Origin of the sequence: Tatumella citrea (genome assembly GCF_002163585.1) — a bacterium.
Classification (GTDB): Bacteria; Pseudomonadota; Gammaproteobacteria; order Enterobacterales; family Enterobacteriaceae; genus Tatumella; species Tatumella citrea.
In genome coordinates this window covers 2,532,274-2,647,616 of record NZ_CP015579.1, presented here as the reverse complement: position 1 = coordinate 2,647,616, position 115,343 = coordinate 2,532,274, and the positions used below count along the sequence as shown (strand labels likewise).

Genomic DNA, 115,343 nt, shown 5'->3' with positions numbered 1-115,343 from the left:
CAACTATCAGCCGCTTCTCGGGCTGCCTGCGTAATGCCCGTCGGCAACGGGAAGCAGGAGTGATTTTCCGGCCGATAGAGGCCAGGGATAACGCCACCATTGCTGAACTGGTGCGTAACAGTTTCCGCGAGAACAAAATTGATCATCTGGAAGGGGTCAGTATGCACGATCCTGAACTCGACTGTTTAAGCGACGTCTATGAGCGCCCTGGCAGCGGTTACTGGGTGGCAGAGGCCAATGGCAAAATTGTTGGCGGCGGCGGGCTGGCGCCTTTACCAGGTGAACACGGGGTCTGCGAATTACAAAAACTTTATTTTGTCCGGGATGTGAAAGGAATGGGGCTGGGCAGGCGCATGATTGCTTTCGTGCTTGAGCACGCCAGGCAACAGGGATACCAGGCATGCTACCTGGAAACTCTGGATGAGCTGAAAGATGCAGTAGGATTATATAAGGCCTTTGGCTTTACCCATCTGTCCGGGCCGATGGGCAACACCGGCCATAACAGTTGCGGCATCTGGATGATCAAAGATCTGTAATCTTCTGAAGCTGGCTGGTGACTGCTATGTCACTGGCCTGCGCTGATTTGCATCCCGGTGTTATCAATAAGGGAGAAGTCTGAACACCGGATATTTTAGCCACCATCGCCTGTGTCGACAGTGGCTGCCGGCATCAGGTTACTCATTGCCCCACTGATTCAGAAATTCAGCAATATCATCAATCCGGTGCGGTTCGATACCAGCTTCAGTGGCCATCTGCTGCTGGTCCTCCTCACTGATTTCAGGGTTTTCTGACAAGCGAGTCAGCAGCAACTGAAAGTAGTGAGCCAGAGCATCGGCTTCAGATTCTTCAACCGGTTTCTGGCACTCCTCCGCATACTCTTCCACCATGTCATAATATTTAAAGTGTATTTGTTTCATAACCGTTTCCCTGAATGTGCGGACAGATAGTGCGCAAAAGCGCTGGCGACAATTATACGGGCTATTGCCAGCCCGCGGTAATGGTTATTATCTGCAATTTCACAGGCCCGTTTTTCAAATTTTAGCCGTTTCTCAGTCGCCGGTCTTAAGGCCACCCGCGAATACAGGGAACAGCTGACAACACCATCGGAGCTTGCCCCGGAAAAACCGCAAAACTAACCCCCTGATAGCCACTCAGCTCAGGCCGTGAGTGAGGTCATTAAAGAGTCGCTTAATCCGGTTTGCAGGAACTCAGGGACAGGGGCGGAAGTCTGTGCGGTAACCGGCACTCAGACCGGTTAACCGCAGCAGGTGAATGCTTAACTGAAACCAGTTACCGGATGAGCGATATAATGCTCCTCAAGCAAGCCGATTTCTTCATCCGTCAGCTTCACGCTAAGAGCCGCAATCGCATCATCGATCTGCCCGGTTTTGGACGCGCCGACAATCGGAGCCGAAACTTCCGGTTTTGCCAGCACCCAGGCCAGTGCAATCTGCGCCATAGGTAAGCCACGTTCCTGTGCGATTTTTTCGACCGCAGCAATCACTTTGTTATCTGCTTCTTCCGTCTTGCTGTACAACGTTTTACCGAACTTATCACTTTCAGAACGGGCCGAGGTCACACCGACCGGACGGGTCAGTCGTCCTCGTGCCATCGGGCTCCAGGGCATTAATCCCACGGACTGGTCAGCACATAACGGAATCATCTCCCGTTCTTCTTCACGATATAGCAGGTTAACGTAGTTCTGCATTGATACAAACGGCGTCCAACCCTCACGGCGGGCAATTTCCTGCGCTTTGGCAAACTGCCAGGCATACATGGATGAAGCGCCAATGTAGCGGGCTTTACCTGCTTTGACTACGTCATGCAGCGCTTCCATCGTTTCTTCTATGGGGGTGGAATAATCCCAACGATGGATTTGATACAGATCGACATAGTCCGTTTGCAGTCGCTGCAGGCTCTTATCGATTTCGGACATGATGGCTTTACGTGACAGCCCCTGACCGTTCGGTCTTTTTTCGCCATCACTGGCACCCGGCGGGAAAAAAACCTTGGTCGCAATAACAATCTCTTCCCGTCTGGTCAGTTGTTTTAACACTTTTCCCACGATAACTTCGGACGTTCCGGCAGAATAACTGTTGGCCGTATCGAAGAAATTTATTCCGTTATCGATGGCATGAGCAATGATCGGGCGAGACTTCTCTTCATTCAGTGTCCAGCTATGCGCGCCGGCATCCGGCTCACCATATGTCATACAACCGAGACATAACGCAGAAATATCCAGCCCGGTAGAGCCTAGCTTCTTGTATTGCATGGGGTTTCCTCTGAGCTGCCAGTCGTGAAACAGCTATGTGACTGGCGGGAGACGGGGTATTAAGGTACAGCTACCTTGTTACCTTAGATCTCTGGAGAAAGATGTCAAGCCATTGGGTGGAAGTGCAGCTCATCAGATTTATACGGGTTTATCCATTAAAAAATTCGCTTTGAGTGAAGTTTTCCTAAAAAAAGTCAATCTGTTACTCCTGTGATCTGCTTTGGCGGGCACACCGGAACCGCGTCCCTGCGACCAGCCAGAAACAGGGCTGCGGCATCGGTGATCATCGTATCAGAACCAGGAAGCCGCCCGTAGGATAAAATCGGCGACCACTTGAGGGTGTGACAACATCGGCACATGGCTGGAGGCCACCCGTTGTATCGTCGCATTCATTCGTGTTGCCATCCGTTCCTGTTCCACAGGCAGGATGGCCAGATCGTTTTCGCCAATCAGATAGAACACGGGCCGACTACGCCACGCGGCTTCAGCCAGAACACCTCCGAGTGCCGTACCGTTCACAGGGACCAGAAGCCTGTGCTCATCCAGCAGGGCAAACAGGCGATCCCGCCCGATGCTCAGTGTTTTATCCGTCAGACTGTTCAGCAGAAAGTGCAGTTTACGCGTACCGATTCGGGGCTCGCGACATCGGACTCTGGCGATAGAATCAAGAATGTGAAGATTCCTGCTCTGCTTCTTATTGCTCCTGGCATTGTCCTGGTACCATGACTGTCTGCTGTGTCTCAGAAACTGACACGCACGTGTCACTGTTTTTTTAGAGGATAGAGGATAATCTCGTTGTGTGCGTTTGAACTCTGTCATCATCACGTTCTCCGGAATTAGATCAGAAACGTGTCAACGCTATTCAGGACGGGTCAATTCCCTGAATAAGGACCGGCATCTACGCCTTTTTTAATGTCGATACCACCAATTAAATCAGGGTCTAAGTAGGTGTTATCTCGCGTGCCTGCATAACCCCTATAGGTATTAGAGCTCTGCCGGGAACCATCGATCATGGTATTAACACGGCCATTACCCTGTAATCCCCTTAGGTTAACCTGTATTCCTGTTGAATTAGAGCTGTTAGAGGAAATCGTGTCTGTAGAGCCGTTAAAAATATCTGCTGGTCGTGTGGGAGATATTCTCTTAATATTTAAGCTTAAGGATCTGGCGTACTGGTAGCAGTCGAAGAAGGGTAGCTTTGAAACGTTGTATTCTGCCGTCTGAACACTCCCGGTGGAAGTCCCACGTACTTATTGAATGCCACGTTGAATGCACTTGCTGATTGGTAACCTATCCGGAATGCAATCTGTTCGATTCTATCATTGCTACTCATCAGTGCTTTTTTCGCTAACGACATTCGCCAGAAGAGCAGGTATTTCAATGGCGGCATACCGACAGTCTCATTGAATACGGCAAAAAAAGATGAGCGAGACATTGCACAGTGGCTGGCGAGCTGTGCGATTTTCCAGTCAGAATCTGGTTTTTCATGTATAAGATGCAGCGCTAATCCGATCTTTTCGTGCTGTAGCCCCTGCAAAATACCAGCCTTTTTTGACAAGTCATCCTTACTCCGTAACGATTCGACCAACAGTAGTTGCAGAAGGTGCATCAATACCACTTCCCGCCCTGGTCGCTTGCTTCGATTTTCATCTAACAGGAGTTCAAGCAGCATGACGAAACGACGCTGCCCTTTAATCAGTATCTCGTTTGGCAGTAAAGAGACAATCAGTTGTTTTTCCGGCGTATCGAATTCACAGTGACCAATATTCATAAGCAAGTCAGCCGGCCCAATGGGTGAGCCAATTCTCACGTGGCCTTCACTGATCACTGTCGGCACAGTGATTTCGGTGGGGTGAGACGCACCCGTATTGGTATTTTCGAAAGAATGTGCGGCAGGTATCAACAGAAAGTCACCAGCAACGAGTAGTTGCGGACCTTGTCCGTTAATATTAATCAGGCATTCACCGTCTAAAACCGCGCAGTAAAAAGCCTCTCCTCCGGATTTCCTGACAATACGCCACTGCCCGGCACCTTCCACCAGTTTTGAATGTGAGGGTTTGGGGTTGAGTAAGGCAACAATATCGGTCAACGGGTCTGACATTGGACTATCTCTAAATTTATCTGGATTTCTTATTATATATTGTCCTGGTAGTGGCGACTATCATCACGGCTCTTCACCAAAAAGAGGATGAAACATGTCAACTGTACTTATTACCGGATGCTCTTCAGGTTTTGGGCTTGCAGCAGCAAAACTTTTTTTGCAAAAGGGATGGGATGTGATTGCCACAATGAGAACACCCGATCCGACACTTTTGCCTGAAAGCAGTAAATTGACCATCCTGTCGCTGGATATTACTTCTGCTGAGAGTATCGGGAATGTTGTGAAGCAAGCGGGGGCCATTGATGTACTGGTGAACAATGCTGGTTTTGGTGCCCCTGTACCGGTCGAGCTCACGCCTTTAGCAACTGCACAGCAATTAATGAATACGAATGTCTTAGGTACTTTGTCATTAACTCAGTCATTTATGCCATCGATGAGAGAGAAAAAATCAGGGGTAATCATCAATGTCTCTTCATCAGTGACAACCAAAGCGCTGCCACTTATTGGGCTTTATCGTGCAAGTAAAGCTGCGCTGAATGCATGGAGCGAATCATTATCCATCGAAGCCAGGACTTTTGGTATTCGCGTCCATGTCATATTACCGGGGCGCTCACCTGAAACGAAGTTTGGAGAGAATGCACGTGCCCATTTCCTGGGGATGGACGATCCTGATTACGGGAAAATGGTGAGGGATTTTATCCAAATGATTCAGGATACCGATTCGCCGGTGACTTACGCTGATGATGTAGCAAATGCCATTTTAGCAGTTGCTGACAATCAACACGCTCCGTTCTACACCGCAGCGGGAGAAGATGCCAGCTATTGGCTTGCTGAGGCGCAGCAACGTTCCCCTTTTTGCTGTTAATGACATCGGACAACAACCCCGATACAGGGAAAACTAAAGAGAGACTATCGTTCTCTCTTTTTACTACCATAGGATGCAGGAATAACTGGGTATATTGACGTCCCATCCCCTTTCTTATCATTTATAGGGTTAAACTGATGCAATACTATCCGGTTAGGAATTCAACCTGTTGCGATAAACAAAAAGCCCGCTTAAGTTTCCTTAAGCGGGCTTCTTTAATATGGCTCCTCTGACTGGACTCGAACCAGTGACATACGGATTAACAGTCCGCCGTTCTACCGACTGAACTACAGAGGAATTGTCTTGAAGACGGGGCGCATAGTAACGGGCTGACGCAGGCTTGTCAAAACAGTTTTGCCGTCAGACGAACTGACTGCTGATAAAAGATACAGTTGCTGTGATAAAAGCAGATAACTGCCACTAATTCACGATGTTGGTGATCACTGATGCCAGTCCCCTGGCTTTTGCCAGGGGAGGGCGGACAGCAAATTTTGTCAGAACGGGGCATCGATATCGACGATATCAATCAGTTTATGGTTAACAAACTCTTTCAGCCCCAGGCCCAGCAATTCCCGGCCATAACCCGAGCGTTTTACCCCGCCAAACGGCAGATCAGCTTTTACCATGGTCGGGTGATTAACAAACACCATTCCGGTGGTGATTTTCTTCGCTAACTGATAACCGTAGTCAGGATTAGAGGTAAATACGGAGCCTCCCAGTCCAAAGTGGCTGTCGTTGGCAATACGAATGGCATCTTCATCATCTTTGGCTTTGATAATCATCGATACCGGGCCGAAAAACTCTTCGTACCAGGCCGGATTATCCGGGGTGACATTGGTCAGGATAGTTGGCTGTACAAACGCTCCCCGTGTCGGAACTTTTTCCCCCACTTCAACGGCGGTAGCGCCATGTTCAATCGCTTTGGCAAGCTGGGTTTTCAGGTTATCGGCAGCACGCTGAGAAGAGAGAGGAGCCAGTTGGGTCTGGCTGTCCATTGGGTCACCGGCTTTGAGTTTAGCTACGGCCGCAGTGTATTTTTCCAGAAACGCATCATAGATTTTTTCATGAATGATCATGCGTTTTGAAGAAACACACACCTGGCCTGCGTTCCAGTGGCGCCCAAAAACTGCCCAGCTAACGGTTTTGTCTAATTCAGCATCTGCCAGCACGACAAATGCATCGGCACCACCCAGTTCAAGAGTCGATTTTTTCAGGTATTTACCGGCAGTGGCTGCCACACTGGCCCCGGCGGCCTCTGAGCCGGTCAGTGCCACACCATGAACCCGCGGATCTTTAAGCACTAACTCTATTTTGTCATGCGGCAGGAACAGGTTGGTAAAGCCACCTTCAGGGAGTCCCGCTTCCAGCATCAGTTGTTCAAAAGCCTCAGCGCATTGAGGAACATTCGAGGCATGTTTTAATAACAGGGTATTTCCGGCGGCCAGTTGCGGAGCCAGAATACGGGCAATCTGATAGAACGGGAAATTCCATGGTTCAATCGCCAGAATGACACCCAGCGGTTCATGAACCAGTACCGCTTTACCTTCCTGCGGATCGTTCACAGGCAGGGGTTCATCTGCCAGTAACTTTTCGGCATTGTTAACGTAGTATTCGAGAATGCTGGCAGATAGCTCTACTTCTGCACGGGCCTCTCCGATAATTTTCCCCATTTCCAGGGTGATGATTTCTGCAAAATGTTGGGTTTTGTCCCGCAATATAGTGGCGGCCTTTGACAAAACGGCAGTGCGTTGTGCGATGGGGAGCTGTCGCCAGGAGGAAAAAGCCTGGTCTGCACGACTGATAGCTGCTGCAATTTCACTGTCAGTTGCATCTTTAAATTGTTTTACGGTTTCACCGGTGTAGGGATTAATAGTTGAAAATGCCATAATTAAAGTCCTTCCTTTTATCCACTCGAAAACAACAATTGTCAGTATCCGCAGGAGATGAAAATACTGACCGGGTGCAGGTGTAAATATAAAAAAATATTATCATTCTGACCGTGGATGGAAGGCAGTGCGGCATGTCACATTTTTGCAGTCTGATATTAAATTTACTGTCTGTTTTGTAAATATGCTTAAACCATAAAGAGTGTGGGTATTTTTTACCGGGAACCCGGCAGGATACAAAAGATAAAAAAAGGACTGAGTTATCTCAGTCCCGTGATAAATCATGAAAAACGTTAACCTAAATTCCGGAGAGAGTCTCCTGTCTGGTTATTGTTTATTTCAGACTGATACGTACCACACTGTCAGGTCCTTTGGTGGACATATCTTTATTAAAGTCCTGCTTCAGTGTGACGTACAACGTCTGACCATCCGGAGAAACTAACAGGCTGTTCGGATGAGTTGCAAACGACCAGCTGTGTTTCACTGCGTACGTAGTAGCGTCCAGTACCAGCACTTTCTGCGACTCTCGCTGGCTGATATAGATCTCGTTGCGTTTCGGATTAAATTTAATACCCAGCGCATCGCCTTCGATACGTTTAATCACTTTGCCGGTGTGTTCATCAAATACCAGGGTAGTTTTGGCTTTTGAATCATCGGTCACAAACAGGCGGCCGGTTGACGGATCTTCAGCCATATTCAGGAACAGATATTGTTTCCCGTCTGCCGGAGTCCAGCGTTTTTCAATTTTATGGGTGTGTGGATTAATGACCAGGATTTCACCGCCACCGTTAGACGCGTAAATACGATCAATGGCCGGGGAATAAATAATTCCGGTGACCCATTTTCCGGCATTTTTGATGGTGTCTTTCAGACGGAAGGTTTTAGTATCAACCACAGAAATAAAGCCAGGGTCAGCTACACGGCCAACATACAGTTCATTGCCGTGTTCAAAAATCTCACGTGCGCCAACCGCATCGCCATCTTTATCTTTTTTGCCCGGGAACATCAGGCGTTGCACTACCTTACCGGTTTTTGCGTCAATTTTAGACACGCCGCCATCCAGACTGTTAGTGGCATAAATAATATCGCCACTGTCATCTGTGGTCATACCAAAGTTTTTCAGGTCAGTATGAGTTTCGCCCACCGTTTTCAGGGTACGCGGGTCAAGACGATACAGCATACCGCCATTGACGTTCTTAAAGCTCTGGGCGCTCGCCACATAAACCACACCGGCAGAGGTTGACCAGGCCATTTCATATAAACCATCGCCTAATACCTGTTGAGTCAGTGCTGTATCCACTGGTGCTTTGACTGGTGCAGTCACTACCGGAGTAGTGGCTTTTTTGGCCGGGGCCTGGCAGGCAGTCAGGCTAAAGGCAGCGACAATAGCAACACCAAGTGCAGCTTTACGCGGGCTGAAAAACGATCTCATTCTTAGCTCCATGGGAATAAAAGGCATGGCAGGGCAGGCCATTGCGGATGGTATTTGTAAAAAGAATGAGAAGCATACGCATTAACTATCTGATTGTAAATCTTAGTGTGCAGCGGTAAAAGCAACTCCCGAAAATTAAATCACCAAAAATCATTAAGATAACCTCAGGTTCTGATTTTTTCCGCAAAAATATACAAATAGTTATATTTTGAAATGAAACTTTTTGGTAAATCTAAAAGCCAATAATTATCATTAAGCTTATCGTTACATCGTGTAGGGTTATTTTGTCTGCGGGCAGAATATTCATCAGAGCCGGATAACTCTGTTTCTGCGAAATAAAACAATAAGCCGCTAAATCAACATTTTCAGGGGATTATCAATGTCTTTCAGTGAACGCGGAGCTGTGAGAGCTTCCGCTATTTCTGCGCGCAGCAAAAACTTCCGTATATCATTGCTGGCTCTGGTCGTTCAGGCCGCTATTATGCCATTAGCCGGTTATGCTGCTGATAATACGGCAAATACACCGACCACCAGCAGCAACGCATCTGCCAGTAATGCTACTAAAGCGAAACTCAAACCAGTTTCTGCCAGCAAAGCAACCGATAACAGCGGTAATTCTCCGTCCGAATTAGTGGTTACTGCGGCACCGGATAATTCTCCCGATACAGAGAAAAAGACTGACTATACGGTTCAGACCACTCGTGCCGGCACTAAACTGTTGATGGCTCCACGTGATATTCCGCAATCTTTTAGCGTGATCACGCAGGCGAGGATGAAAGATCAGGATTTACAATCCGTTGGGGATGTTCTGGCCAATACTACCGGTATTACCCAGAATATGGACGACAGTGAGCGCTCAGAGTATTACTCGCGTGGATTTAAAATCAGCAGTTTTACTTTCGACGGTATCCCAACTTCCGTTAACGATTCCTGGAACTTCGGGGATGCAGCATCAGACACTGCGATCTACGACCGTATTGAAGTGGTGCGTGGTGCAACCGGATTGATGACCGGCGCTGGTAACCCGGCTGCCTCGGTGAACATGGTCAGAAAACAAGCCGACAGTAAAACTCCGCAAGGCTCAATTACCGCCAGCTATGGCAGCTGGAATAATCAGCGCTATGTTGCAGATGTCCAGAGCCCGCTCAATGAATCAGGAACTATCCGTGGCCGGATTGTAACCGGTTACCAGGATCAGGACAGCTGGCTGGATCGTTACCATAAAACCAGTAAATTCTTCTACGGGGTACTGGATGCCGATCTGGGGGATAACACTACAGCATCACTGGCTTATGACTATCATGACAGCCAAACCGGCAATCCAACCTGGGGTGGATTACCACAGTTTTATAGTAACGGCGATCTGACCCACTACAAACGCAGTCTGAACTCCGGTGCTGACTGGACCCGTTACAACACCAATTCACATAAGATCCTGGCCACCCTGGATCATAATTTTGATAATGGCTGGGTATTTAAAATTAATGGAACCCATGCCATTAGTACTTTTAACGATAAACTGCTCTATCTGGAAGACTTTGCCGATGAAGATACCGGCGAAGGTGTGACAGGATTCGGCAGTATGGACCGTGGTCGCCGCGAGCTGAATTCAATAGATACTTATGCCAGTGGGCCTTTCAGTCTGTTTGGCCGCGAACATCAGTTAATGGCCGGTGTCAGTTACAGCCGCCAGCATAATGCCACCTACAGCCAGGACGGGGTGACCGATCTGGATGATTACGATATCACCTCTGATGTTATTGGTGCTTTTAATAATAACTGGAACGGCAATATCCCTGAACCAGAGTGGCAAGGGTGGTATGTGAATGCTGATGACGTAGTGCGTCAGAAATCAGCCTATACTGCTGCCCGTTTCTCGCTGGCAGATCCATTAAGCCTGATCGTCGGTGCCCGCTATACCCAGTGGAGTACCGTTGGGACTAGTGGTGATATGAGTAAGAATAATATCACTCCGTACGCCGGCCTGGTGTACGACATTAACGATACGCTGTCTGCTTATGCCAGCTATACCTCGATCTTCCTGCCTCAGGATTACCGGACCAGTACTGGTCAGTTGTTAAAACCGGTCACTGGCAGAAGCTACGAGACCGGGCTGAAATCGGACTGGCTGAACGGTCGTCTGACTGCCACCATGGCGGTGTTCCGCATCGAGCAGGAAAATGCCGGTCAGGAAGTTAACGGGGTTTATGTTAACAACAGCAGTGAACAAGCTTATGTCGCGACCAAAGGTGCGGTCAGTAAGGGTGTCGAATTTGAGCTGAATGGTGCGGTTACCGATAATCTGGAGATGACTTTTGGTGCAACGCGCTATGTCGCTACTGATTCTACCGGTCGCTTTAACCCGGAAGAGCCACAAACTTCGTTCAAACTGTTTGCCCGTTACAATGTACCGCAGTTGCCAGACCTGACAGTCGGCGGCGGTATTAACTGGCAGAACCGGATCTTTGATGATGTGACCGGGGCTGATGGCAATACGACTCGTGTATACCAGAGTAGTTACCCGCTGGCCAGCCTGTTTGCCCGTTATCAGGTTACCCGCCAGGTATCGGTACAGGCTAACGTGAATAACCTGTTTGACCGTAGCTACTATACCTACCTGAATAACTATGTGTATGGGGCACCGCGTAACTTCTCCGTCAGCCTGTCTTATCAGTTCTGATAAAATTCACTGCCGATATCGTCGGCAGTGAATCTTCATGGTTGCACACCGTTTTGTTGTGCAACCAGCCTGCTTATTCTGTGGCTATTTAAACCTCACAGCTACAGCCAACTGCTTAAGACCTTCGGGTTATCCCGGGAATCATTTATCAGTAAAATTCAGAAACCGGTTAATCCGCAGAGCGTATCCGGGCAGTCGTTTTACTGTTCTCTTTGATGGTTGTGTTTGCGCTGCGGTAAACCAGCCAGATTCCGGCAAAAATTGCTACCATTCCACCACAGGCCGCCGCAGACAGGCGGTTACCCAACATCAGATAGTCAAGCAGTGCGGTAATCACCGGGACCAGGTAAAACAGACTGGTCACATTGACCAGACTGCCGGTATTCAGCATCCGGTAAAATAGCAACTGTGCAACTACCGATATCAACACACCCAGGAATAACACTGAAATCATCAGCGAAAGACTCAGATGTAGCTGAAATCCGGAGAGTGGCGTCAGTAAAAGACATAACAACAGGCTGACAGCGTACTGTAACGGCATAACATCTGCCGGCGGCTGGGCAATTTTCTTCTGCATCAGTGTTCCGGCCGTGATAAACAACAGTGCTGCCAGCGCATAACCCATTCCGGCAGCGGCAAAGTGCGATGAAGAGAGACTGCGCCAGACCAGAAGAACCAGCCCACCCAGAGCGATCACCAGGCCAGTGAGCCGGGTTCCGGTAAAACCGCGTTCGGTGATGCAAAGTGTCAGGATTGGCTGAATGCCCAGTAAAGTGGCCATCAGCCCGGGGGTAATACCCAGAGCCATTGCGCGGAAATAACAGACCGAGTAGCCCCCAATAAAAATCAGCCCTGTCAGAGCAACACGGAGCCGGCTTCCTTTGACCGGCAGCCAGCGGCGGCGCAGAGAGCCTATCAATAGCAGCACCATTAACGCAACACTAAAGCGGCAACTCAGCAGCGCCAGCGGACTGGCGTAGTTCAGACCCAGTCGGGTAAAAATAGCGGCACTCCCCCACAGCAACACAAACAGTGCTGTGCCCGCCTGGGCTGTCAGGGGATGTTGTTTCTCTGGCATGGTTGTTCTCCCGTTGCGACGCATCAGCGTCTTTCAGGCCGGTGATAAAGTTGATCGGATATTTGTACAGGCACAGCTGGCGGGGAGCGAAAGGCTTCACATGCATCAATCATCGCAGGGGAAAACAGAATCACTGCCGGGCTGATAACAGGCATTCTGTCACCTGGCTTGTGATTACAAAAGCGAGAGTTTAGCATGGTTAACATGAGTAAACCGGATGGAAAGGGATGATGGATACCAATATTCAAAAGTACAAAGCCTTTCTCAGTGTGGTGGAGCATGGCAGTTTTACCCGTGCGGCAGAGAAAATTTTCTATTCCCAGTCAGGTATCAGCCGGATGATTAATGATCTGGAAAGTGAGTGGGGGATTTCACTGTTTGAACGAAGCCGTAGCGGTGTCCGGTTGACGGCAGAGGGCAGTCATCTGTTACCGTTTGCCAGAAGCGTTTATGAGGAATATCAGAAGTTACTGGCAGAGGTTGATGCAGTAAATGGTCTGCATTCGGGGACCGTGAGGATCGGTACTTTCTCCAGTGTTGCGGTTCACTGGTTGCCGGATATGCTGAGTCGTTTCCGGACCCGTTATCCGGATATTCATTTTGAACTGGTGCCTGGCGATTATCACGAAATTGAGCAGTGGATTGCTGAAGGTAGCGTGGATTGCGGATTTACCCGCCTGCCAGCACGACAGTCCCTGAAAACTCTGTTTTTGAAGCGTGACGATTATCTGGTGGTGATGCCGGAAGATCATCCACTGGCTGAACAGGACCGGGTGCCATTGCAGGCGCTATGTGACTATCCGTTTTTATTGCTGGAAAAAGGCAGTAATAACGAAATTTCGGAAATCTTTCGCCAGCACCATCTGAGGCCACAGGTGCGATACACCTTATGGGACGATTATGCGGTTATGGCGATGGTAGGAAAAAATCTGGGCATTAGCCTGTTGCCGCGACTGATTCTGCAGAATATTCCTTACCGTCTGATCACCCGGGAAACTACGCCGTCAGTTAGCCGGGATATCGGTCTGGCTTATCGCGACACTCATAGTCTGTCGCGGGCTGCCAGACAGTTTATTGATGATCAATTCTCCTCCCGGTTGCCTGATGAATAGCCGGGAAGCTGGGTTATCAGAATGCTATTTTACCACTGGCGTTTCCGGTGACATTAACGGCGCCAGTGCTGTATATAACTGACGGAACAGTTCACGTCGTGGCTGCCAGGCCTGATGTTTTTCAGCATCAGGGGTATAGCGCTGTTGCAGTGCCGGCGCAGACAGGTAGTTTTCAACCTGAGTAATTTCCAGACCGGCAATCTGTGCCAGCCGGGCAGCGCCTAAAGCCGGGCCGACCTCTCCGCCACTGCGATACTCCATCACCTGACCGCTGATATCTGCCAGCATCTGTCGCCACCAGGCACTACGGGCACCCCCACCAATCAGCGTGATACTTTCAGGGATCACGCCACAGGCATGCACTGCATCAATACCTTCTGCCAGAGCAAACCCCACTCCTTCCATCACCGAATAAGCCAGAGATTCCGGACCATGCTGGTGAGTCATTCCAAAGAAAACTCCTTTAGCATTAGGATTATTATGAGGTGTCCGTTCACCGGAAAGATAAGGCAGGAAAGTCACCGGTTGCTCGCCTGGCGTCGCAGTTTCGGCAAGCTGGATCAGTTCAGGTACGCTGGCAATACCCAGTAACCTGGCCGCCCAGTCCAGACAGGAAGCGGCAGAGAGCATCACAGACATCAGGTGCCAGCGCTGTGGCAGGCTGTGACAGAAACTATGAACTGCACTTTCAGGGTTAGCCATAAACCCGTCACTGACCACAAAGTAGACTCCTGATGTTCCCAGGGACAACATGGCTTGACCGGGGTTATACAAGCCGACACCCACGGCACCTGCAGCATTATCACCCCCACCGGCGACCACCGGAACGCAATCCATACCCCAACGTTCGGCATGTTCCGCCAACAGATGACCGGTAATCTGGTTACCTTCATATAATGTCGGCATATGCTGACGTGTCAGTCCGGTGGCTGCCAGCAGTTGATCATTCCAGTCACGTTTTGCTACATCCAGCCATGAGGTGCCGGAGGCATCAGACATGTCTGTAGCAAACTGCCCGGTCATCAGCAAACGCAGGTAATCTTTGGGTAACAGTACTTTATCGATACGGGCAAAAATATCGGGCTCATGTTGCTGTAACCACAACAGTTTGGGGGCTGTGAAGCCCGGCATCATCAGATTACCGGTAATATGCCGTGACTCAGCAACCCGCTGTTCAAGCAATCCACATTCGGCATAACTGCGGCCATCATTCCACAAAATGGCAGGGCGCAGTACCTGTTGCTGTGCATCCAGCAGCGTTGCTCCATGCATCTGACCTGAAAGCCCGATGGCTTTTACCACTTTCAGTGAGTGTTGTTGGGCTAAGACTGTTACCGCATTGTCTGCGGCCTGCCACCAGTCTGCCGGGTTCTGTTCTGACCACAGTGGGTGAGGGCGCGAAAGGGTTAACGATTCACTGTGGCTGGCAACCACCTGTCCTTGTTCGTCAAGCAACAGAATTTTGATACCGGAAGTGCCTAGATCAATACCAAGATACATGCGGATTCCTTGTGTTGATAACCCTTACGCTGAACAATTGTTGCTCTGCCGGGCAGGTTCTGCCAGACAGGGCCTGAATGTGTTAATGGTTAACCGCAGTATGTGGTTTACCAGATTGCTGGCTGATTGCGCTGGTAACCTGATGCTGTGGCTTGTTGCTAAACGGTGTTTGTGGCACCGGCTGGTCTCTCCTTGTGAACGGAGTACAGGCTTTCGCCAAAAACAAGGCCGCGCGATGGTCAGTCCGGGCAGTGAATCTCGCCCGGGTCACCGGAGTGAAGGTAAGACTGATGGTTTACCCGGTCAGGATTGTTTCAGAAAACCTTTGTCTGCTGCAACAGCATCCTGCCGATATGAGACCAGTGTCAGGATTTTCTCTGTTGATTGCTGACTCCTGAAACAGACTGAAGTGAAGCGGATCAGCAGACAGGAATTGCGGGGTGATAACCTGATATTTTTGCGCGTTGCTTTCCCTTTTTCAGGGAACCGGAGTGATAACCGGCTGACCACTGAAACAGGCCTGTAAATTGGCTAATACCAGTTGTGCTGTAGCTGCGATAGCTTCGGGCGAACGGCTGGCGATATGTGGAGTGAGAATAACATTACTCAGTTGTTTTAATGCCGGAGGGATATCCGGTTCACCTTCCACAACATCCAGGGCTGCACCCGCAATCACCCCCCTGTTGCAGCGCCCGGATTAAAGCGGCCGTATCCACCACACTGCCCCGCGAAATATTAATTATAAATCCTTGTGGTCCAAGCGCATTAAGTACGGATTGGTTAACCAGATGCCGGGTCTCAGGCCCGCCGGGGGTGGCAATCACCAGAAAGTCCGACCATTCCGCAAGAGCCTCCGGGGATGGCAGATAGTGCCAGGGGACCGCTGCCCGGGGCTGGCGATTATGATAAGCGACCGACATCCCAAATCCGCCGGCACCACGCCGGGCAATCTTCTCGCCAATATTCCCCAGTCCTAATATCCCAAGTTTTTTTTCAGAAATCGCAGGACGTGGCTGACGGATATTGGCCCATTCTCCCTGCCTGACAGCATTATCAGCGACGACAATGCCACGGGCAATCGCCATCAACAGGGCCATCGCATGGTCGGCGACCGAAGTATCGTTAGTGCCCGGACCGTGGGTGACAATAATTCCTCGCGCCCGTGCCAGGGGGATATCTATATTTTCGTAGCCAGCCCCCATCGCACAGATGATTTCCAGTGCAGGCATGGCAGAGATATCGGTGCCGTTAAGGCCAGTAGATCCGTTAGTCAGCACTGCGCGTATTATATGGCCTGTTTCGCGGATAAACTGTTGGCGTTTTTGGGCGTTAGAAATAATGAACAGTTCAAAACTCTGTTGTTCGAATAACGCTCGCTGTGGCTTTGCAAGTTCAATAGTTACCAGCAGAGGAATTGGCATCGTTGCTCCTTTGACCCGCTATCGCGAACAGGACATTACTGCCCTGACTCAGCCTGTGAATTTACAGTTTGCCGGTGGTCGGGAGTAGTTTTCCGGTTTGCAAAACAACTCAGTTCTCCAGGGGCACGACAGTCACTTTATCTGCAAATATCAGTGACAGACTGTGACCGGCAACCTGTTTCCCTGCCGCTTTGTCCTGCCACTCTGTAACAAATTATCAATGCCGGGGACAGGTCGCCGGGGGGCGTGCGATGCATCGTTCGGGCACTGTTATTTCTGAGGGGGTTGCAACTGATAAATCCAGGCATCCAGTTTGCGGTTATCTGCAGTAGTCACTTCTGTCAGAATCCGGTCATAACCGTCTTCAAATTCATCCAGCATTGGCCAGTGATCTGTCAGGCGGTCAGAGATAAACAACCAGCCATCGATCCGGGCGCCGGCAGCATCAAGAATGACCCCGGGAAACCCGGTCGCCGCTCCCCAACCACTCTCAAAGAACTTACCGGTGACATAACCGGCCAGCCACTCTCCGCCAATATTTTCCAGCAGATGAGCATTGCTCTGGCCAGGACGTAAGGTGCCGTAAACAAATAATGGTGACATATATCCTCGTTGGTCGGTATCGCCCACAGGGCAGGATGCAAGTGCACCAAATTACCGGGTTATAACGGGGATGGCAATATAGTCCGGATCAACTGAAGGGCAAAACTCTGATGCCGGAAAATTCTGGGGAACAATTGTCGGGATACACTGATTTCACTGCGAAGAATTAAACATATATTTATATTTTTATATGCTTTCCGTCGTGATGAAAGATAACTTAAAGTGGGAAAATAACCTCAATTTATAACTTTTTGTCGCGATGAATATTGAATTACGTCAGCTGCGCCATTTTGTGGCACTCATTGAATTTAGAAATTTTACGGCGGCTGCGCTGGCGATGAAAATATCTCAGCCTGCCTTCAGCCGAAGCATTCAGTCGTTGGAACAAACGGTGGGTGCGAGATTGATCAATCGTCAGAATCCACTGGAACCCACTAAGAGAGGACTACTGGTTTTAGAGCATGCCAGACAACTGATTAATCAAAGCCAGGATTTGCTAAATGATATTGCCGCCTTTGATGAAAAGGAGATTGGTGAAATTCGGTTTGGACTGGGACCGGCTCCCGCAGCCTGGTTGCTTCCGCAGGTCATGGGGGAGTTTACCCAAACGTATCCGAGGGTGCGTCAGTTGTTCCGCGTGGATAACTGGCAGGCTTTAGGTGAGAAATTGCAGTCCGGGGAGTTCAGCTTTATTGTTGCCGATTCGCGTAATTTTGAATTCGATACCCGGTTTCAGGTGCTACCGTTGATTCGTCATCGTTGGGGATTCTGCTGCCGTGCTCAGCATCCGTTAGCCAGTCAGGAAGAAATTACGGTCAGCCAGTTATTCAGTTTTCCGGTTGCGGCTACGCTCAGGCCGCCTAATCTGCATCGGGCACTGGTACAACTAAGTGGCAGGCAGGATATCCGAACCAGTATTGAATGTGAAAACGGATATAGCCTGCTGGAGGTGGTGCGTCATTCTGATGCTATTGGCACTACAAATTATTCTACCGATCTGGCGCGCCAGGGGCTGAAGATGTTAAAGATTGCCGGACTGGATGATAATACTGATGAGTTTTACACTCACTACGGCATTATTTCGCTGGCGGGTGCACGTCTGCCGCGGCTGACGCGCACCCTGATGGAGACTTTTATGCAAACCGATAAACAGTTATACGGCGCTGCTCCGCTGGATGAACTTACAGCGGAGACAGTGTGAAATCGCGAATCATCTGTCGTGACCAGACGGTACGGAAGCCAAAATAGCCGCTGTCCGGCGGAGTTTCATAAGCCGCCGTGAACCACTCTTCATTATCGACCAGCAGGCGCGTTTGCCGGTCGGCGACTTCAATCACCATCTGATAAGGATGCCCGGCACGTAATAACCGGTCGGCAGAGGTATATTCCGTCAGCAGGTGTCGTTCTCCCAGGCCATCATAATAACGGAAGCGGCTGGTGGTGTTCCAGTTCCCGCCAATCCCGGCATAAAATAGTTCCAGTGAATCGTAACTACTGAGTTCACCCTGGCGGGTAAAAAGGTCAGGATTCAACGGATCACGCGCTGCCCAGAACATATTGACGTCAGACAGGCGATCATTAGGGCTTCCTTCCGTCAGCACTTCGCGACTAAAGCTTATCCGGTAGCTGCCAGATAATGGCTTATCCAGCCATAGTGTCAGCCCGGCCGCACTGTCAATCTGTAATGAGTGATCATCGGTCACCAGCCGGGTTTGCTCCGGTTTTTCCTGTTCCACCCGCCATCGCAATCCATTGCCCTGAGAGTCTTTACCCCAGTTCAGCAGATACTGGTGCCGTGATAAAGAGGCGTGTCCGACGCCTTCGGTTTGGCTTACATCAGTCATTAGTCATCCTGCGTTATTTATCAGAAGCACTGTCCAGCAGTGCCAGGAGCGAGAGGGCGGTTAGCCCCCATTGGGAAACTGCATTGGTCGCCAGATCGGTAGTTCCGGTACTGCCGGAACGTTTATCGATATTGGAGTTAATTTCCGCCTCGCGAACCGGATACAATACCTCTGGCGGTCGAATCAGCCGTTGCTGCTGATTCGGATGAACAATTCCACCCTGGCCACTGTTGAATTCCTGCCATGCCCGTTTGGCGAGCCTTTTATCATGCTGATGCCAGGCGGCAAAGGCGGTCAGACGGGCATGCCCCTGAACCAGATTGAGTTTTTTCACCGGTTTGCCTACGAATTTACTCAGCGCCGGCAGATCGTTGTATAAGCGGCAGTATTCGAGCCAGGCCTGGCTAAAGCTTTCATCCGGCAGTAACTGCAGTAATTCACTGCAAATTTCAGCCAGCCCGAAAACCGCACTAAGATGGGAAATAAACAACTGATCCGCCGGGGCCTGACGGAATTTCCCCGTGTCGGCATTCATTTCAGATAAACCGGTAAAAAAGCCATGGGGCTGAGCCGCAATAGACTGCATGCTGTTCAGTAGTCGCTGGCGCATAGCATTATCGTTGCGTCGCTCCCAGGCGGTCAGCCAGGCGGCCGCGACAGCACTCCAGTCAGTACCAAAATAGAGACTGACATAATGCGGATCACTGGCGGGTTTCTGACCAATCTTTCGTCCCGGTGGCACTTTTTGCAGCGTCCGGACGCCTTCCACCTGTTCGTCCATCAGATCGCCAATCCGTTCATCGGCAGTCAGATAATAGAGGAATCGCCTATTTGCTACCGTCGAAATACGTAGCTGCTTGGCGCTGTCTCCCCAGTGCAGCACATTATGGCGTGATCCCAGCGGGGCAAAGCGTCCCAGGTGGTAAACATCGACTTCACCGGTATGACGGGTCATGGCTTCGGCCATACGAAATACATCCGCCCGACCGCTGTGCAGATAGTAATACCACAGCCATAAATCGGTACTTAGCTCGGAGTTATCCCATGCGAAGCCACCGATATCGTAACGCCAGACATGACGATCACTGTCGTAGGTATGCATCACATCGCCGTAGTCCCAAAAACCATACCACTTGCGTTGTTCAACCTCACGCCGGTAGAAATCAAAATACCACGCCAGTTGTTCACGCAGTGGTTGGTGCCGTTTTCCAAACCGGCTGGCAGGCGCCCAGACCGGGCCAAACACCCCGGCATGGGACAGTGTTTCACTGCGTGTTACTAGTTGAGGCGGATGTTGCATACGCCGGGTAATTGCCAGTAACTGCTGATCGTCCGGGGTATGTACCAACAGGTCGATAAACAGTTCGCTGGTCCGGGCGACGCCAACCGGGGTGTCATAACCCGGTTCATAATCTTCGTAAGTAATGTCTAACGCATCACGTTGCGCCTGATAGGTGGTCATGCCCATCTCGTCATGCCAGCTGCCCATATCCATGGCTTCTGCCCACGGCGACCACAGCCAAAGTGTTACTGTGGCCAGATCACTGTCCGCTCCGGCAATATCCAGACAGGCCGGATAGCTTTGCCAGAAATTACGGATACCGAAAGCAATTCCACCTTGCGGTGACCCCAGATACCCGACCCCGGCAGCACGACTGCCGGTGGCAGACGAGAGCCAGCTCTGATGAGGTGCGGTACGTTTGCGAATCAGATAGCCATCCGGATGATGCTGCATCAGACGGTAGCTGCCAAAGGCAGGAATCAGCGCCAGCCGTTCAGCCACTATCGGGGTAAATTCACTTAACGGAGGTGCGGCAGTTCCCCTGAGTTGGGCATCAATCACCGCTTCTCCCGGGGAGCGGCGTAATCCGCTGAGCCCGCGTACTGATTCATGAAAAATCCCTCCCTGATCGGAGACAAAACGAACATGGCGGTCATACAGTTCTGCAGTCTGGGGGGCATCAAAGGCTAAGCCGATACCGCTGACCGCCCGCTGTGGCTGTTCATTATCATAGATCAGGGTATGCATGACCCGGACGCTGGCAGTTCCGGCATACCAGTACAACCTGACCACAAACCGGATCACTGCATCTTCAGCGTTGCGGTGGGTTCCACGTAGGGTGATCACCGCCCGTTGCGGGCCATTCTGCTCAAGTACTACCGAGTCGGCTTTACCGGCAAGCTGTGCGGTATTGGCAGTTAACTGCTCTTCATCACCGCTGCGGGTGCGTAATACCAGCCGGCCATTGGTCAGCAAGGTCTGATCACCACGACGAATTTCTTTAATCAACTGCTCGCCGTTACGCGAGATCAGGGCCTGGATCGACCCGGTGTTAATCCTCCAGCCATCCGGCGTTTCACTGGCGATCCCCGGTGACGGCAGAGCAGCCGCCACTGGAATAACACTCAGTGAGTCACCATATGGTGCATCTCCGCCGAGGGCATGAGCTGACCATTTCACCGATCCATCTGGCCACCAGGCCAGCGGCCAGCTTTGCAACGGCCGGCTGCCACCAGCTTCCCGGAGTTCAAAAGCTTTGTCAGCACTGACCGCTCCCCGCGGCCAGGCTGTTCCCCAGGTGACACCGGCGAACGAGGCAGGTGTTGGCGATTCAAGCCAGTGTACTGCTGCCTCTGTGGTCGCTCCGGCCTGGCCTTGGTTATGATTGTCGGTCGCGGCACGGCTGGTCCCTGGCAGCAGTGGCATCGCCAGACTAACCAACGCACTGTCACGCAGAAAACGACGTCTTGAATAAGGAGTATCACTCATATCATCATCCTTTGAAGTCCCAACCAACAGTCAGGCCAATCAGCCGCCCGTCGGCTAACTGACCAAACGCGGAACCGTAATCACCGGCTTTAATCACGCGGTAATACGATTTATTCAGCGCATTTTGCATCCACAGTGAAACATGCCAGCCATTACTGCCTTGCTTACCGTTCAGCCCGGTAGAGACATTCAGCACGCCGTAAGACGGAATATGGGTAAAGGCGGAATCATCCACGGTACCGTATGACCAGCTACGCCAGGAGTACTGGCCGGAAACAAACGCCTGCACGTTACCGAAGGCATTCCATTCATAACGGGCCCGGGCATTCCAGCTTAAGCGTGGTGAACTGAATACACGTTTGCCGGTGAGATCACAGGTCGCCGGGGCATTGGATTGCAGTGAAACTTCTGCCGGGCATTTAGCATTAGTGAAGTCGAGATATCGGGTATCCAGCAGGGTGCCATTAAGCGCCAGACTCAGGCCTTCGGTCGGATAGACTGAAAGTTGTGTTTCTACGCCACGACTGCGATATTTTCCGGCATTGATCAGATAACTGGACTGAGATTCCTCATCATAGGCGGTGGTCTGGAAATCACGAACTTCACTCCAGAACAGCGCGGTATTCCATTCAACTTTATGCTGTAACCAGTGTGTTTTAATTCCCAGTTCTGCAGAGCTGGTTTTTTCCGGATCGATATATAGCGAATCAGTGCCTGCTTTAGTGGCGGCACCGGATGATACATTCAGGCCGCCGGATTTTTCAGCATAAGCCAGTGTCAGATACGGAGTGATATTTGGTGTCGCGTACCAGTTCAGGCTGGCGGTGGCCGCAGGCAGGAACTCAGTCTGAGACAGAATGCCGGAATCAAAATCGTTCTTATTGATTCGCTTGAAGGAACCGGTTTTTTTCTCGTAACTGCCACGAAGTCCGGTGATCAGATCTAACTGATCATTCAAGTGCCAGGTACTGTTGGCATAAAGTGACACTACATTGTCGTTAAGCTTGCCAAAACGTTGTACATATTTACCGGTATTGCTGGTGCTTCCATACCAGGTGGTGACATCACTGTTGTCGTAGTAATGGTCATGGGCGAAGGTATCCAGATTCTCGCCCCAGTAATCAATACCGACGGTATAATCCGCGATACCACCTTTCGGAGAGTCAACCCAAAAACGCTGTTCCCAGGTCCGGTCATGGGCATCACCGCCGCTGTTGGCATACAAAGGGATGCTCATGCCGTCAGCAGTGTTGGGTAAAAATAAAAAATAGCGCCAGGCAGAGAGCGAATGTAGGGCAAAACCATTGTCCAGCCGCAAGTCAGCCGTGACGGAGGCACCTCCCTGGCGTACGCGGGTTTTAGATTCATCATCCAGTGCTACTTTACGGCCATTGACTATGGTCGCTCCCAGTTCACTGGCGCGTTGCAGGAAGGTATCTGTACCGTTGACCGCGTGGGTACCCACCAGTGACATCACCGGAAAGTTGGTGCTCTCGCTGTAATCACCAATAAACCGAATATCGAAATTATCAGAAGGTTGCCACAATAACTGACCACGCAGGCCATCACCGCGGCTGCCGCCCAACTTATTCCCGGTGATTACATTATCAATGTAGCCGCCCCGCTCAGTATGAGTGACATTGATTCGTCCGGCGAGAGTGTCGGTGAGGGCCCCTGAGGCCATCAGTTTTGTCTGAACATAACCCCGTTGCCCGACTGATTGTTCCGCAGATGCTTCCGGAGTAAATGTCGGTTTACGACTGCGAATATCTATGGCACCGGCACTGGTATTAAAACCATATAAGGTCCCCTGCGGGCCTTTCAGCACATTCACACTATCAATATCCAGAAGGTCATTGGATAACATACCGGGTCTGGACAGGCGAACACCATCCAGGAATTGACCCACGCTACTGGCCATACCTATATTGATTTCACTGCCGCCTCCATCTCCGACACCACGAATGGTCACACGGGTATCGAGCGCATCGGTGGCTGCAATATCCACACCACTGACTTCCTGGGCAATGTCCTCAAACCGGTAAATATGGTCCTGTTCCAGGGTTTTACCACTGATCCGTGTAGAGAGGGTTGTCTGCTGGCGTAACTGTGGCCGTGAGGCTTTCACGCGGATTTTCTTTAGCCTGACCGGGGTGCTCTGGGTCGCTGCTTTATCTGCGGTATTGTTGGTTTCCTCTGCCCGGACTGATGTCAGGCTGGTGAGAATTCCTGCGGCGATTAACGAATAACGCCATTTGCTTGTCATCATTATTTTCCCCTAAATTATTTTGTTTTTAAGTACGAAGTATCGAACCATTGGTTAACATCAAATGGCTGGCGAATTAATTTCGCTTCTCTGGCAACGTTAACTGAATTAGTTATTTGGGAAATAAATTGTGGATCGGGTTGAGGGGATAATCTGGCGGTTAATTCCTGACTATTTCCCCAGTCATGACGTAATATAGATTCCGGATAACCAGACTGTTGGGCCAATATCTGTATAAAGGCGTCATTATTTTTTGGCTGGCTGGCCCAGCCAGCCACTTGCTGTTGTACATCGACGACTTGTTGCAGAATGGCTTTATTTTGTTCCGCAAAATGGTTATCAACCACAATCAGCCCGCTGAGCTGGCCAGCGCCGTGTAGATCACGGGTAGAAAGCGCAATATCAGCAATACCTTTCGCCTGTAGCTGCAGGGTGTTGTCTCCTCCCCAGGTGGCATCAATCTGTTTTGCCGCCAGCGCAGCACTGGCAGCTGCAAAATCGAGATTAATGATTTTAACATCGCGGGGCGTCAACCCCTGAGAATGAAGCGCGGTGACAAAAGATAATTCGGCAGCAGTACCACGAAATAATCCGACCCGTTTGCCTTTTAAATCGGCCAGACTATGAATATTTTCACCTTTCGCTACCGCCAGATAATGGTCAATTCCACGTGATGCAACCCCGATAACCCGGGTATCCAGTCCGTGAGAACGACCAATAATTGCCGCGAAATCACCAAGATAGGCCATATCTATCTGGTGACTGGCGAAACCTTCATTAATCGCCGGGCCGGCCCCTTTAATAAACAGCCAGTGTACCGAGACTCCCTGGTGGCCTAACGCTTGCTCCAGCAATTTTTTCTGATAAATAACATCTACCAGTCCTCCTCCGGCAGGTTTATCTCCCGCACCAATATCTGAAACTGCAATACGTATATCTGTGGCAGCAGCGCTGGCAATTGCCGTATAAAACAGAGTGGAAATCGCCAGGGAATTAATCATTGATTTTACCGATCGAATATATTTCATACGACCATCCGTTATTTATAAGTTTTCCAGGCGATGATTTCTAAAGGATGGCATTGGTGTTGGCTAATATAAAAAATGAATTTATATATCTTAATATTATCTAAGTCAGTCTCCGTAAGAGAATATAAGCCCATGCGCCGAATGGAAATGAACTATGTCAAATACGCATTAGCCATCAGGGAATTTATTCTTATTAATAACAGGGAAATTAAATTCATAATTAGCGGAGTATCTGGGAATGGCGCAGATAATTAATGCCGGAGACCATGAGCTGAGAGAGGATGTGTCTTCTGTAGCCCAAAAACCGACAAAACTCAGCGTCTTTTCTGAGCGGGGACTGGCACTGGCAGTGGCCGTAGGGCTTCATGCGGCTATTTTGCCATGGCTGTTAACCAAATCAGCGGAAGTGCCTCCGGTGTCTGCCCCACAGCCACTGCCGATGCAAATAGAATTTACAGTAGCTACCCCGACGCCTGAAATTCCGACACCGGTCAGCGAGCCACAGCCTGATACCCCTGCGACACCGCCCCCGCCGGTGGACGAAAGTGCCAGCACTCCGGCCCCGGAACCCAAACCGTTAGAGAAAAAGCTGACGCAGCCGCCGAAAGCAAAACCGCCGGTCCGGCCACACGCTAAACCGCAACACAATGTCCGGCCGGTACAAAAGCCGAACATCAAACCAGCCGCCGCTGCGCAACATATGACCCAACCGGAGACCCATGCCAGTACGGCGCAATCTTCTGCTGCCGCCACAGCAGTTACACCGCCGATAGCCAACGCCGGCTATCTGCACAACCCGGCCCCGGACTATCCGGAAAGTGCGATTGAACGCGGACTGGAAGGCACTGTATTGCTCAGGGTTTCGGTCAATTCTGCCGGGAAAGCCACCGGGGTACAAATCTATCAATCCAGCGGGACATCTGCCCTTGACGATGCCGCGTTACGCACGGTGCGGCACTGGTCATTTGTTCCTGCTAAGCGGGGCAATGAGGCCGTGAGTGGTGAGGTCATTGTTCCTGTCGATTTTTCGCTTAATTCATGAGGTATTTTTTAAATGATTCCACAACATTTCAATGCCACTTCCCCGGAAGGAGGAGTGATAATTATTCTGGTGCTATTTTCATTGTTCACCTGGACTATCGGAATACTCAAGTTGTTGCAGTATCTTCGTCTGCAACGCCGTAACCGGCAGTTTCGTCAGCTGTTCTGGCAACAGGAAAATTTACACCAGTCACTGGCACAAACCCGGGCACCGGGAGCGCTGGCGAATCTTGCCCAGGCGGCAATTACGGCCCCGGAACGTCTGAAAGGCAGCCATACTCTGGAGGCTCAGTTGCCGGATCGGGTAGAACGGGCGCTTTCTCAGCAGATCCTGCGTGAACGCCGTACCCTTGAGTCCGGGCTGGCACTACTAGCCAGTATCGGAACCACTTCACCTTTTATTGGTTTATTTGGCACAGTTTGGGGAATTATGGCGGCACTGCATGATATTGGTTTATCCGGTTCGGCCAGTCTGGATACCGTCGCCGGACCGATCGGCAGTGCATTGGTAGCCACCGGTATCGGCATTGCTGTAGCAGTACCCGCGGTATTGATTTACAACTATTTTCAGCGTCGGTTAAAACTGGCCGTCGCAGATATGGATGATTTTGCCCACGATGTTTACAGTCTTATGCAGGCTCAGGGTTTCCGTGGTGCGGAGTTCTCTGCCAGTGAATTACGGGGAGCGGCATAATGGCTTTTTCCTCCGGAAATTCTGATGACATCATGAGTGAAATGAATATCACTCCGCTGGTCGATGTAATGCTGGTATTACTGGTGGTCTTTATTGTCACAGCACCAATGCTGACCAAAGCAATTCCTGTGAATTTGCCCAAAACCAATGCGGTGGCCCCGGCCAACCAGCCAGATCCGCTAATTGTCAGTCTGGATGGCAGCAATCAACTGTTTCTTAACAAACAGCCGATTGAACGCAGTGAGTTACTCACCCGTCTGACGGAGGCTCAAACCGCTAATGCAGCGCAGGTAGTTCAAATTCAGGCAGATACCGACGCTAATTATGGTGTGGTTGCAGGGTTACTGGCGGATATTGAAAAGTCAGGTATTCATCATCTGGCACTACTGACACAGAAATAAATAATGATGCCGGGACTGAAACAATTTTTATTCAGACAGGGATGCCAGTGGTTGCTGCCGCTAAGTTTGTTACTTTTCTGGTGGCAGGGCAGTATGCATGGCTGGATGTCGGAGCAAATATTACCCTCGCCAACCGTCGTGCTGGACACGGCGCAGGCCTTTGTTCCGCAGGATTTACTGGATCAACTGCCGATCAGTTTATGGCGGCTGGCGATAGGTCTGAGCGGCGGTATTGCTATCGGTATTTTGCTCGGTAGCCTTTTTGGTTTGAGCCAACGGGCAAACCGCCTGCTGATGCCATTATTTACGGTATTAGTGCAAATCCCGACACTGGCCTGGATTCCTCTATTAATGCTATGGCTGGGAATTGGGGAAGCTCTTAAACTGACTATTCTGATAAAAGCGGTAACCGTGCCAGTTACATTGTATATCGGTACCGGTATTGGCGAGTTACCGCCAAAACTCAGGGAAATGGCGAGTGTGCTCCGATTGCCTGTCCGCGTGTATCTCTGCCGGGTTGTGCTGCCGGCATTATTGCCGTATCTGATGACCGGAATCCGGCTGGCGTTTTCCCAAGGCTGGGTTTCATTGATTGCCGTGGAGCTGTTAGCCTCCAGCGAAGGCCTGGGTTATCTGCTGGTGGAAAGCCGGCAACTGTTTATGCTGGACCAGGTGTATATTTGCGTCATTGTGATTGGGCTGCTGGGCTTTGCGGCAGAAAAAGGCCTGCAATGGATAAGTGACCGTTGGATACACTGGCCATCACCGGTGGCAGGTGCGGTAACTTTACCACCAACGAAGTTGTTTGATCTGCATGGCTGGTTACTACCGTGTGGTCTATTGTCGGTCTGGCAGATCGCATCAGGGGAAGGTTGGCTAAACAGTGCATTTTTCCCGGCTCCGGTTCAGGTAGCAGAAACCCTGGTAGCTGGTTTTACCCATGGGCAATTCAGTCTGGATCTGACCGCCAGTATTTTGCGAATGCTGCAAGGCTTTGCAATTGGTGCAGTCACAGGAGTACTGTTCGGACTGGCGAGCGGAAGTTTTCGTTGGGCTGACCGTCTGGTGACCCCACTGTTTTCCGGATTACGTAGCGTGGCTATCTTTGCCTGGCTGCCATTAATTACGGCCTGGTTTGGTCTGGGCGAAACGGCTCGCCTGGCATTTATTGCCATCGCGAGTTTTTTTCCGGTTCTGCTGGCTACCCGGCAGGGAGTGATTCAGCTTCCTTCGGTGCTTCTGGAAACCACCAAAGCATTGAAATTACCGCCACTGTCAAAATTTCGTTATCTGATTCTGCCAGGAATGCTCCCTGATCTGTTTACCGGCCTGCGGCTGGGGATGATGCACGCCTGGGTCGGAACTACCGGAGCGGAGTACTTTATATCCTCCGGGGAAGGTATTGGTAGCATGATGATGCGTGCACAACAGCTGATGGCGGCAGACCGGGTGATGGCCGGAATTGTACTGATTGCCGGAGTGGCTGCGGTTATTTCTATTATTATTCGCCGGCTGGAACAGAAGCTGATGCGTTGGCGCTATCAGTAATTTAATCAAAGGATCGCTATGACTTTGCAGTTTCAGAACGTCAGTAAAATATTCAGCGTAAATCAGCAACCGTTAAAAGTTCTGGATAATATTAACCTGACGCTGGATCCCGGAGAACTGGTGGCATTGATTGGTGCCAGTGGGTGCGGTAAATCAACATTACTTCGGCTGGCAGCCGGACTTGAAGCGGCAGAACAGGGCCGGATTACCCTTAATGGTCAGCCAATCAGAGGGATTCCGCCCCGGGTCAGTATGGTGTTTCAGGAAGCTCGCTTATTTCCGTGGCTGACAACATCACAAAATATCCGGCTGGGGATGGAACAGATGCAGCTCGCGGAACCTCAAAAGCGCGAGCAGATTGCCGAAGTTCTGGCAACAATGGGACTGGAGAAATTTTCTGAGGCCTATCCGCATCAGCTATCTGGTGGGATGGCTCAGCGGGTAGCAATTGCCCGGGGACTAGTGGCCCGACCGGAAATATTACTGCTCGATGAACCTTTTGCAGCACTGGATGCTTTGAAACGGGAACAGCTTCAGGATGTGCTGGTTGAAGTACGCCAGCAGAGTGTCCTGAGTATTTTGATGGTTACTCATGATGTCGAAGAGGCACTCTATCTGGCTGACCGGGTGGTTGTGATGGCCCCGGGGCCTGGCCGCATCCGCGCCACTTTCCCGGTGACCTTGCCACAGCCTCGCAGACGCACCGACCGCGAATTACAAAGGCAACGTCGCCAGCTCCATGAATTATTATAACGTCCTACCTCAGGGCGGTTCTGACTGGCTCAACTATCTGCTGTGTGCCGCATAGAATTAAAAAAGCTTGTCTAGACTTAAAAGATATTAAAAAACAACTGACATAAGGTCCGTCCAAAAAAAACAGATAAATAATAGCCATGAATCATGGGGTTGGGATAACTCATGTTTCCACTATCTGTGCGCCACGGATATTTCATTTTTTTAACTTTAGTAAATCCAAAAAGAGTATTTGTTTTAGCGAGGAGGAGTGAATACAAATAATTCAGAAGCCGTATTTAGTGCAGGAACGTGGGAGAAGTTATTATGCCGGAACCAAAGGAACAGTATTTTAGTGAACAGGGAATTAATGACTGGCAACTGTCTGATGTTGTCAGTGAATTACGCCAGGTTCGCGAAACATGGCGTGAGGAATATTTTCAGGGACGTTATCTGGATAAACGCTTATTACCTTCCCGCACTAATATCAGTGAAATTACCGAAACCCTGTTTAAAGTATTATATCCGATGCGACTCGGGACCTCTGAAATAAAAAAAGAGGGTGAGGGTTTTTATGTCGGTCATTTACTGGCAGTGTCTCTCGATAAACTGACCGAAGAAGCACAACTGGAATTGCATTATCAGTCCGCCGGAAAAGATATTGGTGTTGCTGATATTGCAGAGGTTGCGCAACAACGTATCCGGCAATTCGCCAGCCGCTTACCGGCTATCCGTCAGCGTATTGATAAAGATATTTTTGCGGCCTGGCAGGGTGACCCTTCCGCCCGCAGCCTGGACGAAATACTGCTCTGCTATCCGGGGATTCATGCAGTGATTCATTACCGGTTAGCCCATGAACTCTATGATCTGGGTCTGACATTGCTGGCGCGGATTATCACGGAAAAAGCACACAGTGAAACCGGTATTGATATTCATCCTGGCGCACAGATTGACAGCGGATTCTTTATCGACCACGGGACCGGAGTCGTGATTGGCGAAACCGCGATTATTGGTAAACGGGTTCGTTTATATCAGGCGGTGACTCTGGGAGCTAAACGCTTTTTAACTGAGGATGACGGGCAACTGAAAAAGAATTATCCGCGGCACCCAATAATTGAAGATGATGTGGTGATTTATGCCGGAGCCACTCTGCTGGGACGAATTACTATTGGTGCCCGGTCCAGTATTGGCGGAAATATCTGGTTAACTCATGATGTTCCCCCTGACAGTAATGTTCGTCAGGCGCAAGCCAGACAAAATAAATTTAATGATGGTGACGGTATTTAAACAGTAGCCGGATAAACACAGGGCGAATAAGGAAATCAGTATGGATCTGCTGGCGCTGGTGGGAAATACCCCGTTAATTTCATTGCCTGATTTTACCGAAGGGCTGGACGATATTACGTTATACGGCAAGGCTGAATTTTTGAATCCGGGAGGTTCGGTTAAAGACAGGGCAGCTAAAGCCATGTTACTGGACGGTATTTCCCGCGGCACCTTAACTCCCGGTAAAACTATTATTGATGCAACCAGCGGTAATACCGGCATCGCCTATGCAATGATCGGCGCGGCTCTGGGATATCCGGTGGAGTTGTATATGCCTCAGAACACCAGTATTGAGCGTAAGCAACTGATTAAACTCTACGGCGCCACTATTATTGAAACCGATCCGTTAGAGGGTTCTGACGGAGCTTACCTGGAAGTTCAGGCCAGAGTGGCGGCCGACCCGCAGCGCTATTTTTATCCGGATCAGTATAACAACCCCGTGAATCCGGCGGCGCACTATGCCAGCACCGGGCTGGAAATCTGGCAGCAGACACGCCAGCGTGTGACTCACTTCATCACCAGTATGGGGACTTCCGGCAGTTTTGTCGGCACGGCCCGGCGACTCAAATATGAAAACCCACAAATTCGTACCCTGGCGGTTCAGCCGGCGTCCCCGTTTCATGGTATCGAGGGCACCAAACATATGGCGACCAGCCTCCGCCCGGGAATTCTTGATGACGGACTGATCGACGACGTAGTGACCGTTACCACCGAGGAAGCCTATGCCACCGCCAGGCAACTGGTCAAACGCAACGGCATTCTGACAGGTATTTCCTCGGGAGCCAATGTGGCGGCTGCAGCCAGGCTGGCAGCCACCTTACCCCGTGGTTCAGTGGTGGTGACGTTGCTGTGCGACACCGGTTCACGTTATTTGTCCGATGCTTTCTGGAGCCAGCAATCATGATTGAACTCAGCCACGAAACAGAACTGCAGATTCGGGAGGAAGGGGAAGCAACTTATCCGAATGAATGCTGTGGTGTGTTATTTGGTCACTTCACTGCCAGTGGCGATGCCAAAGTGACCGCCATTCTGCCGATTGAAAATGCCCGCGAAGCCGAAGCGCAATATAACCGCTTTGTTATCACCGCCGATGATTCGCTGCGTGCTGAGCGCGCGGCGCAGAAGCTGGGTGTTGACGTGCTGGGCTTTTATCACTCGCACCCGGACCATCCGGCTATTCCGTCGGAATATGACCGGCAACACGCGCTGCCATTTTATGCCTACATCATTGTGGCAGTAGCCAATGGCCAGGCCAGAGAACTGACCAGCTGGCGACTCAGTAATGACCGCCTGCAATTTACTCAGGAAGAGGTGCGGGTCGTGTAACTGACCGCATCTGACAACGAATTAACGAGAGACTAACACTATGGCTGCAACCCTGTTTATTCCTACCGCATTACGTGTCTTTACCGATGGTCAGGGCAAAATCAGCCTGCAAGGCAATACCGTGGGTGAGTTGATTGCCGCGCTGGCCGGGCGTTATCCGGATATTTCACAGCATCTGTATGACGATACCGGTGAATTACGCTCATTTATCAATCTGTATGTCGGTGAAACCAATATTCGTAGTTCCGGTGGCCTGAGCACTCCGGTTGGTGACGGCGCTGAAGTATTACTGGTGCCTGCTATCGCCGGAGGAAGCGGGGTCAACTCATGAGCCGCTCCGCACTGATTCCCGACTCGCGTCTGACAGAGCTTTCTCATGCAGAAATAGCCCGCTACAGCCGCCATCTGCTACTGCCTGAGATTGGACTCATTGGGCAACAACGGCTAAAAGCTGCGCGGGTATTGCTGGTGGGCACCGGCGGGCTGGGCGCTCCGGTCGCGTTGTATCTTGCTGCCGCCGGGGTGGGAACTCTGGGGATTGTCGATTTTGATTTTGTCGAGGTCTCCAATCTGCAACGTCAGATTATCCATACCACTAAAGATATTGACCGCCCTAAAGTGGCCTCGGCCAAAGACAAGATTAAAGCGATTAATCCGGATGTTCAGGTCGAGACCTACAACCTGCAACTCAGCAGTCAGAATGCCGCTGACATTATTGCTAACTACGACATTGTGGTGGACGGCACCGATAACTACCCGACCCGGTATCTGATTAATGATGCCTGTGTACTGGCCGGTAAACCGGTGGTCTACGGCTCTATTTTCCAGTTTGAGGGACAGGCGAGTGTGTTTCATGCACCGGTTGGTCCTTGCTATCGCTGCCTCTATCCTGAGCCGCCTCCGCCGGGGCTGGTACCTTCCTGTGCGGAAGGCGGGGTGCTCGGAGTGCTGCCCGGAATAATCGGCACCATTCAGGCCGCGGAGACCATCAAGCTGATTGTAGGCAGTGAGGATACCCTGACAGGACGCTTATTACTGCTGGATGTCTGGACCATGAAACAACGTCAGTTGCGCCTGGAAAAAGATCCCAACTGTCCGGTATGTGGCGAACATCCGTCAATCCACGAACTGATTGATTATGAAGAGTTTTGTGGGCTGAAACCGACGGAGCAGGAAAAGCCGGTGGAAACTGTCACCGCCAGCGAACTTAAGCAATGGCTGGATGAGGATAAACCGCTACAGCTGATTGATATTCGTGAACCACATGAACGGGCTATCGCTAAATTCCCCGGAGCCAGAGTGATACCGCTGGGGCAGATTGTCCGCAGAATCAATGAATTTGACCCTGATGTTGATACGGTTTTCCTGTGCAAGATAGGTCAGCGCAGCATTTTCGCCATTCGTGCGCTGGAAAATGCCGGTTATCAGGGCCGGATGCTGAATTTAAAAGACGGAATTAATGCCTGGGCAAGGGACATCGATTCCCGCCTGCCACGGTACTGACAAAACCCCACTACTGATAAACAAGAAGGTATAACATGGCAGAAAAAAAAGGTATCAACGCACTTGGACGTGACGCAGCGTATCAGTTGGCCAATGTCACCAAAACTGCACCGCAGTTTGCTTCGATTACTCCGCGCTGGATCACTCATTTCCTGGATTTTAAAGGACTGGAAACCGGCATTTACCGGGTGAATAAAGTGGTGGAAGGGGAGACTCCGCTGGATGTGTTATGCAGCCAGGACCCGTCTAAAGTGACAATCCCGCAGGGTTATCTGGACTATCAGACAGAGCCGCGTGAATACCAGCTGGACTCTATTGCCACAATTATCAATGTGGATACCAAAGTCTCCGATCTTTACAGCTCGCCTTATGATCAGGCCTCAGAGCAAATTAATCTGGCGATTGAAAGCCTGCGTGAACGCCAGGAAAGCCAGCTGATTAATAATGACGAGTATGGTCTGTTAAAAAATATTGCTGACTCACAGCGTATTCAGACCCGCAACGGACGCCCGACCCCGGATGATCTGGATGAGCTGTTATCCAAAGTGTGGAAAGAACCCTCCTTTTTCCTTGCTCATCCACGTGCGATTGCCGCGTTCCAGCGTGAAGCGACCCGACGTGGTGTGCCGCCAGTCACCGTCAATCTTAACGGTGGTACCTTTATTCTGTGGCGTGGTATCCCGTTGATCCCTTCCGATAAGCTGTTTGTTGACGGACTGAAAAATCCAAAAGGTCAGGGCGGGAAAACCAATATTCTGCTGGTTCGTTCCGGCGAGCATAAACGCGGAGTCGTCAGCCTGTATCAGACCGGGCTGCCTAACGAGCAATCCCGTGGATTGTCGGTTCGTTTTCGCGGAATTGATGATAACGGCGTGGCTTCTTATCTGCTCTCACTCTATTGCTCAGCAGCGATCCTGGCGGATGACGCGATTGCTGTGCTGGAAGATGTGGAAGTAGGTGAATATTATGACTACCAATAATCCTTTTTCTTCACCGCGTGCTGCTCCCGGCATCGGCGCGGGCTGGCCGGATTCTCCGGCACTGGCACCCTCGGCGCGGGATTACGGTTTGCCGGATGCTGAGGATTTACGAGGCTTTTCCGGATCACGGTCAGTGAGCCGTCCGGCAGCAGATTCCTCCTTTTCACCACAAGTGGTAGCGCTGGGGCAGGAGCGTTCTGCGGGTATCGGGCAGCCTTCCGTCGGATATACAGCGTCGTCGCATACTCCGGGATTATCGGCCCGGGTCGGACAGGTGCCGGTCGAAAGGATTCGTGCAGATTTTCCGATTCTCTCTGAACAGGTAGACGGAAAGCCGCTGGTCTGGCTGGATAATGCGGCGACTACCCAACGACCACGCCAGGTCATTGACCGGATCAGCCATTTTTATCTGCATGAGAATTCGAATATTCACCGTGCAGCGCATGCCCTGGCGGCCCGTTCAACCGATGCCTATGAAGCGGCCCGGGATAAAATCGCCCGCTTTATTGGGGCTCCCGGCCCGGAAAATATCATTTTTGTGCGCGGAACCACCGAAGGTTTTAACCTGATCGCCCACAGCTACGTCAAGCCGTTGCTGCGTCCGGGGGATGAAATCATCCTGACCCTGCTGGAACATCATGCCAATATTGTTCCCTGGCAACTTATTGCCCAGGAGACTGGTGCGGTGCTGCGGGTGGCCCCGGTCGATGAGCACGGGCAAATCATTATTGAACAGTATATTGCGCTGTTTAATGAGAAGACGCGGTTTGTGTCGGCAACCCATGTGTCAAATGCGCTGGGAACGGTCACTCCGGTGCAGGAACTGGTCGCGATCGCCCATCGTTTTGGGGTGCGCATTGCAATTGATGGTGCTCAGTCAATCTCTCATATCCCACTGAATGTCAGTACGCTGGATGCCGATTTCTTTGTGTTCTCGGGGCACAAAATCTTTGGCCCCACTGGCATCGGGGTAGTTTATGGTAAGCAGGAGGTGCTGGAAGAAGCGCGGCCTTATCAGGGCGGCGGCAATATGATTGCCGATGTGACTTTTGAACTGACGCGCTATCAGCCAGCCCCGAACAAGTTCGAAGCGGGTACCGGCAATATTGCCGATGCCGTCGGGTTAGGGGCTGCGATTGATTATGTCACTTCACTGGGTATCGAAAATATTGCCCAATATGAGCATGCACTGCTGGAATATGGTATCGAAAAGCTGTCGCGGATTCCGGGTCTGACCCTGGTCGGGACGGCGGCTCAGAAAACCAGCGTACTCTCATTTGTTCTCGAAGGGCATGAAAATGAGGCTGTTGGGCGCTTCCTCAGCCAGTCAGGGATAGCCGTGCGCGCTGGTCACCACTGTGCACAGCCAATCCTGCGTCATTTCGGTTACGAAGGTACGGTACGGCCTTCTCTGGCCTTCTATAACACCCCGCAGGAAGTGGATTTTCTGGCAGACCAAATCGCCCGTTTTGCAGGGCGGAGATAATCTCCGGTAAAAAGAATGGTGGTGACCTGATGCCCGACGGAGCGGATTGACGACCTGTTAATCCGCTTCCGGGTCAACCTGAACAGAGTCGCCAGGTGTTACAGAACGGTATTGCCATAATGCAGCGGGTTGTCCAGCACATGAGCAATGGTCTGCAGGTTCTCGGCGCACATCTCCCTTGACCATGATCCCCCCAGGCAGATCCTTAATGCATCCGGTGGATTATTATCGGTGCAGAATGCAGCACTGGAGACAGCACTTACCCCCTGCTCACGCAATTTCACCGCAATCTCTCCCGGATTCCACTGGAAGTGACGGGGAAGCTGTAACCACAAGTGAAATCCCTGTACTGAGGCCGAAAATGAAAAATCGGTGAGTATTTCGGCGGCCATTTTCTGGCGAATTGCGGATTCTGCCCGAACGGATTCCAGCACTCTGTCAGCAGTTCCGTCTTTAATCCAGTGTGCTGCCAGCGCCGAGGTGATTGGGCTGGACATCACATTCAGTGCGCGTAAAGCTCCGGCCAGCAGTTGTGCATTTCTCCGGCCGGGGCATTTGACGAATCCGGTACGTAAGCCGGGACCAAAACATTTCGACATGCCGGTGATATACCAGGTCAGCTCCGGTAACAGTTCGCTGAATGATGCAATTCGCACGGTGGAGAGTGCTGCATAAGCCTCATCTTCGATCACCGGAATGCTGTAACGGGCGGCTACATCAGCCAGCGCCTCTCTGCGCCGCAGCGGTAAGGTCAGGGTGGTCGGGTTTTGAATGGTCGGATTGATATACAATGCGCTGATATTTCCTGCCTGACACTGATGTTCGAACGCCCGTGGCAGCGGTCCATCATCGTCGCAGGGGACCGATTGCAGCGTGATATTTAACTGACTGGCAATTGCCTTCATCCCGGGATAGATAAGGTTACTGACACATACGCTGCCACCTTTACGGCATAACAGCGTCAGCAGTCCGACTAATGCACTGTGAATCCCCGGAGTGACCAGCACTTCATCAATATTCACCTTCGGCAGTTGCTTTTCCAGCCAGACGCCGGCCATGGTTTTTTCATCGGCCTGCCCGCCAAAGTCCTGATAACGCAACAACTCAACGATATTACGCTGATTAAACAGGTTGATGGCTCCATCACTGATAGCGCGGGCCAGTTCTGCCCCGGGTTCGATGGGGGAGTTCATGGTCATTTCGTAACTGCTGCCACTGCTCAGTGGATAAGCAGGGACTTTTCCGCGGATGTAACTACCCATACCGGGCCGCGAATCGATCAACCCACGCCGTTTAGCTTCTGCATAACCGCGTGTTGCAGTGGTGTAGTTAATGGATAACGCGGTGGCCAGTTCACGCAGCGGTGGTAACCGGTCCCGTGGCTGGAATTCTCCACTATTGATGCCATCCGAAATAATGTCGGCAATCAGTAAATAGGCCGGACGTGGCGTATTCATCTGGGAGTGAGACTGCCAGCGTCCGCAGAGTTTTGTCAGCATAACCGTGTTCCGTCGTGGCTTCGTTACCGGACACTATTCCTCCAATTTTTCCGGAATGCAATCATCTTATCAATGATTGCATATTTGATTGCATATTGATTTTTATTGTGTGTATTTTTGGTGCAAAACAGCATCAATAAAGTGCATTGGCCATTGATCTGTCACGGCAGAACAGGGGTTGAGGGCAGTAAATTCCTGCGATTAAAAAAAATATTGAGCAGAAAGTGAGCGGTTGATTGGCGTTTGATTGCATGGGGGTGATTCACTGATGGCACGGTGCTTGCTCATTTCATTGGGTGTTAACGCGGACTGACCCATTGCAGGGAATCAGTCTTTAACGTTCGATAACCGGAGAAATGTGCTATGCCGAAAATAACTTTACCTGCTCATCAGACTGGCGATTTTTTTGTTGATTACGAAGAAAAGGTGTTTGAAGACGTAAAAGCGGAACCTGGCCAGAAAGCCCTGGTGACTTTCCATACCGTCGCTTTTGAAGGCTCTATCGGGCTGGTCAATATGTTGCAGGCGACCCGGCTGCAACGAAAAGGGTTTGAAACCTCAATTCTGCTGTACGGGCCGGGGGTGCTGCTGGGCGTACAACGTGGTTTCCCTACTCTGGGAGCTGAGGCTTTTCCCGGAAATCAGAACTATGCCAATCAGTTGACAAAATTTATGTCGGAAGGAGGCAAAGTGTATGCCTGCCGTTTTGCTCTGCAGGCACTGTACGGCCACGGCGAACCTTCATTACTGGAAGGCGTAAGACCAATCAATCCACTGGATGTGATGGATCTTAAGCTTCTGCACATCCGCGACAATGCGGTCATTATCGATACCTGGACAATGTAAGCGGAGGCGCATCATGGCTGAATCCCGCATTATTCGTGCTGCCGCAGCCCAGATTGCGCCTGACCTTCACGAGGCCAGCAAAACGCTGGCCAAAGTGCTGGACGCAATCGATGAGGCCGCAGACAAAGGCGCGGAAATAATCGTCTTTCCCGAAACCTTTGTGCCTTATTACCCCTATTTCTCTTTTATTACCCCGGCAATGACCGCAGGGGCAGCGCACCTGAAACTCTATGATCAGGCGGTGGTGGTTCCGGGAGTGGTGACCCATGCCGTCAGTGAACGGGCACGGTTACGCAATATGGTGGTAGTGCTCGGGGTTAATGAACGGGATCACGGCACACTCTACAACACACAACTGGTGTTTGATGCCAGTGGTGAGCTGGTACTGAAGCGCCGCAAAATCACACCGACTTATCACGAACGAATGATCTGGGGACAGGGTGATGGCGCTGGCCTGAAAACTGTCGCTACCCGTGTCGGACAGGTAGGCGCACTGGCCTGTTGGGAGCATTACAACCCGCTGGCACGTTACAGCCTGATGGCCCAACACGAGGAAATCCATTGCAGTCAGTTTCCGGGATCGCTGGTGGGGCCCATTTTTGCGGAACAAATGGAAGTGACCATCAGGCATCACGCACTGGAGTCAGGCTGTTTTGTCATTAATGCCACCGGCTGGCTGACCGAGCAGCATATTAATGAGCTGACTTCTGATCCCGTATTGCAGAAGGGCCTGCGCGGCGGTTGTCATACTGCAATCATTTCTCCGGAAGGGCGACATCTGGTTCCGCCGCTGACCGAAGGCGAAGGCATTCTGATTGCTGATATGGACATGGCGTTGATTACCAAACGCAAACGAATGATGGATTCTGTCGGTCACTACGCTCGCCCCGAGCTGCTCAGCCTGCAACTGGATGATACACCGGCCCGTTACATGGTTACCCGTTATCCCGACACTCATACTGAAGGAGAGAGAGATGCAGAATCTTCCGCTCAATCGTCAGCAACTGATTACTGAACTGCTCACCCGGGGAGTTCAGGTCATCAATCCGCGCGAGGAACATGTCAGCCGGCACGGAGGGGCGGGCCCGTCAGATCACCAGGCGATGGATATTGATGGTGTGACCGTTATGGTACCGGTTTATACCCATTCGGCTCATCGTTCTCCGTGGCAGGTCAGGCATGAAGATTCCGGTGCTACCCGGCTCTACAACCTGAGTATTCCGGTCAGAGAGATTAACATCGCATCCAAGCCACGCTTCTACGAGCGACAGACCGCAGAGGGTATCCCGTATTCGCAGATAGCCACTCTGCACGGTACCGATGTGCTGGCGACGACGGTTTTGCAAACCTGTATTCGTTATGAGAATCGCGCGAAAGCCTGTCAGTTCTGTGCCATCGGGCAGTCGCTGGCAGCCGGAACTACCATTGCCAGAAAAACGCCACAGCAACTGGCTGAGGTGGCAAAAGCGGCGGTAGAGCTCGACGGGGTAAAACATATGGTGATGACCACCGGCACACCGTCGGGCAGCGACCGTGGTGCGCGCATTCTGGAAGAAAGTGCTATTGCCATCAAAGCGGCGGTCGATCTGCCTTTGCAGGGGCAGTGCGAACCCCCGGGAGATCACCGCTGGTTTCAGCGGCTAAAGGATGCCGGTATCGATGCCTTAGGAATGCATCTGGAGGCGGTGACTCCCGAAGTCAGAGCCAGAATTATGCCGGGTAAAGCACAGGTCAGTATCGGGCAGTATATGGATGCCTTCGCCGGCGCTGTTGAGGTGTTTGGCCGTGGTCAGGTGAGTACTTATATTCTGGCGGGTCTGGGAGATAGCGCCGACTCGATTATCTCGATTTCTGAACAACTGATTGAGCTGGGAGTTTATCCGTTTGTGGTGCCGTTCGTACCGATCAGTGGTACCCCACTGGAGCATCATCCTGCCCCGGACAGCGCGTTTATGACATCAGTGCTGCAACCATTGGGACGGATGCTGAGTTCGGCTGGTTTACGGTCAGCCGATATTAAGGCCGGATGTGGTCGTTGCGGCGCCTGCTCCTCGCTCTCCTCCTTTGAACAGACAATGGTCTGAGGAGCTGACATGAACGCTTACTCCGGGTACACGATTAAATGGGTCACATTGCCCTGGGAACGCCGCCAGGCGTATGAGCTTCGCCAGCGGGTTTTTTGCCAGGAACAAGGGTTGTTCAGCGGTAATGATCTCGACGATATCGATGAGCACGCACATTTACTGGTTGCGCTTGGCAGTACCGGTGGATGGCATGAGGAGGTGGTCGGTACTGTCCGGATTCATCAGCTTTCTCCTGGTGTCTGGATGGGCTCCCGGCTGGCGGTAGATCATCGCTACCGTCGCCAGGGACAACTGGGGCCGACATTGATTCGGCTGGCAGTGTGTAGCGCCCATGCGCTGGGTTGCCAGGCGTTTTATGCCAGGGTCCAACATCAGAATGAGCCGTTGTTTCGGCGGATGCACTGGCAAACGCTGGACTGGCTGGATCTGCGTGGTGTGCGGCATGCCAGTATGCAGGCTGATCTGGAGTTCTATCCGCCCTGCGATGATCCGTTCAGTGGCATGGTGATCAGCAGCCGTGGCACCCGACGTCAGGTACCGCAGAACGATTTTATTGCAGGAGAGCGTCTATGAGCGATGAGTTAACCACACTGATCAGCCGACTGCATTCGTTCAGCGGCATTGCCCATAAACGTGATATCCAGCAGGTTGCGCAGCAACTGCGTGCGGCCTGGCCCAACGCCTATCCCAACGGAGATGACTGTGCACTGATTCCGGACGGTCAGGGTTTTAAATTGCTGGCGATGGAAGGTTTTATTAACCGCTTTGTCGCTGAGGATCCGTGGTTTGCCGGCTGGTGCGGAATTATGGTGAATCTGAGTGATATCGCTGCCATGGGCGGAAGGCCGCTGGCCGTGGTTAATGCATTATGGGACGACAGTTTACCGCATGCTGAACAGATTCTGCAGGGAATGGCCGCCGCTTCCCGCGCGTATCAGGTGCCGGTGGTGGGGGGGCATACCAACCTGCGCAGTGAACAGCCGCAACTGGCAGTAGCGATTCTGGGGGAAACCCAACATCCGCTCAGCAGTTTTAGTGTCCGCCCCGGGCAGTCATTACTGGTGGCTGTCAATCTGCAGGGGCGCTGGCATCCCCCCGGGCTGAACTGGGACGCTGCATCAGAGGCTGACCCGGCCGCATTACGTAAGGCTCTTGCTTTACTCCCTTCGCTGGCAGAACGAGGGCTGATTCAGGCGGCAAAAGATATCAGCCAGGCGGGGCTGGCGGGCACGCTGGTGATGATGCTGGAAAGCGGCGGAGTGGGTGCAGAGTTGAATCTGGACGATATTCCACGACCAGAACAGGTAACCACGGAGCAATGGCTGTGTGCGTTTCCCAGCTTTGGTTTTTTAATGGCAGTTGACTCGTCAGACTGCGCAGAGGTTCAGCAGAATTTTACTGACAACGGAATCAGCTGTGCTGTGGCAGGGCATTTTACTGCTGAACCGCAGCTCATTATGCATTATCAGCAGCAGAGTGCCTGCTACTGGGATATCAGTAAACAGCCATTAACCGGCATGTCGAATCACTAACAGGAGCGAATTATGCCTGCAATGAATTTTATTGTTTGCTGGCCTGACGGCAGCAAAGACACCTGCTATTCACCGTCCACTGCAATCAGCAATCACCTACAGACCGGACACGACTATCGCGTAGAAGAGTTTGTTCTGCTGGCTACCCGGGCGCTGGATGAAGCCAGTGAGCGGGTAAAAGCAAAATTTGGTTATTACTGTTCGTCGGCAATGGACCAGTCCGCAGCCATCACACAAAAAGCGCGACAGTTTTCGGCACAACAAACCGTCACCGTTGAGAGCATTCACGCCGCAGAGGCCTGAAACCAGGTAACCACATCATGAATAAAAACTATTATCCTGTCGTCATTATTGGCGGCGGTCAGGCCGGTCTTGCCATGAGCTGGCATCTGACTCAGAAAAAGATTCATCATATCGTGCTGGAACGCTATCAACTGGCATGGGCGTGGCGTCATCAGCGCTGGGAAAATTTTTGCCTGGTGACCCCTAACTGGCAATGCAAACTACCGGGATTTCCGTATGACGGAACACAGCCGCACGGATTTATGCTGCGTGATGAAATCGTTGATTATATTGCCCGCTATGCACAGAGCTTTGGCGCTCCGCTCAGAGAGGGGGTCAATGTAGAGCGGGTAACCCGTTGTGGCGAGGAATTTAAATTACAGACTTCTGCCGGTGAGTTTACCGCGGGTCAGGTGGTGGTAGCTGTGGGAAATTACCACCGGCCACGTTTCCCGGAGATTTCGGCCAGCCTGCCGCAGCATATTGTGCAGGTGCATTCGGCTGAATATAAATCGTCCCGCCAGTTGCCGGAAGGAGAGGTGCTGGTCGTCGGCTCGGCACAATCTGGCGCACAAATCGCAGAGGACCTGCATCTGGAAGGCCGAAAAGTCCATTTGTGCGTTGGCAGTGCGCCACGGGTTGCCCGGTTTTATCGCGGACGGGATGTGGTGGACTGGCTCGACGATATGGGGCACTACCGGCTTACGGTGGATGATCATCCGTTGGGTGAAGATGCCCGCAGGAAAACTAACCATTATGTCACCGGACGCGATGGCGGGCGTGATATCGATCTGCGGGCGTTTGCTCTGCAGGGGATGCAGTTGTATGGCCGGTTGCTGGGCTATCAGGATGGCAGGCTCAGTACGGCAGATGATCTTCGCGCCAGTCTGGATAATGCTGATGCCACCTCAGAGAAAATTAAACATAGTATTGATGAGTGGATTACCCGCCAGCAGATAACCGCCCCGCAGGAAGCGGCCTACCAGCCGGTCTGGCAGCCAGAAAACACCCCGGATGCTATTGATACTGAGAACCTCAGTGCCATTGTCTGGGCTGTCGGCTTCCATACCGATTTCAGCTGGATTGACCTGCCCGCCTTCGACAATAAAGGCTATCCGCAACACTCCCGCGGCGTGTCTGCAGAGCCCGGTCTCTATTTTCTGGGCCTTCCCTGGCTCTGGACCTGGGGATCAGGACGATTTGAAGGTGTCGGGGAAGATGCTGGCTGGCTGATGCAGGCCATAGAAAACTATTCGCAGCCGTTACAATCATCGGGGGCAGATTATGCCAGACAACGCGCCTGAAGATGATTTTGGTCAGCGCTTCTGGGCTCAGCAGGCTCAGAATCTGGACTGGCATCAGCCTTTTCACCGCGTGGTGGAAAGCGTTGACGGCGGGCCGCGTTACCGCTGGTTCAGTGGCGGTAAAACCAGTCTTTGCCATAATGCCCTTGATCGTCATCTGGCGGAGCGTGGAGATAAGACCGCGCTTATTCATCGTGATTATCAGGGGTTGGTGCTGCGGCTAAGTTATCGTGAGTTATGGGAGCAGGTAAATGCTCTCTGTTGTCTGATGGCCGAATGGGGTATCCGACCGGGGGATCGGGTGCTGATCGTGTTGCCCGTCATGCCTCTGGCTGTCGCGGCGATGCTGGCATGCAGCCGACTGGCGGCAGTGCATGTGGTGGTCTACTCCTCAGTCAGTAGTGAAGCGCTGTCACAGCGCATCCGGGCTTGTCAGCCGTCGTTATTGTTATTTCACAGTGCTGACCGGGGGCGGGGGCAACTCCCGGAGATCCCTCCTGCGGGAACTGAATTGCGTATCATTGATACCGCGTCATCAGAATTCAGGCAACAGCTGGCGGCATATGACGGACAGACGATCCCCTGCCAGTGGGTGGAATCTCAGACCCCCTCGCATCTGTTATTTACCTCCGGTACTACCGGCGAGCCGAAAGGAGTTGCCCGTGATACCGGGGGTTATGCAGTTGCATTGCTGGCCAGCCTGCAACATCTGTTCAGGCTGGAAAAAGACGAAATTATGTTTACCAGTGCAGATATCGGTTGGGTGACCGGGCACAGTTATGGCGTTTATGCCCCGTTGCTGGCAGGCGCCACCACGGTACTGTGCGAAAGCAGTGAACTTAATATGCCAGGACAGAGCTGGTGGCGAATGGTAGAGGAGCTGGGTATTACCCGGATGCTGACAATTGCAGGGGCTATCCGGATGGCCCGTCAGCAAGGTGAGCCACGCGCCAGCCTGAAATCGTTACGCAGCCTGTACCTGGCGGGGGAACCACTGGACCAGGCCACCTGCGACTGGGTGACTGACCAGCTACAGGTGCTGTGTGAAAATCATTACTGGCAAACAGAATCTGGCTGGCCGTTAATGGCAGGACAGGGAAGGGCTCTGAGTCCGGTATTTTCGCGGTCGGTCACGGTGATTAATCCGCAAAACGGCGCCCGCTGCGCTGCAGGCGAAACCGGAATGTTGGTGGTGAACCATACACTGGGACCCGGCGGAATGCTGACCCTGTGGCAGGATGACAGACAACATGACCAGTATTACTGGCTGCAACGCGATAATGGCTGGAATTATGCGACCCACGATTGTGCGCTCTGGGACGGCCGGCAGGTAATTATTCAGGGGCGACTGGATGATGTTGTTAATATCGGCGGTAAACGGCTGTCAGCATCTGAAGTCGAGAGTGCTGTTGCTGGTATTACCGGAATCTCCGAAATTGTTGCAACAAAGACGCCCCATCATCTGCTGGGAGAGATGATTGTTCTGTACGTCGTCACCTGCGGTCTGAGTACCCGAGAGCAACAACAGCTGAAAAAAATCATCAGAGAGCGAATAACCACCCGCTGCGGGCGACACGCCTTGCCGAGAAAAATTTATTTCCGCCAGTCACTGCCAAAAACCTTCTCCGGCAAGTATCTGCGACGTCAGCTTCAGGCGTGATGCAAACACCGGATGGCACCAGTCCTGCCTGCAGATATTCAGGTGGCTGACCGAAAGAGGGGATGGCAGGTATAAAAAAATCCACCCCCTGTAATAATAAAGATAATTATTTTTGGGGGCTGGCTCTTTTTAAACTCCTTTCCCTTATTTGATGATTTGGGAAATGATGATGCCTCTGGTGATTTATATTTTTACGCTCAGCGCGTTTGCTCTCGGCCTGGCTGAGTTTGTTCCTGTCGGGTTAAGTGGTTCTGTTGCCTCCGGGCTTGGAATCAGCGCGGCGCAGACAGGCAGTATGGTGACAGCTTATGCGCTGGGGGCATCCTTTTCGGCCCCGTTGCTCAGTGCACTGACGGCAGGATGGCCGGCCAGGCGAATTTTACTGACTGCCATGCTGGTGTTTTCAGCCGGTTCTCTGCTGGCTGCAATCTCTCCTGCGTTGCCGTTTATGGTTACAACGCGTTTTATCGCCGGAGCCGGACATGGCCTCTTCATGGCCGTTGCTGCGGGTACGGCAGCCAGACTGACCGGGGCACAACAGGCCGGACGGGCGGTTGCGGTCGTTTTTGGTGGATTTACGCTGGCGATGGCAGTAGGAGTACCGCTCAGTACCTGGGCCGGATCGGCGGTAGCCTGGCGACCGGTAATGGCAGCCATTGGGGTTGCAGGGGTGGTTGGAATGGTCGGAATATGGAGAGGAATGCGTGATCCTCTGATACCTGAGCGTGGACTGACTTCCGTTACCCTAACCGGCCGCGCACTATTCCACCCCGGCTTGCTGAGTGCTTCTCTGGTCACGGTACTTGCTTATGCCGGGGCATTTACCGTTTACACCTACCTTGCACCGATGTTGCTGCAGCTACCGAAAGTTAACAGCAACACAGTGACAATAGTGATGCTGGTTTCAGGTATTGCCGCCGCCCTGGGCAATTTAGCTGGGGGGAAAATGACCGATGCTCTGGGAAGCTCACGGGCTAACAGTGTGATTATCGGAGGGATCATACTGGTGTGTTTAGGTATGTGGTGGTTCTCCGGTTCTGTGATATTGATGATTCTTTGCGCCGGATTACTGGGCTTTTTTACCTTTGCTTCGGTCCCGGCCTTACAGGCCAGACTGATTGGCGTTGCTATGCAAAAGATTCCTCATGCGAGTGGCGTTGCTTCCGGGCTCAATATTGCCGGATTTAATCTGGGTATTGCGCTCGGGTCGGTAACCGGCGGCCGGGTCATCAGCCATTACAGCTTTTCCCGCATTGGCCTGGCGGGTGCTGCGCTTGCTCTGGCCGGGTTACTGCTACTTCGTTGGCAGGTCCGGACATCCGGAACTACAGTTACCCGTGGCAAACCATTATATTAACCCTCCCGTCAGTTGAACGAGATGTCTGTGGCATGAGTCATTTAACCCATTTACGCACCTTTCTTGAAGTTTATCGCCGTGGTTCAATATCCCAGGCTGCTGCCAGCCTGGGGATCACTCAGCCAACAGCATCGCTGCATCTTCAGGCACTGGAGATGTTTGTCGGTAAGCCGTTGTTTGAACGACAAGCAAGAGGTGTGGCTGCCACAGCAGCTGCAGATGAACTGGCCCGTTCAGTTGCGCCACAGCTGGACAGTCTGGAAAGTAAACTGGCCAGTTACCGGCCCGGACAAAGCAGTAGCAGCACGGTGCATATTGCCGGACCGGCCGATTTTATTTATTACCGGCTGGCTGACTCTCTTACCCGTCTGATGAATGGCGATAACTTTTTTCGTCTGCAGACCGGCAATAAAACAGTTATTTACCAACTGCTGGAGTCCTGCAGCATCGATCTGGCTGTCACTGCCTCGGTTCCTGATGAGCATCAGTTTAGTTATGCCCATCTGCTGACTGAACGTATGTTACTGGTATGTTCCCCGGCAGTTGCTGACAGACTGGACAGCCTTAATAGTCAGTCACTTATGAGAGTGCCGTTGATTGCCTACGATGAGGATTTGCCGTTGATTCGCCAGGCCTGGGTTGCTTTATTTCAGCAATCACCGGAGCTCAAAGCCACCTTCACCGTGCCCGATATGCGCACCATTAAACAGATGATAATTTCCGGCCATGGCTGGAGTGTTCTACCTGATTACCACTGCCAGCAGGAGTTACAGGAGGGCAGGTTGGTCGCACTGACGTCGCCGGATAAAGCTCCGGCCAATAATCTTTGTGTGGTGTGGGATAAACGGGGAGTGAGGGATCCGGCGGTAGCCCGTGTGAGAGACCATTTGTTGCAGACTTTCCGCCAGTAAAAGTTGCGGGCGTGAACCTGAAGATAAAAAAGGTGCACAGTTGCCATTGTCTGACCGACTGTGCACCGGTATTACCTTTACGGATCCTTATTCTCGCCTTTCGGCGGATAATCTGCCCGGACCTGTTTCACCTGCTGTTCGGTCACTTCTGTCGCTTTATTACCCCAACTGTTGCGAATAAAGTTACTTAAATCGGCGACCTGTTTATCTGACAAACGCCAGCCGAAGCCAGGCATTGCCAGTGCTGACGGGGACTGAGGTGTGGCTGGCAGGCGGCTACCGTCAAGAATCAGATGAATCACCGACACCGGATTGTCGGCCAGTATTGTCGGGTTATCGGCCATCGCAGGGAAGATATGCTGAACACCTTTACCGCTGGTCTGATGACAGGCAGAACAGTTATCTACATACAACTGCGCACCCGGGGTAGGGTTTTCACCACGGGCCAGCATGTCTGCTGTTTGTGATGATTCCGTGTACGATGCTTTTGAACCCTGGCCTGCAGGCAGTGATTTGATATATGCGGCAATGGCCGCCAAATCGGCATCACTCATATGACTGGTGCTTTTAGCCACAACCTCTGCCATTGGCTGCCCCACCACAGTATGGCTGACGTTATGCCCGGTGCGCAGGGTGTCGATAATATCCTGTTCTGTCCAGTTACCCAGACCGTCGGCTTTATCACCGCGCAGATTTACCGCCAGCCAGCCGTCAATCACCTGACCACCCGCAAGATACTGCTGTCCGGAATCATCCAGCGCTTTTTCCTGCAAGGTGCCGGCGCGAGGAGTATGGCAGGTACCGCAATGGCCAAGGCCCTGAACCAGATAAGCGCCGCGAGCCAGGCTGGCGCTCTGGTATTTATCTGCTGTAAAACCGGTGTTAGCCGGATCCGGCGCAAACATCTTGCGCCACACCGCCAGTGGCAGGCGCATCGAGAGTGGCCACGGGATGTCGCTGGCACGGTTCTGCTGGCTGACCGGTTGGACCCCATGCATAAACCAGGCATACAAGGCCCGTACATCATCATCGCTGATTTTTGCATAGGACGGATAAGGCATGGCCGGATACAAGGTGTCGCCATTTGGCAAAATGCCGTGGCGTACTGCGCGTTCAAAATCATCCAGAGAGTAATTACCTATCCCCGTCTGTTTATCCGGAGTGATATTAGTGGTGTAAATAACCCCAATCGGGCTGCGAATCGGCAGTCCCCCGGCCAACGGTTTACCGCCCGGCTGAGTATGGCAGGCCGCACAGTCACCGGCAGTCGCAAGATACTGACCCTGGCTGACCAGTGAGGCCAACTGAGGGGAGTTATCCGCAGGTAACGGCGAAAGCGATGCTGTTTTGGTCGGCCACAGAGCGTAGGCCAGAAGGATAATGACCAACACCAGTATCACAACGATGATTCCTTTAATAGCTTTCATCTGTACTGGCTCCTATGCCTGGACCAACGGGCCCGGGTTTTTCAGGTATTGTTCACGAATAGCGGTGGCAGCCCAGTAGGCCAGCCCGCCCACCAGACCGGTAGGGTTGTATCCATTATTCTGTGGAAAGGCATTCGCCCCGATAGCAAACACGTTTGGCACATCCCAGGATTGCAGATAACGGTTCAGTGCCGATTTTTTCGGGTCGCTGCCCATTACCGCACCGCCACAGGTGTGGGTACTCTGATATTTGGTGATATCGTAATGAGCGCCGTCTTTTTTGGCATCGCTGGAGATAGATTTCGGATTGAGTACCTGACACATATCCACCGCTTTCCCGACCAGAAACTGTGAAGCCTTAACTTCGTTAGGCTGCCAGTCAAAAGTCATCCGTAACAGAGGACGGCCAAAAGCATCTTTCCAGGTAGGGTCCAGGCTCAGATAGTTTTGCTGATAAGACATGCAGGCTCCCTGGACTTCGTAATAGAACGAATGACGGAAGCTTTCTGAAACTGCTTTTTTCCAGGCCGATCCCCAACCCGGGGTACCTTTTGGCACAGCAACGCCGCGCACCGGACCATTGCCTGGCTGCCTTGCCCAGATGATTCCGCCGCCGACAAACCCGGCCTGCGCATTGTCCAGCTGATTGCCGTTCAGATCATCCATTGTGGTTCCGGAACCACCGATTCCAATAAAGCCGTTGGCCTGTACGCTTTGATCATAGAACATCATCACGCGGTTAAGGTTCTGGTAGGAGTAGTTGCGGCCTACGGTTCCTTCATTACTGACAGGGTCGTAAGGCTTGCCAATTTGTGACAGCAGCATCAGATGGACGTTATAGAGTGAGAAGGCGCATAACAGCACCAGGTCAGCCGGTTGTTCGGTTTCCTGACCATTACTGTCCAGATAGGTTACTCCGGTAGCTTTTTTGCCGTCGCTGCTCAGATTTACTTTCAGAACCTGAGCATGGGTGCGTAATTCAAAATTTTTACGCTGACGCAAAACCGGCATAATACAGATGTTCGGACTCGCTTTTGAATAATTAAGACAACCGTAATCACTGCAAAAACCACAGGCATTACAGGGGCCCATCTGACAGCCATAAGGGTTAATGTAAGGGCCGGCGGCATTGGAGGCCGGGATAGGATAGGGGTGATAGCCCTTTTCCCTGGCGGCTTTATAAAACCACTCGGCACCCAGATAGTTGGGGTTAGGGCCCAGTGGATACTCTCCGCTACGCGAGCCTTCGAACGGATTTCCTCCCGCCTGAACAACTCCACGGATCACTCCGGCCTTGCCTGAGGTACCACAAACCTTTTCAAACATATCGAGATGCGGTTCCAGTTCATCGTAGCTGACCGGAAAATCGTCGATAGTCATATCTGACGGAATAAAAGATTTGCCGTAACGTTCCTCCAGGTTACTACGCAGGCGTAAATCTTCAGGCAGCGGACGAAAATGGCATCCTGACCAGTGGCTGCCGGCGCCTCCCACTCCGGTGCCAGGCTTAAATGAGCCCATCTGACGGTAAGGAACCGCCACAGAACCCGTGTTATGACGCACAGTAACCGTTTCCTGGTGCAGGCTTTGCAGATAGCGGCGGTGCACCGAACCCTGTAATTCGTCTACGACTCCAGGATAAGCAAAATCTGGTTCCGTATCCCGATCAGCTCCGCGTTCGAGAGCGACTACCGAAAGCCCGGCATCTGTCATCTCTTTCGCCATAATGGCACCGGTCCAACCCATCCCCACGATCACTACATCGGTCTTATTTTTTACAATAGCCATTGTTAACCCCTGTTCCCTGCCAAATCTACCGGTCCGAGCGGATAAGGTTTATCGCGGACGGTAATGAAATCTATGTAATCGGCACGCATGCCCGGGAAGCCGATCAGCTTCCAGCCGACCATCCCTTTGTTGCCTCCGTAGGAAGGATCAGCAAAGAAGCCATTGCGCACTTCACCCAGGAAGTAGTCGAAGAAGGTTTTGGCATCCATCTCTTCCAGATGGATCTTGCCTTTTTCCAATGCCACCAATATTTCTTCCTGTTCTGCATGGGTCAGGGCATCGAACGTCTGCTGTTTATTGCTCTGCGTCCAGCCGATAACACCACGGATCCCTGAACGAATGATCTCACTCAGCGTTTTACGACCCTGATAGCCAAATTCCGGTCCTGCCTCAACAAATGGCCCCTGGGTATACCAGACAGAACCGTTGGCATAAGGGGTCTGCAGGTGACGATCGAGAAATTCAGGCACCCCGGCCTCCAACGCGCCAGGCCCCATATCATCGGCAGGTATCAGCCGGGCGCAGGCTGCTTTCACAAATGCCCACTCGTCAGGTTTGAAAAATACGGGGGAATAGGGAGTCTGCGCTGTCGCGGCTGTAGCAGAGGTTTCGGCCGCCTGAGCATTGCCCGGTCCTGCGATACCGCTGGTAATAGCACCTCCTACGGAAACCGCAGGGATCAGAGTGAGTGATTTCAGCAGGAAATCACGCCTGGAATGGGAAGGTTTATCTGACATTGCCGCTCCAAAGTTAATTATGAATTCATTTTTACATTTTGAATTATAATTAGCCTGGTCGAAGAGGGGATAAATAGCCAGCGGCTTACTGTGGTTTTTTAACATAGATCAAACATAGCTGGTGAAAATGCAACAAATTGCTTAAAAAGACGCCGGGCGGCTTGCTGTGTTGCTGCTTTTGACTTGCAATGCCCCGGGGCCTGGCGCAGAGTCATTCAGGGGAGCGATTTTGCCGAAGAAGGATGCGCAGATGACAGACAAAAAACCGTTTTTGACACCGGGAACCAGCCTGCATGCAGAGGTTGCTCAGCAACTGAGACATATGATCCTGAATCTGGAGCTGGAGCCTGGTGCGAAAATTGATGAGCACGCGTTATGTGAGCGTTTTTCGGTATCCCGCACACCGCTGCGTGAAGCACTGAAAGTACTGAGCAGAGAAGGATTGATCACTCTGGCTCCGCATCGTGGTGCCAGAGTCGCAGTAACGTCTGTTGAGGATGTCAGAGAACTGTTTCCGGTAATCGGTGCGCTGGAAGCCCTGGCAGCTGAGCTGGCCTGCAAGCAGATAACTGACCTGCAAATTGATTCCATGCAGTTGTTGCACGATGAGATGATTCAATGTTACCAGGCACGGGACGCAGCAGGTTATGCAGAGCGCAATCAGAGGATTCACAACACCTTGTTCGGTATTGCAGGGAACGCACAACTCACCCTGTTATATCAGCATCTGAGTGCCCGTACCCATGCAGTGCGTTATGTGGCCAGGAAGAAACCCGCAGACTGGGAGAGGGCGGTGGTTGAACATGAACAGATGATGTCTGCTCTGCGCCAACGTGACGGGGAACGGCTGGCAAAAATACTCAAAGATCACCTTACCGGTAAAGCAGAAGTTGTTATTGCATTCCTGGAAAATCCGTTGGATGCACATGCAGGCTAGCACCAGATTTCTGCTGAAGCAGCCGATAGCTTTTCTGGTTCTCCTGACGGCAGGGCAGAAACGTCCATTCCGGCCAGATAACCGACTGTTAAGGTTGGTCAGGTACCGGTTTGTAAGCCGTGTGGTTCTTTTTCTGACAGTGCCGGCTTAAGTGGTTACGACCAGAGATTGTTGAGCTCACCGTTTACCCGGATCTGTGCTGACCACCGGTTGTTACAGTTCGCTATTTTGTCGAAGGCTCTGCAATGGTGCAAACCGGCAGAGAAAGTGCCTAAAGGCTTCAGGCGGCGGAAGTTTCCTCAATTCCCAGCGCGGTCATAAATAACCGGATGATAGGATTTATTTGTCTGCCTTTTTTAATGATCAGATAAAATATATCTTCTGTATGAAAAGACTCATCTCCCAGTTCACAAAGCTGCCCACGCTCTACATAAGGGGTGGCGTAATGATCTGGTAAATATCCGATAAAGCAGCCAGTCAGGATCAGGATAGCCACGGATTCTACCTGAACCGCCTGTATGCCGCTTTCCTGGGAAGGTACCAGACGGCGCATATCCTGGGTTTTAATATACAGATGATTTATTAATTTTTGTTCGCGTAACTTTTTATCAGATATAATTCCGTCATTACTTTCTGAATAAACAGGGTGGCTGGAAGAACAATATATTTTTGATGTTTCTGTATAAAGGGGATAATAATCAAACTCGTCTTTTATTTCATATACCGGACCAATACCACAATTTAATCGCCCTTCAATAATTCCCCGTTCAATATTATCAATCGAGGCAGTCTGCAGGCGGATTTTAACTTTTGGTGCATTATGGTGCAGGTATTGCACTGCGGTGGTGACAGGAGAGTGTGGATCAGAAATAGTATTATCAACGATACAAATGGTAATATCTCCCAGCAATTCCTTACGGGTATTATGTACACGCTCACGGAATAAGCTCAGAGAGGTGAATAACTCCAGAGTTGCCTGATAAACATTTACCCCGTGCTGAGTCAGCTCAAACCCTTCCCGCCCGCGGGTGCAGAGAGTCATACCTAAGCGAATTTCCAGGTCAGATACCTGTTTGCTGATGGCCGCCAGACCAGTGTTTAGCTCTCTGCTGGCGGCAGTGAATCCCCCAAACTCTACCACGTATTTAAATACCCGTAATAATTTAAGGTCAACATTGCTGAGGACAAAACCAGCATTTTCAATTGGGTTTTTATTGTTGTTTCCGGAATGAGAAACCTTACTTTCCATATTTGTTATTTAACTCCCCGGTTAATTAGGTAGAAGTATAGTGAACCTGAAATTAAATAATTTATCCAGTTTTACAGGTAATAAGTTTTCATGATTTCTACGGAATCATCTAAATGTTTTTCTTATTTCTACGCATTTTAAAATGAAGGGAGTTACATGTCTGATAAATCCGAATTGTTATGGGGAGCCCGTTTTAAAGCTGCCCCGGCAGCCAGCTTAACCGCCTTATCCCGTAGCCCTGAGTATTACTTTGCGCTGGCTCCCTATGACTTCGCAGGATGTCGTGCACACGCCGGAGAATTGTTTCGTGGAAAGCTGCTCAGTGAGCAGGAACTCAGCCAGATGCTTGAAACCCTTGATGCGCTGGATAACGAATTTCGCGCTGGTCAGTTGCATCCGATAGCCGCCGATGAGGATGTACATACCTTCGTGGAGCGTGCACTGACTGAACGCCTGGGGCCGTTAGGTGGAAAATTGCGGGCCGGACGTTCCCGTAACGACCAGACGGTAAATGATTTACGCCTGTATCTGCGGGATAACGGCCGTAAAGTTGTCAGTTCATTGCTTGAATTACAACGTTCACTGACAGAACTGGCCGCACAACACAGTGAAACCATTGCTCCTGGCTTTACTCATCTGCAACAGGCTCAGCCCATTGTGTTTGGTCATCAGTTACTGGCACATGCACAGTCTTTTTCCCGTGATATTGAACGTATGCAGGACTGGGATCGCCGGTCGGCACGCAGCCCACTTGGCGCAGCGGCATTAGCCGGATCTGCCATTGCACGTACCCCTGAACTGGCTGCCGCAGAACTTGGCTATCTCAGTGCCTGTGAAAACTCGATCGATGCTGTTTCCAGCCGCGATTTTGCCGCTGAATTCCTGTTCGTTACCAGCATGATTGGCATTAATTTATCGCGGTTATGCGAAGAGGTCTGTCTGTGGGCTTCCCGTCAGTTTCGCTGGGTTGATCTGCATGATAGCTATGCGACCGGCAGCTCAATTATGCCGCAGAAAAAAAATCCGGACATTGCAGAACTTACCCGCGGGCGTTCCGGCCGTCTGGTGGGCAATCTGACGGCACTGCTGACCACCATGAAAGCCATGCCGCTTTCCTACAATCGCGACCTTAGCGATGACAAACGTAACGTTATTGATGCGGTAGATACGCTGCAAATGGTGTTACCGGCTATGGCGGGAATGGTTGCGACACTGAAAATCAATACCGAAGTGATGCGTGATCAGGCCCCGGATGGCTTTACCCTGGCGACAGAAGTGGCTGACTGGCTGGCGATGCGAGGGGTTCCTTTCCGTGAAGCTCATGAAATTACCGGACAGTTAGTCCAGCTTTGCGAACAGGCAGGGTGTGGCCTTTCTGATCTTAGCGATGCGCAGTTGCAGTCTGTTGATCCGCGTCTGACTTCTGAGGTTCGCTCAGCCCTGACTCTTGAATCGGCACTGGCTGCACGTAACGGCTATGGCGGAACGGCTCCTGAGCGTGTGCGTGAGCAACTGGCAAAACTGCAAACCGTAATGCAGGCGCAACAGCAATGGGCTGATGAGTATACCGGTCCGCGAATTTAAGGAGCGCGATATGTCACAAACAACACCGACCATGCAGGATATCAACAGAAGCCAGCAGCATTACGATCTGGAGCGCTACCAGGTCGTCCCTCAGCGTTATTTTGGCCGCATTACCGCGTCAGTGGTGATTCTGCTGTTGCTGGCAATGCTGGTCAACGCTTTTGCTCACGGCAATATCGAATGGTCTTTTGTCGGGCAGTTTTTTACTGCCAAAGCCATTCTGAGTGGTGTCGTGAACACGCTGACGATGTCGGTGTTGGCCATGGCTCTGGGCGTTTTGTTCGGCGTGGTTACCGCCGTGATGTATATGTCACCCAACCCGGTGCTGCACTACCTGGCGGTGGGGTATGCCTGGATCTTCCGTGGAACCCCACTGATTCTGCAATTGTTGCTGTGGTTTAACCTGGCACTGGTATTTCCCACGCTGAGCATTCCGGGGGTATTTAGTGTTCAGACCGTCAGCGTTATGACTCCGTTTCTGGCAGCCCTGTTAGGCCTGAGTATTAACCAGGGGGCTTATACCTCCGAAGTGGTACGTGGCGGCCTGTTGTCTGTAGATACCGGGCAATATGAAGCGGCTAAAGCTATCGGCATGCCACGTATCCAGGCATTGCGCAGAATTATTCTGCCTCAGGCGATGCGGGTCATTTTACCACCGGTGGGTAATGAATTTATCAACATGATCAAGACCACCAGTCTTGCCAGCATGATTCAGTATTCAGAGCTGCTGTACAACACGCAAAACATCTACTTTGCCAATGCCAGAGTCATGGAGCTGCTGTTTGTGGCCGGTATCTGGTACCTGATCATGGTGACAGTGTTGTCGTTTGGTCAGAGCTGGCTGGAGCGTTACTTCTCTCGCGGCCATCGTCGTCGTAACTAAGGAGCCAATGATGAGAAACATTGTCCGTGCCGTCAGGGTGAATAAATATTTTGGTCAGTTTCATGCGCTTAAAGATGTCAGCCTGGAAGTTAATTACGGTGAAGTGATGTGCATCCTTGGCCCTTCAGGTTCAGGAAAAAGTACTTTCCTTCGTTGTATCAATCAGCTGGAGAAAGTCGATCAGGGCGGAATCTGGGTAGATAACGAACTGGCTGGTTACCGTATTTCCGGAAATAAACTTCATCCCCTGAGTGATAACCAGATTGCGCGGCAACGGCTGCAAACCGGCATGGTTTTCCAGCGTTTTAATCTGTTTCCGCATAAAACCGCGATCGAAAATATCATCGAAGGTCCGTGCCAGGTACTGCAGCGTCCAAAACGCGAAGCGACAGAAGAGGCGATGGCATTACTGGATCGGGTGGGCCTGGCACATAAAGCTGATGCCTACCCACAGTCATTATCCGGCGGACAGCAACAGCGTGTAGCCATCGCCCGCGCACTGGCGATGAAACCTAAGCTGATGCTGTTTGATGAACCTACATCCGCGCTTGACCCGGAAATGGTCGGCGAAGTGCTGGCGGTGATGCGCCAGTTAGCCAAAGAAGGAACCACCATGCTGGTGGTCACTCATGAAATGGGTTTTGCCCGTGAGGTAGCCAGTAACGTGGTGTTTATGGATGAGGGCCGGATTATCGAACAGGGAATGCCGGAAGACATCCTGCTCAATCCACAAAATGACCGAATGAAAAACTTTCTTAACGCGATCCTGCTTTGACTGATTTGAGGTGATGAGATGAAAAAATTATTACTGAGCGCAGTATGTGTATCCGCATTGCTGCAAACCAGCGCATGGGCCGATATATCGTTGCCACAAGCCATTAAAGATAAAGGCCTGACTGTAGCGATTATGCCGAACTATCCACCGATGGATTTTAAAGATCCGGCGACCAATCAGCTGACCGGGGTGGATTACGATCTGGGGATGGCGATCGGCAAGAAGCTGGGGGTGAAAATCAACTGGCAGGAAGTTGGTTTTGAAGAGATGGTCAATGCTGTAGTGACTAAACGGGTGGATATGGTGATGTCGGGGATGACCGATACCAAAGAGCGCCAGAAGGTGGTCAACTTTATCGATTACTTCTCCAGCGGTCCGCAGTTCTACACCTTGTCTTCCCGCAGTGACATTAAGAATATGCTGGATCTGTGTGGTAAACGGGTGGGAACCAGCCGTCGGACTACCTTCCCTCAGGAAATTGCCGGCTGGAGTAAGGCGAATTGTGAACCTGCCGGTAAGCCCGATATTGTGGTGGTCGGGGCTGAGGGAACTGCAGATGCCCGTACCCAGTTACGCCAGCACCGGCTGGACGCAGCATTACAGGGCAGCGAGACTCTGCCATACATCATGAACCTCGAGAAAGGGACGTTTAAACCGGTAGGTAAAGCATTCTCTACTCAGTTTACCGGTATGGCGATTGGTAAAGATGCCACGGTGCTGACCAGCGCGGTACAACAAGCCCTTGATGCCATGATTGCCGACGGTTCTTATCAGAAAATCCTGACCAAATGGGGACTGTCTGACAATGGAGTCGCAAAAGCGACCCTGAATCAGGGCTAAGGAGAGGTTATGCAAAATGCAGCTGCATTGCGCTGGCCGGGGGGCAAAACCGGATGTATGGCCTTAGCCTTTGATCTCGACGGCCCAACCGGTGACGCAATGCTGAACGGCAGCCTGTGGTCAACGCCGGAATATTTTAGTTTCGGTGCCTACGGGCCGTTTCGCGCGCTGGGGCGGATACTGGATCTGTTGCGGGAATTTCAGTTGCCAGCCACTTTCTTTGTGCCGGGCTGGGTCGTAGAACAGTGGCCGCGGCAGTGTCAGGCCATTGTTGAACAAGGGCATGAGGTTGCTTATCACGGTTACCGTCATGAATCTTTCTGGTCAATACCGCCGGAAAAGCAACGGGAAGTGATGAAGAAATCAGCGGAGGTATTCAGCAAATATCTGGGGATCACCGCGACTGGTTTTCGTACTCCTTCCGGTGACTGGCACGCGGAAACGCCGGCGATACTTAGGGAAGCCGGGGTTATCTATTCCAGTAGTATGCGGGGTGATGACCGCCCCTACAGTATTCCTGTTGCCGGCCATACACCGCTGGTAGAGATACCCGGGAAATGGGAGATGGATGATTACGCTTCACTCGCCTATACCCGTCAGCCGGATTTTCCCAAAGGCGGCGACCGAATTGCCAGCTATGCACATACCCGCGACAACTGGCAGCGGGAGTTTGACGGGGCGATGGACGAAGGCTTATGCCTGACTACATTGTTTCATCCGAAAATCTCCGGCCAGCCGGGGCGGTTGTTGTTACTGGAACAACTTTTTGAACATATGACAGCCCGCAAAGAGGTCTGGTTTGCGCGTTGTGACAGCGTGGCGCAGTGGTACTTACAGGAGCAGCAAAATGACTGAGTCTTCCCGCTGGCCGTCGGGTTATCAGTCGGCGGCGCTTATCAGCATAGATTTTAATGATATCCACGGTATTCTTACTCAGGCACCGGCAGTCGCGGGTCGGGATAAAACACTTTCCGTCTGGCGTTACGGCACACTGCGTGGTGTTGAGCGGTTACTGGCCTTATTAGCCGAAAGCGAAGTGCAGGCCAGTTGGTGCCTCCCGGCTATCGTTGCAGAAGAACAGCCCGAACTGGCGAGACAGATTGTAGCCAACGGGCATGAAATCGCCTGTAGTGGTGACCGGCATGAAGATTTTTCGCTGCTGTCTCTGCAGCAGCAGATCGATAGCGTGAAACGCGGTTGTGAAAAACTCTCTGCAATAACCGGTCAGGCAGTAAAAGGGTTTCGGACTCCCGCCGGACAGTGGAAACCTGGTCTGGCATCAGCACTGACCGAACTGGGTATCTGCTGGTCTTCAAGCTGGCGTGGAGATGATCTGCCATATTTCCATCCCGGGACCCGGTTGGTGGAATTACCGATGCATTACACCCTGGAAGATGAACCCTATTTTGCGTTCAATCTGAGTCCGGCGATTCCGCCGGGACAATCACGAATTGCTCCCTATGGTGAAACCCTGGCTAACCTGAGTCAGGATTTTGAGGCTTTCCACCGTTTCGGGCTTTGCTATTTGCTACGGCTGCATCCGGAAATCACAGGGACTGCGGGACGTATCGGAATTGTTCGTTCGCTGTTGCAGTTACTGAAGAAAAATTCAGTGTGGATTGCGACCGCCGGGCAAATTGCAAACCACTGGCAAACTCAGCCGGATAATGACCCATACCATCCTGTCGAAGTCTTCCATTGTGTTTCGGGGGATATTCATGCTTAACCAACTGGCCAGTTTTATTGCAGAAACAGATTACGGGCAGTTGCCCCGGGCTCTTACCGTGCAGGCAAAACGCCATTTTCTGGATACGCTGGGTGCATCGCTGGCAGGCAGTGATAGCCCAGTGTGGCGGGAATGCCTGAGTCTTGTCCGGGAAGAGGGGGGACATGCAACGGCGGTGGTGTGGGGCAGTCAGTACCAGGCTACTCCCCGCCAGGCAGCATGGCTGAACGGCGTTGCTGCCCATATGTATGAACTGGATGATACCGGCGGATGTGACCATTCCGGAGCGGTAGTGATTCCGGCGATGCTGGCGGTACTGCCGCTGGTTTCCCGACCGGTGAGCGGAAAAGAACTGATTACGGCTATGGTGATTGGTTATGACATTGGTCGCCGTGTACTGGAAGCCTGCGGGGGTTATTCGCCCCATAATGGCGCCGGCTGGCACTCGACCGCCACCTGTGGGGTATTTGGTGCAGCGGCGGCGGCATGTGCGTTGCTGAAACTGAGTCCGCAACAATGTGCTTCAGCGCTGGGAATTGCCGCCAGTTTCAGTGGCGGGTTATGGAGTTTTATTCATGACGGTTCTCAGACCAAAAAATTACATGCGGCACGGGCGGCTGAAGGCGGTGTACAGGCAGCATTGCTCGCACAGCGTGGAGTGAGCGGGCCGGCGGCAATTTTTGAACCTCTCTGGGGGGGCTTTCTGCAAACTATGGCGGCGGAAACGCAGCAGCCGGAAGCGCTGGTGGCCGACCTTGGACAGGTGTGGAAGTTGGCGCGTTGCTCAATCAAGCCTTATGCCTCCTGTCGCGGTACGCATTCTGCGATTGATGCACTGGATGAAATTTTACAGCAGCATGATTTGCAGCCCGGCGATATTGAACGCATCACCGTGGGTCTGAATCCGTTCCTGCAGGATATGACAGGGACCCGCGATCTGCAAAGTCTGGCGGCAGCGCAAATGAGTCTGCCATATGCTCTGACGGCGCGGGCGCTTTACGGTACGGCAGGTTTGTCCGGCTACGATGATCAGAAACGCCTTGCACCTGAGGCCGCAGATTTTATGGCCCGGGTAGTTCTTGAAATTGATCCGCAGCAGGGACGAGATGAGGAGCCCTGGGTGCGGGTGGACACGCGGCAAGGAGAGCGCTGGCAGCATCATGTTGCGATCGCTTCCGGCGCCCCGGCTAATCCACTGAGCCAGCAAGCTCTGATCGGGAAATACCGCAGTCTGGCGAGCAGGGTACTTCCTGAAAATCAGGTTGCTGCGCTGGAAGTATTGTGTGATGGGTTAGAGGATGTTACTGATTGCCAGGAAATCACCCGGTTACTGGCCTGTTAATCCGAAGATGAATCTCTCCCGGCAGTGAGTGACTGCCGGGGGAAACTCTGTTCCCTGTCGTTAATTCCGGTGTTATCTCAACAGATATTTGTAGAAAAGAGTCCTGTGTAGATAAGCAGGAAAACATAGTACGGCCGTGGTTTAAGAGGAGTGAAAACTCAGGATTGATACCGGTAAATTGTCAGCTACTCAGACTGTTACCGGATATCAACCTGACGGGATGAGCAACGTTACACTTGTTCTGACAGCAGCTCAATCCGCCGGATAGCGTCGCTCAGGCGGGCAACAGTGACCGGCTCAGACATATTTTCCATATCCGGAGCATGCACAGATTCACGAACAATCAGCTCAAGCTCTTCAGCTTCCAGACTGGCAATTGCTGACAGGGTAAGCGGTATACCGCACTCACGGGCCAGACGCATTTCTGACAAAATCTCTTCATCACTCCGGTCTTCCAGCGCTAACAGGCAGAGATTTCCAAACCCGACCAGTAAACCATGTCCGTATTCGCGGGTTTTATCGCAAAACGTGAAGCCTTCATAAATTGCATGTGAAGCGGCAGCATGTGCGCCATTACTCATCAACGAAGTCAGACCCGCCCAGGTAAAAATAGCATCCAGTACCTGATTGAGTGCGTGACTGCTTTCGCCAGCCAGCACTTTGCGATAGGCCTCAGGGCCATGTTGTTTGATCAGGTCATAACAAATTTTGCTGTGGGCCAGAGAGGACAGGGCATTACCTTCCCGCGCCGGGTGCCTCTGGCTGACAGCCCGAAACTCATACCATTTAGCCAGAGTATCGCCAAGGCCGGCGGCCAGCCAGCGTGGAGGGGCACTGGCCAGGATGTCACTGTCGATAATCACTGCATCAGGTGCGTGAGGTAACGGAAAAATATCAAAAAAATTACCCAGATCATCATAGCGAATCGTCAGCGGGGTGACGGCAGAACAGGTGGCAGCAATAGTTGGAATGGTCACCAGCGGCAGGCTGATTTGCGTGGCAACGGCCTTACAGGTATCCAGCGATTTTCCGCCACCAGTCCCGATAATCAGATCAACCTGTAAGTCTGATGCCAGAGCCGCCAGACGATCTATCTGACTGACGGAAGTCTCGCCGCCGAACCACTCTTCTGCCAGTAATGTGACTCCGGCAGCCTGCAACTGCTGTTTTACCCGGCGACTGACAACCTGTAATGCATGATGCCCACCGATAATAATGGCACGTTTACCCAGACCAGCGCAGATTTCGCCCAACTGGCTTAGCACTCCGGGTCCACGCAATACCCTGGCGGGAAAAACAAGATTCATTTCTGTCATAAAATTTTCTCTGTGGTACTGACATTCTGTCAGGCTGAAACACACAGCCCCCGGAGGTCCGGAGGCTATGTCATTAAGACCCCGGCTGACTGTTAATCATCGCCTGAGGTACTGCGCTGTTGGCAGGCAGATGCCATTTTTTAATCATCGCAGCATAGCTGCCGTCATCAATCATTGCCTGCAGTGCATGCTGAAGTTTTTTCTGCAACACCAGATTCTGTTTACCGACACCGATACCCATGTAGCTGAAATCGATAGGTTCTCCGACGGTAACATAGGTCCCTTTTTCCGACTGCTGAATATACGGAATGGTCAGACTATCCTGCGCCATTGCATCGACTCGTTTCTGCTTCAACTGCATCCTCGCATCGATATTATTTTCGGCGCCAGTCAGAATCATTGCCGGTTTCCCTGCAGCCTGGCAGTGACTTTCACTCCAGCTTCTTAACTGAGCAAGAATATTTGTCGAACGGCTGGCGGCAATTCGTTTGCCGCAATAATCAGACATCGACGTACTGCTGTGTGAACCGTCTGCCAGTGTCATCAGTTGGGTACCAGACTGGAGATAGTCCACGAAGGTAATGGTTTTCTGACGCTCCGGCGTGTCACTCATGGCACTCAGGAAAAAGTCCAGTCGGCCGGTTTTCAGCGATGGTATCAACTGTTCAAAGGCAGTTTCGGACAGAGTTATCTTCTCGCCGGTTTGCTTTTCCAGTGCCTGGATAAAGTCGATATCAAAGCCCATGGCTTTTCCGCTGACAGGGTCCCGCATATCAACCGGCGGATAACTGGGATATCCACCCACCACCAGTGATTTAGTCTGTGCAAATGCAGAGCAAGAAATCAGGGCAGAACCCACTATCATCGCTATCTTATTAACAGTTTTTGGCATAATTCTGAGTCCTGTAAAACAGAAAAAGGAAAATTATTTAGCGGCTTCACTCTGCAGGTAATGCTGGTAAATATTCTCACCACTGGTGATCCAGACATCCTGTTTGCCGATAGCGTACTGGATAAACTCACGTAACAGACGTAAACGCATTGGCCGGCCACTGACCTGAGGATGGATAACGGTGGTGACCATCGCCCCCCAGTCACGAACTTCATCCAGCTCGTCCTGCCACAATGAAAGCACCTGCTCACGCGGCAAAATGGTTCGCGGGCTGAAACGGGCACACAGACCGTGCATCCAGTCGTCATAGCTGGCGGTCACAGGAAGCTCAACAATACCGGGGGTCTGATCAGGGAATACATGGCGGTACGGTAAAACATCATCTCGCCATGAACTTGAATATTTAATCCCGGCTTTCTGTAACACTTGCAAAAGCTCAAAGCAGTTTTCTCCAAAAGGTGCGCGATAACCAATAGGAGTAATTCCCAGCCTTGCAAGGCTCTCAAAGCCTTTGGTGATTTCGGCATCAAAATAGTCAGCACCAGGGTCTGGTAACAAGTGGTGATAACCGTGGTGACCAATTTCGTGGCCGTCGGCAGCAATATTTTCCACCATCCCGGGATAGACATCAGCCACCCAGCCAGGAATAAAGAAAGTTGCAGTGAGTTTAAGATCACGTAGCAGACTGAGTAATTTTGGCACCCCGACGCGGTCTTCATATCCACCGTAGGACATGGTGACTAAACGATCAGCATGGGAAGGATCTTTACTGGTCCATGCGGTTTCTGCATCAACATCAAACGACAGAAACATTGCTGCTTTATTACTCTCCGGCCAGTGTGTCAACGGGGACGGGGCTGCCAGATTGGCCGGACGCAGTGGAATATTGGCCAGAGACTTCTCATCAAACAACATGTGCTTTCTCCTGATTAATTTTCGTCAGATAACCGGAACAGCTAACAAAATTTAATTTACGGAGTGGGGGCGGAGATCAAATCCCTAATATGGAAAGCTTACTTTCCTGAAAGGGAAAGCCGCAGAAGAGTTAAAAACAGCAAGAATGGTATTGTCTGCAATGGTTTATCATTCCAGAATAATCTGCTGAATATCCGGGCACGCAGTGTGGGCTCAGAGCGTTGAAAAATGTTGTGTAGACAATATTTGTATTGTGGATGCACTGTTTCAGTACACTCTGGTATAAGCAACAGTGAATAAAAACAGTAATCTGCTGCGGATATGGCGCTATAGCGATAATAATTATTTATTGATTGAAGTGGGGGGAAGGTTATCTGCTATCCGATGCCCGCCACAGGTGCAGCACCGTACTGATCAGGGAAAAAATGCTGCAAAAGTGAACACACTGTCATTGTGCAGCAGATCCCAAACCAGCAAAAAGCGATCGGTTAGCTGAACTTTGTAATGTTTTGACATACTTTCCAGTGATCACGGGAGTCGCCATCCCGCAGGCTGACGGTTGCCTGAAATCAGATGACACAGGGTTAAAATGTTTTCCCGCAGCGAAATGAGTTTTTCAGACGTGCAAATTTATCAGCTGTTTAAGAGCGTCAGCGCGTAAGTGAGCTAAATCATCGCTTCCTCTGTCTCGCGGGTCGGGCAGGGTGACCTTGTACTCCCGAACAATTTCAGCCGGAGCACCACCGAGGATAATCACCCGGTCACTCAGGTAGAAGGCTTCATCCAGATCATGAGTAACCAGCATAACCGCGATATTGTAGCGCAAAGAGAGTGTGGCTATTAAATCCTGCAGGTGCATTCGGGTAAAAGCATCCACCGCACTAAATGGCTCGTCCATCAACAGAACGGAAGGTTTGCTATAAAGGCCACGGGCAATCGCGACCCGCTGAGCCTGACCGCCTGACAGTTGTTTAGGTAAGGATTTTTCCAGACCCTCCAGCCCTACGTCACGAATAAGCTGAGCTATCCAGGCCTTATCATGACTTCCATCGCGAAAGCCAATATTGGCTTCTACACTTAACCACGGCATCAGACGCGGTTCCTGAAAGACAACGCCAACAGTTCCCGGCCCACGAGAACCATGATGCACGGGAGTAAAATGTACGGAGCCGCGAAAGGATTTATCCAGTCCGGCGGCAATACGTAGCAAAGTACTTTTCCCGCAACCACTGGCGCCTATCAGACTCAGGACTTCCCCTTCCTGAAGTGAGATAGTGATATCGTTGAGAATGACTCGTTGATCGTAGCGTTTAACAATATTGTTCAGTGAAATCAGTTGAGGCATTTTATTGCACATCTCCGTTAAAACTGTCGCGCCAGTAAAGGGCTTTCTGTTCCAGATGCTTTAGCAAACTGTCGCTAATCTTTCCCATCACAGCCAGGGTAATAATGGCAACCAGCACCAGGTCAGGGCGTGAAGTTTCTCTGCCATCTGTCAGCATGTAACCAATACCATTGGTCGCCGCCAGCAGTTCGGCGGCAACAACACACAGCCACGCCATTGAAAGCCCGCTCCGCAGACCGGTTAGCAATGAAGGTAAAGCCGCGGGAAGAATAATTTTTGCCACCATACGTACCCTGGAGTATTGATACAGCGTACCCACTTCAACCAGCTTACGATCAACGTTCCTGATACCGGCAACCAGATTGAGATACATCGGGAAAAAAGCGCCTATTGAGATTAAAGTCACTTTTGAGCTTTCATCAATACCAATCCAGATTAACAGTAAGGGTACCCATGCCAGACTGGGTACCGAACGCAGTGCCTGAAAGGTTGGATCAAGCCAGGCTTCCGCATTGCGGCTTAATCCGACGACTGACCCCACGATCACTGCCAGCGCTGTTCCAATGATAAATCCGGCCAGGACCCGAAGCAGGCTGGCGGCAATATCGTTCCATAAAGGTCCGTGGGCAAGATCGATAAAACTGAAGACTAATTCACTGGGCGGGGGCATCACGTAGTCAGGAATTAAACCCACACGTACCACTCCTTCCAGCAACAAAATACCCAGTACCGGTAGTATGAAACCACGGCCTTTTCTCAGGGCAGAGTGCAGTGGTCCAGGTTTGCGGTCAGTTCGTGAAGTCGGGTTACTGGTTGCCTGTCCAACAATAGTGTTTCCGGAGTGGTCAGTCATATTATCTGGCCTCAACGACTGGTGTGGCCAGAGAACTATCTATCAGCGTTTTCAGCGTATTATCTGTATTGGCACCGTGACGTAAGATGTTGTCTGAAAGCAGCAGCGGGATGACGGGTTTAATCGCATCCAAAGCGGCCTGACCCGGGATGGGCTTGGTTAAATCGTAGCGACTGAGCTGCAGGCTAATCACGGGCTCCGGCAATTGTGTTTCGGCGGCAATCAGTTTAATCGCTTGCTGTGGATTCGCAATTATCCAGCGACGTGCCCGATCATAAGCCTTAATGACCTCAGAGACGGCTTCAGGATGATCATGTAGAAAATTTTCGCGGGTATTTAAAAAAGCAGCAACACCAAAGCTGTTATTTTCATAAAGGATTTTGTCGCCAGCTAACTGTCCCGCCGCCATAAATGGATCCAGTCCTGCCCAGGCATCCACCCGACCCTGCTCCAGAGCTGCCCGACCTTCAGGATGCTGAAGATGAACGATATTGACATCGTTAACATCAATGTGGCTGCTACTGAGAGCTCGTAACAAAAAGAAGTAAGGATCTGTCCCTTTTGTGGCTGCGATTTTTTTCCCTTTTAATTCCTGTAATGATTTATAAGGGGAATTTTTCTGCACCAGAATAAGACTCGGAACATACCACAGATAGCTGTAAATGGCTTTCACGGGCTGGCCGTTGGCCCGGCTGACAAAGGCTGAAATGCTTGAGGTCAGGGCAAAATCAGTTGCGCCACTATTCAGAAACTCAAGAGAGTTGTTAGAACCGCGTGACAGCACCCACTTTACGCGGGTATGACTTTTGTTAAATTCATCTTCGAGCCAGTGATTCTTTTTTACCACCAGACTTTCCGGGGAATAATATGCATAGTCCAGGCTGATTTGCTTTAACGCTTCGGCATGCAGCGGAACAACAAAAAACAGGCTGGCGACGATCGCGGCTTTAATTTTAGCTTTGCACTTAGGCAACATAATGCTCTCCTGGCAGTAATATTGAGTATTTCAACTGGGTGCGGTAATTAATTTGGATTAAGTCCGTGGGTATTCAGACAGAGAACACAGAGGAATTCTTGAAGACTTAAAATTTAACTGCATATTACGAGAAGTGATTATTACTAACAAATAAACAAAATTAATTAACATTTCTCAATTTTGGATAATCGCAGTTTGCAGAGTTCACCTGCAGACTGAACCGGGACTGCAATTTTTTCCACAGCATCTGTATTCAGGGTTATAGCGAGGGTTGAAATTTGATCCAGGTTTGAATGCAGAAGCAAAGAGTGTCAGTGGCGAAACCGCAGTGTCACCAATGGCACCATGGTGTTATTTCTCACTAAACGCGAAACCGGCTGAAGAATATCAGGCACCCTCAGTAAATTACCGGTTCACTCAGTTTACCTACTACCGGAAGAGGGGATGCGTAAAGTTCAGTGAATTTCTCAGGCCACACGGCTGACTCAGAATCACGCCGGAGAATTGGCGATGCACTGGCAGAACCTGTGCTGGTACCTCAACAACGGCCTGCCAGTGATATTTCAATGTCAGTCACAGGTTATGTGTATGACCCGGACACGGATATTCAGTACAGGGTTGTTTGCCGGTGCAATGCCTGGATGATGTGAAAGGATTAAGCCAGAAAAATAAAAACCGAACAGACTTATGCCGCCGTTAACTTCGAGGTACAGCCAGACCAGGGTTGTTATTACGGGCCTGAATAGATTCCCGGTTCTGGCATCAGGGGAATGCTGTGAGTTTCCCGGGTAAGATTATTAACAAACGTGCTGTTAGCATTGAGCCTGGTGTTATCTTGCCGGGTATTTTTTTACCTTATTGAATTAAAATTCATTAATTGTTTTTTTTTGATAAATACCAGGCAGTGATAAACTATTTTTAATCCGGATGAGCTGTTTTTATCAGGTAATGATTAAAGTGGGTCGTACGGTTATGCGCTTACCCGTATGTGTTTATGTTTTTCAGCAGCGCACTAAAATTAATTTTAATTTTATGCTGGTTAATGATATTTTAATGTCCTGCTGTTTCTGGTAGCACTAAAACTATTCTGTTTTTCATTGGCTACGTAAACTGCTTGTTTAACAGGCTTAATAACGTATTGTATTTAATTGTTACGTTTCTGTCATAGTATTTCTGGTAGCATGCCGTAGACTTAGCGTTGTGCTGATTTTAATCAGGGTTTACGGATGCATACAGGTCCGGCAAATGGATGTGTTTTCTTATGTGTAGACACATCTGTTCTGCCACGATATATCCCTGTGATAACGTAGTAGACATTGCTCTGTTAAATATTTTTGATGTGTTTTTGAACAGAAAGTAAAAGAGATACTATGTTATTTCGTGATTATAAGAAAGAAGAGGTGTTGTTTTTCAAACGGGCAATCATATCTTTTCTTATTGTTGCCGCCGGATTTACTGCATTAGTGGTTAATTTGTACCGGCTACAAATTGATGATTATGACGAGTATAAACTGCGGTCTGCCGATAACTATATAAGATTAATTCCGATCGCACCGGTACGCGGAATTATCTATGACCGCAATGGTATTCCGTTGGTCGAAAATGTTAAGTCTTATGATTTAGATATCATGCCTTATAAAGTCGATCATCTGAAGGCGACAATATCAGGCGTTTTAAGTGATATCGGTGACTCTCAGGATGATATTAACGAAAAATTAAAAGAAATCTCCGGTGTCAGTAAATTTAAGTACTTCACCCTGAAAGAAGGATTAAGTGACGTAGAAATCGCTAAGTTTTCTATTGATGAATATAAATATCCGGGCGTGTCAATATCAACCAGTCGTTATCGTCACTATATTTACGGGGCCGATTTAGCTCATGTTATTGGCTTTGTATCAAAAATAAATGCCAGTGATTTAAAAAGAATCGATAAAGAAGGGCAGTCGGAAAACTATTTGGCCGATAAGGATATTGGTAAGCAGGGAATTGAAGCTTATTATGAAAGTGCTTTACATGGACAAACCGGGTTCAAAGAAGTTGAGGTTGATAACCATGGCCGTGTCGTTCGTGTTATTAAAGAAACTCCGGCCATTGCCGGCGAAAATATCCACTTAACTATCGACCTTAAGCTCCAGCAATATATCGAGAAGTTACTGGTCGGACAGAACGCGGCCATGATAGTGGAAGATCCCCGCGATGGCTCAGTCCTGGCGATGGTCTCCAATCCCAGCTACGATCCTAATCCGTTTGTAAAAGGGATCAGTTATAAAGACTATAAAGCATTGCTGAATGATCCGAATCGCCCGCTGATCAATCGTGTCACTCAGGGATTGTACCCGCCAGCTTCAACGGTAAAACCCTATATTGCTTTTTCAGCAATGTATAAAAATATCATTAAACCGACCACAACGCTGTACAGTGGACCATCGTGGACACTGCCAGGAACTCAGAGAAGCTATCGTGACTGGGTGAAAACCGGACACGGGACGATTAACTTTAAGCAGGCGATTGAGGAATCGGCGGATACTTTCTTTTACCAGGTCGCCTATATGATGGGCATTGACACTCTTCACGAGATGTTGAGCAAATTCGGCTACGGGAAAATGTCCGGCATTGACCTGAATGAGCAATATGCAGGTTTGCTGCCCAGTCGTGAATGGAAAATGAAAGTCCATAAACAACCCTGGTATCAGGGGGATACCGTTCCGGTAGGGATTGGACAGGGTTACTGGCTGGCTTCGCCGGTACAAATGGAAAAAGCCATGGTGACCCTGATTAATAATGGTAAAGCCCTGAATCCGCATCTGATGATGAATGAGCAGTTTGGTAATGTGGTTGTTCCTTATGCCGGCAATAATAATGTCGGGTATATTGCCGATAAAAATTCACCTTACTGGGGGCTGGTGCAGGATGCCATGTTTGGTATGGCGAATTCAAAAAATGGTACGGGTTATCGTTTTTTCCATACGGCACCGTATGGCATCGCCTCTAAGACAGGGACTTCACAGGTCTTTAGCCTGAAAGAACATCAGATTTATAACGCAAAGAATATTCCGCTCAGGCTGCATGACCACATTTTCTACACCGCCTATGCGCCTTATAAATCACCGACAGTGGCCATCGTGCTGATCCTCGAAAATGGTGGGGTTAACGGCATTATGGGGGCAAAAGTGATCAGGAATGTGATGGACCATATGTTGTTACCGGCAGATGAGCAAAGCATGCCATATATTTATGGTGGCCATGTGGGGGATATTCTGTAACTCGTGTCAACGGTCTGAAGTCATCATCAAATTTTGGCTCTGAATTAAGGCTCAGGCTGTTCAGATACCGAAAGCCGGGAATGCAGGGTTCAGCGAAATATTGACGCATCAGTGTATAGCAGCGTAGGTGGTCAGCAGAGCCTGTTCACCTACGCTTGTGCTCCAGGTTTGCCTGTTAACGCTTTCCCGGAGCCGCGCACAGAAAAAGCGACTAACCGGCAGTGGTAAGGCTGACAACTAATTCGATTTCAAGCATTCCGTTACCGGGCAGTCCGGCAACACCCACGGCACTGCGTGCATGTTCTCCGCGTTCACCGAATAATGTGGTCAGCAACCGGGATGCATGATCCAATACCTGAGAGTACTGACTGAACCCGGGGGCGCCCAAAATAAAACCGCGCACAAATAAAATTCTGTCAATATCCTCCAGACTGCCTAACCGCTGCTCTAAGACACTCAATGCCCTTAATACACAAACCTCTGCGGCCAGCCTGACCTGTTGCACAGGTGTGGTTTCGCTAACCGGGCCAGTAATCACTCCGTCAGCCGTGCGTGAAACCTGTCCGCTGACCATGGCAGTCTGCTGATAAATGGTTACCGGCGAATAATGCCCCTGTGGGGCCGGAGGAGGCGGTAACTCCAGACCTGACTCCCTGAGTTTTGTGTAAATATTCATCCGCTATGTCCTTCACTGAATTGCACGTTACCGCCCAGCCAGCAACCCTCTGCTTCACCCTGCGGAGTGAGCCGGTAGGTGACTTCAATCTGCGACGGACGCCCCATTGATTGTCCCTGACTGATAAACACCCGTTCGGTGGTCGTTTTCACCTGCCCACTATCCCGCAGACCAAACGCCAGAGCTGCAGCCGCAATCCCGGTGGCAGCATCTTCGGGATAACCAGAAGATTTCGGAAACTGGCGGGCGAAAAAGGTATCCGGATGATTTTCATCTGCGGCATACGGGTACAGGCCGGTGGAATCGATACGCTCACAAAGGTCAGAAATCTGAGTGAAATTCGGCTGTAAATTATGCAGGATCTGACTGTTTTTAAGTGGAACCAGCGTTTTTATCCGACTGGTGCGGGCGTTGACTATTGGAAAGTCAGCCAGTTGCTCATGGGAAATACCCAGCACGGCCATGATTTCCTGCTGAGTCGCTAATCCTCCGGGAATTTCGGTCACCAGGCCTGCCGGCTGAGTTATTTCAACGCTGAAATCATTGTTGTCAGGATGCTGCAGTATACGTGCGTAAACTTTTCCGCTGAGAGTGGCGATCGTCAGCTCATTGCGGGATAACATTCCCAGTTTTTTCATCAGCCAGACCGTACCCACCGTGACATGACCGCACATCTCCATCGGATGGTTTGGGACCCAGAAGTGTAGCGAAAAGTCATAATCACTGCCTGGCGGGGCTGATTTTACAAAACCACTTTCATGGCCGGTTCGCCGGGCAACTTCCTGCATATCGCTGTCACTCATCGCATCTGCATTCAGCACCACCGGGGCAGGGTTGCCCCCGTTGTTTCCTGCAGCAAACACATCCACCGTGATAACTTTACCTGCAGGAAAATTCTTCAATGCAAATTCGCTCTTCATGGTTTCGGGTTATTCCTCTCAGGGTTAATGATTTACAGAATTGAGGAGCAGGATATCGCCTCTGTGACCCTCTGATAATAGCTAAAACTATACCAACAGAACCGACTTTTATGGGTGTTTACGACATACCTTTAAAGGTATGAATGATTTTATTTATAGTATTGGAATGAACTCCACCACTTTAATTAACATCCTGAGACGGCCGGTAGTGGCAATTTTTTGACGAATAAGGGCGTTCAGGCAATGAGTAAGGCATTCACCAGGGTTCAGGATACAAACGCACGTCGTGGTGGTGATGTGTTGTTGGAAGTTTTGGAAAGCGAAGGTGTCGAATATGTTTTTGGCAATCCAGGCACCACTGAGCTTCCGTTTATGGATGCGCTGTTAAGAAAACCCGCCATCAGCTATGTGTTAGCACTACAGGAAGCCAGTGCCGTGGCGATGGCAGATGGTTATGCACAGGCCGCGAGGAAGCCCGGATTTCTTAATCTGCATACTGCCGGTGGGTTAGGTCATGGCATGGGAAATTTGCTCAATGCTAAATGTTCTCAGACACCTTTAGTCGTCACTGCGGGTCAGCAGGATTTACGTCATATGACGTCTGATCCGTTATTGCTCGGTGATCTGGTAGGTATGGGAAAAACCTTTGCCAAGTGGTCACAAGAGGTGACCCATGTTGACCAACTGCCAGTGCTGGTGCGTCGTGCGTTTCACGATGCCGATGCAGCGCCCAAAGGTTCCGTGTTCCTGTCGTTGCCGATGGATGTGATGGAAGCGCTCAGCTCCATAAGCATTGATGCACAGAGTACCATTGACCGGAACCCGGTCGCGGGTTCACTGCCATTGCTGGCCAGTAAATTAGCCGCGTTCACACCAGGAAAGGTCGCACTGATTGCCGGTGATGAAATTTATCAGAGTGATGCCGCCGATGAGGTTGTGGCGCTGGCAGAATTGCTTGCTGCGGATGTTTACGGTTCAACCTGGCCGAATCGTATCCCATACCCTACGGCACATCCGCTATGGCGGGGGAATCTTTCCACTAAAGCCACAGAAATCAGCAAAGCACTCAGCAGATATGATGCCATATTTGCACTGGGTGGTAAGTCATTAATCACCATTCTGTATACCGAAGGGCAAGCGGTACCTGAAGATTGTAAAGTGTTCCAGTTGTCAGCAGATGCCGGCGACTTAGGGCGTACCTACAGCAGTGAACTTTCCCTGGTGGGTAACATTAAATCATCATTAAAAGTATTGCTGCCTGAACTGGAAAAAACCACGCGCGATCATCGGGCGGGTTACCAGAAGCGCTTTGCGGATGCTGTCAGTGAATTCAGGCTAAGCAAAGAAATGTTATCAGAGCAGGTTGCCGAACAACAATCTGCGTCCGTGATAACGCCACTGGTGGCTGCATTTGAAGCGTCCCGGGCCATTGGACCTGATATCCAGATTGTCGATGAAGCTATTGCTACCAGTGATTCGCTGCGCAGATCACTGAATAGTCACCGTGCGGATCAGTACGCATTTTTGCGTGGCGGAGGCCTGGGGTGGGGGATGCCTGCTGCAGTGGGTTACTCACTCGGTCTGGGTAAAGCACCGGTGGTGTGTTTTGTCGGTGATGGCGCGGCGATGTACTCACCGCAAGCACTCTGGACCGCGGCTTACGAAAAACTACCAGTGACTTTTATCGTGATGAATAATACCGAATACAACGTATTAAAAAACTTTATGCGTTCTCAGGAGGATTATACCTCGGCACAAACTGACAGATTTATTGCCATGGATTTGGTTAACCCTGCGATAGATTATCAGGCACTGGGTACTTCGATGGGATTAGAAACCCGTAAAGTGATTCGTGCCGCAGATATTGCACCGGCCGTTGAGGCTGCCCTGGCAAGCGGCAGGCCAAATCTTATTGAAATCATTATCAGCAAAAATTAATTCATCTTCTGTGAAGTCTGTGCTGCGTTTGCAGTGTCTTTAAGGTCGCGGCACAGGCCAAGAAAATGATGTAATGCCGGGTTTTTATTCTTCGCTGACCACATCAGTACATTTTCAATCTGATTAGCGTTTTCCAGGGCTTTGTACACCACTCCTCTGAGCTGACCGTTTTCCATGCTTGCGGGGATAAGTGCCACTCCTGCACCATGTGCGACAAAATTCATCACAGTCTGCTGTACCGTCACTTCCAGTCCTATGTGCGGGCTAAATCCCGCCTTCAGGCATTGTTCCAGAATGGAGTCATAGAGAACAGGTGCACTGTGGCGTGGAACGGTAATAAAGGGCTCATCACTTAACCATTCGAGACTAAAATGGCTGCTTTTCGCCAGCGGATGGCCAGCCGGCAATGCCGCGATTAATGGTTCACTTAACAGCACCATTGAATCGATTCCCGGGCTGGAAGGTTCGGAAAAACTAATGGCTGCATCCAGCCTGCCATCCAGCAAAGCCGTCTTTAAATCCACCGGGATCATCTCCTGAAACTGCACACTGATATCCGGGTACCTTTGCCGGTGCTGCATGGTGACATGCGGAAGGACACTATAGCTTGCGTACATCGTCGCGCCTAATCTGATAAATCCTTTCTGACCGGATTCGAGAGCGCGTATGTTGTTACATGCCTGTTCCAGCAGCCCCAGGATAGCGTGGGAATCACTCAGGAACTGTTCTCCGGCGATAGTCAGGCTAACCCCATTGGCACTTCGGCTAAATAACTTTGCACCTAACGTCGATTCGAGTTGAGCTATTTGCCTGCTTAGCGGAGGCTGGGAAATATTCAGCCTGTCAGCTGCTTTAGAAATGTTCCCGGTTTCAGCCACGGTACAAAAGCTGATTAACTGATTAAGTGTGGGCTTCATATTTTTACTCAGTCAGAGTGGTCATTGTAATGATGTCCTGCCGTGTCAAATATGCATGGAGGTGCGGTGAATTGAAAGTTATCAGAGTAAGTTACGGTGGCTTAGCTGCTTAATTAACCATCCCGTCAAAGGCCTGGCGATTGATTAGGCGGGATTCTGTTGGCCAGAATTCCCACCTTGTCCGGCACTAAGCTTCTCCGGTGACCTCAGCTCCAGTTCCTTTATTACCATGTTTAAAAAAATGATGGGTGAGCCGCCGCAAAATTATCTTAAAAATCAGGCTGGCTAATTCGCAGTAAATCAGCGCTTTTGCTTTCAAGCGTTACCGTTTTTTCAGGAAATAGCTGACAGAAGATAACGGTTAGCTTCATCTGTCTGCAGCAGGCTAAACAGTGTTTATCTCCAGACCAGTCACAGGTCTTAAGAAATTAATCATCAGGTCAGAAGACGCAGGATTCTGAGCAGAAAAAGCATAAGCCCGCTTAGGTTCCCTTGAGCGGGTTTTATGATTTGGTGCCTCTGACCGGCATCGCCTTTGTCATGATTTTGTTGCCTCATTAGCCAGATTCAGACATACAGGTTACCCGCCCAGGCAGGAGGTATGTGCTGTAGTACAGGGAGCATTCTGGCAAGAGAGGCTTAACTCTTCATCCCTAAAAGAATCACCTGATTTCAGTGTGATAGTGCGGTGGCCGGTGAACGTTTTGCAAACTCAGGTTGTACTGTCGTTCAGGTCATTCGTCTTGTTGTATCACTATCACGACTGTTTTTCGGGACAGGTCATATAATGTTGAATGCCATGCATGGGGCGCAATGAAATACCGGATTATATCTCCGGTTTTGTAATAAAGACGCATGGGTCCTTCACTCGATTATTTTATTCTTCGCTCATAGCTTTACATCTATATAGTTTAAGGTCTATATTGCTCAGGAAGTCTTGTGTGGACAGTTATCACCACGGATAGGTTCGATCACTGGTTATGCTCACTCAGCGATAGCGCCAGGATCAGCGTGCTTGCCATGTTGTTAGTTTTGCGGGAAAAGGGGCCTGGCTTATCCAGACCTTATGCGGATACGGTGAAAGGTTCCCGTTACAACAATATGAAAGAGTTGCGTATTCAACATCACGGGGATCCCATCCGTGCATTTTACGCTTTTGATCTGGCGCGTAACGGTATTGTGCTTTGTGCCGGAAACAAAGTCGGTAATGAAAAACGTTTTTATGCTGAGATGCTTCCGGTGGCTGACCGGGAATTCACTCGCTGGCTGAACAGATTAAAATAAGAGGAGTAATTTGATGGTCAGAACGCTGGAACAGCTTATTGCAGATGAAAAACCTGAAGTGCTGGCCCAGGCACAGGCGATGGCAAATGATATTCTGCTCAATATCCACCTTGCCGAATTGCGTGAGAAAGTACAGAAAACTCAGGTGGAAATGGCACAGGCTTTGGGAATCAGGCAACCCACTGTTGCTGTAATGGAGAAACCGGGGCGCGACCTGAAGCTTTCCACGCTCAAACGCTACGTTGAAGCGACCGGCGGCAAACTCCGCCTTGATGTTGAACTGCCGGATGGTTCTCACTATGGATTTGTATTGTGAGTTCTGAGAACCCGCATCAAAGTTTCCCCACCGTTCAGCTAAAAGGGCAACCGAACCAGCGTTACTGGTCATTTTCAGTTTCGGGTGTTTTTACTGAGGGTTGCAGATACTGGCAAGAGGGTAACGGATGGATAAAAAGCAAAAAACCAGATGTCCGCAGACATCTGGTTTCTTTAATATGGCTCCTCTGACTGGACTCGAACCAGTGACATACGGATTAACAGTCCGCCGTTCTACCGACTGAACTACAGAGGAATTGTCTTGAAGACGGGGCGCATAGTAACGGGGTAGCTCCGGGTTGTCAAAACAGTTTTTCCTTTCTGCGGACTGATTGCTGATAAAAGATACACCGGAGCTCGGTGGTATCGAATAAGCCGCCGCTATATCACCGTCTGACAGCCGAAACATCATGAATTCTGACGACCCAACTCCGGGTGTGACAACAGCAGTATGATTTTAGCGGTGATCAGTGCGGTTTTACCGAAAAAAGAATAGGTTTTCATCAAATTACCTCTGAATATCATAGTGTGACATCAGGGTAAACCGTGAAGTATGCTCCATGGTCAGGCGAACATTTCAGGTTTGATCGTTAGCGGTGAGTTTCTGTCCAGTGCAGAAATTAAAGACTGTTCAGTATGCTGTCCATTATGCTGACAAAGTGCGCTGCGGGTTCTGAACAGCTTCCCTGTTCATCGGCAACAGTGACCACTGCAACAGCCAGTGCAGGCCGAAAAGAACGAACTGCCAGCCCGTTAAGGTCAATACCCTTTAACGAAAAATTGTCAACCAGCGTGATATTGTTTTCTCCGGATCTGACCATATTCACCGCCATGCTGTAGCGATTAGTTTCAGTGACGGCTACCTGACGTTGGCTGAATTCCGGTATGTTGGTACTTATCATCGCGACCAACCGCGCATCGGTGGTAATAAAAATCAGGTCCCGGGTATCGATATCCTGCCAGTAAAGATGCTGTTTTTTTGCCAGTGGATGTTTTTCCTGCATCACACAGACCATTTCCCCCTGGCAGGTCACCGGGTAGCGGGATGGGGTGCCGTTATCAGGAATCACCATAAACCCTAAATCGTAACGTCCTTCCTGGACGGCAGATTCAATATCACTGTTAAGACACATATCCGCGACGATGCCATAATCCGGATATGCTTCTCTGAAACGGGCAACAGCTTGCGGTAATACATTTAATGCCAGTGCCGGGGTCGCTGCCACCCTCAATTGCCCGACACGGTAATGACGGATATGTTCTGCCAGCCGGGTGAAACGTTGCTGTTCATGCACGATGCGTAATGCTTCTTTATACAATTCTCTCGCTTCAGGAGTGGGCAACATTTTGCCTTGTTGCCGGCGAAACAAACTGAACCCCAGTTGCTGCTCGGTCAGCGCAAGACTTTTACTGACAGAGGGCTGAGACATGGCCAGTTGGCTGGCCGCCCCGGTGACTGATCCTGTTTTTACAACACAGATGAAAACTTCGAGTTGTCTTGGGGTCATAGCTAATTTCCTGATAACGATAGAAGATTAAGGCATTTTGTTTGCATGCCCTGATGGCTATAAAGTACATGATTATATTCATCTGAGGGTATTAAATGAAAATTTTCCGTTCAGCCAGGTTGTTACTGTCCATTCTTCCCGCATTGTTGTTCGGCTCAGCGGTGGCCAGTGCCGCTGACAGTATCGATACGATTCTGCCGGATCATATTATTCGGGTGGGTGCGGTTAACGCACCTCCATGGTATCAGAAGGACCTGATCACCAACCAATGGAAAGGCCTGGTCCCCGATATTGTTAACGCCATTTTTAAAAATACCGATATCAAAGTGGAATACGTTGATACTCAGTGGGGAACGGCTGTCGCCGGTCTTCAGTCCGGGCGCTTCGATATTCTGGGTGGCTTTAATGCTACTCCGGAACGTGAGAAGGCGGCTGACTTTACCCGCCCAATGGGTTCTCATCAGATGGGGATCCTGACGCTTGATAAAAATACCGAACAGTTCCGGCACTGGTCGACGATTGATTCCTCACACGCCAGACTCGCCGCGATCGATGGTTCTGCTGCTGTGACTTTACTTCAGCCAGAACTTCCCCATGCACAATGGGTGATTGTGCCTGACAGCGACAATATGCAACTTCAGATTGAAAGTGGTCGTGCAGACGCTATGGTGACCAATGATATCCAGATGGCCAGTTATATTCATCAGCGGCATCAGGGAACGATGATTATTCCGTTGCCGGTAAAAGAACAGCCAACCAATATCGGGCTGGCAAAAAATCGCCTGCAGCTCAAAGCCTGGCTGGATCAGCGACTGGCAGTACTGGATAACAGTGGTGCGCTAAAAGCAATTTGGTATCCTTACACTCACCCTGAAAAATAAAATGTATGAAACAGCAGACGGACACTCAACCTTTACTCCGAATTGAACATCTCAGTAAATCCTATTCCGGTCACCGGATTCTGGATGATGTTTCACTGTCGGTTTCTCGCTGTGAAGTGACGGGTATTATTGGGCGCAGCGGGGCAGGGAAGTCAACGTTATTACGTTGCATAAATATGCTGGAAAAGCCGGATGGAGGACATATCTGGCTAAAGGAGGAAGAAATTGGTTTTCACGGCAATCAGCGTAAGCCGGTGTCTGCCAAAACGCTTGCCCGTCAGCGACGATCGGTAGGAATGGTCTTCCAGCATTTTAATCTGTGGCCACATCGTACTGTTTTGCAAAATATCACTGAGGGGCCGGTCCAGGTGGCAGGGCAATCATCTGAAGATGCCACCCGTACAGCACTGGCTCTGCTGGATCAGATGGGATTGTCAGATAAAGCCAATGAATATCCGGTGAAGCTTTCCGGTGGACAACAGCAGCGGGTATCGATAGCGCGGGCACTGGCGATGGCACCGGAAGTGATTTTATTTGATGAACCCACTTCAGCCCTCGACCCTCAGTCAGTAAGTGAAGTCCTGAACGTGATGTCCCGGCTGGCAGAGAACGGAACCACGATGGTGCTGGTGACTCACGAAATGCGTTTCGCATTGCAAGTCTGCGACCGTTTAATTCTGATGGAACAGGGAAAAATTGTCAGCCAGGTCAGACCGGTCGAATTACGAGCTGACCCTGATTCTGCTGCGGCACGTCAGTTTATGGCTTTGTCGGGAATCAATGAAGGAGACCTGTTGTAATGCCCGTCTATCACTGGGACTTTACTGTCCTTTGGCAATATCGTGGAGTGCTGATTTCCGGCATGCTGATGACCGGCGAAATTGTCGCCGCGTCAATTGTTCTCAGCATTGCCGGGGGGCTTCTGCTGGCACCATTGCGCGGCGCCAGCCGGGTGTGGGTACGCTTGCCGGTTCAGACGATTATCGAGGTGGTTCGATCCATTCCTCCGCTGGTACTCATTGTCTGGGCTTACTACTGTCTGCCGATCCTGTTTGGTATCACCCTGTCGTCTTACCTGACCTGTGTTCTTGCAATCTCACTGTATGGCAGTGTTTTTTTTGCTGAAATATTTCGTTCCGGTTTACAGTCTGTCGACCCGGGTCTGGCAGAAGCAGGTTTATCCGTAGGAATGACGCCTTTAAAAGTGTTGATGAGGGTGACCGGGCCCATCGCATTTTTACGTATCCTGCCGGCATTTATTGGCCAGTGTGTTATGTCGATTAAAAACTCAGTGTTGGCCAGTACCATAGCTACCGGAGAAATTCTCTATCAGGGGCAACGGCTCAGTACCGCAACATTTCGTCCTCTGGAGACACTGACCTTCGTTGCCATCTTCTTTGTGGTGATTATTTTACCGTTATCTTTGCTTGCCGGGTATGCCGGTCGCAAGGTGCATACGCGATATTTTACCCGGTGACTTCGATGACAACCCCCATGACCCGGCAACTGATTGACTTCGCCAGCCGGCTTACCGAAGACGATATTCCAGAGGCTGTACGTCATAAGATAAGGCTGCATTTGCTGGATACTCTTGGCTGTGGCTGGGCCAGTAGCCAGCATTCTGTCAGTGCTCCGTTTTTACAGGCTGCCAGAATTTCTGGTGGAGAAGGTCGCTGCAGCGTATTTGGTCATCACGGATTCAGCCCGTTATCGGCAGTATTCGCCAATGCATCAGTCATTAATGCGCTCGATCATGATGATGGTGCTGAAATTCAGGGCAAAGGGTTGGGACACCCGGGGGCCAGCCTGATTGCCTGTGCATTAACCGCACTCGATCTTTGCGATAAACCAGTCAGTACAGGGCGGTTAATTACAGTACTGGCCGCCGGTTACGAACTGAACAACCGGCTAATCTATGCCATTCAGCCCACTGCTGACAGATTTCATCAGGTCTATGGTGTTGCACAACACCAGTCCATTGGTTCCGCCTTAGTGGCAGGGCTGTTGCTGGATTTTAATCAGCAACAGCTGAACGATGCGATAGGTCTTGCCGCCGTGCTCACACCGTTACCTTCTATGCATCAGTATAACTGGCAACAGCGGCCATTAATGTCTCTCAAAGATGCCGTTGCACCGGCAGCACAGGCGGCATTACAGGCTGTGTTGCTGGTGCAGCAAGGCATTCGTGGCAGCCAGGACGTACTGGACGGTCATCAGGGCTTCTGGAGAATGATAGGTTCAGATCAGATAGAGCAATCGGTGATGACAGAGGGTTTAGGGAGCCACTGGTACGCGGCTTACGGCAGTTTCAAGATCTTTCCGGCCTGTCGATGGCTGGCCTGTGCACTGGAGTGCATGCAGCATATTCGCCGGGCAACCGGCTGGAATCCTGATGATATTGCAGCTGTCAGGATTTATTCATTCCCGCGACTGGTTAATGACCTGATGGACAGCCAGCCGCAAACCATTACTGATGCGCAGTTTAGTTTACCCTGGACTCTGGCAATGGTGGCGGCCGGGATCCCCGCAGGGGCTGACTGGTATTCGGAGCCAACATTGCAGAACCGTGGTTATCAGGCGTTGGCTGCTAAAATTACCGCCAGCGTGGATAAGGAGCTCACGGCAAGGATGGATGGCGCGGCCAGACAACCTGGTGCGCGGGTAGAGGTGATTCATCACAACGGACAAACCTACAGTCATCAGCAATTGATCCCATCAGGAAGCGCAGGGCGACCGTTACCTGAATCACAAATAGTGGCCAAAGCCAGACATAATCTGCATGCTGCACCGGGTGCCGGTGAGGAGATTATCCGGCGTATAATGCAGGGTAACTCACAGATTAGTTACAGTTCGGCTGCCGGGCTGAACGGTTCAGACTGCAGTCTGTTTTGATTCAGGCTGTTAACTCAGCAAATTAAAACTCTTACCCGGTATAATAGACTATCGGCGGCTGTGGGCTGGGCTAGTTATCATATTATTACCGGCCCGCCAGTGGCGGCTGCGTTTGCCATGAATCTGACGATGACAGAGTCAGTGATTTCATTCCAACAAGGAGCGGTTATGCTCATCGGAGAACTGGCGGCGAAATCCGGGGTATCAAGAGATACCATTCGCTATTATCAGCGTATCGGGCTGATTGGTCCTGCGCCGTCAAACGGCGGTACCAATAACTATCGTTGTTATACCGCCAGAGATTTAACCCGCCTCGGGATGATCAGACATGCCAGGGCGCTCGGGTTTTCTTCTGGTGAGATTACTGAAGTGATTGTGGCCCGGGGTGATGAGCAGCTGAGTGTCGATGAAAAACGCGCCCGTCTGCAGGCTAAACTGGAGCAGGTTGAGGCAAAAGCTATTGCGTTAGCCGCGCTGGAGAGCGGGTTGCGTGCCACGCTGGAGAAAGTCGGGCAACCCTGCGAAGACGACTTTTAAGCCTGTTATGTAAGCCTGATTGATGAGTTATCTGAAAATCAATCTGCACTAATGGCTGACATTTTGCACTGGCCTGGTGCGTTTTTTTAAACTCTTTGTCATCGAACTGAAATATCTCCATGCTCAAAAAAACAACAGAACAGCCTCTTTTCATAGTGTTTTTGTTATGACCTGTCGTCCCGGACAGGCTTTATTCATTTCTGGCCTGGTTATTGCAACTATCGGAATATCCATCCAAAGGCATAGCCTGTTTTGAGTTTCCGGATTTCGTGACGGGGGAAAAATGAATCTAAGACGTCTGAAATACTTTGTGAAAATTGTCGATATCGGCAGTCTTACCCAGGCCGCAGAAGTTCTGCATATTGCGCAACCAGCACTGAGCCAACAGGTTGCTACGCTCGAAGGCGAGATGGACCAGCAATTGCTGATCCGTACCAAGCGTGGAGTGACTCCGACGGATGCTGGTAAAGTCCTTTATACCCATGCCCGCAATATTTTGCGGCAGTGCGAACAGGCGCAACTGGCGGTGAACAATGCCGGGCATACGTTAAGTGGCCAGGTTTCCATTGGGCTGGCTCCCGGTACTGCAGCATCTTCCCTGGTGATGCCATTACTGCAAAAGCTGCGCGAAACCTATCCGGAAATTTTAGTCTACCTGCACGAGAACAGCGGCCATGCGCTGAACGATAAAGTGCTTAATGGTCAGCTGGATATGGCATTGCTTTATGACCGGACCCCGGTGGCCGGACTGAACTGTCAGCCATTAATGAAAGAAGAGCTGTATCTGGTAGGCACCGGAACTTCACCAGGACAAACGGTTGATTTGAGCGAAGTTGCCGGCATGAATCTTTACCTGCCACGCGACTACAGTGCGGTTCGGCAGCGGGTTGATGAAGCATTTTCGCTGCGTCGGTTAAGTGCACATATCATTGGTGAAATTGAATCTCTGTCAACTTTGTCAGCGGCAATTTCCAGTGGCATGGGTGTTTCGGTGCTGCCTGAATCTGCGGCCAAATCTCTGACAGCGCCAATCAATGGCTGGATGGCAAAAATTACTGCACCTTCCTTACACCTGCCTTTATCGCTGAATATCTCCTCGGCTTTACCACTGTCTGGTTCGGCTCAGGCGGTTAAAAATTGCCTGTTATCTCTGACCCAACAAACTGCAGTGGATGAACATGAACTGATGCTGGTCAGTTAGCCAGCAGTTTTCTGGTCAGATGCCGGTAATCCGGCATCGCTATGACTTTTCCTGCCGGTAATCAGAAAAACTTATTGCTCCCGGTGCCGCCGATGATTAGGATCGGCAGCCGGAAGGAAAACGTTTGCGCCTTCATGGTGCAGTGAACGGTCGTTTTTCTGTCCAGCTATTCTCCAGGAATCCTGACCTGTGCTATGCCATGGCACGGGTTTTGCTTGTGTAATTCTGTTTGGGGTGATGTGAAACAGCCCTCTGTCGGACACGGATCCGCAGAGGGCTGTTTCAGAAATGCCGTAATAAAAATGAAAATCGTGGTAAGCGATATCAAAAAGGGATCGACTCATGCTTGAAAAACTCTTTAAGTTGAAAGCAAATAAAACCAGCGTTCGTACTGAAGTGATTGCCGGATGTACGACCTTCCTGGCAATGGCCTATATCCTGTTTGTTAACCCTAGCATCCTTGGTGCCACCGGGATGGATAAAGGTGCCGTATTCGTAGCCACCTGTCTTGCTGCAGCTATCGGTTCTGTATTGATGGGCATGATTGCCAATCTGCCGATTGCTCTGGCTCCGGGCATGGGCCTGAATGCCTTTTTCACCTATACCGTTGTTCTGCACATGGGTTACCACTGGCAGGTTGCTCTGGGGGCGGTATTTATTTCGGCACTGATCTTCTTTGCACTCTCGCTGTTTAAGATCCGTGAATGGATTATTAAAAGCATTCCGCTGGCGCTGCGCTCTGCGATTGTTGCGGGTATTGGTCTGTTCCTTGCGCTGATAGCTCTTGAAGGTGCCGGTATCGTGGTGGGCAACCCTGCGACCCTGGTGGGTATCGGTGATATCACCAAACCCGGTGCATTGTTGGCACTGTTTGGTTTCTTCCTGATAGTGATTCTGGAAGCACGTAAGGTCACCGGTTCAGTGCTGATTGGTATCCTGGTCGTTACTGCTATCTCAATGTTGACGGGGCTGACACCGTTTGCAGGCATTTTCTCTGCACCGCCATCGCTGGCGCCAACTTTCCTGAAGCTGGATATTGCCGGGGCGTTTAATATCGGTCTGGTCAGTGTTATTTTTGCTTTCCTGTTTGTCGATGTGTTTGATAACTCTGGTACCCTGATTGGCGTCACCCGTCGTGCCGGCTTAACTGACGAGCAGGGGAATGTGCCATCCATGGGACGAGCGCTGGTAGCAGACAGTGCAGCAGCCTTGTTTGGTTCTTTGCTTGGCACTTCAACCACCACCAGTTTTGTCGAATCAGCCGCCGGAGTCAGTGCCGGAGGTCGTACCGGTCTGACATCGGTGGTGGTGGCTATTCTGTTCCTGCTATCACTGTTTTTCTCGCCACTGGCGGGCAGTGTTCCTGTTTACGCAACAGCACCAGCGCTGTTATTTGTTGCCGTACTGATGACCTCCGGGCTGGCAGAAATTGACTGGAAGGACATTACCACCGCCGCACCGGTAACCATCACCGCCCTGGCCATGCCATTTACCTATTCCATTGCCAACGGGATTGCTTTCGGGTTTATTACCTGGACTGTAGTGAAGTTGCTGAGCGGCCGGGTACGTGAAGTCAATCCGGCATTGATCATTTTATCAATTCTGTTTGTGATTAAACTTGGCTGGTTAAGTGCCTGAGTTATGAACGATACAAGCCAGGGAGACGGGGAAAGGCCGGTCTGTCGTGGCTGATATAGCAGGGGGCGGATTTTCCGCCCCCTGTTTTTTTATGGCTTGCTGACGATTTATCCTGTCAGCGGAACGGCGGCTCATCGAAAGTACGAAGCTTACGCGAGTGCAGGCGGTCGGCCTCAGCCTGCAACAAAGATACGGCACAAATTCCAATGTGCAGATGTTCTGAAATCGCACCTTCGTAAAACCGGTTAGCCTGACCAGGCAGCTTTATTTCACCATGCAGGGGTTTATCAGAAACGCAGAGCAAGGTTCCATAGGGCACACGAAAACGATAACCCTGAGCAGCAATAGTGGCACTTTCCATATCTACTGCAATGGCTCTGCTTTGATTAAAGCGTAAGGCAGAAGCGGCATAACGTAATTCCCAGTTGCGGTCATCGGTAGTGACCACCGTGCCGGTCCTCAACCGTAGTTTTATATCTTCCCCGTGAATCCCGCTGACCTGCCGTGTCGCATCATATAATGCCCGCTGTACCTCGGCGATACTGGGCACCGGAATATCGGGTGGTAGTACGGAGTCCAGTACATGATCATCCCGTAAATAGGCATGTGCCAGCACATAATCGCCAATTCTCTGGCTTTCACGTAAACCTCCACAATGGCCAATCATCAGCCAGGCATGTGGGCGCAGTACTGCCAGATGGTCACATATGGTTTTGGCATTTGACGGACCCACACCAATATTGATCAAAGTGATTCCGCGCTTATTAGCAGCTATCAGGTGCCATGCCGGCATCTGATGCTTTTTCCAGGCAAGATCGGTGACAATATCTTCCGGTTGCTGACTTTCAGCGGTTATTTCTATCCCTCCGGCACAGACCAGTCGGGTATAAGGTGTCGCCGGGTCCCGCACCTGGGCTACCGCCCAACTGACGAACTCATCGACATAGCGGTTATAGTTGGTAAACAGGACAAAAGGCTGAAAATCAGCGGTGGAAGTTCCTGTGTAATGGCGCAGTCGGGCGAGAGAAAAATCGGTCCGCAAAGCGTCAAATTGTCCCAGCGGAAAATCACCTTCCTGATTCAGCAACCCGTCAGAAATCTCATTACCGATATGCGACAGGTCGGTCACGGGAAAATAGCGGGCAATACTGGCCATTATCTCTCTGTCGGCGGGCAGTTCGGTCCCTTCAATTACATAAGGATAAGGGATTTCTGTCCGGGAAGGGCGGACTTCCAGAGTAAAGTCATATTCACTCGCCAGCATAGTGAGCTGTTCATACAGATAATGCCGTAACAAGGCTGGCTGAGTGACCGTTGTGGCATAGCTGCCCTGACGGGTGAAACGTCCCCAGGCACGTATCCGGCTGGCAGGTGCAGTCTCTCCCTTCCAGACAAGATGTAACTCAGGATAGACGAACAGTCCCGCAGCACGGGCGACCGGGTCAGGTAATATTCCGTTGCGGGCGTAGTTTTGCAATGCATCACGCAGAGCAGTGACGGATTTCTGGTACCGGGACTCGAGATCATCCAGGGCGCGTTCTATATCTTCAGCAAGTACAGTCATTTTAGCTCCGGTCATCGAGGTTCTTGTGAGTCAGCTGGCAGTGACCAATTATTACCTGGTAAACCCGTCAGAGAAACTTAAGGTTTTTCTGAAAACCCTGATCATCAGTGACGGTGCTGTATAATTTATATTCACAGGTTCGGTATAAGTAACTAATGATTCTGCAAAGATAAAAATTATTTTTAATAAATAACAATGTATCAGATTTGTTAAGTAGTGTTTTTGGAATACGGGGTATAGAATTATTCTGCCAGAGCAGACCGCCTGACAGTATCCCCTGATAATGATATTAACCAGTGACAAACAAACCGCTCAGTCAGCAATGGCGGCCTCTTGTTTGTAATTAATTCAATGGCTTATATGATTTGGTATCCCCTTGCGAAATCCAGGTGTAGCGTTAAAAGAAGCAATACAAAAGACGGAGTGGTATCCCAGACGTAAGCGGTACTCGACGTTATTGCGCCGGGAAATTACCCCACTGGCAGTACCCATTCTGATTGAAAATACCTGCGTTTTATTAATGGGGGTACTCAGTACTTTCCTGGTGAGTTGGTTGGGTAAGGCGGCGATGGCTGGGGTAGGGTTGGCTGACAGTTTTAATATGGTGGTTATCTCTTTTTTTGCCGCCGTTGATTTAGGGACCACCGTAGTAGTCGCCTTCAGTCTGGCAAAAAGAGAAGGTAAACGCGCCAGAGCTGCGGCCCGTCAGTCACTTGGGCTAATGACTGTCATCGGTTTTTTACTGGTGATTGTCATCGAAATCTGGGGACATGCGATAATCAACCTGATTGCCGGCAGTGCTGAGCCAGACGTAAAAGCTTTTGCGCTCAATTATTTACAGGTGTCGGCCTGGAGTTATCCTGCGGCTGCGATTGCCTTGATCGGCAGTGGTGCATTACGTGGTGCCGGAAATACTAAAATTCCTATGTTGATTAATGCAGGAATGAATATACTGAACATTGTCATCAGTAGCGTCCTGATTTATGGCTGCTTTTCCTGGAAAGGGTTGGGTTTTACCGGGGCAGGATTAGGGCTGACAATTTCCCGCTATCTGGGCGCTGCGGTGGTGATTATTGTTTTGATGGGGCGTTACAACGGCGCACTGACGATTCCTTTGAAGAGCTATTTTCGTCGCTGGAATTTTGTCATTCTGACCGAGGTTTTAAGCATTGGTATACCGGCCAGTATCGAGTCAGTGTTATTTAACGGCGGGAAATTACTGACCCAGGTGTATGTGGCCGGAATGGGCACCAGTGAAATTGCCGGTAACTTTATTGCATTTTCGATTGCCTCACTGATTAACCTGCCCGGCAATGCTCTGGGATCGGCATCGACGATCATTACAGGTAAGCGGCTGGGTAAAAATCAGGTCTATCAGGCTTCGATACAGGTACGACATGTGTTCTGGTTATCGACTTTTGGTTTGTGCTGCCTGGCTCTTTTGTCAGCTCCACTTGCCGGGGTACTGGCACGTTTTTATACCAAAGACCCGGAAGTTATCCGGGTGACTGAACATCTTATCTGGTTAAACGCGGCATTTATGCCAATCTGGGCAACATCCTGGGTTCTGCCGGCCAGCTTTAAAGGGGCCAGAGATGCGCGTTTTGCAATGTATGTTTCGATGTTTAGCATGTGGGGTGCCAGGGTCGTTCTGGGCTACCTGCTAGGCATTTATTTGGGTATGGGTGTCATTGGCGTATGGTTAGGGATGTTTCTTGACTGGGCAGTACGCGGAGCCTGTTTCTGGTGGCGACTGGTCAGTGGTAGCTGGTTAAATAACTATCGCCGGTTACAGGCCAAAGCCGCTGCGGCGGCCGCAAAAGTCCGGGAAATACCGCAGGAGGCGGCAGAAAAGTAGCGTGCTGCTTTTAAAGCATTAATGCATCGTTTGCTCTATTCACTGTGTAGTCAGTTTCTGCGCTCAGCAGAAGAGGCAGCTAAACAGAACCGCAGTTCACCGTTAAGCAGGATATATGATGAGCAGAGCAACAAAATTAACTCTCCGGACAGCTTCCGGGTCAGAGGCACCATCAGCCGAACCGACATCGTTTGCGGTTTTTAAAGAACTGGTGTTTGACCATATTCCTCTGCCTGCCTGGTTTGTTTCAGCCAATGGCCGCGAGGTGGTTGCCAACCATTGCTGGCATGAAAAAATGGCGATACTCGCCGCAAAAACGCCAGAAGGGTGGCTAAGCTGGTTGCATCCTGAAGATAAGGTGGTGGTAAGCGCGGCCTGGGCCGGTGCGTTACAACATCGCTTGCCATTTCATCATCAGGTTCGGCTGGCGCTGGCTGATGGGAGTTTCAGCTGGCATATTGTTTATGCTTATTATCTTGAATCATTTGATTGCTGGCTGGTGAAGTTTTTCGATATTGATGAGATGCAGATGGCTAAGGTCCGTGCCAACGATGATCTGCGTCACTCAAAGAGTATGCTGGATGCCAGCATTGATTGTATCAAGGTCATTAATCCCGACGGCAACCTGGTGGATATGAATTTCTCTGGTTGTGAAGCTCTGGGCGTGAATCCGGACTCCGGATTTGGGATGGAGTGGCTGAATCTGTTGCCTCGTGAAATTCGCGAACGGGGTCGTAAAGCCTTGAAAATAGCGAGAACCGGAACCAATGCACGTTTTTCCGGCAAAAGTCAGCTACCAGGCAGTGATCCTTTCTACTGGGACAATATTCTGACACCGGTACTGGGGCCAGACGGAAAAGTGGTCAGCATTCTCTGTGTATCACGGGATATTACCGAACTACATGTTGCTGAACAGCGATTTAAGTATATCAGCGAACATGATGATCTTACCGGATTGTATAACCGCCGCGTTTTCCACAGCTCGCTGAAAAAATATCTCAGGACTGTCGGTGCGCAAAATACGTCACTGGCGGTCATGCTGATCGACCTCGATTATTTCAAACTGGTGAACGATACGCTCGGTCATGTCGCCGGTGATCATCTGTTGTCTGTGCTGTCGAAACGGCTGAGCCGCTATTTGCCGGAAAAAGCTTTTGTCGCGCGGATTGGCGGTGATGAATTTGCTGTCATATTCCCTGGTCTCGAAAACCGCGAGCAATTACAGCAGGCGGGCACGAAGCTGATTGAAGATACCTGCAAACCGCTGAGTTACCAGGGGCATGTAATCTCTTTTAGTCTGAGCATCGGTGGCGCGGTATTCCCGGCCCACGCGACTGATAGTACCGCGCTGATTAAAGCAGCAGATATTGCGCTGAATGAATTAAAGCGCAACGGACGTGGTGGTATCTGTTGTTTTGAACCGTCGATGACCCAACTGGTGGATACTACCCGTAATCAGCTGGAGCAGGCCAAAGATATTATTCAGAATAAAGCCATCCTGCCATTTTATCAGCCTAAAGTCCGGTTAACTGACGGTCAGATTATCGGTATGGAAGCGTTAATGCGTTTTTATAATACTCAGGGAGAGCTCTGTTTCCCCGGAGATATCTGGGCTGCCTTCGAAAACTATGCGCTGGTCGAAAGGATTGGCTTTTTTATTCGTGACCGGGTATTTGCTGATATTCGTCAGTGGATCGACCAGGGGCTGGAAGTGGTGCCGGTTTCCGTCAATGCATCACCGGTAGAGTTTATGCGGGATAATTATGCAGAAAAATTCCTGCAACAGATGCAAAAGTACGCTTTGCCACCGGAACTGTTGGAAGTCGAAATTACCGAGCATATGTTCGATGGCCGGGGAGCCGGTTATGTGTTCCGTGCAATCAAACTACTGAAAGATAAAGGTGTCAGAATATCGCTGGATGATTTTGGTACCGGCTATTCTGCTCTGGCAAATATCCGTGATTATCCGGTCGATGTGATCAAAGTTGATCGCACTTTTGTCAGCAGTCTGAGTCAAGGCAAAGAGGGACTGGCGGTAATTAAAGCCTTACTGTTGTTGGCAACACAACTGGAACTGGATGTTGTGGCCGAGGGTATAGAAAATCCTGAGCAACGTGAGTTTTTGATTAACGAAGGCTATTTGCAGGGGCAGGGGTTCCTGTTTAGTGCCGCTGTTCCTGCAAGCACCATCAGTAAATATCTGGCGAATCTGGCCACCCACAAACTGTTGTAAGCCGCAGTACACCGACCACCGCGAAACTGCAGGTTCCACGGTGGTCGTTGTGCTTTCATCCGGTAACAGGGCTCGTTTACAGGCTGAAAGCACGTTAGCTTTCCCACTCAGTGAACAGTGACAGCAGGGCCGATACGACTTCCTTACTTGCCTTTGAATCCGTTGTTATTCATTTCGTCACAGCCATCTCCGGCCACCCATGATTGTCTGTTCATCGGCTGAAAATCGTTTTTTAATGACACCGACATCCCCCCGGGATATTGACATCGGGCGACAGAAAGGTGCCAGCACCCGTTAGTCAGAAGAAGGCGTCACCGGAACTCTTCGGATCAAAATTGCCGGATAAACACCCGGCACATTGGCCCTGGCTGACTTGTTGAACGGGTTTCCATTTTGATTCATCCCCTTGCCTTATTACCGCAAGCCACCGCACAGATTAGTACGTTAATAACCCTGGTATGGCTCCCTCATCGTTGCACAGTGACGAGTTATCATTGAAATCTATCATTGAAATCTATCATTGAAACCTCTCATTGAAACCTCTCATTGAAACCCCTAACTGTTATGTTATAACATAACAATATGGCATGGCGATTATAGATTTCAGAATCCCCGGAATGCCGACCCCTGTTTATCCGGGGAGACTGAATTTGTCCGAACCAGAACCATGCAACATACATATATTTAGAGGAAGCTAACAATGTCAGATATTACACCTTCTGTGGCAGGTGACTCTCGTCTGCCTGTGACAGTGCTGTCAGGATTTCTTGGCGCAGGTAAAACAACGCTGCTGAACCATATTCTGAACAATCGTTCGGGCCGCCGTGTGGCTGTTATTGTCAATGATATGTCGGAAGTGAACATCGATGCCGCGCTGGTCAGAGAAGGCGGCGCGGAGCTTTCCCGTACCGATGAAAAACTGGTAGAAATGAGCAATGGCTGTATCTGCTGCACCTTAAGAGAAGATCTACTGCTGGAGGTGAAACGGCTGGCTGAGGAAGGGCGGTTTGATCAGCTGGTTATCGAATCTACCGGTATTTCTGAACCTTTACCGGTCGCGGAGACCTTTACCTTCGCGGACGAACAAGGAAACAGCCTGTCGGATATTGCACGGCTGGATACCATGGTCACCGTGGTTGACGGGGTGAATTTTCTGCACGACTACACCACAGCACTGACTTTACGGGATCACGGGGAGACTGCCGGGGAAGAAGATAGCCGTTCGGTAGTTGATTTACTGACTGAGCAGGTCGAATTCTGCGACGTACTGTTACTGAACAAGACTGATTTAATTGACCAGCAGCAACTGTTTCAGCTGGAAGGGATACTGAAAGGGCTGAATCCGCGAGCCAGAATCATTAAATCATCGTTCGGCAAGGTAGATTTATCGTTAATACTCAATACCGGCTTGTTTGATTTCGATGCTGCCGCTAATGCACCAGGCTGGTTACAGGAAATGCGTGGGGAGCATACGCCTGAAACCGAAGAATATGGTATCAGCAGTTTTGTATTTCGGGCCCGCAGACCCTTTCATCCGCAGCGTTTTTTCCAGGTCATGGAAGGTCAGTTACACAAAGTGGTACGCTCCAAAGGCTATTTCTGGCTGGCTTCACAGCCGGAAACTGCCGGCATCTGGTCTCAGGCTGGTGGGGTATCGCATTACGAAATGGCGGGTCGTTGGTGGGTAAATGTGCCTGAAGACCAGTGGCCAGATGATCCTGAATCACTGCAATACATTATGCGCTACTGGCTGGATGATATTGGCGATTCCCGCCAGGAACTGGTGTTTATCGGAATGGGTATGGATGAACCACGGATTCGTGAGCAGCTCAACGCAGCATTGCTGACCCCGCAGGAGATGGAATACCCGGCCCGATTCTGGACCGCCCAACCCGATCCTTTTGCCTGACAGAAAACCAGCACATCAGATACGGAACGGCCAGAGCTGGCCGTTCCGCAGGAGATTATTTTTTCAGTACCAGGCGGCCTTTTAACCGCCTCGCGCTGGCCAGGCAGGTCGGCCCGGCGGTTCAGATGAGTACAGGAAGCTGCGTCACCGTGTAAACTCAACGTTTTTGCATAACCTGACACGGCCAGACATCGTTTTCGTCCTGATTAAAGTATTCACTGTTCTGTATTCAGGGGAAACGGCAGCTTAGCTGAAAAAGTCTGGTATTGAATGGAATTGGGTAGTTTATGGAATACCGGTGACGTTAATTACAGGCATTCCTTATGCTGATAATTTGCGCCATGATTGAAATAGCAATTTCTGCCGGCGTTTTACTGCCTATTTTCAGGCCAATAGGGGCATGCAGTCGGGCAATACTGGCCTCAGAACACTCCATGATCTCTCTCAACCGCTGACGTCGTTTCTCACTATTAGACGCAGAGCCCATCGCGCCGATATAGAATGCATTGGTATTGACTGCTTCACTCACGGTTAAATCGTCAATGGCCGGATAATGGGTCAGTGACAATACTGCTGTGCCCGGGCCTGCACCATACAATTCCAGCCAGCGGGCAGGGTGCATATTGATAATTTGTAACTGAGAACTGGCCGGAAAATCAGCCATCAGCTGCCGGTAAAGGTCATCTCTGTGTTCGCAGATTCTTACGGAATAACCGGTCATCAGTGCCAGTCTGATGCATTCAAACGCCACAGGTGAATATCCGGCGATAAAAATTTCGGTGGCTGCTCCCACCGGTAAAATCACCTGCCGGGAGTCATAGATGAGCTGGCCCGGTACCGTGGTTATCGCCGCATCGGTAATGGTATAGCCTCGGCCAATACTGACTGTTTTAATCACCGGTGAGCCACCATTCAGTGCCTGTGATAACCGGGTAAGTTGCCGGTGATTTACTTCATCCGGCAAAATGTGTTCGGTAAGGACATCAAGACTGCCCCCGCATGGAAGTTCAACCGGCGGAGCCAGGCCCTGCCCTCCGTAGCGGACTATCTGGCTGCAGACCCGGAAATCCGGGCTCTCTAACCTTGACAAAAAATCATCCTCAATACAGCCGCCGGAGAGAGAACCGCAGAAGTCCCCTCCGGTATTCACTACCAGCATCGCGCCAGGAGGGCGGGGAGCCGAACCCCAGCTGTGCAGCACTGTACATAACCAGATCGATTGTTGTTGCTGCAGCCAGTTAACTGCCTGCTGCATAACACGTTGATCCAGTGAAAGGAACCCGTTGCTGGCTGGCATGGCCACAGACTCAGCAACCGGCGACTGATGTGGCAGGTGCGACGACATCACCCTGAGAGACCACCAGTAGATTATCGACACTGATATCGCATTTCCTGAGAGCAATATCCATATGACAAGGTGTTTTCCGTGTACCACCGACTTCGGTGTTAGGGCCGGTAGAAAACAGGAAATTCCCGTAAAAGGCGCGGGCATCCATGCACATACCGTCATTTCTGTCGTGCAGCCCCATTGCAGTCCACTGCGCCCTGGGTTGCAATCCCCAACCAATATGAGAAATTCCGAAAACTTCCGGGTCATTAAAGTAACGCATATAGTCACGGAGATATTCTGCTTCGAAACCCCCATGAATAGCGGTGACAAAACCTTTTTCGATTTCCAGAGTGATCTTTTCGCGGGCATAACTCTTGAACGGCAACAGTATATCACCGATATCCAGTGTCAGAATTCCTTCGGCCTGTTCTTCATTAGGCCAGGTAAACAAGAATCCACTTGGCCAGTGATCCCAGCGACCAGGTTTATCGGCAAAACCGTATTCTGTAACGGTCGGATACTGGCCTAAAGGTGCACGAAAATCGCTGCCAGCTGCTGATTTCACCGTCATCACGGAAGCTTTTTCGAGCACTGCCGCTGCCGCCAGTACTCTCTGTTTATCCTGTTCGGTCGGCAACATACGCGCCAGTACTTCCGGTGGCTCAACGGCCAACAGAATACGGGTACCGGTTTTCAGAATCTGTTCCTGCTCAGGAGAGTGTAACAACATCATGGTATCAATGATCAGATCGGCGGCTTCAAGGGCACGTTGAGCAGCCAGATTGCCGGTCAATGCAGTATCCCCGCAATATGCTGTCATATCATTACCCATGGCTTTGGGATGATTGAAGGAAGGCAGTTCGATTCCATAGACTTTCGCACCCAGCCTTAACGCTGCATCGGTTGCTGCCCTGACGGTACGTTGATCCGAATAATGGCTTTTCAGAATAGCGACACTCTGTGTGTTATCCACGCCGGATAACCGGAGTACCTGCTCAAACATTCTGGCAAATTCACTGTCATTCACTGCCATAAACTACCTCATTACAGTTATAGGATTAACCGGCACAGTAACTTGTGTCAGTAAAGCTAATAAAGTGAATACACTCTATTTACAGTTATATTCATGTTCAGCCTGGTAGCGCAAGAAAATCCCTCAGGAATAAGAAAAAGCTATGAGATATTGGCAGCTATGCCTGTTTTAAGAAGGTGTTTAAAAGTGGAGTTAGTAAACTACGGCTAAGGAAAGCGGGTGTTGATAGAGCAGGGCTTGTATAAATATAAAGTGATCACACTTAATATTGGTTGATTTCGACACTGAAAAGTCCCGGGGAGCACTAAAAAACTATATGCAGGGACTGATATCTGTGCTGGTGTCTCTGTGTTTTATAGTGCATCAGTCTGTATCTGATATTTATTATTTTTATATATATGAGGATAAGACTGGTTATTCGGAGATATATGCTGGTATTTAGCAAATTTTCCAGAGCTATGTATTTATTTTATTTCTGTGGGGCTTGCGGGTGCCCCGGTGTGGTGCGAAGGCTGAGATATAATGGTCGGTAAGCAGTTATTACGCTCTAAATTGATGCATTTATAAAGTTTCTTAAAACATATAAATAGCATTCCTTATCTGGTTTGTTATTTAAGTATATGATTTACATGAATTTAATTTAAATTTACTCCTGGTAATCTGATATCCCTCTGTAGTGCAGATCGAATAATTATAGTGTGTAGACTTTAATTTAAATTGCGGGTATACATTTTAATACGCGATGTAAGAGGTCATCTTGCGTTCATTGTGATTAAAAATGTATCCGGAGCACATTCATGAGCAAATCCAGAAAAATTGCGGTTATTGGCGCAGGGTTAGGCGGTGCAGCAGCAGCGCGTTTATTACAAAATGCCGGTTTTGATGTCGATGTTTATGAGCAGGCACCAGAGTTCTCACGTATCGGAGCAGGTATCCATGTGGGGCCTAACATCATGAAAGTGTTCCGTGAAATGGGGCTGGAACAACAGCTGGAAGCCATGGGTTGTGATCCGGATGCCTGGATAAGCCGCGATGGCAGCAATGCAGAAGTTATGGCCGAAGCCAGTGTTCGTGACTATGGTGCAACTTACATTACTGTTCACCGGGGAGACATGCATCTGTTGCAGGTGCAGAGCCTGGACCCGAAGAAGCTTCATTATGGGAAACAACTGTTAAATGTTGAACAGACTCCCGAAGAAGTCACCCTTTACTTCACCGACGGAACCACCGCCACGGCAGATATCGTGGTAGGTGCCGATGGAATCAACTCTAAAATTCGTGAAATTCTCTTGGGGGCCGAACCTCCGCTGTACAGCGGCTGGGTGGCACATCGCGCATTAATCCGTGGAGAAAAACTGGAAAAATTACGGGCTGAACATGAGCTGGATGACTGTGTTAAATGGTGGCACAAAGACCGCCATCTGATGGCGTACTACACCACGCGCGAACGTGACGAATATTATTATGTCACCGGTGTTCCACAGGAAGAAATGGATACCGGTGGACGCTCCTTCTTAGAGAGTGACCATCAGGCAATGTACGACGCTTTTGCCGAATTCCATCCGCGAATTCAGGCGATGATTGCAGCCAGCGAAGACATCACTATCTGGCCTTTAAATAACCGTAACCCACTGCCGGTCTGGAGCGATGGCCGACTGGTGCTGCTGGGCGATGCCTGTCATCCAATGAAGCCTCATATGGCACAGGGCGCGGGTATGGCTATAGAAGATGCTGCCATGCTGACGCGCTGCCTGCAGCTGGAAGGTCTGGAAAACTATTCGTCAGCATTCAGATTGTATGAATTAAACCGTAAGGACCGTGCCACCCGGGTACAGTCTGTCTCCAATGCCAATTCATTTTTAAAAGTTCAGGAAGATCCTTCCTGGGTTTACGGTTATGACGTCTATGCTGCGCCTATTCGTCGTACTGAGGAGGATAACGCATGAGTTCAACCTTTCTGTATGGCGCCAATCAGGCCCTGAGTTCAGTGCGACTTCACTATCTGCGTTACGGTGGCAAAGGGCAGCCATTGATTCTGGTGCCCGGTATCACCAGCCCTGCGATTACCTGGGGCTTTGTGGCTGAGCGACTGGGACAATTCTATGATACCTATGTGCTGGATGTGCGCGGCCGTGGCCTGTCTTCTACTGGTGAAGGATTAGATTATGGCACTGACGCCTGTTCACAGGATATTGTCGATTTTGCCAAATCACTGGGGCTGAAAAATTATGTCCTCGCCGGACACTCAATGGGAGCCCGCTTTGCTATTCGCAGCGCCACTCTGGACAGTGATGGCCTGGATAAGCTGGTGTTAATTGATCCACCGGTATCGGGGCCAGGACGCCGGGCTTATCCCAGCAAACTGAACTGGTATGTCGACTCTATTGAGCAGTCGCTGGCAGGGATGAGCGGTGAGCAGATGAAAGCGTTTTGTCCTACCTGGACCGAAGAGCAACTTCAGCTGCGGGCAGAATGGCTACACACCTGTTATCTGCCTGCCATTGTGAAGGCGTTTAATGATTTTCACGACGATGATATTCATCAGTATATTCCACAGCTATCGGTGCCGGCATTGCTAATGGTGGCTGGGAAAGGCGGAGTTATCCTGCCTGAAGATGAAGCCGAAATTCAGCAACTGAACGCGGGGGTGACGGTTGCCAGGATACCGGGTGCCGGGCATATGATCCCGTGGGATGACGAGGCGGACTTTTTCCGGGTACTGGGCCGTTATCTTAACTGTTCATTTCCTGAGGATGCATGATGACCAAAGTGTATAAAATTGGGCAGATTGTACCCAGCTCGAATACCACCATGGAAACTGAAATACCCGCCATGCTCATGGCGCGGCAGTTGATTCGCCCGGAACGCTTTACCTTTCATTCCAGCCGTATGCGGATGAAACATGTGAAGAAAGAAGAACTGGCGGCTATGGATGCTCAGTCTGACCGCTGTGCGCTTGAATTATCTGATGCACGGGTGGACGTGTTGGGTTATGCGTGTCTGGTGGCTATTATGGCCATGGGGCATGGTTATCATCGTGAGTCTGAACAGCGGCTGGGTAATATCACGGCAGAAAATCTGGCTCCGGCACCGGTAGTGACCAGTGCAGGGGCATTAGTTGATGCCCTGAAAATGATGGGCGCTCGCAAAATTACCGTTGTGACGCCCTATATGAAACCACTGACTGAACTGGTGGTGGATTATATCCGACATGAGGGCTTTGAGATTGTCGATTCGGTTGCGCTTGAAATTGCGGACAACCTCGAAGTGGCTCAGCATGATCCGCAGAAATTGCCGGCCATCGTTAGTGAGCTTAATTACCAGGATGCCGATGTAATTGTGTTGTCTGCCTGTGTACAGATGCCTTCCTTACCGGTAGTCGCGAAAGTTGAAGCTTTAACCGGAAAACCTGTGATTACAGCAGCCATTGCGACGACCTGGTCGATGTTAAATGCGCTGGGTTTAGAAACGATAGTTCCCGGTGCCGGAGCATTATTATCCGGCGCCTGGCCCGGGAGGGCGTCACATGACTAACAGTATTTCTGCGGCAGAAAATTACCAGGGGGTCTGGAATGGTCGTATCGGTTTTGGTCAAAAATCGGTATTGCTGCTGGTGGACTTTATGCAGGGTTACACGACTCCGGGTCTGCCGTTATATGCTCCGGATGTGGTCACGGCGGTAAATGTCTGCGAGCAGGTGCTGGCAATTGCCCGCCAGACAGAGACTCTGGTTATTCACACCAATATTCTCTATCACTTGCCGGATCAGATTGATGGCGGGATATGGGTACAAAAATCCCCGGTAATGAGGGCAATGGTATCTGGCAATCCTGCTGCTGAATTTTGTGAACAGGTGAAACCACTGACAAGTGAACTGGTCATTACCAAGCAATATGCCAGCGCATTTTTTGGTACCAGTCTCGCTGCAACGTTGACAGCGCAAGGCGTGGATACCGTCGTCATTGTGGGTTGCTCAACCAGTGGTTGTGTCCGTGCGACAGCGGTTGATGCTGTGCAACATGGTTTTCGGACTATCGTGTTACGAGACGGAGTAGGTGACCGGCACCGTGACCCACACGAAGCTAACCTGTTTGATATTGATAGTAAATATGGCGATGTGATCACTGCGCAGCAGTTTATCGATCATATGCAGTCATAATCCTGAGGAGAGGGTGAGCGCGACAGCGGTCACCCTTCACCTGTCAGTGATTATTCTGAGATGTTTTTCCGGAACCAATACTCATTATCTGGTAGATAATAATAGCAGCCAGGGTGGCTGTACCAATTCCGCCAATCGCAAAACTACCAATATTGACCGAAAAATTACCAGCCCCAAACACCAGTGTGACACCAACCGTAAACAGGTTTTTCGGCTCAGCAAAGTTCACCTGATTATCTACGAACAATCTGATCATCGCAGCGGCAATTAATCCAAATACGGCCACAGCCAGTCCTGCCAGAACCGGTGCCGGAATGGTATGCAGTAGCGCACCAAATTTAGGCGAGAATCCTAGTGCTATGGCGAAAAATGCCGCAATCAGGAAAACCAGTGTCGAGAACACCCGGGTCACTGCCATCACACCCATATTTTCCACGTAGGTGGTGACACCTGTGCCACCATTGAAGGCAGACACAATAGTCGCAATACCATCACCGATAAAGCCTCTGGCGATATAAGGGTCCAGATCCCGGCCAGTCATTGCGCTGATCGCCTTAATATGACCCAGATTTTCGGCAATCAAAATAAAGGCCACTGGTGCTATCAACACCATAGCCGATGTGCTGAATTGTGGATGAACAAAGACTGGCATTCCGAACCAGGGAGCCTGAGCCAGGGCCGAAAAATCAATTGCAGGCATCAGGCCAGACAGGTTACCAAACACGATGACACACAGATAACCTATGACTATTCCGGCCAGTATAGAAATCCGCCGTATCGAGGCCGGACCATAGGCAGAGATCATGGCTACAGAGAGTAAAGTTATCATCACGACCAGAATATGCATCCCGCTACCCTGAGCACCTTGCACTGCCACCGGTGCCAGATTAAGCCCAATAGCCGTACCCACTGCTCCGGTGACCACTGGCGGCATCAGTTTTTCAATCCAGCCGGTGCCGGTAGCACTGACAATACCCCCAATTATGACGTACAGGACGCCGGCCGCAATAATGCCTCCCAGTGCCAGCGGAATATCGGCATTGACGCCAGTACCTTTCCAGCCAGTCACGGCAAGGACCACTGCGATAAAGGAAAATGATGATCCCAGATAGGCGGGCAGCCGTCCGCCGGTGCAGATAAAAAACAGTAAGGTACCAATACCGGAAAATAGTATCGCCAGATTGGGATCAAAGCCCATCAGTAAAGGACCCAGAATAGTGGATCCGGACATGGCAAATAGGTGTTGAATACCCATGGTGATACTGGCGCCTGCCGGTAATCGTTGTTCCGGGTATACGGTGCTGTTGCGGGTCAGTGACCAGCGGGGAAAGTAGGCCATAGTGTGTACCGGGTGAGGGGAAATAAAAGCCGGCCGAAGCCGGCCATCAGTCAACGGTTGACCAGTTTTGCCGGCAGAGCAATCACCAGCAAACAACTCAGTAGCAGGCAGACCGCAAATACCCACAGGGCGTCACCACCACTGCCGGTATATTGCATCGCCAGCCCCATAATGGAGTTACTGACCAGCCCGGCGATATTAGCCACAGAACAGGCAAGTGCAAATCCGGTTGCGGCGGCGGTACCCTGTAAAAAGGTTCCCGGCAGGCTGAAAAATACCGGTACAGCACCGATAATGGCAAACTGTGCGACGGAAAACAGTAACACTGTGGCAAACACGTTATGGGTAAAGAACGTACTTGCCCCCATCGCAATGGCGCCAATGATAAAAGGGATAATGATGTGCCAGCGTCGTTCACGATAACGGTCTGAACTTGCCCCGAGGTACAACATGCCAATCAATGCAGCCAGACTCGGGATTGCCGTTAACATGCCGATAGTACTGATATCATGAACACCGGTATTTTTGATAAATGTCGGCATCCAGAAGCCCATCGCATAGGCACTGAGCAGGATAGAAAAGTCTATTCCGCCGAGCATCCAGACTTTCAGGTTGAAAAAACCATCACGAAAACGGTGACGTGCATGAGTCGCCTCGGCAGCATCTTTGGTCAGCTCCGCACTAATCTGCGATTTTTCATCCGAAGTCAGCCATTTTGCCTGGCCAACGGTGTCCGGCAAAACCCAGAACGTCAAAATACCAAGAATAACCGTCGGGATACCTTCCAGCAGAAACATCCACTGCCAGCCTTGCATCCCCTGATGGTGTGAGAATGCAGACATGATCCAGCCGGATAAAGGGCCACCGACAACCCCTGATAAAGGAAGTCCAATCATAAACAGAGAAATGATTCGGCTTCGGCGCCAGGACGGGTACCAACGGGTAAGATAAAACAGCACACCAGGCAGAAAACCTGCTTCTGCGGCACCTAACAGAAATCGCAATATATAGAACTGAGTAGCTGTCTGAACAAATAATGTCCCTGCAGAGAGTAATCCCCAGGTAATCATAATGCGCGCAATCCAGATTTTTGCGCCAACCCGCTCAAGTACCAGATTACTGGGTACTTCAAACAGAATATAGCCGACAAAAAACAATCCGGCGCCTAATCCAAAGGCCGCCTCACTGAGTTGCAACTGACTGGCCATTTCCAGTTTTGCAAGACCAATATTAATGCGATCAAGGTAAGCAGCCAGATAACAGAGGCAAAGAAACGGAATAATCCGCCACGTGATCTTACGGTAGGCCTGGTTGTTATTGGCTGCCGCTGACACTGACGTATTTACATCTGCAGGTGCAATGCTCATACAAAGTCTCCGGATAGTCTGTTCCGGCATTTAGCCGGTTCGGGTAATGGCTCCGGGAAGTTTTTAGATTCCCGGAAGGATTAAGGTCAGCCTGGCCGGTTGCGATATGTCCGGGGGCGTTCACTAAACAGACACCTGCAACATTCAGGCCAAAATAAAGTGAGTACGCTCTAATGATGAGGGTTGTCAGTCTGTGTGCAAATATTCAGGATGATGAGTAATGATAACCAGACATAATTGCATCATTATTGTGCGAACACCTGATGCTACTGCCATCAGGTTGTGCGAAAGCAATCCCGGCGGAGAGGTTATTCGCTGTGAAATCCCGTCCGTCAGACCGGAAGTAAACTGGCCTGAAAATTGCAAAGTAATCCAATAATAGTGTAGGCACTAAAAATGAATATCAGGGGAAGTCATTGTTTAACCTCAGTGACTGATAAAGAAAACGTTTGCGGGTTGCTGACGATCAGCTAAAGTCATTTCCAGGATTATCGTGAACCAGGAAACAGATGAATGGAAAAACAGCCCCTTACTGACCCTGCGGTTGATGACTACTTTTTTACTGCGCAGGTCGGGCACTTGTTGCGCAAAGTTTATCAGCGCCACCAGGCGATATTTCAACAAAATATCGGCGAGGCGCAACTGACGGCGGTGCAGTTTATTACCCTGTGCGCACTTCGGGAGACCGGCCCTTGTGCACAAACAGATCTGGTCAGAATGACTGCGGTTGACCAGGCCACTATTCGTGGGGTTGTCGATCGACTGAAAGCCCGGGGCCTGATTGCGGTCACCCAGGACACTCAGGATAAGCGAAAAGTTATTTTATCACTGACTGATGAAGGCACTGCACAGGTCGGTGACACTATTCCGCGGGCCCGTCAGGTAACGGAATTAACCTATGGCAGGCTCAATGCTGCCGAGCGTGTCGCATTGGATTTTTTGTTAAAGAAAATGCTGGAAGACGAAGAATCACAAATGACCTGAGGTGACATCGCGCACTTCACCTCAGGTCTGGCAGGAAAATGAGGTGAGGAGCGATGGAAAGTAAAATAAATGAGACCGGGGCACCTGCATTACATAAAACGTTGCAACACTTCGATTTACAGGTAAATGGTGAGACGCGCAGTGTCAGTGCTTACAAAGACAGTTCGCTGCTGCTGGTCCTGCGTAATGAGTTGTCACTTAACGGGCCTAAATATGGTTGTGGGCTGGGAGAATGCGGGGCCTGCACCGTACTGATTGGCGGCATTGCTGCCCGTTCCTGTGTAATCCCTGCCTGGGGTGTTCGTCAGCGGGATATCACTACTCTGGAAGGCTTGGGTAACCGTCAGTGTCTTCATCCGGTTCAACAGGCTTTTATTGATAAACAGGCTGCACAGTGTGGTTATTGTCTGAATGGCATGATCATGACTTGTGCCGGTTTGTTGAATAACAACCCGAACCCTGATGAACAGCAAATCCGCCAGGCACTGTCCGGTAATCTCTGCCGTTGCGGTACTCATCTTGAAATTCTGCAGGCAGCCAGACACGCCGTTATCCTTTGTCAGCGAGTGGCGGAGGACAATACCGATGAGTAATCAGCATTTACCGACCCGGCAACAGTTGCTGGAAAAAGAAGGTGTGTTACTGATCGTCGATCAAATTCAGCCTCCGGCCGGACTGGTGCCTAAGGGACGGCAACCGGTTCTGAAACCGAAAGAGCTGGGGCTGTTCATTGCCGTTTGTGATGACGGACAGGTGCTTGCATTTAATGGTCATGTCGATTTAGGGACAGGGATCAAAACTTCGCTGGCGCAGATTGTCGCCGAAGAACTGTATCTGAGGATGGATCAGGTCTCGATGGTACTGGGTGATACCCAACGTGCTCCTAACCAGGGGGCAACCATTGCCAGTGCTTCTATTCAGATTTCTGCCGTTCCGCTTCGTCAGGCTGCCGCTGAGGCCAGACTATGGCTGCGCCACGAAGCCGCCCGCCGGTTGTCTGTCGAACCACAACAGTTAATTTTGCTCGACGGAGTTTTCTCAGTCGCAGAAGAGGGCGCTGAAAGACGCAGCCTCTCGTTTGCTGACTTAGTCCGCGGTCAGCATATCCGTATAACCAACAGTGGCCAGGCACCCCTGAAGCCTGCTTCCGAATATCGTATTGTTGGTGAGAGTACCGCCAGGGTCGATATTCCGGGCAAAGCCACTGGTGAGCTGACCTGGGTGCAGGATATGCGTGTGCCCGGCATGCTGCATGGCAGGGTCATCCGGCCGCCGTATGCCGGTTTTGACAGTGGGGCATTTGTCGGACAGTCGCTAATCGATATTGATGAATCTTCAGTTGCACACATCGAAGGGCTGATTTCAGTGGTACGGATAGCTGATTTTGTCGGGGTGGTGGCTGAACGTGAAGATCAGGCTGAACAAGCGATGTACAGTCTGAAAATCCGCTGGAAGCAGTGGCAGCAAGCTATTCCGGATATGAGTGATGTCGAACAGGCTATCCGTGATAATCCCCGAACCTCGCGGGTGGTTCATGATACCGGTGAGGTAGATGCCGCACTTGCTTCGGCTGACCGTCGGCTGACCCGTCGTTATCTTTGGCCCTATCAGTTGCATGGCTCTATCGGGCCTTCCTGTGCGGTTGCCGATTATTCCCCGGACCTTATCAGTGTCTGGTCCGGGACCCAGAACCCTCATGTGTTACAGGCAGATATTGCCTGGCTGCTGGAGTGTGAAGAGTCGCTGATTGAAATTAATCGTATGGAGGCGGCGGGCTGCTACGGACGTAACTGTGCTGATGATGTCGCGGCAGATGCGGTATTACTATCACGGGCCGTCGGGCGTCCGGTCAGAGTGCAACTGACCCGGCAGCAGGAACATCTTTGGGAACCGAAAGGTACTGCGCAATTAATGGAGGTAGACGGCGGACTGGATGAAAACGGCCATCCGCTGGTCTACGACTTCAAAACCTCCTACCCGTCAAACGGCTCTCCCACGCTGGCGCTGTTACTGACCGGACGTGTCGACCCGGTGGCCCTGGCTTATGAAATGGGGGACCGAACCTCAATACCCCCGTATGACTATAAGCATATGCGGATAACTATTGAGGATATGGCGCCACTAATTCGTGCATCGTGGATGCGCGGGGTATCTGCACTGCCAAATACTTTTGCCCATGAATCCTACATGGACGAACTGGCAAAAGCCGCCGGGGTAGACCCGGTTGAATATCGTCTGAGATACATTAAGGATGAACGAGCCGCCGAACTGATGAAGGCCACAGCCGGGCGTGCCGGATGGCAGCCGAAAGCCACCGGCACAGCGATTGTACCGGATGAAAATGGCATTCTTCGTGGACGCGGATTTGCTTATGCGCGTTATATTCACAGTAAATTCCCCGGATTTGGAGCCGCCTGGGCCGCATGGGTGGCGGATGTTGCTATCGATAAAAAATCCGGTGAGATTGCGGTTACCCGGATTACGGTAGGTCATGATGCCGGAATGATGGTTAACCCGGCCGGGGTTCAGCACCAGATCCACGGTAATGTTATCCAGTCGACAAGCCGGGCCTTAAAAGAAACTCTGACGTTTGAAAATTCCACGATTGCGGCAAAAGAGTGGGGAGCCTATCCGGTACTTACTTTTCCGGAAGTGCCGGACGTAGATGTACTGATGATGCCCAGGCCTTACGATCCTCCGCTGGGTGCCGGTGAGTCAGCTTCTGTACCCAGTGCAGCAGCTATCGCCAATGCGGTGTTTGATGCCACCGGCATCCGTTTTCGGGAATTACCGATCACATCGGATCGGCTGCGTGAAGCTCTAAACGGCCCCGATCCTCAGCCGCAAATTGCCCCTCCGGCGAAAGCGCCGTTAAAAAATACCCGCCGGAAATGGCTGTTTGGAGGAGTTACCGGACTGGCCGGGGCAGCGGTTGGCCTGGCGATTAACGCAATGCCGTGGCGAATGGCTATTGCCCCGGTTGAAACGCCGTCTGCGGGCACCTGGTCAGAGGCGACGCTTGAGCGTGGGCGTCAGGTCGCCGCTGCCGGAGATTGTGCTGTTTGCCATACGGCTTCAGAAGGTGCGGTTAATGCTGGTGGATTAAGGATGGATACGCCGTTCGGTGCGCTCTATTCTACGAATATCACCCCAGATCCCGATACCGGGATTGGTAACTGGTCATATACTGCCTTTGAAAGAGCGATGCGGGAGGGAATTAGCCGCGACGGGCATCATTTGTATCCGGCCTTTCCTTATACATCATTTCGTAAAATCAGTGATGGGGATATGCAGGCGCTCTATGCCTGGTTAATGTCCCGGCCGGCGGTTAAACAAACACCGCCGCCTAATGAAATGCGTTTTCCGTTTAGCTTCCGGCCACTGATGGCTGGCTGGAATGCGATGTTCCTGGGTCGTGGGGAATATCAGCAGGATACAACGCAAAGTGCCGGGTGGAACCGCGGAGCTTATCTGGTCGAAGGGGCTGGTCACTGTGGTGCCTGCCATTCACCAAGGAATCTGTTAGGGGCCGAAAAATCGGGTGCCAGTGCCTTATCGGGTGGCTGGGTCGATGGCTGGGAAGCCCCGGCACTGAACCAACTGAGTCAGGCGGCGGTACCCTGGACTGAAGAAAGCCTCTACCGGTATCTGAGTACCGGGCATGACGCCGGTCATGGTATTGCTGCAGGACCTATGGGACCGGTAGTCAGCCATCTGGCGACCTTACCTGAGAGTGATCTCCGTGCGATGGCCCATTATCTCAGCAATATCAATGGCCAGACTTCACCACGCCCGCAGCCAGCCAGTGCTACCTCTGCTGTCGCATTTTCTACCGGTAATGCGATTGCCGGAGAGCGCCTGTTTAACGGTGCCTGTGTGGCTTGTCACAGTGCTGCACAGGGAGGGCCAAAGTTGTTTGGTGTCAGTCCGGATTTGTCGAAAAGCAGCAGTGTTTTCAGTAGTCAGCCTGATAATCTTTTACAGGTTATATTGCAGGGTATTGATAAACCCGCTACCGACGGACTGGGCTATATGCCGGGTTTTGCCGGCAATATGAGCGATAAACAAATTGCTGATATTGCCGCATTCCTTCGCCAGCGATATGCCAGTAATGAGCCAGCCTGGGAAGATTTACCCGCCCGTGTCGCCAAAGTGCGTGCCAATCCAGGCAGTCATTGATTCGCTAAGCAGCGTCCGCTTTTCAGTTGATGAATAGCGGGTGCTGCAGATTCCTGAATAAAGGATGCCATCAACAATGCTCATCCTTTTGTCACACGGTTTACAACTGTGGGTTTACTGCTGCCCGCAGATTCGCAACCTTTGCTCAGAGTAAAATCCTGTCATTGTTAGATTAAATCTACATATCACTATAAATATTTCAATTATTGGTTTTTATTGCTGCTAACTGGAGGTTTATTGTTTCATATGACTGTCAGTGTATTTTTTATCCCGATTAAATTTGTTTTATGTTCTAATGGTATTGCTAAGGTATTACATTGGTTTTATAAAGATTGCATCCGGTAACCGGTTGGACATTCACCAACAGCAGGGGAGTAATGTGATGCAAAGTAAAATTCCTAAGTTATCAGTCATGATGTTTCTGGAATGGTTTATCTGGGGAGCCTGGTTCGTTCCGTTATGGGCTTTTCTGAGCAGTCACGGGTTCACTCCTGTGCAAATTGCCTGGTGTTATGCCTGCACCTCGATAGCAGCGATTATTTCACCAGTGATAGCTGGTGCATTGTGTGATCGCTTTTTTCAGGCGCAGAAAGTATTGTCATTTCTATGCATTGCCGGTGCGATACTGATGTATCTGGCAGCGCAACAGACTCATTTTTCTTCATTTTTTCCATTGTTGCTGCTCTACGCATTAACCTATATGCCGACCATTGCGCTGACAAACAGCATCGCGTTTAGCCACGTTAATCGCGTTGACACAGACTTCCCACGCATTCGGGTTATGGGAACACTTGGCTGGATAGCCTCAGGCATCGTCTGTGGTTTTCTGCCCTCGATGTTGGGTTATGGTGATATTTCATCGACAAACATTCCGCTGTTAATTACTGGCATCAGTTCTCTGTTGTTAGGCCTGTTTGCACTGGTATTACCTGCGACCGAACCGAAAAGCAGTGGCAAATTTAGTTTGCGTGAGGCTATGGGCATTGATGCCCTCAGATTACTGAAAGATCGTAGCTTTTTGGTGTTTTTCATCTGCTCCTTCCTTTTCAGCATGCCACTGGCGTTTTATTACATCTTTGCCGAAGGATTTCTGACTGAAGCCGGGCTGGCCCACGCAACTGGCTGGATGACACTGGGACAGCTCTCTGAGATCTTTGGATTACTGGCGATGCCATTTTTTATCAGACGCTTTGGCATCGGTAAGGTGCTGTTGCTGGGGCTGGTGACAGCCGCGATACGATACCTGTTCTTCGTCTTTGGCGGTGATCAGAATAGTTTTGCTATTGCTTTGTTGTTTATGGGTATTTTACTGCACGGTGTCAGTTATGATTTTTACTTTGTCACCGCCTATATCTATGTCGATAACAAAGCCCCGGTGGCAATGCGTAATGCAGCGCAGGGCCTGATAACGCTGGCCTGCCAGGGTATTGGTAGCTTACTGGGATATCGTTTAGGCGGCTATCTGATGCAGGAGCTGTTTGCCTATAAGACGCCACAACATGGCATGACATTTAACTGGTCAGGGATGTGGTTGTTTGGCTGTCTGATGATAGTTGTCATTACTGCCGTATTTATGTTGTTTTTCCGTGACGGAAAACAATCAGCAACGTCTGCCGCTGGCAGTACATTGCCTGCCGGTGAGAACAGCTAGCGTGATGGCAGTATAGGTGATGGCAGTAAAAGAAATTTTTACTGCCGGTTTTTGAATAATCACAGGGTAAGGATAAAACATGTCTGCAAGTCGTGAGCAACGAATTCTGGGAGCATTTTACGGACAGGCCTTGGGGGATGCGATGGGCATGCCTTCAGAATTATGGCCTCGCAGCAGGGTAAAAGAGTACTTTGGCTGGATAGATAAATTCCTGCCGGGCCCCGCAGAGAATAATGCAGCCTGTTATTTTGGGCGTGGTGAATTCACCGACGATACTTCGATGGCTCTGGCACTTGCCGACGCGATTATCGAGTGTCAGGGCGCTATTGTCCCTGAAGTGATTGGCCGGAATATTCTGCGTTGGGCCGAAGATTTTGATGCTTTCAATAAAAACGTGCTGGGTCCGACCTCAAAAATTGCCCTGAATGCGTTAAAGCAGGGTAAACCAGTGAGTGAACTGGAGAATAACGGGTTGACTAATGGCGCGGCGATGCGGATATCACCGTTGGGCTGTCTGCTGCCGCCAGGCAATGTGTACCATTTTATTGAGCAGGTGAAACTGGCTTCCAGCCCGACGCATAAATCGGATGTGGCTGTTGCCGGAGCAACGGTAATTGCCTATGCGGTGTCACTGGCGATTGAGGGGGTTAGCTGGGAAGCTATTTGTGATCAGTTACCCGCAGTGGCAAACCTGGCTCAGCTTGACCGTGTTACCACATTTAGTCCGTCAATGGCTGCAAGAATCGAGCTGGCTTTGAAGACAGTGCAACAATCCATCGGGGTTGAAAGTGCGATGGAACAGATTTACCAGTTGGTAGGCGCCGGAACCAGCACCATTGAGTCAGTCCCGGCAGCGATTGCAATGGTTACTCTTGCCAATACCTGTCCAAACCGATGCGCGGTCCTTTGTGCTAATCTCGGCGGTGACACCGACACTATCGGTGCAATGGCTGTGGCAATATGCGGTGCATTACAGGGAATAGACAGTGTTGACCCTCAGCTGAAATCTGAGCTTGATCAGGTAAATCAGCTGGATTTTGCGCATTACAGTCGTGAATTTTACCGGCTGAGATGCGCTTTTGAGGTGAACAATGGCTGACGGAATAGTGACCCCGCCGTTAGTTCAGCAACATCCGGTGTGCATTATCGGAGCCGCTGTGGTTGATGTTATTGCCAGTGTGCCGGCATTGCCACAACGAGGCGGCGATTTGGCGTTGACTCAACAATCTGTCACTGCCGGAGGTTGTGCCCTGAATGTGGCACTGGCTTTACACCGCCTGGGCATCTTAGCTGTTAATGCGTTGCCGGTTGGAGAGGGCGTCTGGGCCTCTGTCATCCGCCAGAGGCTTCAGCAGTATGGTATTAAAACTGCAATTGAGATTCCCGCTGCGGATAATGGCTGGAGTCTGGCGATGGTTGAACCAGATGGTGAACGTACTTTTATGTCAGTGGCGGGTGTCGAAAATCGCTGGACACCTGAAATACTGAATGCACTTACTGTGGCAGAGGACTGCTGGATCTATTTATCCGGGTACCAGCTCATCCATGCTGCGGGGGAAACTCTTATTCGCTGGCTGGAGCAAAGGCAAATTAAGCAACGGATCTTCGTCGATTTTGGTCCGGGGCTTGCAGATATCAGCCATGATCACTTCCGGCGTATTATGGCGTTACATCCGGTGATTACAGTGAATCGTCAGGAGGCCATACTATTATGGCAACAGCTGCATCTGAATGACAAAAAATATACCCCCGCAGCCCTGATGGACTACTGGCAGCAAGAGGTTGCCGGTACGCTTATTCTCAGGCTGGATCAGGAAGGGGCAGGGTATTGTTCTGATGATCAGCGGGGCTGGATACCGGCGGCACAGGTTGATGTCGTAGATACTATCGGAGCAGGAGACAGCCATGCGGGAGCTATGCTGGCCGGGCTCTGTTGCGGTTGGGCATTATGTGATGCTGTCAGTCTGGCGAACCGGGTTGCCGCCTATGTCGTGTCACAGCGCGGTGGTGATTGTGCGCCTACGCTCAGACAACTGAATGAATTTATCACCCGCAATTAACCGGTGATAAATGCATACATATCGCCACGGCAATAACTGATGCTGTACTCGACAGGCTGACCGTCGGCGTTAAGCGCTAATTGTTTTATCACTAACACTGGAATGGCCGCGGACAGTGTAATTTGTTGTTGGAGTGCGGCATCAGGCATCCGGGTTGTCACCCTGCTCTGCGTTTTTGCAGGGAAAATACCGTGTGACCGCAAATAGTCGTACAGTGAAATGCCGATATCGTCAGGATTATCGATGAGCTCAGCTGGAATGTAGGATTCATCAAGTGAGACGGCTTGTTTATCGACATAACGGATACGTTTGAATAAAAACACCTGGCTATTTACCGGAACCTGCAACTGACGGGCAATATCAGCAGGGCAGGCAATTGCGCTCTTATTAATCCACTCAGTGTCGGGTTGTTTTCCAAGAAGAACCGCCTGCTGTGATAACCCCTGTGGTTCCTGTAAAGAATATTCCAGCTGACTGCGAATCTGAGTACCGTAGCCGCGCGAACGCCAGATAATACCTTCCTGTTCCAGTAAGGTCAGTGCTTTCCTGACGGTGATCCTCGAAATATTTAATCGCTGGCTGAATTCACGTTCACTCGGTAAGAAGTCATCCTGCTGCAAATCGCCCTGACGCAAAGCCTGTTTAATTATCCGGGCAAACCGTTGATAGAGCGGCGTTTTATCGTTGACGGCCAGTTGTTGCTCCAGTCTGACCAACAATGCAGAGTAATCTTTCATAAGTCCGTTTCTTAGGGAAGGGGCTTCGTCAGTATAGTCTTAAAGCAAGGGTATCGAACAGACGGGCGGGCAACAAACTACGATAGCATTTCACTGAAACAACAAGCAGAACAGCCACTCCGGACTGTTCTGCGTTACGGGTTATTTTTTCAGTACCAGACGGCCTCTTTTAACCGCCTCGCGCTGGCTAATCAGGTCGGCCCAGCGGTTCAGATGAGTATAGGAAGCCGTATCAAGGAATTTAGCGGCATCACCATATAAGCCACCCTGTACCAGAACGCCATACCATGGCCAGATAGCCATGTCGGCGATGGTGTATTCTTCCCCGGCAATATAGGTATTTTTCGCCAGTTGTTTATCCAGAACATCCAGCTGGCGTTTTGCTTCCATCGCAAAGCGGTTAATCGGATATTCCAGTTTCTCTGGCGCATAAGCATAGAAATGGCCAAAACCGCCGCCGAGGAATGGGGCACTGCCCATTTGCCAGAACAGCCAGGAGAAGCAGGCTGCACGCTCTGCGTTGGTGTTAGGGATAAAACTATCAAATTTTTCAGCCAGATAGAGCAAAATGGCACCGGATTCAAACACATTCACCGGTTCTACACCACTGTGGTCTACCAGCGCAGGAATTTTTGAGTTTGGATTGACTGAAACAAACCCGGAACCAAACTGATCGCCTTCCATAATTTTGATCAGATGAGCGTCATACCGGGCGCCTTCCAGACCTTTCTCCAGCAGCTCTTCAAGCATAATACTTACTTTCACACCGTTCGGCGTGCCCAGCGAGTACAACTGGAAAGGGTGCTCGCCGACCGGCAGATCCTGCTGATGTCGCGCTCCGGAATCAGGCCGGTTGATGCTGCCAAACCTGCCGCCGACAGACTCAGGGGCGGTCCATACTTCTGGTGGGGTATAGGAGGTACTCATAGGGTCTCGGTTCCTTTGGCTGAATGTTAAAATTCACTGCAGTTTGTACAGTATATATCAGCATAGCATTGCGCTTTCAGGCAACCTTTGCCTGCGTGTGCGGAGATAAGGTGCCAGGCAAGGAAAATTATGGTTTAATTAAAGTAAAAAAAGCGTTAAAAGGCTAACGTATTTTTATATTTAAATTCAACATCCTACAAACTGACTAATGATTTCGTGCTGCCAATGTTAGAATAGTGTAATTCGTACGTTGGCAGTTTAAACTCCAGCCGCTATGATCGAAAGAGCCGGATACAGGCAATGTCGTAGCCATCATAATGATGACTTTCTTTTAACCTAAGCCGTTTTCAGGTTTATTTATCATCAGGTCACTATGTCTTTCAGCACACCCAAAGAAATAGCAGCGCTGGCTGTCCAGTCCGGAGTCAATAAAAGCCACTCCTCGTTGCAAAATTTGCTTATTCTCGGCTTTTTAGGCGGTGCCTTTATCGCTATTGGTTTTCTGCTCGATCTTCATGTGATCGCACAGTTACCTGCGGATTGGGGCTCTTTTGGCGGCCTGTTGGGTGCGATGGTGTTCCCGTTAGGTCTTATTCTGACTATCCTGGCAGGGGCAGAACTACTGACCGGCAATATGATGGTGCTGACAATTGCTGCATTATCAAAACAGATCAGTTGGGGGGCACTGGCCCGTAACTGGTTCTGGGTCACGATTGCCAATTTCATTGGCAGTCTGGCGATTGCCTGGTTCTTTGGACATATGCTTGGTATGACGGAAGGGGCATTTCTGAAGAAAACCCTGGCCGTGGCTGCGGCTAAAACCAGTGCTCCGTTCGGGCAGGCATTTATTTCCGGTATTGGCTGTAACTGGCTGGTTTGTCTGGCTGTGTGGCTGGGCATGGCGAGTAAAGATGTAGTGGGCAAAATCATCGGCATCTGGTTCCCGGTGATGGCATTCGTCGCGATTGGCTTCCAACACGTGGTGGCGAATATGTTCATCATCCCTGCGGCTATTTTCGCCGGTCAGGGTAACTGGTCTGAATATCTGATGAATTTTGTGGCCGTATTCTTAGGCAATGCAGTGGGTGGCGCAATTTTTGTGGCACTGATTTATTACATGGCATACAGCCCTGAAAAACAGCTGAAAACAGACTCCATCTGACAGCAAACAAATAATGAATAGCAACAGCCGCTCCTGAACCCTGAGCGGCCGTTTTTTTTACAGCGCCTGCAACCGGCGCTGAATGTCATCAAGGAACAAGCGCAGCGCCGGTGGCTGTAATTTACGTGACAGATACATGCCGTAAATACCCAGCGTGAGCGGTGTATACTGCGGCAAAACAGTGACCAGCCGCCCTTTAGCCAGCCACGGACTGGCCTCCGCCAGCGGAATCATGGTGATACCGCATCCCGCCAGTGCAGCATCCATCAATACCGCAGAGATCCCGGCGCTCAGATTACCATTGACTGCCACCGACAATGTGTCACCTTGCTCCGTCAGCAGTTGCCACTGCGGCTGACTGAAATTACTGTAACTTAAGCAGTTATGGTCTGACAGCGCGGAGACAGACGCCGGAGCGCCGTGGATGGCCAGATATTCCGGTGAGGCACAAATCACTGAGGCACACTCGCCCAGTCGTCGGGCAATCGCTCCGGGTTCCGGATTTTCGGTGATCCGTATGGCGACATCAATACGCTCACCAATCATACTGACAGGCCGGTTATTAATATCCAGTTCGATGCGCAGATCCGGATATCGCAGCAGGAACTCAGGCAAAACAGGGCTGATAATATGAGTTGCTGTGAAGTGCGCACAGGCGACACGTAAAATTCCTGAAGGCGTCTCGCGGTCTGCCTGTCCGCTGATATCCTCTGAAAGCCGGTTTAACTGGCGGGTTTTCTGCAAAATCTCTTCCCCGGCGGGGGTCAGGGTCATATGGCGTGATGAACGGTGAATCAGCCTTGCTCCGGCCCATTTTTCCATCTCTTCCAGATAACGGCTGACCATCGGGCGTGAAATTCCCAGTGCCCGTGCAGCAGCACTCAGACTTCCGGTTTCACAAATGCGGTTGAAAACCTGTGCCGCCTTCACTCTGTCCATGATTTCCACCTGATCGATTTATGAAATTAAGCATCTCTCAATAAGGGGATTTTAACAGATTACGAAATCTATAGAATGCATTGGATGAACCGGAGTTGCTGTTTCTCAGCGGCCCGGACTCTTTATTGCACAATTAGTTTTCGCCAGCACGGCACAGAATCCAGGGAATAACATGAAACTTTCTAACCTAATGCTGTTAAGCGCTTTATTTAGTGGAGCTGTGGTAGCTGCTCCGTTGCAGTTTACTGTTTACAACCCACAGGAACAGGGGATCTTTCCGGTTTCATCCACTCTGGTGACCGGCGAAAAACAGGCCATCTTATTTGATGCACAATTCAGCGTGAAAGACGGTGAGCAACTGGTCAGTCTTATCCGCAAAAGCGGCAAAACGCTGACAAAGATTGTGATTACTGCCGGGGACCCGGATTATTATTTTGGGCTGCAGCCGTTGGTTAACGCCTGGCCTAAGGTAGAAATTGTCGCAACCCGTCAGGTTGTCAGCCATATTCAGCAGACTCAACAGGCAAAACTCAGTTACTGGGGACCCAAAATGGGCAGTGGCGCTCCACAGAAGCTGGTGACCCCACAGGTGATTCCACAGACCCGTTTCAGCCTGGAAGGGGAACCGGTAGAGATTCGTAATCCCGACTCACAACAGGCCTATGTCTGGTTTCCACGGGAGAAAACCATTCTTGGTGGCACGGCAGTGGACGCCGGAATTCATGTCTGGACAGCTGATACTCAAACGGCGGCAAGTCGTCTGCAGTGGCAGCAGACATTGCAGCAAATGCTGGCACTGAGACCACAGCGGGTGATACCGGGCCATTTTATCGGCCAGGCTCCTGTCGGTGATCAGGCGATCCGTTTTACCCTGAAATATCTGCAGGATTTTGATAACGCACTGAAGCAGCATCATGACTCCGCCACCGTTATCAGTACGATGGAATCGCTGTGGCCACATCTGGCCGATAAAAGCTCACTGGAACT

The 115,343-nt window shown here is 50.6% G+C and carries 100 protein-coding genes, 2 tRNA genes and 1 pseudogene (2 of these 103 only partly in view); 61 read left to right on the top strand and 42 right to left on the bottom strand.

Translation table 11 applies throughout. The features are described from left to right. Positions 1 to 536, top strand: partial view of a bifunctional helix-turn-helix transcriptional regulator/GNAT family N-acetyltransferase gene (locus tag A7K98_RS12610; RefSeq protein ID WP_232461539.1) — the 3' portion only. 385 nt of this gene lie to the left of the window's left edge; 536 of the gene's 921 nt are visible here — the last part of the coding sequence; its start codon lies beyond the left edge, outside the window; the stop codon is at positions 534 to 536. A 138-nt stretch (positions 537 to 674) separates the two neighbouring features. Here A7K98_RS12610 and A7K98_RS12605 read toward each other — a convergent pair whose 3' ends face one another. The 6 genes and pseudogenes from A7K98_RS12605 to A7K98_RS12585 all read right to left on the bottom strand — a co-directional run bounded on the left by A7K98_RS12605 (position 675) and on the right by A7K98_RS12585 (position 4,373). Then, entirely contained in the window at positions 675 to 917 is a 243-nt protein-coding gene (locus A7K98_RS12605; RefSeq protein ID WP_087488878.1) for a DUF2543 family protein, read from the bottom strand. A 359-nt stretch (positions 918 to 1,276) separates the two neighbouring features. Beyond that, positions 1,277 to 2,272 carry an aldo/keto reductase gene (locus A7K98_RS12600; protein WP_087488877.1) on the bottom strand — a complete coding sequence of 332 codons (996 nt, stop codon included), beginning with the start codon at positions 2,270 to 2,272 and terminating at the stop codon, positions 1,277 to 1,279. A gap of 291 nt (positions 2,273 to 2,563) precedes the next feature. Then, complete coding sequence (locus tag A7K98_RS21745) at positions 2,564 to 2,791, bottom strand: alpha/beta fold hydrolase (RefSeq protein WP_332457926.1); 228 nt, start codon at positions 2,789 to 2,791, stop codon at positions 2,564 to 2,566. Next, a pseudogene (locus A7K98_RS12595) lies at positions 2,789 to 3,046 on the bottom strand (IS3 family transposase); the annotation flags it as partial. The gene A7K98_RS21745 and the pseudogene A7K98_RS12595, both read right to left, overlap by 3 nt. A 98-nt stretch (positions 3,047 to 3,144) precedes the next feature. Next, positions 3,145 to 3,363, bottom strand: coding sequence for a TonB-dependent receptor plug domain-containing protein (locus A7K98_RS21740; RefSeq protein ID WP_407703115.1), 219 nt, complete (start codon positions 3,361 to 3,363; stop codon positions 3,145 to 3,147). Positions 3,364 to 3,428: 65 nt separating this feature from the next. Continuing rightward, positions 3,429 to 4,373, bottom strand: coding sequence for an AraC family transcriptional regulator (locus A7K98_RS12585; RefSeq protein ID WP_087488875.1), 945 nt, complete (start codon positions 4,371 to 4,373; stop codon positions 3,429 to 3,431). A gap of 94 nt (positions 4,374 to 4,467) precedes the next feature. Here A7K98_RS12585 and A7K98_RS12580 point away from each other — a divergent pair, with 94 nt between their 5' ends. Continuing rightward, on the top strand, positions 4,468 to 5,238 hold the full coding sequence (locus tag A7K98_RS12580; protein ID WP_087488874.1) for an SDR family oxidoreductase: 771 nt from the start codon (positions 4,468 to 4,470) through the stop codon (positions 5,236 to 5,238). 221 nt (positions 5,239 to 5,459) lie between these two features. On the opposite strand, the gene A7K98_RS12575 is transcribed toward A7K98_RS12580, so the two are convergent. The 3 genes from A7K98_RS12575 to A7K98_RS12565 all read right to left on the bottom strand — a co-directional run bounded on the left by A7K98_RS12575 (position 5,460) and on the right by A7K98_RS12565 (position 8,556). Next, positions 5,460 to 5,535 (bottom strand) — tRNA-Asn (locus A7K98_RS12575). Between the two features lie 197 nt (positions 5,536 to 5,732). Next, complete coding sequence (locus A7K98_RS12570; RefSeq protein ID WP_257789954.1) at positions 5,733 to 7,145, bottom strand: NAD-dependent succinate-semialdehyde dehydrogenase; 1,413 nt, start codon at positions 7,143 to 7,145, stop codon at positions 5,733 to 5,735. Between the two features lie 313 nt (positions 7,146 to 7,458). Further along, the gene (locus A7K98_RS12565; protein WP_087488872.1) at positions 7,459 to 8,556 is read right to left on the bottom strand and encodes a YncE family protein; all 1,098 of its coding nucleotides are present in this window, start codon (positions 8,554 to 8,556) and stop codon (positions 7,459 to 7,461) included. 379 nt (positions 8,557 to 8,935) lie between these two features. Here A7K98_RS12565 and fhuE point away from each other — a divergent pair, with 379 nt between their 5' ends. Beyond that, on the top strand, positions 8,936 to 11,236 hold the full coding sequence (gene fhuE, locus A7K98_RS12560; RefSeq protein ID WP_232461538.1) for a ferric-rhodotorulic acid/ferric-coprogen receptor FhuE: 2,301 nt from the start codon (positions 8,936 to 8,938) through the stop codon (positions 11,234 to 11,236). 169 nt (positions 11,237 to 11,405) lie between these two features. On the opposite strand, the gene A7K98_RS12555 is transcribed toward fhuE, so the two are convergent. Beyond that, the gene (locus A7K98_RS12555; RefSeq protein WP_087488871.1) at positions 11,406 to 12,314 is read right to left on the bottom strand and encodes a DMT family transporter; all 909 of its coding nucleotides are present in this window, start codon (positions 12,312 to 12,314) and stop codon (positions 11,406 to 11,408) included. A gap of 227 nt (positions 12,315 to 12,541) precedes the next feature. Between A7K98_RS12555 and A7K98_RS12550 the strand changes: the two genes are divergently transcribed. Next, entirely contained in the window at positions 12,542 to 13,426 is an 885-nt protein-coding gene (locus tag A7K98_RS12550) for a LysR family transcriptional regulator (RefSeq protein WP_198361108.1), read from the top strand. 24 nt (positions 13,427 to 13,450) lie between these two features. On the opposite strand, the gene xylB is transcribed toward A7K98_RS12550, so the two are convergent. The 4 genes from xylB to A7K98_RS12530 form a co-directional block, all read right to left on the bottom strand. After that, complete coding sequence (gene xylB, locus A7K98_RS12545) at positions 13,451 to 14,926, bottom strand: xylulokinase (protein ID WP_087488870.1); 1,476 nt, start codon at positions 14,924 to 14,926, stop codon at positions 13,451 to 13,453. Positions 14,927 to 15,404: 478 nt separating this feature from the next. Then, positions 15,405 to 15,575: a hypothetical protein gene (locus A7K98_RS21645; protein ID WP_250638352.1), complete on the bottom strand. Its 171-nt coding sequence runs from the start codon at positions 15,573 to 15,575 to the stop codon at positions 15,405 to 15,407. Beyond that, a complete protein-coding gene (locus A7K98_RS12535) occupies positions 15,565 to 16,347 on the bottom strand; it encodes an NAD(P)-dependent oxidoreductase (protein ID WP_250638351.1) in 783 nt (260 codons plus the stop codon). Before A7K98_RS12535 ends, A7K98_RS21645 begins: the two co-directional genes overlap by 11 nt. A gap of 270 nt (positions 16,348 to 16,617) precedes the next feature. Continuing rightward, positions 16,618 to 16,950 (bottom strand): gamma-glutamylcyclotransferase family protein, encoded by a 333-nt coding sequence (locus A7K98_RS12530; protein WP_087493482.1) that lies wholly within the window; start codon positions 16,948 to 16,950, stop codon positions 16,618 to 16,620. A 259-nt stretch (positions 16,951 to 17,209) separates the two neighbouring features. Here A7K98_RS12530 and A7K98_RS12525 point away from each other — a divergent pair, with 259 nt between their 5' ends. Beyond that, positions 17,210 to 18,151: a LysR family transcriptional regulator gene (locus A7K98_RS12525; RefSeq protein WP_087488867.1), complete on the top strand. Its 942-nt coding sequence runs from the start codon at positions 17,210 to 17,212 to the stop codon at positions 18,149 to 18,151. Here the strand turns inward: A7K98_RS12525 and A7K98_RS12520 are convergent. From A7K98_RS12520 to A7K98_RS12505, 4 genes are read right to left on the bottom strand one after another with little or no spacing between them, the layout of a single operon-like run. Further along, entirely contained in the window at positions 18,132 to 18,794 is a 663-nt protein-coding gene (locus A7K98_RS12520) for a DUF6250 domain-containing protein (protein ID WP_087488866.1), read from the bottom strand. The two genes, A7K98_RS12525 and A7K98_RS12520, sit on opposite strands and share 20 nt — an antisense overlap. 13 nt (positions 18,795 to 18,807) lie before the next feature. Then, positions 18,808 to 21,564 (bottom strand): exo-rhamnogalacturonan lyase family protein, encoded by a 2,757-nt coding sequence (locus A7K98_RS12515; RefSeq protein ID WP_087488865.1) that lies wholly within the window; start codon positions 21,562 to 21,564, stop codon positions 18,808 to 18,810. A gap of 4 nt (positions 21,565 to 21,568) precedes the next feature. Continuing rightward, the gene (locus A7K98_RS12510; RefSeq protein ID WP_087488864.1) at positions 21,569 to 23,833 is read right to left on the bottom strand and encodes a TonB-dependent receptor; all 2,265 of its coding nucleotides are present in this window, start codon (positions 23,831 to 23,833) and stop codon (positions 21,569 to 21,571) included. 14 nt (positions 23,834 to 23,847) lie between these two features. Next, positions 23,848 to 24,858, bottom strand: coding sequence for an ABC transporter substrate-binding protein (locus A7K98_RS12505; RefSeq protein WP_232461537.1), 1,011 nt, complete (start codon positions 24,856 to 24,858; stop codon positions 23,848 to 23,850). A gap of 238 nt (positions 24,859 to 25,096) precedes the next feature. Between A7K98_RS12505 and A7K98_RS12495 the strand changes: the two genes are divergently transcribed. From A7K98_RS12495 to A7K98_RS12440, 12 genes are all read left to right on the top strand, one after another. Further along, entirely contained in the window at positions 25,097 to 25,900 is an 804-nt protein-coding gene (locus A7K98_RS12495; protein ID WP_087488862.1) for an energy transducer TonB, read from the top strand. Positions 25,901 to 25,912: 12 nt separating this feature from the next. Continuing rightward, the gene (locus A7K98_RS12490; protein ID WP_087488861.1) at positions 25,913 to 26,593 is read left to right on the top strand and encodes a MotA/TolQ/ExbB proton channel family protein; all 681 of its coding nucleotides are present in this window, start codon (positions 25,913 to 25,915) and stop codon (positions 26,591 to 26,593) included. Further along, entirely contained in the window at positions 26,593 to 26,994 is a 402-nt protein-coding gene (locus A7K98_RS12485) for an ExbD/TolR family protein (RefSeq protein ID WP_087488860.1), read from the top strand. The genes A7K98_RS12490 and A7K98_RS12485 overlap by 1 nt, the downstream gene beginning before the upstream one ends. Positions 26,995 to 26,997: 3 nt before the next feature. Further along, positions 26,998 to 28,542 carry an ABC transporter permease gene (locus A7K98_RS12480; RefSeq protein ID WP_087488859.1) on the top strand — a complete coding sequence of 515 codons (1,545 nt, stop codon included), beginning with the start codon at positions 26,998 to 27,000 and terminating at the stop codon, positions 28,540 to 28,542. 18 nt (positions 28,543 to 28,560) lie between these two features. Further along, entirely contained in the window at positions 28,561 to 29,295 is a 735-nt protein-coding gene (locus A7K98_RS12475) for an ABC transporter ATP-binding protein (RefSeq protein WP_087488858.1), read from the top strand. Between the two features lie 306 nt (positions 29,296 to 29,601). Then, positions 29,602 to 30,561, top strand: a complete 960-nt coding sequence (gene epsC, locus A7K98_RS12470; protein ID WP_087488857.1) for a serine O-acetyltransferase EpsC — start codon at positions 29,602 to 29,604, stop codon at positions 30,559 to 30,561. A 40-nt stretch (positions 30,562 to 30,601) separates the two neighbouring features. Beyond that, the gene (locus A7K98_RS12465; protein ID WP_087488856.1) at positions 30,602 to 31,504 is read left to right on the top strand and encodes a PLP-dependent cysteine synthase family protein; all 903 of its coding nucleotides are present in this window, start codon (positions 30,602 to 30,604) and stop codon (positions 31,502 to 31,504) included. After that, positions 31,501 to 31,926, top strand: coding sequence for a Mov34/MPN/PAD-1 family protein (locus A7K98_RS12460; RefSeq protein ID WP_087488855.1), 426 nt, complete (start codon positions 31,501 to 31,503; stop codon positions 31,924 to 31,926). Before A7K98_RS12465 ends, A7K98_RS12460 begins: the two co-directional genes overlap by 4 nt. 40 nt (positions 31,927 to 31,966) lie before the next feature. After that, positions 31,967 to 32,257 (top strand): MoaD/ThiS family protein, encoded by a 291-nt coding sequence (locus tag A7K98_RS12455; protein WP_087488854.1) that lies wholly within the window; start codon positions 31,967 to 31,969, stop codon positions 32,255 to 32,257. Then, positions 32,254 to 33,429, top strand: coding sequence for a molybdopterin-synthase adenylyltransferase MoeB (gene moeB / locus A7K98_RS12450; RefSeq protein ID WP_087488853.1), 1,176 nt, complete (start codon positions 32,254 to 32,256; stop codon positions 33,427 to 33,429). Before A7K98_RS12455 ends, moeB begins: the two co-directional genes overlap by 4 nt. Before the next feature lie 35 nt (positions 33,430 to 33,464). Further along, a complete protein-coding gene (locus A7K98_RS12445; RefSeq protein ID WP_087488852.1) occupies positions 33,465 to 34,409 on the top strand; it encodes a family 2A encapsulin nanocompartment shell protein in 945 nt (314 codons plus the stop codon). Beyond that, entirely contained in the window at positions 34,396 to 35,895 is a 1,500-nt protein-coding gene (locus tag A7K98_RS12440; RefSeq protein ID WP_087488851.1) for a cysteine desulfurase, read from the top strand. The genes A7K98_RS12445 and A7K98_RS12440 overlap by 14 nt, the downstream gene beginning before the upstream one ends. A 98-nt stretch (positions 35,896 to 35,993) precedes the next feature. Here the strand turns inward: A7K98_RS12440 and A7K98_RS12435 are convergent, their stop codons facing one another. After that, positions 35,994 to 37,394, bottom strand: coding sequence for an aminotransferase-like domain-containing protein (locus A7K98_RS12435; RefSeq protein ID WP_087488850.1), 1,401 nt, complete (start codon positions 37,392 to 37,394; stop codon positions 35,994 to 35,996). A gap of 363 nt (positions 37,395 to 37,757) precedes the next feature. Between A7K98_RS12435 and A7K98_RS12430 the strand changes: the two genes are divergently transcribed. The 10 genes from A7K98_RS12430 (at position 37,758) to A7K98_RS12385 (ending at position 47,370) form a co-directional block, all read left to right on the top strand. Beyond that, the gene (locus A7K98_RS12430; protein WP_038021369.1) at positions 37,758 to 38,240 is read left to right on the top strand and encodes an MSMEG_0572/Sll0783 family nitrogen starvation response protein; all 483 of its coding nucleotides are present in this window, start codon (positions 37,758 to 37,760) and stop codon (positions 38,238 to 38,240) included. Positions 38,241 to 38,253: 13 nt separating this feature from the next. Beyond that, complete coding sequence (locus tag A7K98_RS12425; protein WP_087488849.1) at positions 38,254 to 39,255, top strand: Nit6803 family nitrilase; 1,002 nt, start codon at positions 38,254 to 38,256, stop codon at positions 39,253 to 39,255. Then, the gene (locus A7K98_RS12420; RefSeq protein WP_087488848.1) at positions 39,215 to 40,324 is read left to right on the top strand and encodes an MSMEG_0568 family radical SAM protein; all 1,110 of its coding nucleotides are present in this window, start codon (positions 39,215 to 39,217) and stop codon (positions 40,322 to 40,324) included. Before A7K98_RS12425 ends, A7K98_RS12420 begins: the two co-directional genes overlap by 41 nt. 9 nt (positions 40,325 to 40,333) lie before the next feature. After that, positions 40,334 to 40,897: an MSMEG_0567/Sll0786 family nitrogen starvation N-acetyltransferase gene (locus A7K98_RS12415; RefSeq protein WP_087488847.1), complete on the top strand. Its 564-nt coding sequence runs from the start codon at positions 40,334 to 40,336 to the stop codon at positions 40,895 to 40,897. Beyond that, positions 40,894 to 41,856 carry a sll0787 family AIR synthase-like protein gene (locus A7K98_RS12410; RefSeq protein WP_087488846.1) on the top strand — a complete coding sequence of 321 codons (963 nt, stop codon included), beginning with the start codon at positions 40,894 to 40,896 and terminating at the stop codon, positions 41,854 to 41,856. The genes A7K98_RS12415 and A7K98_RS12410 overlap by 4 nt, the downstream gene beginning before the upstream one ends. Positions 41,857 to 41,868: 12 nt before the next feature. After that, a complete protein-coding gene (locus tag A7K98_RS12405) occupies positions 41,869 to 42,159 on the top strand; it encodes an MSMEG_0570 family nitrogen starvation response protein (RefSeq protein WP_087488845.1) in 291 nt (96 codons plus the stop codon). 17 nt (positions 42,160 to 42,176) lie between these two features. Next, entirely contained in the window at positions 42,177 to 43,442 is a 1,266-nt protein-coding gene (locus A7K98_RS12400) for an MSMEG_0569 family flavin-dependent oxidoreductase (protein WP_087488844.1), read from the top strand. After that, entirely contained in the window at positions 43,423 to 45,102 is a 1,680-nt protein-coding gene (locus A7K98_RS12395) for an AMP-binding protein (RefSeq protein WP_087488843.1), read from the top strand. The genes A7K98_RS12400 and A7K98_RS12395 overlap by 20 nt, the downstream gene beginning before the upstream one ends. Before the next feature lie 163 nt (positions 45,103 to 45,265). After that, on the top strand, positions 45,266 to 46,459 hold the full coding sequence (locus A7K98_RS12390) for an MFS transporter (protein WP_232461536.1): 1,194 nt from the start codon (positions 45,266 to 45,268) through the stop codon (positions 46,457 to 46,459). A gap of 32 nt (positions 46,460 to 46,491) precedes the next feature. Continuing rightward, the gene (locus A7K98_RS12385) at positions 46,492 to 47,370 is read left to right on the top strand and encodes a LysR family transcriptional regulator (RefSeq protein ID WP_087488842.1); all 879 of its coding nucleotides are present in this window, start codon (positions 46,492 to 46,494) and stop codon (positions 47,368 to 47,370) included. A gap of 77 nt (positions 47,371 to 47,447) precedes the next feature. On the opposite strand, the gene A7K98_RS12380 is transcribed toward A7K98_RS12385, so the two are convergent. From A7K98_RS12380 to A7K98_RS12370, 3 genes are read right to left on the bottom strand one after another with little or no spacing between them, the layout of a single operon-like run. Next, positions 47,448 to 48,797, bottom strand: a complete 1,350-nt coding sequence (locus A7K98_RS12380) for a cytochrome c (RefSeq protein ID WP_087488841.1) — start codon at positions 48,795 to 48,797, stop codon at positions 47,448 to 47,450. Between the two features lie 12 nt (positions 48,798 to 48,809). Then, positions 48,810 to 50,585, bottom strand: coding sequence for a GMC family oxidoreductase (locus A7K98_RS12375; RefSeq protein ID WP_087488840.1), 1,776 nt, complete (start codon positions 50,583 to 50,585; stop codon positions 48,810 to 48,812). Between the two features lie 2 nt (positions 50,586 to 50,587). Then, positions 50,588 to 51,322 carry a gluconate 2-dehydrogenase subunit 3 family protein gene (locus A7K98_RS12370; RefSeq protein WP_087490490.1) on the bottom strand — a complete coding sequence of 245 codons (735 nt, stop codon included), beginning with the start codon at positions 51,320 to 51,322 and terminating at the stop codon, positions 50,588 to 50,590. Between the two features lie 250 nt (positions 51,323 to 51,572). Here A7K98_RS12370 and A7K98_RS12365 point away from each other — a divergent pair, with 250 nt between their 5' ends. Continuing rightward, the gene (locus A7K98_RS12365; RefSeq protein WP_087488839.1) at positions 51,573 to 52,259 is read left to right on the top strand and encodes a GntR family transcriptional regulator; all 687 of its coding nucleotides are present in this window, start codon (positions 51,573 to 51,575) and stop codon (positions 52,257 to 52,259) included. Positions 52,260 to 52,539: 280 nt separating this feature from the next. Here A7K98_RS12365 and A7K98_RS12360 read toward each other — a convergent pair whose 3' ends face one another. Beyond that, positions 52,540 to 53,508 carry a LysR family transcriptional regulator gene (locus A7K98_RS12360; RefSeq protein WP_087488838.1) on the bottom strand — a complete coding sequence of 323 codons (969 nt, stop codon included), beginning with the start codon at positions 53,506 to 53,508 and terminating at the stop codon, positions 52,540 to 52,542. Between the two features lie 156 nt (positions 53,509 to 53,664). On the opposite strand from A7K98_RS12360, the gene argH reads away from it, so the two are divergent. The 7 genes from argH to A7K98_RS12325 are packed head-to-tail and all read left to right on the top strand — an operon-like array spanning position 53,665 to position 60,658. Continuing rightward, on the top strand, positions 53,665 to 55,092 hold the full coding sequence (gene argH, locus A7K98_RS12355) for an argininosuccinate lyase (RefSeq protein WP_087488837.1): 1,428 nt from the start codon (positions 53,665 to 53,667) through the stop codon (positions 55,090 to 55,092). Positions 55,093 to 55,102: 10 nt separating this feature from the next. Further along, entirely contained in the window at positions 55,103 to 55,975 is an 873-nt protein-coding gene (locus A7K98_RS12350) for an amino acid ABC transporter permease (RefSeq protein WP_157665947.1), read from the top strand. A gap of 10 nt (positions 55,976 to 55,985) precedes the next feature. Beyond that, entirely contained in the window at positions 55,986 to 56,750 is a 765-nt protein-coding gene (locus A7K98_RS12345; RefSeq protein WP_087488836.1) for an amino acid ABC transporter ATP-binding protein, read from the top strand. An 18-nt stretch (positions 56,751 to 56,768) separates the two neighbouring features. Beyond that, positions 56,769 to 57,590, top strand: a complete 822-nt coding sequence (locus tag A7K98_RS12340) for an ABC transporter substrate-binding protein (protein ID WP_087488835.1) — start codon at positions 56,769 to 56,771, stop codon at positions 57,588 to 57,590. Between the two features lie 9 nt (positions 57,591 to 57,599). After that, positions 57,600 to 58,445 (top strand): polysaccharide deacetylase family protein, encoded by an 846-nt coding sequence (locus tag A7K98_RS12335; protein ID WP_087488834.1) that lies wholly within the window; start codon positions 57,600 to 57,602, stop codon positions 58,443 to 58,445. Then, positions 58,438 to 59,316 (top strand): polysaccharide deacetylase family protein, encoded by an 879-nt coding sequence (locus A7K98_RS12330; RefSeq protein ID WP_087488833.1) that lies wholly within the window; start codon positions 58,438 to 58,440, stop codon positions 59,314 to 59,316. Before A7K98_RS12335 ends, A7K98_RS12330 begins: the two co-directional genes overlap by 8 nt. After that, on the top strand, positions 59,309 to 60,658 hold the full coding sequence (locus tag A7K98_RS12325; RefSeq protein WP_087488832.1) for an MmgE/PrpD family protein: 1,350 nt from the start codon (positions 59,309 to 59,311) through the stop codon (positions 60,656 to 60,658). The genes A7K98_RS12330 and A7K98_RS12325 overlap by 8 nt, the downstream gene beginning before the upstream one ends. Before the next feature lie 230 nt (positions 60,659 to 60,888). Here the strand turns inward: A7K98_RS12325 and A7K98_RS12320 are convergent, their stop codons facing one another. The 6 genes from A7K98_RS12320 to A7K98_RS12295 form a co-directional block, all read right to left on the bottom strand. Beyond that, entirely contained in the window at positions 60,889 to 61,974 is a 1,086-nt protein-coding gene (locus A7K98_RS12320; protein WP_087488831.1) for an iron-containing alcohol dehydrogenase family protein, read from the bottom strand. A 73-nt stretch (positions 61,975 to 62,047) separates the two neighbouring features. Further along, the gene (locus A7K98_RS12315) at positions 62,048 to 62,866 is read right to left on the bottom strand and encodes an ABC transporter substrate-binding protein (protein WP_087488830.1); all 819 of its coding nucleotides are present in this window, start codon (positions 62,864 to 62,866) and stop codon (positions 62,048 to 62,050) included. Positions 62,867 to 62,899: 33 nt separating this feature from the next. Continuing rightward, positions 62,900 to 63,781: a polysaccharide deacetylase family protein gene (locus tag A7K98_RS12310; protein ID WP_087488829.1), complete on the bottom strand. Its 882-nt coding sequence runs from the start codon at positions 63,779 to 63,781 to the stop codon at positions 62,900 to 62,902. Positions 63,782 to 64,397: 616 nt separating this feature from the next. Next, positions 64,398 to 65,126, bottom strand: a complete 729-nt coding sequence (locus tag A7K98_RS12305) for an ABC transporter ATP-binding protein (protein WP_087488828.1) — start codon at positions 65,124 to 65,126, stop codon at positions 64,398 to 64,400. Between the two features lies 1 nt (position 65,127). After that, the gene (locus A7K98_RS12300; RefSeq protein ID WP_087488827.1) at positions 65,128 to 65,979 is read right to left on the bottom strand and encodes an ABC transporter permease; all 852 of its coding nucleotides are present in this window, start codon (positions 65,977 to 65,979) and stop codon (positions 65,128 to 65,130) included. A 1-nt stretch (position 65,980) separates the two neighbouring features. Beyond that, positions 65,981 to 66,955 carry an aliphatic sulfonate ABC transporter substrate-binding protein gene (locus A7K98_RS12295; RefSeq protein WP_087488826.1) on the bottom strand — a complete coding sequence of 325 codons (975 nt, stop codon included), beginning with the start codon at positions 66,953 to 66,955 and terminating at the stop codon, positions 65,981 to 65,983. Positions 66,956 to 68,325: 1,370 nt separating this feature from the next. Between A7K98_RS12295 and mrdA the strand changes: the two genes are divergently transcribed. Continuing rightward, the gene (gene mrdA / locus A7K98_RS12285; protein ID WP_087488824.1) at positions 68,326 to 70,218 is read left to right on the top strand and encodes a penicillin-binding protein 2; all 1,893 of its coding nucleotides are present in this window, start codon (positions 68,326 to 68,328) and stop codon (positions 70,216 to 70,218) included. Between the two features lie 211 nt (positions 70,219 to 70,429). On the opposite strand, the gene A7K98_RS12280 is transcribed toward mrdA, so the two are convergent. Further along, on the bottom strand, positions 70,430 to 70,894 hold the full coding sequence (locus A7K98_RS12280) for a RidA family protein (protein ID WP_087488823.1): 465 nt from the start codon (positions 70,892 to 70,894) through the stop codon (positions 70,430 to 70,432). Next, positions 70,891 to 71,814, bottom strand: coding sequence for a PhzF family phenazine biosynthesis protein (locus A7K98_RS12275; protein ID WP_087488822.1), 924 nt, complete (start codon positions 71,812 to 71,814; stop codon positions 70,891 to 70,893). The genes A7K98_RS12280 and A7K98_RS12275 overlap by 4 nt, the downstream gene beginning before the upstream one ends. 243 nt (positions 71,815 to 72,057) lie before the next feature. Between A7K98_RS12275 and A7K98_RS12270 the strand changes: the two genes are divergently transcribed. Beyond that, entirely contained in the window at positions 72,058 to 73,752 is a 1,695-nt protein-coding gene (locus A7K98_RS12270) for a thiamine pyrophosphate-binding protein (protein ID WP_087488821.1), read from the top strand. Here A7K98_RS12270 and A7K98_RS12265 read toward each other — a convergent pair. Further along, positions 73,749 to 74,669, bottom strand: coding sequence for a LysR family transcriptional regulator (locus A7K98_RS12265; RefSeq protein WP_087488820.1), 921 nt, complete (start codon positions 74,667 to 74,669; stop codon positions 73,749 to 73,751). The two genes, A7K98_RS12270 and A7K98_RS12265, sit on opposite strands and share 4 nt — an antisense overlap. Before the next feature lie 939 nt (positions 74,670 to 75,608). On the opposite strand from A7K98_RS12265, the gene A7K98_RS12260 reads away from it, so the two are divergent. Together A7K98_RS12260 and A7K98_RS12255 are read left to right on the top strand one after the other, a co-directional pair. Next, positions 75,609 to 75,953 (top strand): type II toxin-antitoxin system RelE/ParE family toxin, encoded by a 345-nt coding sequence (locus A7K98_RS12260; protein WP_087488819.1) that lies wholly within the window; start codon positions 75,609 to 75,611, stop codon positions 75,951 to 75,953. 13 nt (positions 75,954 to 75,966) lie between these two features. Further along, entirely contained in the window at positions 75,967 to 76,269 is a 303-nt protein-coding gene (locus A7K98_RS12255) for a helix-turn-helix domain-containing protein (protein ID WP_087488818.1), read from the top strand. Positions 76,270 to 76,448: 179 nt separating this feature from the next. Here the strand turns inward: A7K98_RS12255 and A7K98_RS12250 are convergent. Next, positions 76,449 to 76,524 (bottom strand) — tRNA-Asn (locus A7K98_RS12250). A gap of 364 nt (positions 76,525 to 76,888) precedes the next feature. Beyond that, positions 76,889 to 77,776, bottom strand: coding sequence for a LysR family transcriptional regulator (locus A7K98_RS12245; protein ID WP_087488817.1), 888 nt, complete (start codon positions 77,774 to 77,776; stop codon positions 76,889 to 76,891). A 95-nt stretch (positions 77,777 to 77,871) separates the two neighbouring features. On the opposite strand from A7K98_RS12245, the gene A7K98_RS12240 reads away from it, so the two are divergent. The 7 genes from A7K98_RS12240 (at position 77,872) to A7K98_RS12210 (ending at position 84,925) form a co-directional block, all read left to right on the top strand. Next, on the top strand, positions 77,872 to 78,657 hold the full coding sequence (locus A7K98_RS12240; protein ID WP_087488816.1) for a substrate-binding periplasmic protein: 786 nt from the start codon (positions 77,872 to 77,874) through the stop codon (positions 78,655 to 78,657). 5 nt (positions 78,658 to 78,662) lie between these two features. Beyond that, a complete protein-coding gene (locus A7K98_RS12235) occupies positions 78,663 to 79,457 on the top strand; it encodes an amino acid ABC transporter ATP-binding protein (protein WP_087488815.1) in 795 nt (264 codons plus the stop codon). Further along, positions 79,457 to 80,134 carry an amino acid ABC transporter permease gene (locus A7K98_RS12230; protein ID WP_087488814.1) on the top strand — a complete coding sequence of 226 codons (678 nt, stop codon included), beginning with the start codon at positions 79,457 to 79,459 and terminating at the stop codon, positions 80,132 to 80,134. Before A7K98_RS12235 ends, A7K98_RS12230 begins: the two co-directional genes overlap by 1 nt. Positions 80,135 to 80,139: 5 nt before the next feature. Further along, positions 80,140 to 81,549, top strand: coding sequence for an MmgE/PrpD family protein (locus tag A7K98_RS12225; protein WP_087488813.1), 1,410 nt, complete (start codon positions 80,140 to 80,142; stop codon positions 81,547 to 81,549). Between the two features lie 168 nt (positions 81,550 to 81,717). Beyond that, the gene (locus A7K98_RS12220) at positions 81,718 to 82,086 is read left to right on the top strand and encodes a MerR family transcriptional regulator (protein ID WP_087490488.1); all 369 of its coding nucleotides are present in this window, start codon (positions 81,718 to 81,720) and stop codon (positions 82,084 to 82,086) included. A 283-nt stretch (positions 82,087 to 82,369) separates the two neighbouring features. Next, positions 82,370 to 83,287 carry a nitrogen assimilation transcriptional regulator NAC gene (nac, locus tag A7K98_RS12215; RefSeq protein ID WP_087488812.1) on the top strand — a complete coding sequence of 306 codons (918 nt, stop codon included), beginning with the start codon at positions 82,370 to 82,372 and terminating at the stop codon, positions 83,285 to 83,287. A 342-nt stretch (positions 83,288 to 83,629) separates the two neighbouring features. After that, entirely contained in the window at positions 83,630 to 84,925 is a 1,296-nt protein-coding gene (locus A7K98_RS12210) for an NCS2 family permease (RefSeq protein ID WP_087488811.1), read from the top strand. Between the two features lie 115 nt (positions 84,926 to 85,040). On the opposite strand, the gene A7K98_RS12205 is transcribed toward A7K98_RS12210, so the two are convergent. Continuing rightward, a complete protein-coding gene (locus tag A7K98_RS12205; protein ID WP_407703083.1) occupies positions 85,041 to 86,489 on the bottom strand; it encodes an AMP nucleosidase in 1,449 nt (482 codons plus the stop codon). Positions 86,490 to 86,865: 376 nt separating this feature from the next. On the opposite strand from A7K98_RS12205, the gene A7K98_RS12200 reads away from it, so the two are divergent. The 3 genes from A7K98_RS12200 to zigA all read left to right on the top strand — a co-directional run bounded on the left by A7K98_RS12200 (position 86,866) and on the right by zigA (position 92,489). After that, positions 86,866 to 88,347 carry an EmmdR/YeeO family multidrug/toxin efflux MATE transporter gene (locus tag A7K98_RS12200; protein WP_087488809.1) on the top strand — a complete coding sequence of 494 codons (1,482 nt, stop codon included), beginning with the start codon at positions 86,866 to 86,868 and terminating at the stop codon, positions 88,345 to 88,347. Positions 88,348 to 88,462: 115 nt separating this feature from the next. Then, positions 88,463 to 90,580: a putative bifunctional diguanylate cyclase/phosphodiesterase gene (locus A7K98_RS12195; RefSeq protein ID WP_087488808.1), complete on the top strand. Its 2,118-nt coding sequence runs from the start codon at positions 88,463 to 88,465 to the stop codon at positions 90,578 to 90,580. A gap of 700 nt (positions 90,581 to 91,280) precedes the next feature. After that, positions 91,281 to 92,489 carry a zinc metallochaperone GTPase ZigA gene (zigA, locus tag A7K98_RS12190; RefSeq protein WP_087488807.1) on the top strand — a complete coding sequence of 403 codons (1,209 nt, stop codon included), beginning with the start codon at positions 91,281 to 91,283 and terminating at the stop codon, positions 92,487 to 92,489. A 304-nt stretch (positions 92,490 to 92,793) separates the two neighbouring features. Here the strand turns inward: zigA and A7K98_RS12185 are convergent, their stop codons facing one another. Together A7K98_RS12185 and A7K98_RS12180 are read right to left on the bottom strand one after the other, a co-directional pair. Then, the gene (locus tag A7K98_RS12185; RefSeq protein ID WP_232461535.1) at positions 92,794 to 93,867 is read right to left on the bottom strand and encodes an XdhC family protein; all 1,074 of its coding nucleotides are present in this window, start codon (positions 93,865 to 93,867) and stop codon (positions 92,794 to 92,796) included. Then, positions 93,797 to 94,852, bottom strand: a complete 1,056-nt coding sequence (locus A7K98_RS12180; RefSeq protein WP_087488805.1) for a 2,5-dihydroxypyridine 5,6-dioxygenase — start codon at positions 94,850 to 94,852, stop codon at positions 93,797 to 93,799. Before A7K98_RS12180 ends, A7K98_RS12185 begins: the two co-directional genes overlap by 71 nt. Before the next feature lie 797 nt (positions 94,853 to 95,649). Between A7K98_RS12180 and A7K98_RS12175 the strand changes: the two genes are divergently transcribed. From A7K98_RS12175 to A7K98_RS12160, 4 genes are read left to right on the top strand one after another with little or no spacing between them, the layout of a single operon-like run. Continuing rightward, entirely contained in the window at positions 95,650 to 96,798 is a 1,149-nt protein-coding gene (locus A7K98_RS12175; protein WP_087488804.1) for an FAD-dependent monooxygenase, read from the top strand. Then, positions 96,795 to 97,613: an alpha/beta fold hydrolase gene (locus tag A7K98_RS12170; RefSeq protein ID WP_087488803.1), complete on the top strand. Its 819-nt coding sequence runs from the start codon at positions 96,795 to 96,797 to the stop codon at positions 97,611 to 97,613. Before A7K98_RS12175 ends, A7K98_RS12170 begins: the two co-directional genes overlap by 4 nt. Continuing rightward, entirely contained in the window at positions 97,613 to 98,386 is a 774-nt protein-coding gene (locus A7K98_RS12165; protein ID WP_087490487.1) for a maleate cis-trans isomerase family protein, read from the top strand. Before A7K98_RS12170 ends, A7K98_RS12165 begins: the two co-directional genes overlap by 1 nt. Continuing rightward, entirely contained in the window at positions 98,379 to 99,011 is a 633-nt protein-coding gene (locus A7K98_RS12160; protein ID WP_087488802.1) for an isochorismatase family protein, read from the top strand. The genes A7K98_RS12165 and A7K98_RS12160 overlap by 8 nt, the downstream gene beginning before the upstream one ends. A 43-nt stretch (positions 99,012 to 99,054) precedes the next feature. On the opposite strand, the gene A7K98_RS12155 is transcribed toward A7K98_RS12160, so the two are convergent. Together A7K98_RS12155 and A7K98_RS12150 are read right to left on the bottom strand one after the other, a co-directional pair. Beyond that, positions 99,055 to 100,350, bottom strand: a complete 1,296-nt coding sequence (locus A7K98_RS12155) for a solute carrier family 23 protein (protein ID WP_087488801.1) — start codon at positions 100,348 to 100,350, stop codon at positions 99,055 to 99,057. A 50-nt stretch (positions 100,351 to 100,400) separates the two neighbouring features. Next, positions 100,401 to 101,717, bottom strand: a complete 1,317-nt coding sequence (locus A7K98_RS12150; RefSeq protein WP_087488800.1) for an MFS transporter — start codon at positions 101,715 to 101,717, stop codon at positions 100,401 to 100,403. 513 nt (positions 101,718 to 102,230) lie between these two features. Here A7K98_RS12150 and A7K98_RS12145 point away from each other — a divergent pair. The 6 genes from A7K98_RS12145 (at position 102,231) to A7K98_RS12120 (ending at position 110,591) form a co-directional block, all read left to right on the top strand. Next, the gene (locus tag A7K98_RS12145) at positions 102,231 to 102,701 is read left to right on the top strand and encodes a MarR family winged helix-turn-helix transcriptional regulator (protein ID WP_087488799.1); all 471 of its coding nucleotides are present in this window, start codon (positions 102,231 to 102,233) and stop codon (positions 102,699 to 102,701) included. 53 nt (positions 102,702 to 102,754) lie between these two features. After that, positions 102,755 to 103,294: a (2Fe-2S)-binding protein gene (locus A7K98_RS12140; RefSeq protein ID WP_087488798.1), complete on the top strand. Its 540-nt coding sequence runs from the start codon at positions 102,755 to 102,757 to the stop codon at positions 103,292 to 103,294. Beyond that, positions 103,287 to 106,880, top strand: coding sequence for a molybdopterin cofactor-binding domain-containing protein (locus tag A7K98_RS12135; protein WP_087488797.1), 3,594 nt, complete (start codon positions 103,287 to 103,289; stop codon positions 106,878 to 106,880). The genes A7K98_RS12140 and A7K98_RS12135 overlap by 8 nt, the downstream gene beginning before the upstream one ends. A gap of 382 nt (positions 106,881 to 107,262) precedes the next feature. Further along, positions 107,263 to 108,531: a nucleoside permease gene (locus A7K98_RS12130; protein ID WP_087488796.1), complete on the top strand. Its 1,269-nt coding sequence runs from the start codon at positions 107,263 to 107,265 to the stop codon at positions 108,529 to 108,531. 79 nt (positions 108,532 to 108,610) lie between these two features. After that, positions 108,611 to 109,630 carry an ADP-ribosylglycohydrolase family protein gene (locus tag A7K98_RS12125; protein WP_087488795.1) on the top strand — a complete coding sequence of 340 codons (1,020 nt, stop codon included), beginning with the start codon at positions 108,611 to 108,613 and terminating at the stop codon, positions 109,628 to 109,630. Beyond that, complete coding sequence (locus A7K98_RS12120; RefSeq protein ID WP_087488794.1) at positions 109,623 to 110,591, top strand: PfkB family carbohydrate kinase; 969 nt, start codon at positions 109,623 to 109,625, stop codon at positions 110,589 to 110,591. The genes A7K98_RS12125 and A7K98_RS12120 overlap by 8 nt, the downstream gene beginning before the upstream one ends. Here A7K98_RS12120 and A7K98_RS12115 read toward each other — a convergent pair. Further along, positions 110,588 to 111,328: a GntR family transcriptional regulator gene (locus A7K98_RS12115; protein ID WP_087488793.1), complete on the bottom strand. Its 741-nt coding sequence runs from the start codon at positions 111,326 to 111,328 to the stop codon at positions 110,588 to 110,590. The genes A7K98_RS12120 and A7K98_RS12115 overlap by 4 nt on opposite strands. Before the next feature lie 141 nt (positions 111,329 to 111,469). Beyond that, positions 111,470 to 112,255: a glutathione-dependent disulfide-bond oxidoreductase gene (gene yghU, locus A7K98_RS12110; RefSeq protein ID WP_087488792.1), complete on the bottom strand. Its 786-nt coding sequence runs from the start codon at positions 112,253 to 112,255 to the stop codon at positions 111,470 to 111,472. A gap of 373 nt (positions 112,256 to 112,628) precedes the next feature. Here yghU and A7K98_RS12105 point away from each other — a divergent pair, with 373 nt between their 5' ends. Further along, on the top strand, positions 112,629 to 113,417 hold the full coding sequence (locus tag A7K98_RS12105; protein ID WP_087488791.1) for a formate/nitrite transporter family protein: 789 nt from the start codon (positions 112,629 to 112,631) through the stop codon (positions 113,415 to 113,417). 57 nt (positions 113,418 to 113,474) lie between these two features. On the opposite strand, the gene A7K98_RS12100 is transcribed toward A7K98_RS12105, so the two are convergent. After that, complete coding sequence (locus A7K98_RS12100) at positions 113,475 to 114,356, bottom strand: LysR family transcriptional regulator (protein WP_087488790.1); 882 nt, start codon at positions 114,354 to 114,356, stop codon at positions 113,475 to 113,477. Between the two features lie 172 nt (positions 114,357 to 114,528). On the opposite strand from A7K98_RS12100, the gene A7K98_RS12095 reads away from it, so the two are divergent. Then, positions 114,529 to 115,343 carry the 5' portion of a Vmh family MBL fold metallo-hydrolase gene (locus A7K98_RS12095; protein ID WP_087488789.1) on the top strand. The gene runs 40 nt beyond the window's last position, so only the first 815 of its 855 coding nucleotides appear in the window; it begins with the start codon at positions 114,529 to 114,531; its stop codon lies beyond the right edge, outside the window.

Bases quoted from the DNA above. Each gene is read 5' to 3' on its own strand.
- A7K98_RS12525 (WP_087488867.1), top strand. From the start codon at position 17,210: ATGAATATTGAATTACGTCAGCTGCGCCATTTTGTGGCACTCATTGAA.
- A7K98_RS12340 (WP_087488835.1), top strand. From the start codon at position 56,769: ATGAAAAAATTATTACTGAGCGCAGTATGTGTATCCGCATTGCTGCAA.
- A7K98_RS12150 (WP_087488800.1), bottom strand. From the start codon at position 101,717: ATGAGCATTGCACCTGCAGATGTAAATACGTCAGTGTCAGCGGCAGCC.
- A7K98_RS12400 (WP_087488844.1), top strand. From the start codon at position 42,177: ATGAATAAAAACTATTATCCTGTCGTCATTATTGGCGGCGGTCAGGCC.
- A7K98_RS12210 (WP_087488811.1), top strand. From the start codon at position 83,630: ATGCTTGAAAAACTCTTTAAGTTGAAAGCAAATAAAACCAGCGTTCGT.
- A7K98_RS12320 (WP_087488831.1), bottom strand. From the start codon at position 61,974: ATGACAGAAATGAATCTTGTTTTTCCCGCCAGGGTATTGCGTGGACCC.
- A7K98_RS12220 (WP_087490488.1), top strand. From the start codon at position 81,718: ATGCTCATCGGAGAACTGGCGGCGAAATCCGGGGTATCAAGAGATACC.
- A7K98_RS12515 (WP_087488865.1), bottom strand. From the start codon at position 21,564: ATGAGTGATACTCCTTATTCAAGACGTCGTTTTCTGCGTGACAGTGCG.
- A7K98_RS12350 (WP_157665947.1), top strand. From the start codon at position 55,103: ATGTCACAAACAACACCGACCATGCAGGATATCAACAGAAGCCAGCAG.
- A7K98_RS12155 (WP_087488801.1), bottom strand. From the start codon at position 100,350: ATGGCCTACTTTCCCCGCTGGTCACTGACCCGCAACAGCACCGTATAC.
- A7K98_RS12370 (WP_087490490.1), bottom strand. From the start codon at position 51,322: ATGTCAGATAAACCTTCCCATTCCAGGCGTGATTTCCTGCTGAAATCA.
- A7K98_RS12145 (WP_087488799.1), top strand. From the start codon at position 102,231: ATGGAAAAACAGCCCCTTACTGACCCTGCGGTTGATGACTACTTTTTT.
- epsC (WP_087488857.1), top strand. From the start codon at position 29,602: ATGCCGGAACCAAAGGAACAGTATTTTAGTGAACAGGGAATTAATGAC.
- A7K98_RS12510 (WP_087488864.1), bottom strand. From the start codon at position 23,833: ATGATGACAAGCAAATGGCGTTATTCGTTAATCGCCGCAGGAATTCTC.
- A7K98_RS12225 (WP_087488813.1), top strand. From the start codon at position 80,140: ATGACAACCCCCATGACCCGGCAACTGATTGACTTCGCCAGCCGGCTT.
- A7K98_RS12280 (WP_087488823.1), bottom strand. From the start codon at position 70,894: ATGAATATTTACACAAAACTCAGGGAGTCAGGTCTGGAGTTACCGCCT.
- A7K98_RS12495 (WP_087488862.1), top strand. From the start codon at position 25,097: ATGGCGCAGATAATTAATGCCGGAGACCATGAGCTGAGAGAGGATGTG.
- A7K98_RS12265 (WP_087488820.1), bottom strand. From the start codon at position 74,669: ATGAAGCCCACACTTAATCAGTTAATCAGCTTTTGTACCGTGGCTGAA.
- A7K98_RS12390 (WP_232461536.1), top strand. From the start codon at position 45,266: ATGATGATGCCTCTGGTGATTTATATTTTTACGCTCAGCGCGTTTGCT.
- zigA (WP_087488807.1), top strand. From the start codon at position 91,281: ATGTCAGATATTACACCTTCTGTGGCAGGTGACTCTCGTCTGCCTGTG.
- fhuE (WP_232461538.1), top strand. From the start codon at position 8,936: ATGTCTTTCAGTGAACGCGGAGCTGTGAGAGCTTCCGCTATTTCTGCG.
- A7K98_RS12100 (WP_087488790.1), bottom strand. From the start codon at position 114,356: ATGGACAGAGTGAAGGCGGCACAGGTTTTCAACCGCATTTGTGAAACC.
- A7K98_RS12330 (WP_087488833.1), top strand. From the start codon at position 58,438: ATGACTGAGTCTTCCCGCTGGCCGTCGGGTTATCAGTCGGCGGCGCTT.
- A7K98_RS12485 (WP_087488860.1), top strand. From the start codon at position 26,593: ATGGCTTTTTCCTCCGGAAATTCTGATGACATCATGAGTGAAATGAAT.
- A7K98_RS12530 (WP_087493482.1), bottom strand. From the start codon at position 16,950: ATGTCACCATTATTTGTTTACGGCACCTTACGTCCTGGCCAGAGCAAT.
- A7K98_RS12300 (WP_087488827.1), bottom strand. From the start codon at position 65,979: ATGACTGACCACTCCGGAAACACTATTGTTGGACAGGCAACCAGTAAC.
- A7K98_RS12195 (WP_087488808.1), top strand. From the start codon at position 88,463: ATGATGAGCAGAGCAACAAAATTAACTCTCCGGACAGCTTCCGGGTCA.
- A7K98_RS12360 (WP_087488838.1), bottom strand. From the start codon at position 53,508: ATGGAAAGTAAGGTTTCTCATTCCGGAAACAACAATAAAAACCCAATT.
- A7K98_RS12460 (WP_087488855.1), top strand. From the start codon at position 31,501: ATGATTGAACTCAGCCACGAAACAGAACTGCAGATTCGGGAGGAAGGG.
- A7K98_RS12505 (WP_232461537.1), bottom strand. From the start codon at position 24,858: ATGAAATATATTCGATCGGTAAAATCAATGATTAATTCCCTGGCGATT.
- A7K98_RS12255 (WP_087488818.1), top strand. From the start codon at position 75,967: ATGGTCAGAACGCTGGAACAGCTTATTGCAGATGAAAAACCTGAAGTG.
- A7K98_RS12430 (WP_038021369.1), top strand. From the start codon at position 37,758: ATGCCGAAAATAACTTTACCTGCTCATCAGACTGGCGATTTTTTTGTT.
- A7K98_RS12180 (WP_087488805.1), bottom strand. From the start codon at position 94,852: ATGGCAGTGAATGACAGTGAATTTGCCAGAATGTTTGAGCAGGTACTC.
- moeB (WP_087488853.1), top strand. From the start codon at position 32,254: ATGAGCCGCTCCGCACTGATTCCCGACTCGCGTCTGACAGAGCTTTCT.
- A7K98_RS12175 (WP_087488804.1), top strand. From the start codon at position 95,650: ATGAGCAAATCCAGAAAAATTGCGGTTATTGGCGCAGGGTTAGGCGGT.
- A7K98_RS12170 (WP_087488803.1), top strand. From the start codon at position 96,795: ATGAGTTCAACCTTTCTGTATGGCGCCAATCAGGCCCTGAGTTCAGTG.
- A7K98_RS12475 (WP_087488858.1), top strand. From the start codon at position 28,561: ATGACTTTGCAGTTTCAGAACGTCAGTAAAATATTCAGCGTAAATCAG.
- A7K98_RS12425 (WP_087488849.1), top strand. From the start codon at position 38,254: ATGGCTGAATCCCGCATTATTCGTGCTGCCGCAGCCCAGATTGCGCCT.
- A7K98_RS12205 (WP_407703083.1), bottom strand. From the start codon at position 86,489: ATGACTGTACTTGCTGAAGATATAGAACGCGCCCTGGATGATCTCGAG.
- A7K98_RS12315 (WP_087488830.1), bottom strand. From the start codon at position 62,866: ATGCCAAAAACTGTTAATAAGATAGCGATGATAGTGGGTTCTGCCCTG.
- A7K98_RS12335 (WP_087488834.1), top strand. From the start codon at position 57,600: ATGCAAAATGCAGCTGCATTGCGCTGGCCGGGGGGCAAAACCGGATGT.
- A7K98_RS12105 (WP_087488791.1), top strand. From the start codon at position 112,629: ATGTCTTTCAGCACACCCAAAGAAATAGCAGCGCTGGCTGTCCAGTCC.
- A7K98_RS12415 (WP_087488847.1), top strand. From the start codon at position 40,334: ATGAACGCTTACTCCGGGTACACGATTAAATGGGTCACATTGCCCTGG.
- argH (WP_087488837.1), top strand. From the start codon at position 53,665: ATGTCTGATAAATCCGAATTGTTATGGGGAGCCCGTTTTAAAGCTGCC.
- A7K98_RS12115 (WP_087488793.1), bottom strand. From the start codon at position 111,328: ATGAAAGATTACTCTGCATTGTTGGTCAGACTGGAGCAACAACTGGCC.
- A7K98_RS12535 (WP_250638351.1), bottom strand. From the start codon at position 16,347: ATGCCAATTCCTCTGCTGGTAACTATTGAACTTGCAAAGCCACAGCGA.
- A7K98_RS12275 (WP_087488822.1), bottom strand. From the start codon at position 71,814: ATGAAGAGCGAATTTGCATTGAAGAATTTTCCTGCAGGTAAAGTTATC.
- A7K98_RS12405 (WP_087488845.1), top strand. From the start codon at position 41,869: ATGCCTGCAATGAATTTTATTGTTTGCTGGCCTGACGGCAGCAAAGAC.
- A7K98_RS12140 (WP_087488798.1), top strand. From the start codon at position 102,755: ATGGAAAGTAAAATAAATGAGACCGGGGCACCTGCATTACATAAAACG.
- A7K98_RS12490 (WP_087488861.1), top strand. From the start codon at position 25,913: ATGATTCCACAACATTTCAATGCCACTTCCCCGGAAGGAGGAGTGATA.
- A7K98_RS12365 (WP_087488839.1), top strand. From the start codon at position 51,573: ATGACAGACAAAAAACCGTTTTTGACACCGGGAACCAGCCTGCATGCA.
- A7K98_RS12305 (WP_087488828.1), bottom strand. From the start codon at position 65,126: ATGCCTCAACTGATTTCACTGAACAATATTGTTAAACGCTACGATCAA.
- A7K98_RS12345 (WP_087488836.1), top strand. From the start codon at position 55,986: ATGAGAAACATTGTCCGTGCCGTCAGGGTGAATAAATATTTTGGTCAG.
- A7K98_RS12270 (WP_087488821.1), top strand. From the start codon at position 72,058: ATGAGTAAGGCATTCACCAGGGTTCAGGATACAAACGCACGTCGTGGT.
- A7K98_RS12555 (WP_087488871.1), bottom strand. From the start codon at position 12,314: ATGCCAGAGAAACAACATCCCCTGACAGCCCAGGCGGGCACAGCACTG.
- A7K98_RS12395 (WP_087488843.1), top strand. From the start codon at position 43,423: ATGCCAGACAACGCGCCTGAAGATGATTTTGGTCAGCGCTTCTGGGCT.
- A7K98_RS12480 (WP_087488859.1), top strand. From the start codon at position 26,998: ATGATGCCGGGACTGAAACAATTTTTATTCAGACAGGGATGCCAGTGG.
- A7K98_RS12420 (WP_087488848.1), top strand. From the start codon at position 39,215: ATGCAGAATCTTCCGCTCAATCGTCAGCAACTGATTACTGAACTGCTC.
- A7K98_RS12375 (WP_087488840.1), bottom strand. From the start codon at position 50,585: ATGGCTATTGTAAAAAATAAGACCGATGTAGTGATCGTGGGGATGGGT.
- A7K98_RS12295 (WP_087488826.1), bottom strand. From the start codon at position 66,955: ATGTTGCCTAAGTGCAAAGCTAAAATTAAAGCCGCGATCGTCGCCAGC.
- A7K98_RS12245 (WP_087488817.1), bottom strand. From the start codon at position 77,776: ATGACCCCAAGACAACTCGAAGTTTTCATCTGTGTTGTAAAAACAGGA.
- A7K98_RS12120 (WP_087488794.1), top strand. From the start codon at position 109,623: ATGGCTGACGGAATAGTGACCCCGCCGTTAGTTCAGCAACATCCGGTG.
- A7K98_RS12580 (WP_087488874.1), top strand. From the start codon at position 4,468: ATGTCAACTGTACTTATTACCGGATGCTCTTCAGGTTTTGGGCTTGCA.
- A7K98_RS12605 (WP_087488878.1), bottom strand. From the start codon at position 917: ATGAAACAAATACACTTTAAATATTATGACATGGTGGAAGAGTATGCG.
- xylB (WP_087488870.1), bottom strand. From the start codon at position 14,926: ATGTATCTTGGTATTGATCTAGGCACTTCCGGTATCAAAATTCTGTTG.
- A7K98_RS12385 (WP_087488842.1), top strand. From the start codon at position 46,492: ATGAGTCATTTAACCCATTTACGCACCTTTCTTGAAGTTTATCGCCGT.
- yghU (WP_087488792.1), bottom strand. From the start codon at position 112,255: ATGAGTACCTCCTATACCCCACCAGAAGTATGGACCGCCCCTGAGTCT.
- A7K98_RS12465 (WP_087488856.1), top strand. From the start codon at position 30,602: ATGGATCTGCTGGCGCTGGTGGGAAATACCCCGTTAATTTCATTGCCT.
- A7K98_RS12310 (WP_087488829.1), bottom strand. From the start codon at position 63,781: ATGTTGTTTGATGAGAAGTCTCTGGCCAATATTCCACTGCGTCCGGCC.
- A7K98_RS12565 (WP_087488872.1), bottom strand. From the start codon at position 8,556: ATGAGATCGTTTTTCAGCCCGCGTAAAGCTGCACTTGGTGTTGCTATT.
- A7K98_RS12130 (WP_087488796.1), top strand. From the start codon at position 107,263: ATGCAAAGTAAAATTCCTAAGTTATCAGTCATGATGTTTCTGGAATGG.
- A7K98_RS12125 (WP_087488795.1), top strand. From the start codon at position 108,611: ATGTCTGCAAGTCGTGAGCAACGAATTCTGGGAGCATTTTACGGACAG.
- A7K98_RS12435 (WP_087488850.1), bottom strand. From the start codon at position 37,394: ATGCTGACAAAACTCTGCGGACGCTGGCAGTCTCACTCCCAGATGAAT.
- A7K98_RS12550 (WP_198361108.1), top strand. From the start codon at position 12,542: ATGATGGATACCAATATTCAAAAGTACAAAGCCTTTCTCAGTGTGGTG.
- A7K98_RS12520 (WP_087488866.1), bottom strand. From the start codon at position 18,794: ATGACTGATGTAAGCCAAACCGAAGGCGTCGGACACGCCTCTTTATCA.
- A7K98_RS12240 (WP_087488816.1), top strand. From the start codon at position 77,872: ATGAAAATTTTCCGTTCAGCCAGGTTGTTACTGTCCATTCTTCCCGCA.
- A7K98_RS12440 (WP_087488851.1), top strand. From the start codon at position 34,396: ATGACTACCAATAATCCTTTTTCTTCACCGCGTGCTGCTCCCGGCATC.
- A7K98_RS12230 (WP_087488814.1), top strand. From the start codon at position 79,457: ATGCCCGTCTATCACTGGGACTTTACTGTCCTTTGGCAATATCGTGGA.
- A7K98_RS12455 (WP_087488854.1), top strand. From the start codon at position 31,967: ATGGCTGCAACCCTGTTTATTCCTACCGCATTACGTGTCTTTACCGAT.
- A7K98_RS12135 (WP_087488797.1), top strand. From the start codon at position 103,287: ATGAGTAATCAGCATTTACCGACCCGGCAACAGTTGCTGGAAAAAGAA.
- A7K98_RS12445 (WP_087488852.1), top strand. From the start codon at position 33,465: ATGGCAGAAAAAAAAGGTATCAACGCACTTGGACGTGACGCAGCGTAT.
- mrdA (WP_087488824.1), top strand. From the start codon at position 68,326: ATGTTATTTCGTGATTATAAGAAAGAAGAGGTGTTGTTTTTCAAACGG.
- A7K98_RS12235 (WP_087488815.1), top strand. From the start codon at position 78,663: ATGAAACAGCAGACGGACACTCAACCTTTACTCCGAATTGAACATCTC.
- A7K98_RS12380 (WP_087488841.1), bottom strand. From the start codon at position 48,797: ATGAAAGCTATTAAAGGAATCATCGTTGTGATACTGGTGTTGGTCATT.
- A7K98_RS12325 (WP_087488832.1), top strand. From the start codon at position 59,309: ATGCTTAACCAACTGGCCAGTTTTATTGCAGAAACAGATTACGGGCAG.
- A7K98_RS12410 (WP_087488846.1), top strand. From the start codon at position 40,894: ATGAGCGATGAGTTAACCACACTGATCAGCCGACTGCATTCGTTCAGC.
- A7K98_RS12585 (WP_087488875.1), bottom strand. From the start codon at position 4,373: ATGTCAGACCCGTTGACCGATATTGTTGCCTTACTCAACCCCAAACCC.
- A7K98_RS12160 (WP_087488802.1), top strand. From the start codon at position 98,379: ATGACTAACAGTATTTCTGCGGCAGAAAATTACCAGGGGGTCTGGAAT.
- A7K98_RS12165 (WP_087490487.1), top strand. From the start codon at position 97,613: ATGACCAAAGTGTATAAAATTGGGCAGATTGTACCCAGCTCGAATACC.
- nac (WP_087488812.1), top strand. From the start codon at position 82,370: ATGAATCTAAGACGTCTGAAATACTTTGTGAAAATTGTCGATATCGGC.
- A7K98_RS12600 (WP_087488877.1), bottom strand. From the start codon at position 2,272: ATGCAATACAAGAAGCTAGGCTCTACCGGGCTGGATATTTCTGCGTTA.